Source organism: Vibrio sp. A37 (assembly GCF_059777565.1).
The window spans coordinates 1-115,343 of the sequence record NZ_JBLNLI010000001.1; the positions used below are offsets into that span (position 1 = coordinate 1).

Genomic DNA, 115,343 nt, shown 5'->3' on the forward strand with positions numbered 1-115,343 from the left:
AGCAACAGCAACAGCAACAGCAACAGCAACAGCAACAGCAACAGCAACAGCAACAGCAACAAAATTCTGACAAGCAAAACCAGTCAAGTCAAAGTAATCACACAGACGAAAAGCAAAAAAATAACCAACGGTATGAAAACCGTAATCAGAAGCCTAACTCGCAACAAACAGGTGCTGAAAATAATGCTGAACCTCAAAATGAAAAGAGCAAAGACTCCAAAACGAACGATCAGCTAAATCAGTCACCACCCGAGCAGCAACCGCAGCACGCTGAAGGCGACAAAAAACAGCAACAAAGCCAAGAAGCACAGCAGGAAAAACCACAACCGAAAGAGCAAGGTCAGGAGAGTCAACAGCAGAAACCGCAAGCTAGTCAAAGCGAGCAAAAGCCATCCTCAGAACAGCTCAATGACCAATCAACCTCGGCCCAAAAAAGCAATCAGGAACATGTAGATCCCGCTCTACGCAAACTCGATCAAGTCGAGACGATTCGCGATCCAGCTACCCTATTGCGTGCTGAAATTTTGCTGCAAGCCGAGAACAAACAACCACCCAAATACACAGGTAAAAAGTGGTAATTATGAAATATAGAAACTCTTTACTCACTCAATGTTCAGCGATGCTGATTCTCATGGCTTCACTATTTAGTGTCAACGTGTTTGCCGCAAACCTGTGGGCAAGTGTTAACACGACGAAAGTAGCAAAAAACGAGATGTTTCGCTTGCAATTGGTCACCGACCAGCAAGCGGCGTCCGATGCAATAAGCTTTGACGTCCTCAACAAGGATTTTTATGTATCCCAACCTAGCTACGGTACATACCAAAATAATGTCAATGGTAAAAATTCAGTAAGAACAACTTGGACTGTCTCTTTAGCTCCCAAAAAAGTAGGCTCCATTACTATTCCGAAATTTTCAATCGATGGTGTTTCATCACAACCAATTGAAATTCATGTCAGCCAAAGCAGTCAAGCCCCTAAGGCCAGTGATTTGGTTGAGATGCAAGCAACCCTCGATAAGAATGTTCTCTATCCAGAAGAGAGCGCATATCTAAAAACGCGTTTAATCATCAAAACCGATCCACGTTCTTTGCAAAACCCGCAAATTATTCCGCCGTCAGCGAATGGTTTAACGTTAACTCCTGTTGGAGAACAGCAGCAATATCAAAGTATCTTGAATGGTGTGAACGTGACTGTTGTGGACCAAGACTACCGTATCACCGCAGATAAGCCTGGACATTACGTGCTCACTGGACCAGAATTCAAAGGCAGGATTTTTTACATTAACAATACAACGGGCAATACTTCGATGCTGGATGCCGATACTAAGGCAAAGAAATTTGATTTCACGGTTGAACCCAAGCCCGCTCACTACCAAGGGTATTGGCTACCGACATCGAAATTAACGCTATCTCAGCAATGGCTTGACCAAAATGGACATGATATTCACACCAATAAACCCTACAAAACTCAGGTTGGCGATTCTATCACCCGAATCATCACTATGGATGTCGAAGGCTTAAGCGCTGAGCAACTCCCCAATATCGTCACTCACTACCCACCGAGTGTCCGTGTTTATGCCGATAAACCTCAGTTCCAAACGCTGCCAAACAACGTAACACGCATGACATTAAAACAGGTTTTAATTCCACAGCAGCCTGGCGACATAAAACTGGAAAACGCAAATATTCGTTGGTGGAATAGCCAAAACAAGAAGCAGCAGACGTCTCATATCGAAGGTTTGGATCTAACCGTCACTCCTAGCTCAACTCAAAGTGTGGCACCATCTCCTACATCTGCTCCTCCCCTAGCATCCACACCTGAAAAAATCGTCACCGTACATAATTCTGGATATTGGCCTTACATTGCACTGCTATTTGGCGTCCTGTGGGTCGCAACTTTACTGTGCTTACTAAACGTTAGGCGCAAATCAAAACAAGAAGAATTGCCGTCAAGCAATAAAGTATCGACAACTTACCAAAGCTTTTCTGACGCAATAAAGTCTGGAGATGCGATTAAAGCTCAGTTTGAAGCAGATATTTGGTTTAGTCAGATACATCAAAAAGATGCGGGGCTAGAAAACACCATCAGGCAAGAACTAGAAAAAATGCACAGGAATGAGTTTAAAGACAATCAATGTTCAGCAAGTAAAGAAGAGCTATTGGCCGCGATTGCTAAGCTGGAAAAAATGCAAAAAAGACCTGCTGATCAAAATGACAAGCTTGTAGATTTATAAGTTATAAAGTCGGTGCTCGGAGTATTCCGAGCACTTTGTAGACTAAGAATATGAAAACTAATTTGTTGTTATCGCTCAACAATGCCGTTGTTGCTATGCTGCTTTTCGTGAACAATATGTAAATTACAAATATGGACGTAAAGGTTTTTAAAACTTTCCTTGAAGTGGCGAATGAAAAGCACTTTGGACGATCAGCAGAAAATTTATATCTTACGCAAGCCGCAGTAAGCGCTCGAATAAAACAGTTAGAGTGTTATTTTGGTACCCCACTTTTTATTCGTGATAGAAACGCTATACGCTTAACCCCATCTGGCGAAAAGCTCATTAGTTACGCTGAGGTAATGGTTAATACCCTAGAACAAGCGAAATTGGAGCTCTGTCTAGAGAGCGGTAAAGCCCTACAATTAGAGTTAGCTGGTTCACCAGATATTTGGGATGCTTATCTACAGAATTGTCTGAGTCTTATTACTGATGCTTTTCAGGGCTACTCTTTTACTGCAAATGCTTTGTCTCGAGATCAAATATATAGAAAGTTGATCGACAAAACCTTAGATATGGCTTTTGTTCTCGACCCAGTGAACTCCGACGAAATAAGCTGCACTAAAGTGTCCAACTTAGAGCTTACATTAGTCTCAACTGAACCTTGTTCAGCCACTAGAGCCTTAGAAAACAATTATATTTACGTTGATTGGGGAACACGATTTAGCTCTGAGCACGCTGAGCGGCACCCTACTGCACCAGCTCCTTATCTCAGGACATCTACAGGGCGTATTGCTTTGGATTTCATGTTAGAAAAAGGAGGCGCAGCATATTTACCTTCAACCATGGTAGAGTCGTATATTACCTCTGATAGATTGAAAAAAGTCTCCGACGGAGAAGAATGGTTTAGGCCAATTTATCTAGCTTATCGAAAATCTAATCATTCTATTGAGGCAATAAAAAAGATTGAGCAACTGGTCCTAAAGCAGGTCAAGATGAAATTGGAATCAATATCTGCATTAAAAAAATCTACTGCCATTTGATACTTTTCTAACCAACAAATTGCGACCATACTTAACCTCTAAACTTGAACTTCTGAGGTACTATGAGGGAATGATTCGGCACTGGATTTTGGCTCTACTTTTTGCAGGCTTTAGTCTATCTTGCATAGCGCAAGTGGACATTGTAAAGGTGGATAAGTCCAAACGAAGAATGTACCTCATCGACAACGATCAAGTTATTAGAGAGTACCGAATCGCACTGGGTAAAGAGCCTCGCGGCCACAAGATATATGAAGGTGATCAACGCACACCCGAAGGCTTATATCGACTGGACTTCATTATCGAAGACTCTGCTTTTTACCGCTCAATTCATATTAATTACCCCAACATTTATGACGTCGCCAAAGCGCATCAATTAGGCCTGTCTCCCGGAGGAAACATTAAAATTCATGGTCTCAAGAATGGGGATAGGCGCTCTCCGGATTTTGTCCAAAGCTTTGACTGGACAGATGGCTGCATTGCAATAACCAATAGTGAAATGGACGAATTTCTAAGTTTAGTTAAAGTGGGAACACCCATTCACATCGAATGGTAAGTCACATAAATGCGATGGAACGACCGCCTCATTTAGTCCTTAGTTACTGAATCAAGTAGAATTATTTTTTGATATAAACCGCATGGGCTTTGTAGGCGTCTGTAATTTTCTGATTCATCCACTTTTCTCCTGTTGGGTACAAAGTCCAAGCAAATAAAGAAAACTGCATCACGATAACAAGGTTAAAGAACATTTTATAAAGGGAGCTTCTCTGCGCCCCTTTGTATAGATAGGGCGCGATAGCCCCTGATATCCAACCACCAATAAACGACAAAAATAATAATGAACTTTCCCCTGTTACTGGACGATTGGCAGCCTTCGCTCTCTTGTCTAACCAGCACACTAGCCAAACCAACACGTTGATGAGCGCATAGTACCCCAACACTTCGATAGGATAATGGAAGTAAAAAACACATCCTACCATCGTAAGTGCGAACCAAATAGCGGCAAATAGAGAAATCCTGCAGTGACGGACACGTTGGACATTCACTGCTTTGCCTTGACCACAGTTATCTTTCGTGATGTGGAACATCACTTCTTCATCAACCGCGATACTCTTTTTAGACTCTATATAATCTTCAAATTTGAAGCGGATTCTTAGCCTTCCAGTGAAGGGCACAATATATCCATATCCCTTCTCTTGACTAAGCTCTACTATCTTCCCTTTGAGAGCTTTCATCTTAATTGCTTCCTAGTTCATTATTATTCAGCATAGAAAAAAGCCAGACAAAGTGTCTGGCTTTATGAACTAATTTGCGTAAATTTAACAGATTTCCCAACTATGAGTCATCTCTACACCTCCACCTAGCATCAAGCATACTGAACAGTACTTTTGTAATGAGTTTTCTGTTACTTGCGCTACCACACTTTCTTCTAGATCCTTACCAGAAACTTCAAAATGAATATTTACTTTTGTAAAGATACGTGGCGCTGTTTCCCTTCGCTCTGTTGTTAACTTTGCCACGCAGCTTGTCACTTGCTGGCCCATTTCTTTTAAGCCATCCACTACATCCACTGAGCTACAACCGCCAGCCGCCATTAGCACCATCTCCATTGGGCTAGGTGCAGTTTTTCCGCCACTGCCATCCATCACAATTGAATGGCCTGACTGAGACTGGCCAATGAACTTAAATTCTTCAACCCATTTTACTTCAGCTTGCATTTAACAATTCCTATAACTTATAGAGTGAACACTACTCGTACTGCCAATAAAATTAAAACGATGCCAGATAATCTATCAATCAATTGCGCTTTTTCACGCATTCTATCAATAAATAGTGGGCTTGATAGTAAGAACGTTATCAAAGTGTACCAAAGGCCATCAACAACAAAGGGAGTGATGACTATGATGGATTTACTGGCAACACCGTGTCCCTCCGCAACAAACTGACTAAACAATGCGATAAAAAATATCGCAATTTTAGGGTTTAGAATGGATATCAGTATCCCTTCTTTTGCAGATTGCCACACTGTCACTTTCTCACCTGATTCAAGCTTCGCGGCTACACCGCCCTTAGAGCGAAGCGCGTTAATTCCTAAGTAGGCTAGGTACAAAGCACCAGCAAGGCTGATAGCTTCAAACACAAGAGGAGAGTTATGCAGAACGACTGCCAGTCCTATCATGGTAATAAAGGCATACACACCAATACCAAAAGCATGTGCCCAAGCAACAGCAACGCCATTTTTCCGGCCCCCAGCAAGATTATGCTTAATTACCATGGCGAGACTCGGACCAGGAGACATCGCTCCCAATAAACACACCATAAAAAGAGATAACCAAACGGTTAACGTCATTATTTTCCCCTAAAGTGATCCATAAAATTAACTGCTGCAATATTGCATGAGTTCTTTTAACTAAACAAATTTCCCCAAATGTAACCAGTCTAAAGTCTACTTGAATCGCAAACATCACAATAGCAAATATGTTTATTGTAATTAGCAAATTTGAAATAATTTGCAGCCTGCAATTGCAATATGCAACAAAACACTAAAACCATGATTGAATAAAGCCATATTCTACCCAAAATCCGTCATATTATACTTGGCACATATACTGCATTACTTACTGTGACCCTTTTTAAGCCGAGGGTCACCTAGCCAACTGACGTTGTTAGTGAACCATTTTGTTCACATTTAAATTCAGCCAATTGCCTTATTGCAATTGGCTTTTTTTTATCAAAATTCTACGCGCTGTTCCTTCCAAATCGGTTACTTAGCTATACATATAAGCAAGAAAAGAGTAACGTTTTACCTAGGGCGCTCCCTGCTATCTAATCAATGGAATGAGTTTGATATGTTACGAATCAAGAATGTAAAACTAGGTACAGAAAAGGACTACAGCCAAATTCTAATCAAGGACGGAAGCTTCCACTCTATTTTGCCAAACGATGACAAGGTCACGTGGCAGGCTCAAACCATTGATGCAAACTATGGCCTGGCGATCTCTCCTTTCTGCGAACCCCACATCCACCTAGACACGACTCAAACAGCGGGGCAGCCGAACTGGAACCAATCGGGCACCCTGTTTGAAGGCATTGAACGGTGGGCAGAAAGGAAAGCTGTACTTAGCCATGAAGATGTTAAAGAAAGAGCTCAAAAAACGTTAAAGTGGCAAATCGCCCAAGGAATACAACACGTCAGAACTCATGTTGATGTCTCTGATCCCAATTTGACTGCTTTGCGCGCCATGCTTGAGTTAAAAAAGGAAGTGGAACCTTGGGTTGAGTTACAAATCGTCGCCTTTCCGCAAGAAGGCATCTTATCCTTTCCCAATGGAAAAAACTTATTGGAGGAGGCTATCAAGCTCGGCGCTGACGTTGTTGGTGCCATACCACACTTTGAATTCACTCGAGAGTATGGTGTTGAGTCACTACACTTCGCTTTTGAATTAGCTAAGAAGTACGACTGCCTAGTAGATATACATTGCGACGAAATTGATGATGAACAATCACGTTTTTTAGAAACAGTCGCAACGCTCGCAATCGAATCAAAACTCGGCGCTAGAGTGACAGCTAGCCATACTACCGCTATGGGTTCTTACAACGGCGCGTATACTTCCAGACTGTTTCGATTACTCAAGCTTTCAAACATCAATTTTGTCGCAAACCCCTTAGTTAATATTCACTTGCAGGGCCGTTTTGATGATTACCCCAAAAGGCGAGGAGTAACGAGAGTGAAAGAGTTACTGGAGGCAGGCATTAATGTCTGCTTCGGCCATGACGATGTCTTTGATCCTTGGTATCCATTGGGCACAGCGAATATGCTGCAAGTACTGCACATGGGATTACATGTGAGCCAACTTATGGGCTACGAACAAATCAATCATTCACTCGATTTAATCTCTCATAATGCAGCCAAATCCCTAAACATCACTGAAAGCTATGGAATAGAAATAGGCAAGCCAGCAAACCTTATTGTACTCCCAGCAGAGAACGGCTTTGATGCGGTCAGACGACAAACTCCAGTACTTTTTTCAATACGTAAAGGCCAACTCATAGCTAAAACACAACCGTCACAAAGCACCATATTTTGGACCAAAGAAGAAAATATAGATTTTCGCTAAAACACGCTCTAAACAGCTTCTTGGATAAACCCATGAGTTATCAGTTGTATATTATGCTTTAAAAGTTTTTCAAAAAACTCATCGTTCATTTCTATTCCATGCGCAGACAATAGAGCGGGAGGAATAATGAAAGGATGAACGACCAAGCTGAGTAAAGATAAACGACAAAAGATGGGATCCATGCCTTTTTTTAATACACCTTCCTCTGCCATTTTTTGAAACACAACGTCATAGAGTAATTGATTGTAGACGCGTAACGTTTGCTCTACCAATAACCTCTTACTATCCGTGATTGGCAAGCTCATGAAACGTGACAAAAGCTTAGGCAACTGAGGGTTTTTCTTTATTTCACTTAGGAATACCCGAATAAGCTCAACAAAGCTTTGGTAATTTGTATTTCGAACGAGTGTTTGGACCTGAGAATAAAAGGGCTGTGCTATTTCGCGTATCGTAATTTCAAACAATCCTTCCTTATCCCCAAAGTAGTACCTAATCAGAGAGCTGCTTACGCCTGCTTTTTGAGCGATAAGTCTAATTGACACTTTCTCGTATGGCATACTAGTGAATAGGTAGCGAGCGTGTTTTATTAAATCAGCTCGAACATCCATCTTGCTATTAATAGGGCGACCAAGTTTGCTTTTCTTTTCTTGCATATAATCTACAGCAGACAACTTTTAATAAAGTTGAGAATCAATCCAACATTAACAATGTCGAACAATATTTATTCATTTTTCTTTATTTAAAAAGGAATATATGTATTCCTCACCATCAAGAAAATAAACGTTAATAACTATAAGTAATAATGATATTCCTTTGAATGTATTAAAAAAAATTGTAGTTTATTGTGTTCATTGAGCGTGACCACCTAAATCAAAACTCAGTTGGTCGGAGATCCGTAACAACAATCTCTCAAGAGTGAACAAATGCTGGACGATTTTGATTTTACAAATATAACCCCCAATCACTTGCGATACTTTATTCGCATCTATGAGCTTGGCAGTGTATCTAAAGCGGCAGAATCTTATGGTCTGACACAATCAGCCTTAACAAAAAGCCTCAAAAGCTTAGAGTCACAGCTAGATTTAGTTTTATTCTATCGAGACACTCGCAACTTTTATCCAAGTGAAGCAGCGAACTATTTGTATCCAAAGTTTTTAGATATATGGACAGCATATTGTGTAATGGGAAACACAATAAAGGCAATTCACCAAACAGGAGATAATGAAATTAGTATCGGCATTGGCAAAATTATCGCTCCAATTGCAAGCCACCTTTTATCAACACTCTTTTCTACACACTACCCTGCTCTAAAGGTCACCGTTAGGGATGACTCGACAGAGAACCTGCTAAAACTGTTGATTCAAAATAAGCTTGATTTTTTTATTGCGTATGGCCGAATTGCTGACACTTTTTCTAGCTTGAAACAATTGGCTGTAACGCCATTCGTTAATCTGAAGCTAGTCGCTGTCATCTCTGCCATGGCTAAACACTATAATGATGTAAAGTGCTATAAGTGGTCATTTCCTCAAACAATAAAGCAATACTCAGATGACAGCAGCTTGGTTAGGTTTTATCGAGAAGTCAGTCAAACGGGTAATATTATTTATGATATTGACTCAAACAACACTAGAATCGAGCTCGCCGAACAGGGAAGCGCCGCCACGATTGTTCCGGAATTCCTTGTTGCCGATAAAATAAACTCTGGAAAGCTAAAAAAGCTTTCGCTACAACTAGAACCATTTCAATTGTCTATATATCAATTGAACACAAGGCCTCTCAACCCAAATTCGAAACAAATTTTAAAAAACGTTAAAACTCACTTTTTGAATGTGTGAATAGCAGATAAAGAAAAACCCCACTAGGATTCTAGTGGGGTTTCATTTCTTACTCGCAGCAATCCCGCTACTAATAGGTGCTCCCTGCATCTATTCCTTGATAGTACGCTGATTCCTTCAGCCTAGTCCTTCTCATCGCCTTCCTAGCGGTGTCCTCGGCGCTCCGGCCCGTTAGCCTTCCCCTGCTAACTCTCATCGCTTATTCCTTAAGCGGTGTCCTTAACTTATCTTCCTGATAAGGTTATTCAGTCCTTGAAACATGTTTATCAGATAAAATTTTAACCATCCTAGCTAAACTCTGTCTCTGATTCACTTTGCTTTCCATGCCGATTATTCTTCCAGTTGAACAATCGAATCTTCTTCCTGAAGATGACCTATCCTTGGAGCTTTCCAGTTCCATGTCTGCTTCCTGCTGACACCTTTAAGATTACGACATCCTTTCCGATTCGCAATCGAACAATAAGCTAGATTTTCAAATAAATCTCCCATCGTAATTTTTAACTGTTATTTTTCATAATGTTACAAACATGCGCACTATTAACCTACTAAAAATTAAATATTTAGCTCACAAGCTTGTAAGAGATCTCTCACAAGAAACGTAGACAAATATCTTCTATCACTCTTAATCTTATCAACGAGTTATAGCGATCCACCTCACATCAACGTCGACCTGCACGAATAAGCTTCAGTAAACATTACACACCGAAATCTACATATTCAAAATGTTTGCGTATAATGGTGCAATAACAGACTAGTTTGCTGAGGAAGCTTAAATGATCTCAAAATGGGCACAGCGATTTTATCAAATGGCACAGTTAGTGGGCTCTTGGAGTAAAGATCCATCGACCCAAGTCGGTGCCGTCATAACGAAGAAAAACAGGATCGTTTCAGTCGGCTTCAATGGTTACCCCCATGGCATATCAGATAGTGCAGCTACCGACGATAGAGATATGAAGTATCTCAAAACTCTGCACGCAGAAGAAAACGCTATTTTGTTCGCTAAAAGGGATTTAGATGGGTGCGAAATATGGGTAACTCATTTTCCTTGCCCCAACTGTGCTGCAAAAATAATTCAAACAGGTATTTCTAAGGTAAATTGCCCAGAGCAAACTGAAGACTTCCTTTCTCGTTGGGGAGAAAAAATCAGTGTTAGCCAAGATATGTTTTCTCAAGCTAATGTTGAGGTGAATTGGCTCTCACTTGCAGAGCTCGAGTCAATTGAATTAGGACAAGTTAACCTACGGCCGACTAACATTTAGTTCGCTAAAAACATCGAAAAGCTGCTGCGATTTATAGGGTTTGGGTAAATAAGCATCCATTCCAGCTTCAAAGCAGCTTTCTATTTCTTCCTGAAGAACACTAGCAGTCAATGCGATAATTGGCAGCTTTTGTTTTCCCTGCTCTGTCTCCCATTGGCGAATTTTTTTTGTTGCAGTGAGTCCATCCATGATTGGCATCATACAATCCATAAGCACGGCAATAAACTTTCCTCCACCCTGAACAGCTTGAACAGCTTCTTGCCCATTGCTTACGACTGTATATTCCATCCCTGCTTTCTCCAAAAAAAAGCTAGCGATCTTCTGATTCATTAAGTTATCTTCAACAATCAGTACTTTAGCGGGCCTTGAAACATCTATTTCACTTAATGACACATCACTTCTGCTGGCCATTACTGGCTGGTTTATTTGACTCGCGACTTCTTCGATGAGGGATTTAAATCGATTTCCCATAACAGGCAAAGTGAGCGTTGGAGTGACGATACAAGCTAGTTCTGGTGAGAACTGTAAATGATGTTGAAAAGCTAAGATTTCAACACCACAGTATTTCGCGCGAAGTCTGGCAACATCTTTTGGTACCTCATTATGTTTGCTTGGACAATAGATGATCATATCAATTTGCTGTTTGACTTCGATCGCCTCTTCTATTGTATCTACAACTAAATTTGGAATAGAAAAGTATTTACATTCTCTTTCAATCAGAGTTTTATAAGGCGTGCCATTTGTCACCACTAAAATATTTACAGGCAGCGCCGCCCGAAGTGGCTGCTCCTTCGCGACCTTAACCGGAATCTCAAATTCAAAACAAGTACCGATTCCATGCGTAGAGTCGACTCTAATTTCTCCTCCCATCAATTCAACTAATTGTCGACAAATAGCCAAACCAAGCCCAGTTCCGCCAAAGCGCCGAGTAATACTTGAATCTTCCTGGGTAAAGGGTTCAAAGATAGCTTTTTGCTTCTCTTTCTCTATTCCAACACCAGTATCAATAACTCGAATAACCATCCAAGAACAAGATTCTTTGTCAACCATTTCCACATCAATGTTAACCATGCCTCGATGAGTGAACTTAACCGCGTTGGCCAAGAGGTTAAGCAGTACTTGTTTTACTCGATAACCATCTACGAATAGAATCGAAGGAAGTTTATCCTCAATATCAACACCCAATTCCACATCTTGTTTTGAAGCTCTAACGATCACCATATTTATCGCTTCATAGATAAGTTCTCTAATATCCACATTGACGAGTGACAATGACAAGTTGCCAGATTCTATTTTCGATAAATCTAAGATATCGTTCAGCAATACGAGTAGAGTTTGAGAAGAAGTGTCAATATCCCTGACGATATCTTTTTGAGAACTATTCAAATTGCTGTCAGCTAAGATCTCTGTCATCCCGATGATGCCATTGAGGGGTGTTCTTATCTCATGTGACATACTAGCTAAGAAGGAACTTTTTAGTTTGTTGGCTTCTTCAGCACACACTTTTGCACCGAGAAGCTTATCTTGATAACTATGGAGGTCTCGCAAAATGGCATTCAGGCTTGCAGCAAAACTGGTAAATTCGTCGTTCCCATCTACTCTAATGCGCTCTCTATAGTCACCATTTTTAACCTTGCCGAAAATATCGAGTATTTCGTTTAATTTGCGGTTAAGCCGGTGAAGTGTGGTCAAACTCCAGTAGAACGTAAAAGCCAACAGTAAGACTAACCCCAAACTAATGTATACAATATGTCTGCGGCTTTCTTCTATATGCTCTTCCAGTTCTAGGCGAAAATGCTTATGAAAATCTTTTGTTTGCCTTTCTATTAGCTGGTTACGAATATCAATGAGCTTAATGTAACCCGGTAGGTCTTGAGGTTTTACATTGTTTGTCAGTATCTTATTACGGAAAAGCTCACTTTTATGGAAGCTCTGATTGGCGAATAAACCCGCTACTTGCTTTAAGTGATCGCTGCGAGCTTCACTACTAATGTATCGATTAAAAAACTGCTTTTGTAATTCACTTGCTTTGATATATTGACGTAGATACTCTGAATTTTGGTCGGCTCTAGCAATCATTTCTTGCGCTAGCCACGCTTCACGCTCCATCCAGTAATATAGCCACCGCAAATTGTTCAAAACAATATCTGAGTCGTGCAGGTGATCGCTGGTAATATGGCTGTCATGCTCTGCGACATCAGCATTGATTTCATAAAGCACATCAAACAGTTCATTACCGATATTGAATAACTCGTCTCCACTCACCTGACTGATCTCATTGGTTAGTCGCACAAGTTTATCAAGCAAGGCTGGCATATTCTTAAAAGAACCGTCACTAACAATACCATAGTGAGAATGTTGATCCGTATGCTTCGTTTTTCGTATCAATTCGGACTTGCTAGTAATTTGTTTGAGGAGTGCCTCTATAGGTTTTTCGTTTAATCGATAGCTCAATGCTTGGTAAAGCAATTTATTCAAGTTGGTGACTTCACTGAGGACTTGGACCTTTTCTGAGGTAACGGTATAAGCATGCAAACGCTCACTCGTTTGGAAGATTAAATATCCAGAAAAACAAACAACTAAGATTGCTGTTGTAAAGCACAGCAACAATAATCGACGCCGAACAGACACGTTGTTAGTGAACATACTGAACCCATTCCTTGGAGAAAAATACGTTTAGCCTGAGCTTTAATACTAGCTCATATAAAACAAGATTCTTAATGTGGTGATAATTTTATCAATCTGCTGTTGAAATGTTTGTTTACACACCCAAGATCGATATTCATGTTTCATTCATAAAATTGCTGGTAGCCTGAAAGCATACGTGATACGAGGATTTACTATGAAAAAATATTTAATACTGATATTTGCCGCATTTATCGGCTTTTTTACTCTGATAACCAGCTTACTTCTAGCGATACCGCTTGCTATTGTTGCCGTGATTACTGGTAAGAAAATTCAGAGCCAACTGAAAAGCCAGCAACAAGCGTACACGGCTAACGAAGATTCCAATCGAGTCATCGAAGGCGAATATGAGGATCTATCTCGCAAATAGCGACTCACTGGTTCCCCACTAATTGAAAACAAAATAATTGCCTATCAACATTTCAAGAATGCTTTTTGCACCAGCAAAGAGCTGACTTGCTCCTCTATCTTGCCTACGCTTTGATTTCGAACCATAATTTTCAAATAAACAAAAAACAAAGGGTAACCTGATGTCTGAGCAAAAACGTAGCACTACACTGAGGTTCTTAGCTGAGCCTGGAGATGTAAATTTTGGTGGGAAAGTTCATGGCGGTGCCGTCATGAAATGGATAGACCTTGCTGCGTACGCATGCTCAGCTGCCTGGAGTGGTAAATACTGTATAACGGCATACGCCGGTGGTATTAGATTTGTAAAACCAATCTTAGTTGGGAACTTAGTCGAGGTTGGAGCAAGAGTCATCTATACAGGTCGAACGTCAATGCACATCGCTATTGATGTTCAAGCAAGTGACCCTAAAAAACTGAACAAAACCTTAACCACTCACTGTATTGTTATCATGGTTGCAGTCGATGAAGAAGGCAATCCAACTCCAATTCCAGAATGGGTCCCTCAAACCCAAGAGGATGTCGAGCTGCGAGATTCTGCTATTAGGCTTATGAACATGCGCAAACAAATTGGCGAAGAGATGGAAGCAGGTGTTAAGTATTTAAAATAGACGAAAACTAGGGCGTGTTGATCTATTGCGATGACTTTGCAGCAGTTTGTCGCTTAAAGTGACTAAGCTTCTTAGCCTGCGCCGTGATTAAAAGCCTTGGAATCGAACGAAATTTAAACTCAAAAGATCAACACGCCCTAGCAATCAACTCGCTCCCACTAAGGTAATTGTGGCGTCTTTGGCTTTGGGTAAGCCTAGCCAGCAGGATTCTCCCAAAGTATTCCCCAAACCACGCCCTAAGCTGTTTTTAGGTACACTTTCCACGTTCACAGACAACACTAGATCCCATGCTAATGGATCGCGCAATATAAATTTCATCAATCCAACCAACGTAGAGTAGTTCTCACGTTTCGGCACGAATTGGATATAGTCTCGGAACTGCAAGCCTTCAATACGCAAGTTAAACTTGCCACTTACATCATGCATTGTCTGGCCAAGATGACAGTCATTACCTAGCGAACAGTTTCTGTGATTGAGGACATTTCTTTGATTCTCTGAGATGATGACGTGCCTGAGTACCCATTCTTCGACCCAAACAGTCGACAACGAAAAGTAATGAGCAACAACTCCTGCGATCAACCGTGGAGAACGATTTCTAGTTGAAAGCTGGGCGATATAGGGCAACAATTTTGCTCTGTCTAACCCAACTGTTTCCATCTTTTGAATAGACTTGGAAAGGCCCACAAAGTTCAGCACTTTCTGCGAAAAAGGATCTGTCGCTCCCGTTTCAAATTGAACATGGTATTTGTATTTTTTCCATACTCGATAAAACAGTGATAAATAACGATGATGGAAAAAATCAAAAAAGTCTTTTACAGGGTTATCATCTTTATCACGTCCAGCGAGCTTCTCAGTATAACAAGTTGGCAAAGGAGAGTTAGCGCCATGAAGACCAAGAAAGTTAACTTCTATATTACTTAAACTTTCGTCTTTAACATGATGAATACTGGCGATATCTCGAATAGGAAAAGTCATTGCTGGCGATACCGAAAAACGTATTTTCTCAAATTCAAAGCGAGTGCCTGAGCCAACTTCACTATATGTTTCTGAATCTTGTTGGCTGTAGTACTTTTCGAGAAGAAAGACTGCTTGGAAAAAATTCAATTGATCATTTTCAAACAAAGAATTAGATATCATAAGATGGTCTGTTTCCCTGTTGAGTTTTTCCACCAGTAAACTTCACCCGACTTCTCATCCACAACTCTCAATTCGGTAAATGAATTTACGCTCGAATAGAGACGGATAAATTCATTGATAACGCAAGCAAGCAGATACATATCCCCCTCATTGACAAAACATGAGGAATCAAGCACTAGACATATCTGGTTACCACGAACACAAACCCCTCGATGAATTCTATCAACTGGTTGAATACGAGATTCTTTAATACCTTTTAGTCGAAGCATGGCTACTCGATGTGCTTGACGATTGACGCGTGAATGAAAGTCATAGGTAGAAAGAATCACCTTGAGTACTTCAATTTTGGATAAAGAGAGGTAGTTTAAAGACATATTCGATATTAGCTGCCAATGTAATTCACCATCCAACTGGGGGCTAACCGATTGAGTAGGTTTAGTAATATTGGTAAATGTTGCTAAAGTCGAAGATTTGTGTGTGCCATGAGTTATATCCCCCACCGATAAACGCTCAGCTAATTGGGCATTACTGCATGTAAGTTTCATCAGAACGGTTTCAATCTCAAGCTGGGCAACCTCACCATCATGAGTATGAAACGAAATGTAGTGCTCCAACCCAAGTCCATTTATATTCTTGCGGACTGAAGACTTATAAAAGTGTTGTTTGTCAATTTGAGTGACTTGATGGTCAAAAGATTCAAACTGTAGGATAGATTTCCTCCCACGTTTCTTTTGGCTCCAACTTTCAACCCCTTCTATTGAGTAGACTTCATAATGCTCCTGACTACAACTTTGTGGTCTAACTTTATAATCATTTTTAAGATGACTTAGACGAATAGGATCGGCATCTTTTTCAAACAAATTAGTGGCTGGGGTACAATGAAGACGCAGGTGTTTTTCATTCAAATGAACGTCACTAGGTAAAGCTCGATTAAAAACAAGAGATACGGTGAATTGAGAACGTTGAGGTATGCCCTGTAACCAAGTTAAGCCCTGTATATCAACGAACATAAACTTTTCTGGAAGCGCAAAATATTCTTGTAATAAACGATAGCCAGTGAACGAATTACTTCCATAAGGCAGGACGGAATCTTCTTCACAGTAACCAACTGGATTCAGCTGCTCTGCAGAGAGCATACACTGGTACCCACCTCCAACATCAAGCACGATATGATCAAGATAATTCAATAGCCAAAGATAAGCGGTACGAGTGACACGTAGGTCTCCGTGAATATGCAGTCTTAGGGTATCCAATCCGATGCGGGAAAGTTCAAGCCCTTGATAACTTGTGATCGTTACGTTTAGAGTCGTGTTACTTTTTGAACTAAGCTGTTCAACTTGATGAATTTTTATCGGATACAAGTCGACATCGTAGCAAGTTCGAAATAGACACTGTGTTCCTTCGATAGATTTACTTGCCATCTCCATCCCATGTGAGACAGTTGTTTTTTCAGTGACGGCGCCTTCACTAGGAGTGAGCTCGACAATACACATAGAAGGAATGGAGCGTAAATAGTGAGGCCAAAGCAAACTCATCAATGACTGAGTCATCTCCGGTATTTCGTCATCTATTTTTTCTCGTATTCTACCAGTCAGAAAAGCAAAGCCTTCGAGTAACCGTTCGACATCAGGATCTTGCGAATCTTCAGACAAAAACTGGGTAAGTTTGGGGTTAAACCTAGCAAATTCACTGCCTGCCTCACGAAGATAAGCAAGCTCATCTAGATAGTATTTATTTGTACTCATATCACCTTTGGATCTGTAACCTCTTGTGCTTGAATTGTGTCTGAGTTTCAAAATGTTTAATCGCCGCGAAGCGATGACTAAAATGCCGAGTCATACCTCGAATTGCCCATCAACTCCCATGAAGATACTGATTGAGGTCGGTAGAAGATTTCCGTTGTACTTTACTTCTCCGCTTACACCAAAATTGAGCTGAAGAGGGTTAAATGTATCCTTTTTGTAATGAACTTTTATGCGGCTAAGGCGAGGTTCAAATTTTTCGATCACAGTACAAATACTGGTTTGGATCTCTCGAATAAGATTGGCATTGCTGGATAGCACATCATTGAAATCTGGCAGTCCATAATCATGAACGGTCATCGCATTACCGATATGTGTGTTTAGAAGCTCAACTAAATGAGAGCGAATTGAGTTCAAAATCGCTTCATTCGATGTCACCTTTTGGTAGTTTTTTTTCGGTTCACCAAGCTCAATCCGCTCTAACAATCGGTATCCTTTCTCCATAACGCTATTCCATAGTTACTCGCTAGGCGCTAGCCTAGCGAGAGTTCTACTACCTAACTTTGGTCTAGCTTTCCAACCAAAGACAGATCAAAGTTTGCACCCATATATTTAAAGTGAGGACGAACAGACAGCGATACTCGATACCAACCCGGATCGCCTTCGACATCTGAAACATCTATTTGCGCTGCTCTGAGCGGTCTTCTCCCACGCACCTCTGCTGGCGGATTCTCCTGATCAGAAACATACTGACGAATCCACTTATTTAGCTCAATTTCTAAGTCTGAGCGCTCTTTCCATGAGCCAATTTGCTCTCTCTGTAACACCTTAATATAGTGCGCAAGACGATTAATGATGAACATGTAAGGCAGCTGTGTGCCTAACTGGTAGTTCATCTCAGCTTGCTTACCTTCTGGCGTGTTTGGAAACACTTTTGGCTTTTGAATAGAGTTTGCAGAGAAAAAGGCAGCGTTATCTGAGCCTTTGCGCATCGTCAAGGCGATAAAACCCTCCTCTGCAAGTTCATACTCTCTGCGATCAGATATGAGTATTTCAGTAGGTATCTTGGTCTCTATCTGTCCCATAGATTCAAAGTTATAAACCGGCAGATCAAACACTGCCCCACCACTTTGAGGACCTATAATATTTGGACACCAACGATATTTAGCAAACGACTCACTGATCTTAGTCGCCAGAGCATATGCTGAGTTCCCCCACAGATAACTGCTGTGGCTATCTGTCACGCGCTCATTGTAGTCAAACGCTTTGACTGGATTATCTTCGACGGAGTAAGGATTACGCAGCATGAATCTTGAGGTACACAAGCCTAAATAGCGAGTGTCTTCCTGCTCTCTTAAGGAGCGCCATTTCGTGTATTGAGGCCCTTCAAATACAGATTTAAGATCTTTGAGGTTTGGTAGTTCCTCGTAGCTATCTACACCGAAGAATTGAGCAGAAGCTGAAGTAATGAAAGGAGCGTGAGACATCGCGCCAACGTTCGCCATATATTCCATTAGCTTGATATCGAGAGATGATGCGTTGAGTTGATAGTCGCAGATCACTGCACCAACGGGCTTCCCGCCAAACTGACCATATTCTCGAGTATAAATCTGCTTGTACAAACCTGATTTTACAACTTCTGGCGCATCTTCGAAATCATCGAATATTTCCTCTTTTCGAGCAGAAACCAACTCTATCTGAATGTTTTCTCTAAAGTCAGTATGATCGACCAGATACTTAAGTCCGCGCCACGTCGATTCCACCGCTTGAACTTCCGAGCTATGTAATATTGCATCCACTTGATCAGATAATTTCTGATCAATGTCTGCAATCATCAAGTCAACGAGAGGTTGGTCAATTTTGTCCGCTGCTGAGTGACTCAGCAGCTCGCTAATAAACGCTTCGACGCCTCGTTTAACAATCTCAAACCCCTCATCACAAGGCTTCAAGCGCGTTTCATTTAAAATGCTTTCAAGTAATGAGCCCGGCTCAACTACTGATTGTTCCTCTACGGAATTTGTTTCAACAGCCATTTAACCGTTACTCCTCTTTGCCTTGGTCTATGCTTAACTCGTTCAGTAGCTTATTTCTTGCTTCTTCATCCTGTAAAAGAGTGGCTATTTTCTTTCTAAATGCTGGCACATTCCCTAATGGTCCTTTCAACGAAACAAGAGCTTCGCGAAGCTCCAGCAAACTATTAAGCTCTGGAACACTTTTTACGATTGACTCAGGAGAGAAGTCTTTCAGATTGTTAAAGTTCAAATTAACAGCCAACTGCGCCTGCTCTCCATCCTTGGATAACTTGTTCTCAACACTGGTTTGTACTTTTGGAGAAAAGCCTTCCAGCACTTCGTTGAAGTTGTCTTTATCGATATTAATTGGCGTCCTTTCTTCAATGGGTGTTTCACTTGCTCGCGCAGTAAAATCCCCAACAACCATTAAGTTCAATGGCAGCTCAACATCCTCTTGTTGATCTCCTGTTGCGGGTACATATCGAATATTGATCCGCTCTTTTGGGGCGACCGAGCCATCACGAGACATATAAATTTCCTTTCAATGTGATTAACAGTACACAGACATCCATGCCTTATATTTTTCTGGGATCGCTCGATCGTTCGAAAACAATTCAGACAAAGTTTTATCTGTAATCGGGTCCAGTAGTAAACACAGTTGCGGTTCCCACTGGCTAAGATTCATGCTTTCTCGTATCTGCCAAGCCGTTTCTAAGTAAGGCAGGCACAACGAGTAGAGATTAACACGGTGAAACGCACGCACCATGTTAAGGTAAAGCAGAAATTGAGACCGGCCAGATAACTCTGACCCAAGCTGTCTTGATATATCTGTGACCTGATGTCCAAAAGAATCTAAAGACATTTCTGGAGAGCTAGACAAGCTCAAATCAATTTCAGTAACAGCAGGCTCTTGTTGAGTAATCGTTCTAGGCTGACCGACATCGCTGGTTACCCACTTCTGTGTTTCTGGACAAGCGAATGGTGTACCGATTTTAAACTTAAGGGCTTCAATTCCTTTTAACCGTGAAATAAATTGTCTTACTTCCAGTCTGATTGCCTCTGCAGCGTCACAATAACCTAAGCTCAACAACATTTTGCTTAAGTAAAAATGCCCAGAGAGCCAAAAAGGCATATCAATTAAACTGGTCTCTAGCTTTCGGATGGATTTGAAGCTTACTTCGCTTTCAGTGTTATCACGGTACGCTTGTTGCGCGTCAGCCGATACCGCTAAATTCAAGTCAGTTCGACCACTTTCATCATGGGAAGGTAAATCAGTAATTTCGAACCAACTAATAGCTCGATTAATTCGATAGGAGAGTGGTATAGAGATATCCAAGGTCAACAAAGATTGTGACGCCTTTTTGAGCGGCTGTTTGACAAGCTCGAAGCTGTCAACATCCAGATTTGTATCCCTTTCCGAGGTAGTATTCTGTTCAGGAGAGTCTTCAGTTTTTATATTTGGAGATAGGCTTTTATTTATTTTCCTTTGAGAAGACTGCGTCGCCTCCGAATCATTTGCCTTCTCATTTTCGATATCGTTTGATGTCGAATCGTCACTCTGGTCGAAATCAATCGATGCAATTGCGATGTCGAGTGAAGAACGAACAGTAAGCAAGCTGATTGTTGAGTCATCGAGTAAAGAATCCAATTCGCTCTGTATATCTAATATCAATTCTCGACAATACTGTATTGTCGATTGATTTTCTGGGTTTTTAGGTAGTTTATCAACAACATTTTTCAGATGAGACTCAAGCCATTCGATCGCGCCTTCCCTAGCCCTTTGACGTCTTGGAAAAAGTTCTGCTGCGAATGTCTTCATCAATTGGAGGGTTAGCTCGAGCCCTGCTTGCATACCTTTAAACTGATCCTTTTCAATCCAAGCTCGACATAGATAACAAGCCGCTTTTAGGTCTTTACTACGCTCGGTCAGAATCGCTATTGAACTTTTTTCGACCACTTCCCAACCTACCACTTGGTCAAAAAGAGAACCAAATTTTTTGACTTCAGCTTCCATAGATTCATAATCTTCATCGTACTTAGCATCACAACCTGCAGGGTTATCACCCGCAATAGGTAACAAGTACTGACCAATATTGAAATCACTCATACCGCCAAATTCCCATTTGTTTCCCTATAGTTTTGCAATACTCGCTGAATGGATTGAACACCTTCTAAAGTGACTTTACGGTGAAAAGCTTTTTCTATCGTTTCGTCGTGGTTTGACTCAATAGCACGCTCTATTTCATGGAATCGAACAGGCGAATATTTTTCTAGCTCAGAAAAGGCCAAGCCTAATTTTTCTGAGTCGTACAAAGACTTACCTGAAGCGGTGGTAGCAAGAACGTACTCACTTCTTTTAATCGCGAAAGCTAACTTCATTTGCATTAGCTGCTCAATATTCCCGAACAAAGACATCGCGGAATCAACTTCACTGATTGCCTTTGAGAAATACTGCTTTTCCGCATACACCTCGGCAGAGCGAACCATAAAATTTAAAATATTTTCAGGTAAAACTTCCGAATAGAAATAAGATTGGGCTTGAGAGGTGTTCCACGCTGTTTGCAGATATTGTTTCACGCCTTCAACATCCCCAGAACTGAGCCATGAGGACAATTCGGCTTCGCTTAAGTGTGGCAAGGTAAAAGTTCGTTGCTGATGTTGTTCAATGGCTTCTCTACTTTGCATATACAACTGTAACAGCTTGTCTTTTTGTTTATCGTAAGCTTGTCGAAGTTGCACTTTGTCAGCCAAATCACCAGTTGATGATTGGAGGTATTTATTGATTTGCCATGGAGATTGCGACAAGAAATCTGCAACCTGCGTTGGAGACACTAGGGTTGGTACAGTCGCTAGGTAGGTACTTAAAGGGGCCTCTTGCTCCACCGATTCAGCGTTTTGCTGAAAAAAAGTGAACATCGCAAAAAATAATAAACTGAGTATACCAGTTGTTGTTAAATTGCTTGTTTTCTTTAGGTTAAACAGAGAAGTTGACGACCTTTGGGTTAGTACTAGATCGGCATTTTTCATCGTGATAAATAATGGCGCTGCATTCTGTACCATTGTAAATGCCGCCAAATCAAGTTGAGCTAACTGCTGAGCAAAACGAATCGGTGTTAATCCATGTTTTCTAGGCCTGTTAATCACACTTTTCATCAAGCCCCAAACATGCCTTGGAATGCTAAGAGGTCGCCTCTTAAGTTTAAGCAGTGTCTTCCATTCACTCTCACTAGCATCACCTATGAATAGGTGCCCCGTTAAGACGGCGATCGAATAAACATCATCCTGCGGGTTTGCTTTGCAAGTTATAGTATAGTCAGGCGATGTATAGGCTGGGCTGACTTCTATTTCAGTACAAACCTCATTTGCATAGCGAGCAGCACCAAAATCAATGAGCTTTACACTATCATCCTCTGCGAGAATGATGTTCGCTGGCTTGATATCCATGTGACAAATGCCCTTAGAGTGCATGTATTCCAAAGTACCTGCCAGCTGATAGATAAGCCAAGCAATATGATCAGCCCGAAAGCCCTTACCTTGATATCGATTTAGCTTCTGTGCGATCGACTCTCCTGCAACCCACCCATACATCAAGTAAGGACGGTCGAACTCTGTACCCAACTTAATAAAATCTATCACTCCTGGGTGCTGGGACAATTCTAGTCGCGTTGCTTCTTCTATGAGCGCGTTGTGTGCTACGTCTGATGACTCTTCATTGGGGACCTTGCAACACAAATGCTTATCTGGCTCACTCTGCTTAACTAAGTGATAAAGGGTTGTTCTAGCATTTTTCGATTTAATGGTTTCGATAATTTCAAATTGAGAAAACAGGACCCTTTCCAGTTTAGGCCCCTGCTTTCTAGATAAATTTCTCTCATTTACCTTTTTTTTATCAATCGCTTTTGAAACTAAGCTACTGATAAATCCATTTTGTAGATGATGAGCTTCCGACATGACTATCTCTTTGAAATTACAGACAATGATGAGAGGACAAGATTAGCGCTTTGCTCCAAGCCGTTGCAATTCAATAATATAAAAGAGCTACTATGGCTATTACTTTAGTGCTTATTACTATTAAGGCTACAAAAGCTATTTTCTAAAGCTCTTCAACACGAATAATTTCGTCTATTGCCTTTCGATGTAAATTAAGCAACGAGAGTGATTCTGATCGAATAAATATACTAACCCTTGCCGAATAGTCGTTGGTAAGCACTGGAATGAAGACAAAGTAGCGAGTGTTGACGCAGAGCCAATAGTGCCCCACCACTCGTTTGTAGACGTTAAAAGACTGGGTATCTTACTGAGAGCGCCTTGAGCAAAGCCAAGGTCTTCTATGTGGCTTCTGGAATTAACTAGATCGGTATGAATGGCTTGAGCTTTGTCACAGAACTCCCTCGCCCGGCGGGTTAGACGTAAGCAAGCTCGTCGGTCATTCGCATCCCAATCAAAGTCAGCATGACTAATTTTTGCTTCATATCCTAACTTTAAACAGCGAAGTACAGCTTTTTTGATCAATACAACTCCTGATACACCTTCTCCAGGAATTATCCCCCAAGGAGAATGACTTCCAACCACTTGCTGCTCTCGCAGCAAAGTGTCGATATCTCCCAGTAGACTATCGACCGACACACACAATAAAGCATCAAAGTTATCTAAAGCTTGAAAGCTTTGTTGTAAAAAGGATATCCCAGAACAACTAGACAGGGTTATTTTTGAGAATGAAGTCGAGTACTCACTGTTTTGCAGCCACTGCAACACATCGAGGTGCGCTACTGAATTTGGAATACAGAGAAATAGCGGCAGTGGTTTCAATGAATGAGGAAGTTTAGATAATAAGGATTGAATGATAATCTCGATGAGTTGTTTTATTTTCGAACTAAAGCATTCACTTTCAATGTATTCAATCGGAGCCGTAGTATAAGTTCTGGAATTAGATGAATAGAGACTGAATCTCGCTAGATCGGCGCTCGACACTGCGTGAGCCATTTGCAAGTTCAGTCCAGTAGCTACAGCAACATCACTCACTAATATAAAGCATTCATCAATCACACTTGCATTCACATGATTTCTCCCTTTATTGGTAAAACTTTTGAGCAACGAAGGGATTCTTCGCTCCCTTGACATGGGAAAGGCGCGGTATAACTTATTTCGATACGATCTCTGCATCAATGAATACGGTGTAAATGTTCATTTTTTTCCGCATTGTCTGCTCGAATTCAGCAACCGCTACAAATTCATCCTGCGGAATCTGAAACAACATATCACCATGATGATGAAAGCCACTTAATAGGACTTTCTCTCCTCCAGTTAAAAAACCATGACATTGCTGGTCTTCTGGTGCAACCTGATAAAAACGGGGGTCAAAGTCTATTGGTAATAATGGTTTTCTTTCTTTTTGCCACCTTTCATCGAACGTTCCAGCATATTGTCGTCGCAAATCAAAATGGGGAGGCTCAACACCAAAACCCGCAACTTGGACAGTTGCTGAAGAGTTGTACCAATCTTGTTTTGGGTAAAAAACACTAGGGACACGCTTGCGCAAAAGCGAGGATAAATGCTTTGCGATTCCATTGCCGTACCGGTTTTTCCTTTCACCACCTATCGCATGACGATAGTCTATATCCTTTACAATGAAGGGATTGGGTGCAGTCGTATTAATAGTGCCGCCATGGCAAATCCAATTCCGATCGCCATATACTTCAATAGTTTTGTCTATATGATTATCAATTAATAGCTGACAGCGATGCTTCGTTGCAGCTTGTTTCGCTAGCGTTTTTGCTTTGCCGAATAAAATAACATCGGTATTCACTTTTGAGACAGGAAAATCATGTTCTGCTTTTACAGGAGCACCATCTGAATCATCAATATATTCAGGTGCATCCCTTAATAGAACGCTCTGATCCTCTTTCCAAGCTTCGGCTATGTAATTCCATGCACGTTTGTAGGTCAAAACCCATACCTCTCTACCCTCGCTATCGCGCTGAAATCGCCCTGCAAAGTTCTGATAATGGGTATTGTCTATTGCCCAAAGCTGCATTAGGCCTCCGCTAAGTTAAACCTTTCTTCATCCAAAGAACGCTGAAGTAAACTTGTAAAGATCTTATCTTGCTGCGATTTAGACATTAGGGGATCCCAATGAAAATATAGCCTCGCTCGCAGACAGAATTGACGCCAAACCCACCTCCTCATTTCACTATCAACATGTGGGCTTCGCAAAACCATTAAGCTACTTTCAAAATTAAGTGGCATATTCATTCGAGTTGGATTCTCCCGAACATGGCTTCCTCCATCGACCCAGCTAAATAATCGATCAATGACATCACCCCAATCCGTTTCCGCTTCTATTTCACCTGGCTTGACGGGTAAGGTGTCCTCATATAACACGTATAACGCTTGTAGCCAGTTTTGCTTTTCTTCACTGACTTCCATTTGTATTATCGCTTTCTCGACCCAGCGTGACTCCCCAGAAAGAGCGAGTTGAAAGTATGCTTGTGGCTTAGACGGATCCCAGTTCGTCCCACCTTCAACTGGCCAAAACGCAGAATAAACTCGACGAGCGTCTTCACAGAGTTCTTCTTTAAACTTTATCTTATGGACGAAGTAGTTTTCAGGATGATCAGTGCAAATTAACGTTTCGAATATTAAGGCGTGTTCGATGAAATTGTTAGCTAGCCATTTCTGGGCAAGTGAATCCTTCAATAGCGCCAAGAACGGTGAAAGTATCTGGTTTGGTAGTCTACTCTCCAATTGCCAGTGTTTAAGCAGCTCTAAACTACACACCTGTCGATCAATCAAATAGTCCAAATACACTTGAGCATCCAGCGAGCCGCTTTCAATCAGACTCGCTAACGTCACATCAAAATCGTCTACCACGCAATTTAACGCAATCATCTTAGCCAAATCGGCATCCTCTAGTTTGGCAAGTGCTGCAAGTGCCAAGAAAACAGGGTTTAATGAATCACAAGAAAATTCTTTTGTTAATAAAACCCAAGCTAAAACTTCAGGGGAATCTTCTAAAAGGCGATATAAACTGCCTGAGTGGTATGAATGGAACTCACCTAGTACTTGACTAAGGCTCTCTAATTGATTGTCAATTAGTGTTAAATACTGAACTTCATTTGCTGGAAAACCCGCTAAGTAAACTCTCTTTCTCTGACGAAGTAAGTAACTGAAAGAATCCCAAGCGATAGCGCTCTTTTCTATAAAGAAACACTGTATTTTGCTCGGTAGAGTAGAAAAAGCCTCAGCTTCTAAGCGCCCTGATGCCTGCGCATCCAACAGGTTAGCTTGCGCTATTTCGGGCTTAATATGTTTTGTAAATAAGCGTGATTGAGTCATTTTTATGTAGGCCAATTAGCACTGAAATAAACTTGAATAGCACTCCCTGATTTACACTAGTTCATCGAAATAGTGGCACCTTGTATCTTTTGCGACTTCTCTGCCTGAGAAGTTACGTAACGTGCTTTCGTTTTCACTTGACCATGTTTACTGCTGTATATTGTTTCGCAATTTTTCGCTTTTAGTACCAGTTCTTGTTCCGCTTGGAGTACTAGGCTTTTTGCTCTTATTGTTAATCGTTGGTTCTCGTTGATAAGCGAGAAAAAAATATCAGTAAGAATGGGAGTATCAATATCTCCGTTTAAAAACTCTATTCGACAACTCAATGCATTTTCTACCGCAAGCTCAAGTTCAGTAAGGTGAAAGCATCGACCAATTTTGGCTCGAATTGGCTTTTGGTATGGATTTCCCTCAAAATTGACTTCGACTGTATCCATTGATGAAGACACAGAAGTGATGTTGCCGAACCTAGCAAAATTGATTTTCTCAGCAACCTGAGCGTTAGAAGCTTCTGGCAAGCTACATATATTTTTAATTAATCGCAACGTTTTCTCCTTGCACAACTACAGCTCCAGTGCCTTGAATATCAATAGAAGTACCCGACAATCGAATCGATCCATCACTTTTCATCACAAGCGAAGCACTACCAGTGTTAAAGACAATACTTTCAGCACTCACAAACTGAGTTTTACCGTCAGACTTGATTGAGGTGTTTTGGCTTACCGAGACAAGATAGGAACCACCGATACTTAGCGTGTTATCAGATTGAATGTCTGACACTTGCTTGGCACCTACTTGAATTTGCCGACCTTCTCCTATGGTTAACTTTTCATTTCTTGCAATTTCTGTTGTTCGATTTTGACCCACTTTTACTTGCTGATTATTGGTCACTTCATGCTCCTCATCAGCTTGATATTTAACTGTTACATCTTTCTCGACAGTTTCTGAGAATGTCGTTTTAACCGTCGTCGTCTTGTCTCCATCAATAGTCGCGGTTTGATTGCCATGAATTTCATCGGTTTGATTGTTACCAACGGTTAAAAATTCATCTTGGCCAATATCACGATAACGGTTGTTAAGCACTTGAGTAGACATATCTTTCTGAGCATGAATATGTACTTCTTCTTTATTTGCTTCATCTTCAAAGCTCAGCTCGTTATATCCTGTACCCTTGTGAGTTTGGGTTCGAAAAGTTGTGCGGGTTTTGTTTTCCGGTAACGGGTAAGGGGGTAAGTTTACGCCGTTGTATACAGCTCCTGTAACCAACGGTTGGTCTGGATCACCTTCCAAAAATGTCACGACGACCTCGTGGCCAATTCTCGGTAAATAAACCGCTCCCCAAGAAGAAGCAGCCATAGATTGGCTAACACGCACCCAACAACTTGCTTGTTCATCCTTGCGCGCATATCTATCCCAGTGGAATTGAACTTTGATTCTGCCAAGGTTATCCGTGTATATTTCCTCTCCTTCAGGCCCAACCACAACCGCGGTTTGAGGGCCATCGATTAAAGGAGCGCTGTGCTTTAACGCTTTATAACCTATTTGGCTCGGGATACAAACGAAATGATTGTCATAAGTGGTCGCCTCCCCACTCGCCTCTTCTTCGAATACTTGAGGATCATGTCCCGAGTGAGTCGCGGAAATTATGATATATTCGCGGTTTAGAGAGTGCCTTGGGTGCTCACTCAAGGGGAAACGTGAGCCTGTTGCTATTCTTAAAATATTACTGGCGCACTCTATTTGATTCATATTGATTCGGTGCTCAGCGAGCTTTTCATTCACTCTAATATTGCCCTGCTCAGCATCCGAATAACGCCCAGGATAATCGTAGTAAGAGAGATCTGAATAAACTTCAGTAGAAGATTGTTGTTGCTGAGGAATAGTAGGATGATGGTAGTTATAATCGCTAAAACTAACTCGACCAGTACAAACGCGATTGACTTCTTGCAATTCAAAAATGTGTTCTTGCTCAGCGTCACCACCTCCTTTAGGGTGAAACACCAAAGGTCCAAGTGAAGACGCATTATTCAACGTGTGCTTTATCTCATGGATAGCTTCATTGCTATCCACTATCACTAATTCGTGGCCAGCTTCGTTGTGCTCAAAATAATACCAAATCCCATGCTCTGCCATAAGCCTATCAACAAATTTAAGATCAGACTCACGGTACTGCAAAACATATTCTTTGGCGCTATATGACTGTGACAGCTCAAACCTATGGTCTGTTAAAGAGGCATCTGAAAATACCTGAGAAACAATTTCCACCACGGATTTCTGCTGGAAAATACGGCAATCTTGCCTTTGACTTAAAAACCACAGGCTTGGTACTAACGTTAATTGGTAACGGCTGAACCGTTTACCCTGACTAATATATCGGAACTCATTAGATACCCCATGAAAAAGTTTCGAAATACCGATACCTTGACCATACAATCTGAGTATCGCGGGCTTTCGTATAATGTCTTCAACAACAATGTCTGAATCGAGCGAAAGCAGAGACAACTCAATGTGAAACAAACTTGATACACCTTCATGTATACGAAAGCTTTCGACTCGAAATTGACTTTCTGATTCCAATACTTCAAATGTAAATTGAAACGCACTTTCCATTGCTTTCACTCAATTAATGTTGATCACAGCCTATTAGGGCACGTTGATCATTTGCGATAACTTTTGCAGACATTTGTCGCTTATTTTCAACAAGGAAGTAGTGGTACCGTGTAGTCTCCTACACAAATAAGCACTGACACCGTAGAAAAGAGCGACAAACGCTGCCATTCCAAATGGCTTTTACGCTTCTCGAGGCGCGCGCCAGTCGTCATTACCTGCCTTGCCACATACCTCATGAGTAACTTCGATTGCTCGGTAGGTAAACTTCAACACTTCTTCAGTCACTCGGTCTGACGCAGACGCATCTTGGCAGTGGGCCATCCGAGTTTGCATATCGACTAACAGAGCATCGACCAACTTAATCGTGTAGTAATGTTCTTGCTTACCTGTTGTAGATGTACGATAAAACCTAATTTGGCACTCAGGAAGCTTTTCACCTGATACCAAAGCATTAAATAGCAACGGTGAGCAACAGTCTTGCTGCTTTGTTACTATCACAGGCTTATGTACACGTTGCCCCGTAGGCTGGCCACTTTGTGGATCTCGTGGAATAGTCAACAAGTGATCAAGCTCTTGTACCAAAAATTCGTCGACATGTGCTTCTTGCCAAGAGTTCCCTACGGAATTAGCAGAATATGCATCTTTAGTTATATCTCCTTGAGTTTCACCAGTGACTGACATATATGCAGGAGTTGGCATAATTTTACCTCTCGTAGTTTTAATATTTTCCCAAGTTAAATAGCTTGTTTCTCAAAAGCTACAACAAGCATTACAAGAGCCATACCATAAAATTATTATCTTTATTTTCAATAAGTTAAACTTAAAACAACAGCCTAAAAATATTTCAGTATATAATATTTTGAATATTTAGATAATAAGTTAGAAAAAATGCCAATTTATTAGAAATAGCAATAATTTCAAGACATATAAGACCTTATCTGGCCAATAAAGCTTTTTAACTAGAAATTACTTCAATTTAACCAGTACAAAATAAAATATTATTATTACTTTGCCCAAATTAATATCTCATTAAACTAAAATATCTATTTTGAATTGTTCTTGAGAGAATTAATTACTTACATCGTCTATATTGCCGTTTTGCAATTGAGTACAAAAACAGAATATGGATGCGATGCATACAAATAATGAAGGAGATTTAAATGGCGCCCTATTGGCGGTCAGCCAGTCGATATTCAATAGAAAACAACTTTCCAAAACACTAAATGCAATACTCAAAGCCGCCGAAAAGCTTACTTCTTCGTCTCACGGAATTGTTTACGTCTTAGATGAGACAGGCAAGTCTCTCATCCCGAATATTGTCCATCATAAAGAAAAAATAATCACCAAACATTCTTGGGATATCGTTGACTTAGAGACAACTCGTGAAAGCGACCCCATGGGGTATTCGGTGATGAATGGTGAAGTGGTTGTCATCAACGATCTATACCAATACAGCGGATTTGATTGCGAAAAAATTTATAAAAGTGAGCAAACACACGCAAGGCGAAGCCGTAACTTCATTGCATGGCCATTGATCAATGAACAAGAAAACAGCATGGGATTGCTTGTATTGTTTGACTATGTAAACATTGAAAACGAACATTCACTACAAGCATTTTGTCATCTCGCCGCTAACTGTATTTACCAAGCTATTTGGCTAGAAAAGTACAGTGACTCCATCAACAACTTAAACTCAGCAAATAAAAAGCTGATCACTGAAAACAAGAAATTAAAAGCCGCCTCCTCAAGACAAAACGTGATTCCTATTGCCGCAAGCGCCTCTATGGCGAAAACGCTCGAGCGGATAGGAAAGACACTACACTTGCCCGTTGACGTATTGTTGCTAGGAGAAACTGGAACCGGTAAAGAAGTCATCGCACAATATATTCACGATATGTCAAGCAGGTGTTCGCAACCTTACGTGATACAAAATTGCGCAGCGATCCCTGAGCAATTATTGGAATCGGAGCTTTTTGGACACAGAAAAGGAGCCTTTACAGGAGCTGAAAAAAACCATGTCGGCTTGTTCGAAGCCGCCAAAGGAGGAACTCTTTTTCTCGATGAAATCGGTGATATGCCGATACCATTGCAAGCAAAAATACTACGAGTGATCCAAGAGAAAAAAATAAAGCCAATAGGTACTCAACATGAAATTGATGTTGATGTTCGCATTATTGCGGCTACGCACTGTGATTTAACAGCGAAAATAAAATCTGGCGAGTTTCGTGCAGACCTGTACTACCGACTTAATGTGTTTCCTGTCTCTCTGCCGCCTTTAAGAAGCAGAGTTGAAGACATATTACCGCTCGCTGAGCATTTTATTCAAAAGTACTCAGACTCTTTAGGCTTACCCACAATACCATCACTGTCTAACCACGTTAGAAAGCAACTCTTGAAATATTCTTTTCCAGGCAATGTGAGAGAGCTAAAGCATATTATTGAGAGATCAATTTTATTATCTGATTTCAAAACAATAGAGCATATTGAGCTGGAAAAGCCTAATATCCGCTCAAAAGAGCACATTTTAGATTCATCTGTCATGACTGAGCAAGCAGCAATTAACGCCGCAAACAAACAAGACAGGCCAATTGAAACAAAAGGATTAAAAGAGTCAGTTAATGATTATGAAAGGCAGATGATCATAGAATGCCTTCAACATTGTAACTGGCAAGTAAAGAGAGCTGCTGACAAGCTTTCCCTGCCAATCAGCACCTTGAGCCATAAGATGAAAAAATTTTCAATCAGTGCGTAAATAAGCCTCGGTAAACCTAAACAATGAAGTGAGTGCTTCAAGCTCTCACTTCATTGTTCATGGTATTAATTGACTAAAAACTTATTGAAGCTGAGTCATTCCCAGCATCTGCAGTATAACTATAACCAGAGCGAGTAATGTTCGTTACTGTAAAGGTGAAGGTACCACTCTCAGCGCTTGTCGTTGGAGAAGAGAACTCAACTTGTCCACGACGATTTGTTCGTTTACTCGCGTTACCTGAAACTACACCACTCCAATTACCTGAAACTGTTGCGTTCTTCATTTGTTGGCCATTTTCATCCACAACAACAATGGTAACTTTGGCTTGAGTTCCAGTTGAGCCGCTATCACCTCCACCGCTGCCACCGCCACCTTTGCCGTTACCATTACCGCCTCTTGCGTTCGATATATTACTTACCAACACAATATCAAAGCGATCTATGTGGAGAGTGTTGACCGAAGGATCAGGTGAAACCGTGACTGTCAGGCTATCTGAGCCCGTATCGCCGTTGTCATCGGTAACAGTCAATATGACGTTGTAGTCACCAGCTTCCGTATAGGTATGAGACGGCTCTGCTTGGCTAGAACTACCGCCATCACCAAACTGCCAATCATAATTTGTTATCGTACCATCAACGTCTGAGGAACCAACGCTGGAGAACGAAACGTCGAGCGGAGCTGGACCACCAGAAGTCGAAGCCGTTGCAACCGCTGTAGGTGGGTTGTTGTTAACTGTAATGACGACAGAGCCAGTATCTGTCAAACCATCCACATCAGTCACAGTCAAATTGACAGTGTAACTTCCTAACTCCTCAAATGTATGCTGAGGGTTGGCGTCTGTTGACGTCACGCCATTGTCGGAAAAATCCCAAAGATAGGAAAGAGTATTATCATCACCATCGGGATCAGATGAAGTATCACCAATAAATTGAACTGACAAAGCGCGATAGCCAGAAACTGGGGTTGCAGACGCATTGGCAACTGGTGGTAAAAGTCCCCCAGGAGCAGGTAACGTACCATTTATTGTATATTGTCCTAAGCTGCCGTAATCCGTATAACCCGTTGGAGTTGTAGCATAAGGATCACCCAGTCCAGCACCAGAAATCGACAGATAGTAAGTTCCTGCTAATACAGGATAATTCTGTATTTGTGCCCACAGCTCACCAGATGGATTAAATGTGTTAAGCAGAGTTCCACCTCCATCATATAGCTCCACTTGTATATCTAAGTTGGGAGCAACAGAAGCGGGAACAACATCAATATTTAGTTCACCATTGCCGACAACCACCTCAAAATAGTCGTAGTCAGTTTGCCGTTCGATGATTCCGCTATGTTCGTCAAGATCAACTAAGTTGTTGTTAACCGTACCCGTTAAAGTAGTTGCTGACGAGTTGCTATCCCCATGGTCATCTTGCTCCAATAGCGCACCATTGTTTTGAATAATCTGGATATCATCTTCTGTGTTATTTGCACTACGGTACTCACCTTTACTCCACTGGCTTACAGACGTGTAATATCCAACTCCCATGATAGGAGCCCAACTCGTTGGTACGTTGGTGTCTCCGCCATGCCCGGTATAATAACTCGATCCTCCTAGTACACCGTCATGGTATAGACCTAAGTTATGCCCAGCTTCATGCGTCGCAGCCTCAGCAATCAACTTGCCGCTAGAACCGAGACGATTATAAAAGACAAAAGCAGGTTTATAGTAATCAGATGGCTGACCAAAGTCGTTGACGCTATCGAATACACCAACATAGGCAAATCCTCCACATTGGCAGGAAGGGACTGTGAAATCAGCGGTAATCACTACTCTGGTACCATATTCTTGATCTGCGCTGCTGCTTCTTGTAATAGCACTTTGGCCAGGGTCTTCTGTAGTAACATCGACATCAAACGGCGCAAAGTCTTCGGCTACTTGCTGCCAAATCTGTTGAATGACATCTTGCTCACTGGTGCTAAATGAAGCTGAGTTACCATCGGTATCAAATGGCTGCGCATCAATAGGCTCACCATAGTCGACATTCCATGCTCGACCGCTAGTAAGGTAACCATCGAAGTCTAGGTAAATCACTTTGCTTGAGTTTGGTTTACTGTGAAGTAAAAATGTTTGGTCATAGGGGTAAGGAGCCCCAGATACTTCAGGCGCAGTACTCTCACTATGGATATGGCTGTGACTATGATTATGACCTTGAGAGTGATCTGGCACTTTGTCGATAAAGAATACCCGACCTTTTCTATCTATCCACATAGTATCGTCACGGCGTAACAATGTAGAAAACTCTTCAGATGTTTTTCCATACCAAGCCGCAACTTCAGGTAACTTCTCACCCAGTTTTTCAACCGCATTCTGACCCTGAGATCGTTCCGGTAAGTTTAAAGATGGAAAAGGCCCTTTGCCCTTTTTATCTGCGTATGCAGATAATGAAAAAAACGCTAATAGCACAATTACTAATAAACTAATGAAATTAATATCTTTTATTTTGTAGATATTTAAACTAACTAATTTCATGATAATACCTTACCATTCCTTGAACAAACTAAACAACCTCACATCACTTTCCTGTGACGCTCCAGTAATAATAGCTCAAAGGTATTTGTACAAGGCTTCATAGACAATGTAAGAGAGCAAAAACAAAATTAATAAAAAACAAATACATAAACAATTTTATAATCTGTATAATATTTTATATAAATATGAGAATAAAATTTCGTTCACTTCGCGTGAAAAAAACCTCAACCATAACTCTTTATTTTACATAAATAAGATATAAAGATATTTTATAAGTAAGATTAAAAGACAAATAAGTCCTAACAAAATAGTACCTGCATTCTCAACTTTAATACAAAGTAATACTAATTAAGGATTTAACATTTTGATACACGTTAAGTAAATGTTTATAAAAGAGGAAACGCTATTAGATAAACGAAGAAATTTTTACGAACATTTTTGAAGCATAATAACTATTGAACACCTATGATACAGTTTAGTAAATTATATGCATAAGAATAAGCCCCTTTTCCACCTAATTAAGATTCAAACGCTTTCTATTTGACTAATACGCTGATCACAATTATACCTTTTGGGAGAAAATCGAGGCTTAGGGCATTAGTAACATCCAGTTCAATCAACTAGTCTGTAGTTATTGTAACTAGCAGGGGTTGATAGTATGGAAATAAAGTTCACGGTAACAGAAGAAGACTGCAGAGAGTTTATGGACCATCATTCCGTAGACGAAAATGCTACTAGTGCATTAACCACAGACAAAAGTGGAGCTAGTACATTCAATTACTCCAAGATCATATTCAGACTCTGCATTCCAATATTATTCATTATAGCTGGTATTATTTATGTGTATTTTTACCGTGACAACATTGATGTCATGGTCATTATCGTCTTCGGTGTTATTATAGTTATATCTTTTTTCGCTTCTATTATTTTTAGTTTTTTATCTATCTTAAGGCATTCTAAAGATACGATGAAAAAACTGGAAGAAAAAACGCTGTATCACCTGGGTAAACATACAATGACTATGACTGAACACACGATTTCTGATAGGAGTGAGAAATTAAAAGTTAAGAATGATTGGTCTTTACTAAAGTGGTTTAATACCAGCGAAAAATGTATTTTTTTGTATTTTAACCCTCCAGCACAAGCGCTCGCGATACCAACAAGAGACTTAAGTTCAGAGCAACTTGAAGAAATAACTGCTTTTATAGATAAAAAATATAAAGCGAAGGAATAACCGGCTTACTCAGTTTAAATCGAGACAACGAAGTCTAAAGGAGATCTCATGAGAGTCCTGCAAGGTGAAATCTCAAAACTGGTGACTGACAAAGAAGTCTCGACCAGCTCAGGTGAGCACTCGCATAAAACAATTACCTACATCTCAAAATTTGTAATTGACGGCGAGCCAGTAAAAATGAGGTTACATAAGCGTGTGATGATAAAAGATGGCGATAATATCATCGTAGCTGGTGTTATGAGATCCAGCGTACTGGAAGGTTATGCGTTCAAAAACACAAGCAACGGCACATCGGGTGACAAAGGAACAAAAAGCCTATTTGTTATAAACCTTATGACCTTCGTCTTCTCGTTATTTGCTATTGTAGGTTTCGCGAATAATCCAGGATGGGGTAGCGGTTTTGTTGCTATTTTAATATGTGGCTTACTTCTATTAACTCTCAACGAAAAACGAAATATTGACAAAGCAAAGTCGCTGATAGACAAATTGTCCTAATAAATAGAGGTAATAATAAGTAAGTCCCAGCCTCAACAACCGCTACTTAAAAAGAAAAAAGCCCCCTAAAATTAGGGGGCAAAGTACCATCGCTTATAGTTATAATCCTGAAGTTTAAATGCTTTAATTAACCAAAGTCACCATTCACGTAACCTTGGGTTCTGTCGTCTTTCGGTTGAGAGAAAATGATGCTGGTATCATCATGTTCAACCAACTCACCCATTAGGAAAAATGCCGTGCGATCGGAGATTCGTCTTGCTTGTTGCATTGAGTGAGTAACTATCACAATCGTGTAGTTCTTTTTCAGCTCAGACATAAGATCTTCAATTTTATTGGTCGCAATTGGATCTAGTGCAGAGGTTGGCTCATCCATAAGGATGACGTCTGGCTCCATTGCAATAGTACGAGCAATACACAATCGTTGCTGCTGTCCGCCTGACAAACCAAACGCTGGCGTTTTCAAACGGTCTTTTACCTCATCCCAAAGTGCCGCGCCTCTCAAAGAGCGCTCAACCACTTCATCGATGTGCTTTTTATCTTTTATACCTTGAGCACGAAGCCCGTAAGCAACATTTTCATAGATACTCATCGGAAATGGATTTGGTTTTTGGAACACCATGCCGACTTTGATACGAAGATCGGATACATCAATATTGCCGTAAATATCTTCGCCATCCATTTCTAGCTTTCCGGTGATCTTTACGCCTTCGATAAGATCGTTCATACGATTCAAACAACGCAACAGCGTAGACTTACCGCATCCAGAGGGCCCGATCAGAGCCGTCACTTGCTTGTTTGGTATAGGTAAATTAATCGCTTTTAGAGCCTGATTATCGCCATAAAACAGGTCTAAATTTTCAATATCAAATTTGTTCATTATTCTGGTCTCTAAACTTATCAATAGGGCCTAAATAGCATTAGCTCGTCGCTAATAGGTGGCGGTATTAAATTTTCTCGCAATCAACTTAGTGACCATATTAATCATTAAAACGAGAACAATCAGTACAGTAGCGGTACCATACGCTTGATTCCACTCGTCGACAGTAAATAGTTCAGTAGTAAGTTTATAAAGGTGTACAGTGAGTGTTCGACCAGAATCCATTAACGATTCTGGTATGCGTGCAACCATACCAGCTGTTAAGAAAACGGGGGCAGATTCACCAATAACGCGGCCAATACTCAAAATCACTGAGGTAAGAATTCCCGGCATCGCACTTGGCAAAATTAAACGCCAAACGGTGTATCGCTTCGAGGCTCCTAGCCCGTATGAACCTTCTCGGTAAGTCTGTGGCACTGCCATTAGAGCTTCTTCAGTGGTGCGAATAATCACCGGAAGAATCAAAATACTCAGTGTTAAAGCCCCTGAAAGAATCGAGAAGCCTAGCCCTAAAATGGCAACAAAGAATGTCATACCAAATAGACCAAATATGATAGACGGAATACCCGCCAAAGATTCAGTACAAAAGCGAATAACCTTAACTAATTTACTCCCCACTTTGGCATATTCAGTTAAGTAAATCGCCGTCATGATTCCTAGCGGCGCAGCGACTGCAATTGACGCCAAAACCATGTAGATGGTGGCAATGATCATAGGGAAAATGCCTTGCTCGTCGCCCGTGCGAGTGTAGATATCAGTAATGAAGTTCCAATCTACGTGCTTTAAACCGTTAGATAAGATGTACCAAATTATCCAAAATAATAATCCGACCGTTGCTGCCGCAGCCAACCAAACAAAGCCACCGAGAACTTTATCTTTAAAAGCACGAGAACGTTTTAGTTTTGCTCTATCCATCACTATTACCTCGTCTTCTCACGGTTTAAATACAATAGCGTCGCGTTGAGAATCATAATAAACACCAGCAGAACAACCCCTGTCGCATATAGCGCATTGGCATGCACGCCACTTGCGTAAGACATTTCAATGGCAATATTGGCAGTCAAGGTTCGGGCTGAATCTAAAATACCTTGTGGCATAGCGGGTGCGTTCCCCATCACCATGATGATTGCCATAGTCTCACCAAGCGCTCGACCAATTCCCAGAATCACACCAGTCATGATGCCTGAACGCGCTGCGGGCACGAGTAGCTTAAAAATGGTGAAGATTTTCGAAGCCCCTAGTGCGAGAGAGCCTTCTTTGTATGAACGAGGAACCGCTCGGATTGAAGTTTCTGAAACAGTAATAACGGTTGGCAAAATCATCACCCCAAGAACAATAATACCCGCCAAAATGGTGTTGCCCGCAGGCACATCAAATATTTGCTGTATTAGAGGAACAATGATTACAAGGCCAAAAAACCCGTAAACCACAGAAGGGATGCCTGCTAACAATTCAACCGCAGGTCGAATGATGTCAGCGAGTCTTTTCGGCGCGATTTCTGCAATAAAGATAGCGGTTAGAACCCCGATTGGTACGCCAACAACGACAGCTCCCAAGGTTGAAACCACAGAGGCAACAATCATGGTCGCTACACCATACAGTGCAGGTGGTAACCAATCTTGCCCCCATACAATGCCTAATATTCCAGCTTCTTGAAACGCTGGAATACTTTCCATAACAATAAAATAGGCGATCACCGCGAGTGATACGATTCCTACAATTGCATTGGTTAACAGTAATCCATGAAATAGGCGCTCTTTCCAGTCAATGCGCTTTTTCTCGCGCAAACCCCTTTTCTTAAGTGGTGTCGCTCGAGTATCCATAAGCTTGTCACTATTTGTTGCGATGGTCATATAAAGTTCTCACAATTCGAAGCATTACAACTTTGTGTCGAAGTGAATATAAAGCGCTCAGCCCAAATTGAGGCTGAGCAAATTTGAATATAGTTGAAGACAAATTAATTGACTGAGATATAGCCTTTTTCAGTCACAATTTCTTGAGCTTGAGGGGAAAGCATCCACGCTAAGAACTTCTCAGTTTCAGGCGTTTGCTTATCTTTTTGATATAGGACTAGGAATGGTCTTGCAACTTTGTAAGAACCATTTTTAACATTGGCAACGGTTGCTGGTGTCCCATCAACAGACAGCGCATGAACTGAACCATCAACAGTGCCTAGCGAGATGTATCCAATCGCATAAGGATTTGAAGCAACCATCGTTTTCAAAGCACCATTACCGCTTGCTACTTGAGCACGTTGAGAAATCGCCGAGACTTTTTTGCCTGCAATTTTCTTTTTCAGCTTCATGATGTCTTCAAATGCACCGCGAGTACCTGAAGCAGTATCGCGAGTGACCGCTACGATAGGCTTATCTGCACCACCCACTTGCTTCCAGTTGGTGATTTCGCCTTTATAAATTGCGGTTACTTGTTCTGCAGTTAACCCTTGAAGTTTATTGTTTGGATTTACAACAACAGCAATACCGTCACGCGCAATGACTTCTTCAACAAGACCTGGATCTTTTTCAGAAGGCTTTAGGTTACGAGAGGACATACCAAGATCTGCCGATCCATTTTTTGCAGCTTTCACACCAGCAGAAGAGCCCGGACCTTGAACCTCAACATAAACATCTGGATGTTCTTTAGTATAAGTTTCAGAGAAAACTTCCATCAGTGGAGTTACACTACTTGATCCTACAGCAGAGATAGTTTCTTTAGCAGAAACAGGGGTTAGAGCCATAGCACTGAAGAGTGCAATTGCACCGATCACTGTTTTTTTCATCACATTTTCCTATAGCGGCCAAAAAGCCGTCAGTTTTACTTGAACGCTGCCACTGTAAGGAAGATTTATGACACTAATGTTTCAGTTGGTTTAAAGATGGATTACAAGCATCATAATCATGAACGTAATAACGAGATCTTTATTCAGAATTTGAATGTATATCACATTATGACTAAACAAAAAAAATGGTAGCTCGTTAAAACACGAAGCTACCATTTGAAGAAGAACGCCCCCTTGCTACGACGACAGTATTATTTACAAGGAGACGTGAGCTTAAACTTTAGGCTGTACATTAACCAAAGTCGCCTGAAATGTATTGGCGCGTTTTATCTTTGCTTGGGTTTTCAAAAATTTGTTCTGTGCCACCAAACTCTTCTAGCTGACCAAGGTACATAAAGCCTGTGTAGTCAGAGATACGTATCGCTTGCTGCATGTTATGTGTAACGATAACAATTGTGAACTTGTGTCGAAGTTCAGTGATTAGAGTTTCAATTGCAGAAGTCGCGATTGGATCTAACGCTGAAGTTGGTTCATCCATCAGAATCACTTCTGGTTCAAGTGCGATAGTACGAGCGATACACAAACGTTGTTGCTGACCACCAGACAAACCACTCGCATCAGCGTTGAGCTTGTCTTTCACTTCTTCCCAAAGGTGGGCACGTTTAAGAGCTGACTCTACTTTTTCTTTGATTTCAGCTTTCGACTTACCTTGCAATTTCAAACCAAATGCCATGTTGTCGTATATAGACATTGGAAACGGCGTTGGCTTTTGGAAAACCATTCCGACTTTAGAACGCAGTTCGTTCACGTCTGTCTTAGAAAAGATAGTTTTTCCATCTAACAGAATTTCACCTTCAGCATATTGGCTGCCGTATAAATCGTAAATTCTGTTCATTGTTCTTAATAGTGTCGATTTACCACAACCAGAAGGCCCAATCAGAGCAGTCACTCGGTTTTTATAGATTGGCATCGACACGTTTTTCAGTGCTGGCTTAGAACCCTTTTTGTAGTAAAAACTCAGATCTTGGATTTCCATGCGATGTTTCGGATGAGCTACTTCATCATTGGAAGCTTGATTTAAAGTTATTGTTGTCATTTTGCTCTCACTAGTTACTTCTGCTGCTGAGGAGATATTCATGCTTTTCTCGCTTTCATCATCTTAGGCAACAGAGTCGCCAGTATATTCATAATCAAAATAAATACAGTCACTATTAGTGCGCCAGCCCATGCTAGCTGCTGCCATGAGGTATATGGGCTCATAGCGAATTGATAAATAGTCACGGGCAAGTTAGCCATAGGTTGGCTCATGTCTTTTGACATAAAGTTACTGTTCATTGCGGTAAACAGGAGTGGTGCTGTTTCACCAGAAATACGAGCAATAGAGAGAATGATTGCCGTAATAATGCCTGGAGCAGCCGCACGGTAGCTTAGTTGAGTGATTACGCGCCACTTTGGAGCGCCAACACCTGAACCCGCTTCTTTTAACGTTGGTGGCACCAAACGAAGCATTTCCTCAGTTGAGGATACAATCATTGGCAATGCCAATATCGCCAACGATACTGCACCAGCCCAACCTGAATAACCACCTGTTGGAACCACAACAATCGCATAGACAAACAGACCGACCAATACTGAAGGGGCACTCATTAACATGCCGTTCAAAAAGCGGATATATTCAGCAAACTTGTTGCTTTTGTCTTGATCCGCTAGCCAAGTCCCAGCGAGAACACCGATTGGCGCAGCGATCAAAATACCGACAAAAGTCAGCATCAAGCTACCAATGAGGGCGTTTTTCAGACCACCAGCTTCACCTGGACCTGGGGTCAATTCGGTAAATACCGCCAAGTTGATCCCTTTCCATCCATCAAGCACCAACGTGTGAAGCAGGTTAAGAACGATGAACACACCTAACAACGCCGAAGCGGTGCAAAAGCACATGAATACTAAGTTCTTTAACTTTCTTAATCTCATTTTGAATCCCTTAGTAGACGTTTCGCTAAGATCATCACAATGAAGGTGATCACAAACAGTACTGCACCTAAGCCAATTAATGATGAGATATAAATGTTGCCTGTCGCTTCACCAAACTGCTGTGCAATCGTGGAGGAAATAGTGCTAGCTGGCATAAACAAAGATTCCGAGATACTGCTTGAGCCACCAACAACGAATGCCACTGCCATGGTTTCACCCAACGCACGACCTAAACCTAAAATGCCAGCACTCACGATTGCATTCTTCACTTTAGGGATAAGAACTTTCACAATTACTTCAAAGTTTGTGGCTCCAATACCATAAGCCGCTTCGCGTACTACATTTGGTATTGAGTTTAAAGCGTCTCTGGCAAAAGAAGTCATGATTGGTAAGATCATGATCGACAAAATAATACCTGCCGTCATTAAGCCAATACCAATGGGTGGTCCGTCAAACAATGGTCCAATTATTGGTAAACCGACTAAATGATCACCTGCCCACGTTTGGAACCCATCAGAGAACCAAGGCGCAAAGACAAACAAGCCCCACATGCCGTAGATAATACTCGGTACAGCAGCTAGCAGCTCAACCGCTTTGCCTACTGGTTCGCTGATCCAACTTGGGGTCAGTTCGGCTAAGAAAATCGCCGTTCCCAGAGATACTGGAACAGCAATAATGATTGCGATAAGTGAAGAGACAAGCGTGCCGTAAATTTCAGCTGCAACACCAAAGTGGCCGCCTACTGGATCCCACTCACTTTTGTAGATAAAGCCTAGGCCAAATTTCTTAAACGCTGGCCACCCACCATAAAACAGTGAAATAACCAATCCAGCCAAGGTTATGAATATGATTAAAGCGCTAAAAAGACTCACCTTGTTAAAGATTGAATCTCCATTCACTTTATTTTTTAAAGTCGTCGTCGTCATAATATTTCAATAGCCCCTATTCAATCTGACCTATTCGCTCATCTGAATAGAGGCTTTTTTAAGCTCTAGTTACTTCGTGCTAGCGACTGTTTTCGCCGTTACGAATTTCTTACCGTTATGAGTAAGGTCGTTTTGCCATGTTTTCTTAACCATATTGATTAAGTTTTGTGGCATTGGTACGTAATCTAGGTCTGTTGCCGCTTTCGGGTGGTCGTAAGTCCAAGAGAAGAACTTCACGATTGCTTCCGCTTTAGCTTTGTTTGGCTGGTTCTTCTGCATCAAGATGAATGTTGCAGCAGTCATCGGCCAAGATTGAGCGCCAGGCTGGTTGTTAAGCAGTAGGTAGTACCCTGGAGCGTGTTTCCAGTCAGCATTTGCAGCAGCAGCTTGGAAAGTCTTCATTGTTGGCTCTAGGAACTTACCATCGCGGTTTTTCATCGCAGTGTAAGTTAGACCTGTTTCTTTCGCGTAAGCATATTCAACATAACCGATTGAGTAGCGAGTACGAGTTACATCGTTAGCCACACCTGCGTTACCTTTACCACCAAGGCTGATTGCAGCTTTAGGCCATTGAACAGACTTAGCAAAACCAATCTTCTTGTGCCATGTTGGGCTAACTTGATCTAGGTACTCAGTGAAGTTGAATGTTGTACCAGAACCGTCTGAACGGTGAACCACGTAGATTTTGTGGTTTGGAAGTTTAAGCGTACCAGCATCGATTGCTTTTTTGTTTAGAGCTACAATCGCCGGGTCATTCCATTTCTTAATCTTGCCTAGGTAGATGTCAGCAACAACTGGGCCGCTTAGTCTTAGCTCACCAGGTTTAACGCCAGGTACGTTGATTGCCATAACTGTCGCGCCCATTACTGCTGGCCACTGAGTCATGTTTTGTTCTTTTAGTTGCTTCGGTGTGAGTGGAGCATCACTTGCACCAAAATCTACTGTCTTCGATTCGATCGCTTTAATGCCAGCGCCCGATCCTACACCTTGATAGTTAATCTGTACTTTATGATCTTTCGCGTATTGTTTTGCCCACTTTGTATAAACTGGGTATGGGAATGTACCACCAGCACCATTAATCGCCAGGTTTTCAGCTGAAGCGCCAAACGATGCAGCCACCAATAACGATGATACTAGAGCTGATTTGATAAATTTCACAATATATCTCCGGATATAGTTTCATGTAGATTCGGCTAAAAGAACAATTCAAATAGACCGAGATTAGTTTTAGTGTTCAAGTAAAACTAAAGAAAAGGATGCCTTTTCTATGTGTGTCAATTGAGGTTCATCAGCTGACGAAACGGAGATTAGAAATTCAATGTGACAGATTTATGAAGAATGAGCTAAATCACACTTGTAGTGAACAAGAATTATATTAGCGAAGCAAAAGTTGATAAATAAAATTCACAAAATGCCAGTTTTTATTAGCTCAAGCTATCATATGCACACTTTGTAATATCAGGTCCTATGATTGCAAAAACGGTGAGTAGCGTTGATGTTAAGCGAACTGTCGATTAGACTTTGCGTATGGATATGCTTCTTATCTTCAAAATTTACCTCATATATGGCTTAATGTTCTTTGCCATATTTTTTTGTATCTTATTCAGGAACTTACATGGCAGTAAGATTCGACTTGCTCCAATTTTACCCTTGCTTGCTACTTTCGGATTGATTCACGGTATTCACGAATGGTCTGAGCTTTACCTCATCATTTATGAGCATGAATTCTTTACCTCTGCTGGCCTAACTATTTTTAAATTGCTCAAACTCTGGTTTGCTTACATTGTTTTAGGAGTATTCGCCTGGAAAGTAATGGAAATTACTGACTGGCCTTATAAGGCATGGATTAGAGCCAGTGTTCTGCTCACTCTTACTCTATTTGCACTCGGCCTGTTTTGGCGATACAACCATGAGAACTACGCTTTTTTTATCCATCATACTGAATCACAAATCAGACTCATTTTTAGCTTGGGTGCCAGCTTGCTAGGCGGCTGTGCTCTGTATAATTTTGCAAATTCGTTAGAGCAAGATGGACATGGCTCCTCGATTCCATTCAAGCTTACCGGTATTGCCTTAATTGGTTATGGGGTATCAACGGGAATATTCACAACTGAACTGGGCTTATGGGTGCTATTTCTTAGGACGATCTTCGCAGCAGGTTTGTTAGTCACGTTATGGTATGCTCTTCGTGTATTTGATGTAGAAAGAGATAACCAGAATCAAGCAGCTGTCCATCAATCTCTTCAAGACGCCAAGCTTAAAGAATTGGGCGAGTTAACTTCTGCTGTCGCCCACGAAATAAAAACGCCACTTAGCAGTGCGATGATGAGTTGTGATTTATTATCCAACCAAATTCCACACAATACCGACTGTCAAAGGCAGTTAGATAGAATTCTCTATGGCCTGACTAGAGCGGCAGAAATAAGCCAAGAAGTACTGAACTATGCACACCATCGGCCTATCGAGCGAGAATCCATTTTCTTACACGACGTCATAAACTCGGCTATTTCACTCAACCAATATCGACTGAATTCGTTTCAACTGGACTTGGAAATATCACCAGACTTACAGGTATTGGCCGATAAAGGGCTTCTTGAGCAAGTATTTAGTAACCTTATTACCAACTCAATTGATGCATGCCAAACTAAGAAGTATATACGCATCCTAGGCTATCAAGATAAGTTGAATGCTATTGTTAGAGTGATAGATCATGGTGGCGGAATACCGCTAAGTTTGATAGAAAAGGCAACACAACCGTTTTTTACAACAAAACCAAAAGGTGAAGGAACTGGTATGGGGCTAGCCCTTAGTAAACAAATAGTCATGCAGCACGGTGGAAAGCTGCGGCTGTTTAACAATGAAAATACTGACGGCCTGACGGCTGAAATCGAATTACCAAGGAAAATATAATGACGCTCAAACTGCTTCTCGCCGAAGATGACAAGCAATTGAGAGAAGTGCTAGTCGAAGCCCTTACACTTGAGTCATTTGACGTCAGTGCCTTTAGCAACGCAGAAGATGCATTAGATGCCGCCACAAATAATCATTTTGATATCGCATTATTCGATGTTGTCATGTCTGGTATGACTGGAGTAGAGGCCCTAACAAGTTTACGACGGCTTCATCCCAATATTGGCATTGTCATTACAACGGCATTTGCGACCGTTGATGTGGCGGTCGATGCGATGAAAAAGGGTGCCGATGAGTTTCTAACTAAACCGTTTAACCTAGCCACTCTATCGATAACACTGAAGCGAGTGCACGCCGAGCGTGCACCGAAAGCGCCGATTGATGAACGAAGTGACGACCTGATTTTCAATGCATTGTCTAACCCAATTAGGCGCATGGTGGTAAAACAACTCAAAGTTCATCGCAAATTAAAATTTATGGACTTATGTCGAATTGTTGGCATTGAAGATCACACAAAATTCAACTTCCACTTAAAACAACTGGTCAACTGCGGACTTGTCGAGAAAGAAAAAGGCAGGGTTTACTCGTTAACCGAGACAGGATTGCAGATTTACTCAAGTATGTTGCGATAACTTGTAGGTGTGGCGTTAAAAGGCCACACTTTTCTTACCTATTAACCAGATCAGCACTAACTCCCTCGTTACTTGTTATCTTGTACTGGCGGGGTAAGATTATATCGCTTGTAAATCTTAGCGACTTCGCCACTGTTTCTCATCTCGTCAATTACCTTAACGAAATCTTGCTGATACTTCGCCATCGAAGATTTTTTAGGAATGCTGATATGACGGCCATTGTAAAAAACATCAACGTACTTGGCTTGTCTTATAATGTCATCGTCCCTATATACCTTTTCATTCTGTCCTGAAGATACAATCGCTACATCAATTCGATTCGTCCTAAGTAGTTTTACAATTTGATCATCTGATTTAAAAAAGCGCTTGTTTAAGTTGGTTGCCTCATTGAAGTTAGTCGAATAAAAGCTGCCTCTTATCGCACCAATTTTTAACCCAACAAGATCATCAAAACTATTTACCTCTACATTCGAGCCTTCAGAAAGCATGAAGTACACGTGTCTAGTTTCGTAGCCATAGGTCGCTGGGTACAAAAAAGCTTCTCGCGTTTGATTCATGGAATGGCGAGGCACAATGTCCACTCCCCCACGCTCGGCAACTTTGATTGTTCTAGCCCACGGAACTTCTTTCCAAGTCACTTCATGGCCAAGTTTAGTGACAGCAACCTCTATAATATCTGCGATAGGGCCAGAGCATCCCTCTGGAGTTGGCATAAGCTCAGGAGTTCTATCTCGGCAGTGCGCGACAAAAGTGTCAGCATTGACCAGGTCGAAAACAAAAATCAAACATGCGGCTACAATCCTCATCGCATACCTCCTTGTACAGCACTCATATCTGGCGCCATGATCCAAATTGAAACGTAGCCAACAGTTCTAATTATAGGAAATTCATCTGATTTGACGTTTACTTGAAGATGGATAGATCAAAAAAACGACACCCAAATGGTGCCGCCTTCTATTAATAAATATGCTTTTTAGCGAGCGTGTTACTCGTCGTCTTTCGGAGCCACTTTCTTTTTAGGAATAAACACAGCGTCGCCCACAGAAACGTTTTTGTGGAAGCTTTTATCGCGTTTGATTGGCTTTTTGTTCTTCTGCTGCGGCTTAGCTTTTTTGTTCTGCTGACCAGTAGAAGCTTTCTTTTTAAAGCCAGGCTTTTTCGGCTTAATGCCCTTAAACTTGCCTTTAAGATCTTCAAACTCACTAAAGGATAGATCTTGCTGTAGATATGTCTCTATTCGTTTAAAACTTGCCCAGTCTTTCGGGCCAACTAGTGAAATAGCATCGCCTTTGTTACCCGCTCGGCCAGTACGCCCGACACGGTGAACATATTCTTCGGTATGCTTTGGCATATCAAAGTTAATCACATGCGTCACGTTAGCAATGTCCAGCCCACGCGAAGCCACATCTGTTGTAACGAGTATTTTGAACACACCACGCTCAAACTGGCTCATGATGGTATTGCGCTGATTCTGGTTAAGGCTACCGCTCAGTGCTATTGATTTTAGGCCTTCTTTATTGAGCTTTTCTGTCAGCCTATCGGTATCATCTCGTGTCGCAGTGAAAATAATGACTTGTCGATAATCCGCTTCTTGCAAGACACGCTCTAAAAGAGCTTCTTTGTGATCGAGGTGATCGCACAGATAAAACTTTTGTGCGATGTCTTTGTGCTCTTGGTTAGAAACTCCGATTGCAATGCGCTTTGGAGACTCCAACATGTCAGCAGCAATGTCATTGACCTCTGCATGATCTAATGTTGCGGAAAACATCAGAGTCTGTCTGCGTCGGTGATGAGCTTGCCTGTGAATTTTTCTTAGCTCTGCTTCAAAACCCAAATCCAGCATTCTATCCGCTTCATCAAGGATAAGAGTTTCTAATCCATCCAGATATAAAGAGCGATGCTCTAGGTGATCCGCCAATCTTCCCGGAGTTGCAACAATAAACCTTGGGTAGCGTCTCAATGCTTTCACTTGATCGTTAAAGTTTTCTCCTCCCACAATCAAGGCAGCGTCATAAGATAGCCCACCTAGCATGCTACGAAGCTCGCCATAAACTTGCTTAGCTAACTCACGCGTTGGAGCTAAGACTAGCCCTCGCGGATCCTTTGCAGAAAAGGCTTTGGTCTTTAATGATTTATGAAGCATAGGAAGAACAAACGCTAGTGTCTTACCTGAACCCGTTTTTGACGAGGCAAGCAAATCTTTTCCCGCTATAGCAACGGGGATTGCTTGTTGCTGAATGTCAGTCGCCTTGCTAAAGGCATAGTGATTAAGGTTTTTTAGTAAGCGGTTGTCTAAGCCTAACTCTTTAAACTGCAAAAGATACTCCGGTAACAGGTTTCGTTCTAAGATATCCCACTATCTGATTGCGATACATTAGAGATAAACAAAAAAAGCAGCGTATGATACAACAAACGACCAAAGAAGGCCAAAGCCTACTGCATTAAGAAAAAGGTTACGCTAGATACTTTATGAACTGTTGATCTTTTCAACGTTTATTTCATCCCAGCAATGAGACTTCAATCAATTATTCGAGTAATGAACTGAATACTTACGGTATTTAGCCTTTTCAAAGGTGGGCCATTTGTAGGATAGTGTCTACACTTTATCTCGTCACTATATAATGAAGAATGTGTAGGGCGACTTTTGATACTTAGTTAATACAAAGGAACAGTATATGAACAAAATCATTCTGGCAGCTGCAGCTTCTTCTGTACTTCTACTCGCTGGTTGTGCGACAACGGATACAGAAACAGCGTCGAAAGTAGACGCTCTATCTAACAAAGTTGATGAATTAAGCCAAAAAGTTGATGCGTTGTCCTCTGAGGTCCAAAAGAACCAAGCAGCGTCTAAGTCTGCTCAAGAAGAAGCCACTCGTGCAAATGAGCGAATTAACAATATTGCTCAGTCCTACACAAAATAGTCTCCTATTCGGTGAGTCTTGTAACCATAGGCTCACCACACTTCCTTATTTTACATACCAACTAATGATAGCTTTTATAGCGGCATACAGCTGAATCATTTTAATAGACATGCAATCATCATGTATGAGGACATACCGCTACGCTTCTGTTCCCTTAAGCATCCTTAAGTGACGATAAATAGTATGAATTGAAATGCTTAAGCCCTTAGCGGCTATTTGAGCACTATCCTTCAATTCAAATAACCCCTGTTCATAGAGCTTTTCAACAATCTCGCGGCTCCTCTTTGAAGGAGGAATTGTTGCGTCATCTAATACCTGCTTCTGAACGTCTTCAATAGTTTGCAGCAACATTTCTTCATTACTACGCGCAAATAATTCATTAGTCACACTCGCGGTATTAGATGCAAGTTCAGGAAGGAATGAGCGCACTAGAGACTGGAAAGGAGCATCTAGATTTGAGTTAATGCAAAGCAACCCTATTGGTTGCTTATTTTTATTGCGTATGATAGTCGTGACAGAGCGAAGGGTTTTTCCATCAGGACTTTTTGTAATGTAAGCTTCTGAAACGTCATTACCTTGATTCAGCTTTTCGATAGCAATATTAGTGATAGGGGCACCGACATCTCGCCCAGTAATATGACCATTTTGTATTTTGATAATTGAAGGATTCTTAGCATCCAAACTATGAAGCAGTACTTCAGTATGCTCTCCCCACATCGCGGCGATACCATCTACAACACTTTTAATTGCTTCTAATATTTCCAAATCACAATCATTTAGTTCGTACATGTTTCACCTCTATTTTCTTGTCTCAACCATCCTAAGTTGGCTGAGACAATAACACAAAACTACGCAGCCATAATATCAATAATAGTTTCGTCTGTTCTAGTCATACCTAAAGAAACCATTTTACCTACGTTAGATATACTTTCTTCGACTGTTTTCGCAACAATACCTTGGGCGTTCGCTTCACTATCTCGCATGGCCATTATAAAACCAACAACAGCAGCATTAGTTGATGTTTTGACTTTCATTGCACAAGTCGACTTCGCACCATCACAAATCATGCCGGAACAGTCACTCAATACATTTTGAATAGCGGCACAAGACTGCTCATAGTTACCACCAGCTAGATAAGCTAGCGCCATAGAAGTCGCAGCGCTGGTTACGGTATTCCCACAGAAAGCAGACAGCGGTGGGTAGTGAGACTTAATATAAATCGCCCCTAAGTGACTAAGGATTAGTGCCCGTGCAAGCTGCTCTTCATCTGAGTTAAAATGCTCTGCCGCAACAACTATTGGCATGGTCGCCGCGATACCTTGGTTACCACTGCCAAAGTTACTCATTGCAGGCAGGGTCGCGCCCCCCATACGAGCATCTGAAGCGGCAGCAGTACGCATAACAATATTGTTTGCTAAGCCATCACCTAACAATCCGCTCGCTATGCTTTGACTGATCGCCCTACCAACCTGCAAGCCATAGTTATTATTCAGCCCCTCTTCAGATAGAGTCTCATTTAGCTCAGCAGCCTTTAAAATAAACTTTATGTCTTCAAACTCTGAATTTAATGCATAGTCATAGATACTCGCGACACTAATATCCACGCCATCACAAATATTTCCCGTTGATTTGGCTGCTTGTATATCTTGCGAAAAAACAACTTCGCCGTTTAACTCTTTCTTGATTATTTGAGTATGTCCACCGCTAATCTCAACAACGGCAACGTTAGAGCCCGCCTTTGCTTCAACTTGGCAGTAGATAAACTCTTCAACTTGTTTACGAGAAACTTGTACTTTCTTCGCTTGAATAAATAGCTCTGCTTCTTTTACTTGTTCGGAGGTTATGCTTGCTAGCACTTCTAGCTCAGCATTAGGATCACCACCAATTGCTCCTACAGCGGCAGCGATAGGAAGTCCAATCTCACCCGTGCCAGGAACATACACTCCCATGGAGTTTTTATACAAGTTATCAGAAACTTGCACAGAAAGTGATTCTGGCTTTTCACCCAATAGTTCTGCTGCAACAGAGGAAGCATAAGCTGCAGCAATCGGCTCAGTACAGCCAAGCGCAGGTTTCACGACGGAATTTAAAATTTCTTGGTATTGCTGCCATTGTGTGTTCATCATTGGCCCTCTTTTTATTTTTATTTGGGACTGCCTAAACCACCGAGATTTACGAGAGGTTTAGTGGCTTAGACAGAGTTATTTATTTACGAAAAGCGATTGCTTCGATTTCGACTAGTGCACCCAAAGGGAGTTGCTTAACTGCGAAGCAGCTGCGCGCCGGACAATCGGCTTCAAAGAACTCTTTATATACTTCGTTAAATGCTGAAAAGTCATTGATATCTGACAAATAACAAGTTGTTTTTAAAACTGTAGTTAAATCTCCCTCTCCAGCTTCAAGCACCGACTTTAAATTTTCGAGCGCCATATATGACTGTTCTTTGATACCACCTTCAACAATTTTCGCTGTGTTTGAATCAACAGGAAGCTGGCCAGAAGTAAAGATCAGTCCTTCAAATCGATTGGCATGAGAGTATGGGCCAATTGCTTTAGGTGCATTGTCTGACGTAATTACATCTTTCATTGTCTATGTCTCTTGGTAGTTAAATTCTTCAAATACATTTTAACCATCAACCGAGATCATTTTGCAAATATTTTTGCATTTCATTTTTGGCATTATATATTTTGATTATATCAAAATAGTAAAACGCTAATTTATTTCAGTCACTTACTACAAATAAGGTGATTTTTTGCAAAAATTTTTGATCATGTTTTTTTGTAAATGCAATTTTTTGTGAATATATTCTTCCTTAAGAAGAGGTATTACCAATATCCTGTATTGTTTTTTGCAAATATTTTTTATTTTTATGCACGTGTAGGCACCCCTATGAAAAAACAACAATTAGCCCTATCAGGTATGAAAGCTATCTTTCCCCTATGTGTGGGGAATTTCCCTTTCTCCTTTATTGTGGGAACCATTAGTGTTCACGCAGGTATGACAGTTTTCCAAAGTACACTATGGTCGTTAACAGTATTCGCAGGTTCGGCTCAAATGGTTGCACTTGGACTTGTTCAAGCTTCCGCAGCCTTGCTAGTGATTATGTTGACAACTTTCATTATCAACTTGCGCCATGTTTTATATAGCGCGTCACAAGCGGAACATATGAAAGAGTATCCGATTTGGATGCGAGCACTGATGGCCTACGGACTGACCGATGAGGTTTTCGCCACCACGATAGGTGAAATGCGCAAACAAGAGAAGAATCGTCATTGGTTCTACTTCGGAGCCATGTTTGCGTTCTGGGGCAATTGGGTTCTCGCCGACTTTCTAGGTGCGTGGATTGGAGCTTCATTCCCAGAGATTGCCAACTACGGTTTGGACTTCGCCATGATAGCCGCATTTATCGCTATCGTTATTCCGCAAGTAAAAAGCCGAGAATGTATCGTTGCAGCAGTAGTAGCAACGGTAACCGCTATTCTACTTGCTAATTTACCTTATTCTCTTGCGTATGTTATCGCGGCAGCCACTGGTGTGTATGCTGGCTACAGAATGGATCTCGCAACAGAAGCTGAACAAAAGAGTTGTATCACGGAGAGTAAAACAGAGGAAGAAAGTAACGCCGCTCAAGTCGACCAAGCGAGTAATAGCAGCGATGCCAGTGAGGCGAAATTAGAACAAAACACATTATGTGTTAACTAATCAAATACCCTACGAAATATAAGCGAGACACTCCATGAATACGACTGCACATTTTTCATTAGGTGCCCACTACGTCATCTTACTTTCTCTAGTAATGGCAGTAGCAACATTTGTTATCCGATTTTCAATTATCGGTTTGGCCGGAAAGTTTACCATGTCTGAGCGCTTTAAGAAGACGCTAAGGTTTGTTCCCGTAACCGTTTTACCTGCAATTATCGCTGTAGGAATATTAGGTAAAGGAGCAAACTTTGCGTTCAATATGGAAAACCCAAAAGTGATGGCCGCGATAATCTGTACATTGGTCAGCTTTAGATTCGGGTTGATATGGGTGGTAATTAGTGGGTTGGCTTCCCTTATTTTGCTCCAACATTATATCGACCCTCTTTTATACTCATTACATATATTTTCCTAGTAGGATCGTAATACTTGAGAAATTGCTCCACGATTTCTGTATGGCAAAAGGCCAAATGTCCCCCCGACATTTGGCCTTACTTTTGAGTATTTAGAACATGTTTAGCTAGTCAAATATCCTGAAGGGCAATTTTTCAGGCGATTCGACCAATTAGTTAGACTGGAAGTGCCCTTATTATAAAATTAATATAATCATAGATTTAATCAGATAATAAAGACGAAAGTGTCAAAGTAGAATTTGTGAAAAACTGAGTAATTAAAACAATCGGAGACATGCAACCTAAAAAACAATTCTTACCTATTAAATCAGCTCAAAAACAACTTCTAGCTCAAAAAAAAATGCATACATATAACTGTTACAACAAATTAAGCGTCACTCCTAACGATGCTTAAATCTTTATATGTGTAAATTTCCATTGTTGCCAAACTACACTAAAGTAGTAGTTAGTTAGAAAAATTAATAACTTTAGGAATAAAATGATATGTTCGACTCTATTAGAGTTATGACATACTGCATCGTATTCATAGTTCTAGGTTTTGCATCCTCACTCTTTTCGAGCAACATCGCTAGAGCTGATAAACCAATATCGGTTGAATTTAATGACGACCAATTAAAAGCTTCAGAAATACAGCATATTGTAATAGAGCTCAAATACTTAGACGAAGTTTTGACGTCATCAATTATTAGTTACTCTTTATCTGGGAACAAAAAGTGGTTAGAACGCTATCACTTAAATGAACCAAAACTTGATTCCTTAATTAATGTTCTCCTAGAACAAACATCCAGTTTGGATTTAGAACTTGTAAAAAGATTGGAACAAGAAAATATTTTTTTACTTAAAATTGAACAAAAAGCTATTGATTTTGTAAAATCTGGCAAGCTACAAGACGCAGTAAAACTAGTAAGTAGCCAAACATATCAATCACATAAAAGCAAGTATATGGACTCACTACTAACTCTTGCTAAACGACTGGAACATCGAAGCAAAGACTCTTCTCAATACAAGGATGTATCCCTTAATGAACAAGAACGTACGTGGATTTCAAAACATACTGTAAAAATAGGCATAGAAAACTGGCCACCGATGCTGATTAAAAAGAGCAATGGTGAACTAGCAGGAATAGCAGGAGTTATAGTTGAAGAAATTGCAAAAAAAACTGGAATTCGTCTTGAATTAGTCGAAGACGATTGGGATAAGTTGGTTGAAAAGTTCAAAAAGGGTGAAATTGATGTACTACCTCACACATATTTTAGTGAAGATAGACAACAATATGGTAGTTTTACATCAGCATACTTTATAGTTCGAGAGTTATTCTTTGTACTTGACAAGAACACACATCTAAATTCAATAAATGATTTAAAAAATCGCACGATTGCTATACCAAAAGGTTATCTAACAGTTAAAAAATTCAAGGCTCTTTACCCGAAAAGTAAAATACTAGAAACATCAGGAGTAGAAGAGGCAATCTTGACTGTTTTAGATGGGCGAGCTGACGCTGTTCTTGGCTCTGAGACTGTTATTTTGGATTGGCTTGAAAAAAATAATATCCAATCAGTCAGAAAAATTGACGAAGATGTTATCTCTCCTTCAACATTACATTTGTGGTCTAGTCATAAAGTACCAATTTTAAATGATATTTTACAAAAAGGATTGAGTTCATTAAAACTTAGGGAATTACTATTAACTAAATCTGATTGGTTAAAAGCCAGTTCAGACCATATTGGTAAGTCAGAAGAACTAGATTCCTCAAAAGTTAAAAATTTCATATGGTTATCAGTTGGTATAATTACGATATTAATTATGGTTTTGGCTATTTCCATAAATAAGGTATTTAAGGCAAGTGATAAAGAATTAGCTAAAAAATTTGGTAGTAGACGTTTCAAGTACTCTATTCTCTCTATTCAAGCATTATTGTGTGCTTTTTTTGTCACATTAGCTTTTATAGTCACACATTACGCACACAAGCAGAGCGTCGATACAATTAACTATAACCTACACTCAGTACTAACTTCTATTCATAAACGCATGGCTGGCTGGGTAGACCTTGAAAAAAACACCTTAAGCCAGCTAGGAATGAATAGTGATTTAGTTAAAATGGTTGAAGAGCTATTGAGGTTAAACAAAGAGAACAAAAACCTTTTAAATACCCCCATACAAAAAGAAATTATTGAATTTATTGATAAACGACATGGCCTATCAGATTCGTTTGGATTTTCGATTATTTCTCCTGGCTACATAAATGTATCTTCTAGTCACTTTGAACAAATTGGTGATATCAGCATGATACACAAGTCACGCCCAAATTTATTGAATTCTGCATATAGAGGAGAAGCGATATTTGTACCGCCTATATTAATTAATCTCAACAGCAAAGGTGTTACAGACTATCCTGCAATGTTTTTTGTTGCTCCAATAATAAATAGCGAAGGCTATACAATTGCGTTATTAACCAAGCAAATAAACTTAGGAGGTATTTTTTCGACAATACTGTCTAGTGGATATATAGGTCGAAGTGGTGAAGCTTACGCTGTAGATCGCTCTGGTTTATTACTTTCTAATATTCGATTTGAAGATTCCCTCAGGCAAGCAGGTTTACTTACTGAAACTCAAAAGGCCTCACTCAATATCAGAATTGCTGACCCTGGAATTAACCTTATAGAAAACCCTCAAAAGGCTAATAAGAATTGGCCACTTACAGAAATGGCTCGTGGTATTGCCAATAAAGAGTCTGGATATAACAATAATGGTTACAATGACTATAGAGGTATACCTGTAGTTGGACGTTGGATTTGGGATGAGATGCTCGGTGTTGGAATTGCTGCAGAAGTAGATGTTTCTGAGGCATTTGCTCTACTGACCACCTTTAAGCTCACAATATGGTCATTGCTAGGCTTAGCTATATTACTGATTTTCGGGACAAGCACATTTACTCTTAGAATAGGTTCAAGAGCAACCCGCGCTTTAGAAACAGCGCAACTAGATCTAGAAATTCAGGTTGAAGAGCGCACAATGGAGTTAAAGACAGCTTCCGAACGTATAAGAACAATTATTAATGATGCGTCAGATGGTATTATTTTAGTAGACTATATAGGAATAATAATTGAGTTCAGTCCCGGAGCCGAAGAAATATTTGGTTATCAATCCAAAGAAATATTAGGTAAAAACGCAAATATTTTAATGTCTCCCTCATTTCATGAACATTATCTTAATACCATAACTAATAAAAATAGTAAAAGAAAAATTTCCGAGTTTATTGGAGTTTGCAAAAATGGTATAGAAAAAAACATTGAAGTAGCCATTAGTGAAACTGAAATTAATAATGAATATTTCTATATGGCAATTGTTCGAGATTCGACGAAAAGGAAAGAAGTAGAGCGTGAAATGTGGCTGGCTCAGAAAAAAGCGGAAGAAGCGACGGAAGCCAAGAGTGCGTTCTTAGCAAATATGAGCCATGAAATCCGCACTCCGATGAATGCAATTATTGGAATGGCTTATCTTGCTCTTCAGACCAAACTAAATTCGAAGCAGTTTGACTACATCAATAAAATTCAAACCTCTGCTGAATCTTTATTAGGGATCATTAATGATATATTAGATTTTTCTAAAATTGAAGCTGGTAAACTTGATTTAGAGGAAACCGAATTTGAGTTAAATGGTCCAGTAAATAATCTTATTCAAGTTGTTTCTCAGAAAGTACAACAAAAAGGTATCGAATTACTAATTGATATTGACAATAGAATTCCAATTAAAATCATTGGCGACCCACTTAGATTAGGGCAAGTGCTACTTAATTTAACTAATAATGCAATTAAGTTTACTGAACAAGGTGAAGTAATTATTAAAGCTGAAGTTATGGAGCGTAAAAACGATAATATTAAAATTATTTTTTCCATCCATGATTCTGGCATAGGCATGACACCGGAACAAGTAAACAATTTATTCCAACCTTTTACTCAAGCTGATTCGTCAACAACACGTAAATATGGTGGAACAGGATTAGGGCTTACAATCAGTAAAAAAATAACAGAGCTAATGGGAGGAGAAATATGGGTAGAAAGTATTAGTGGAGTAGGAAGCACTTTCTACTTTACTGCTTATTTTACGATCTCAAACAATAATAAACATATAAATGAATTATCCAATACTCTCGAAGATATATCGGTTTTGGTTGTTGATGACAGTATTGCCGCACGAGAAATTTTGCAAGATATTTGTAATAGTCTTGGTTTTGCACCGACTATAGCCTCATCTGGCGATGAGGCTATAAATAAGGCTCTAGAAGCACAAGACGAAAATAATCCATTCAAACTTCTAATATCCGATTGGAAAATGCCATATATGGATGGAATTGAGCTAGCAAAACAGGTCGCTGAAAACGATCAAATCCCTAATAAACCACGCATAATTATTGCAACTGCTTATGACCGTGATGAAGTATTCAGACAAGCTGAAGCCATCACTATAGATGCAGTGATCAGCAAACCAATTAGCGCATCGAGCTTACTGGATACCGTACACAACGTTCTAGGTAAGCACCCTCAAACACCATCTAAACTGCATGATGAGATTGATACCTCGGTGACAAACGAAATAGCGGGCGCAAAAATTCTGCTCGTGGAAGATAATGAGATTAACCAGCAGATCGCTCACGAATTCCTAAGCATCGCTGGCTTCGATATCAATATTGCTGAGAATGGTCAAGAAGCAGTTGAAATGGTCGAACAGTCTGACTACGACGCAGTATTAATGGATGTGCAAATGCCAATTTTAGATGGATATGAAGCGACTAGAGCTATAAGAGAAAAAGGAACTTTTGACACTCTCCCTATAATTGCAATGACAGCAAATGCTATGTCTGGTGATCGTGAACGATGTCTTGAAGCAGGGATGAATGATCATTTAACTAAACCTATAAACCCTCAAGAGGTATACATAACATTATCAAAATGGATAAAACTAACTGGACTAGATATCGATACTTCTGCTAACAATGTACAAGAGGAAGTTTTTTACATAAAAGACTTTGATACCACCTCCGCTATAGCACGTATGGCCGGAAACGTTAAAGCATACAAAAGAACTTTAGCTAGAGTCGTTGAAACAGAGTTTGATGTTGTTGAAAGAATCAGAACATCGATAAATCAGGGTGATATAGATACTGCTGTAATTGCCATCCATACCTTAAAAGGTATTTCAGGGAATGTCGGCGCTAATTACCTAGTAAAGCCAAGTGAAAGTGTTGAAAGGCAACTAATTGAACAAAAAACAAGCGGCAATCATGATTTAATATCTTCTATAAATTCAGAGCTTAATAGTGTCGAAGGGTTAGTTAAAAAGATGATTTTAGATATTACCAAGGCACTTGAAACTCAAGTCGAGTCAATCGAAAAGAGAGCATTTGATGCTCAAAAGTTTGAAATATTGAGTCGACAGCTAAACCAGCAACTTAATGAGTTTGACAGCGAAGCTATAGAAACTTTTGATGAGTTACTCAGGTTTGTAGATTTAGAAACGGAGTCTGGTGTAACCATAAAGATTTCTAAAGCTATACAATCATACGATTTTGAAACAGCAATATCACTATTTAAGGAGTTTTTAGGACAACGAGGAATATATTTTGACGAATAGAGGATAATATTGAATATATAACATTTATATTCTTATTTTGTAATTAATAATCTATCACCTCTCACTTTAAAGGACTTTTAATGTTGCACTTCACAAAAATAGTAAGTATTTTGAACAAAAAAATCCTTCAAGATAAATTGTAAAAAATAAGGTATCAACCCAATGAGCTCATTTAAAACAATAACTAAAGAATCTCCATATAAAGGGTTATCTGTTCTTATTGTTGACGACTTTGATGCAGTAACGAGAACCCTTTATGGCGCTCTAGAAAAATTAGGCTTCAGCAATATTTTAAAAGCAAAAGATGGTCGTGAAGCACTATATCGGCTTCAGCATAATACTGTTGATATTATTATATCTGACTGGAAAATGCCTAAAATGGATGGATTAGAGCTATTAAAAAATGTTCGACAAACGGAAAGCTTAAAGAGCATACCTTTTGTCATGTTGACAGGAAACTTGCACCAAAGTGATGTTATTGAAGCTATTGAATCAGGTGTTTCTGAATATATTACTAAACCTTTTTCTATAGCAACTTTGAGCGAGCGTATACACAAAGCTTTTGTGTCTCCAATTCCAACAAGTGCAGTTAGTCGAATTCTAGAAGCAAAGGAAGAAGACAAAGTAGAAAAAGTTCGCAACATATTAATTGTCGACGACGATATCACAAATTTACAAGTCTTAAGTGAGTTGCTAAAAAATGATTACAAAGTCCGCGTATGTAAAAGCGGGGCCCAAGCTATAGAAATATGTTCAAAAAAAGACAGTATTGACTTGTTGCTACTAGACATTATGATGCCCGAAATGGATGGACTGGAGGTATGTCGACACCTTAAATCCGAGCCTGACACAGAATTTATACCCATTATTTTTATATCGGCACTATCCCAAACTAATGATGTCGTTAAAGGTTTAGCGCTTGGCGCAGTTGACTATATAACAAAACCTATTATACCAGAAATAGTTCTAGCCCGTGTTAAGACTCATATAAACTCTATGATTCAACGAGAAAAAATGATCAATCAGGTGAATCACTTAATTGAGGCAGCACGTATGCGAGATGAAATAGATGAAACATTTATCCATGACCTGCGCAACCCGCTTACATCAGTCATCAACGCTATTTCTCTGTTAAAAAGTCAAACATTAGAATACAGAGAGGAATTCAATCTGTTAGAAGAAACATCTTTAATGATGGGTAAAATATTAGACAATCACAATATTCTACAAGATTTAGAACAAGGTACATACTCAAAGCCTTTAAATAAGATAAATGCATACTCTACTCTCAAGAAAGTTGTAGATGCCTCTGAAGTTAAAGCTCGCAAGAAAAAAATAATAATTAACATGCGCGTAGATGAAAATCATATATATCTAGGCGATGAGCTTCTTAGTTACACTATGTTTTCAAATTTGATTAACAATGCAATAGAAGCAGCTCCGGATCACTCAACAGTAATTGTTCAATCTGAAGTTAAAGAGCAGCAGGTTGTGATATCTATCCATAATGAAGGTGAGGTTCCCATAAATATTCGAGGCCAATTTTTCAACAAATTTGTTACAGACAACAAAATTGATGGAAAAGGTATCGGTGCTTATTCTGCGAAACTCTGCGTACAAGCACAGCAAGGTCGTATAAAATTAAATGTAAGAGGAGGAAAAGGAACAACATTGACGCTGTATATGAAACATATTGAATAAAAAATTCGAGAGCTGGGCATAAAAATTTATGTACCTCTCAAGAGCTTCTTAATTCTCTAAAACAATAGCTTCTGCGAGACAGTTACCCGTAGTATCAAACGGTCTTAGAAAGCGATTAGCTCCAACTTACGAAGAAATTTACAATTTTACCGACTACAGTAGCTTTGACGATCTAGCCATCGCTATTTAAAGCTTGCGGCTAAATTCTGGATTCGCGATTTCAACAGGCACTCCATTTTGAGCCAGTATTACCGCTCTCACCTTGTCATCTGAAATATGGAACTCATCTAACCACCAGCGTAGCTCTTGAGGTATTTTCAGAACTTTCTTACTGCCATCGCTACGAGTTAAAGGTTCATGAGCTTCGACAAACACACTTCTATCTGGCTCTAGCGTCATTTTGACAGGCTCATCAATGATAGTGACTTTTTCTCCTACCAATGAATGCTCAAACAACCACTTGATATCCTTAGGTTCCATACGAATACAACCCGAGCTCACACGAAGGCCGATACCAAAGTTTTTGTTTGTTCCATGAATCAGATAATCACCCACTCCGTATGCCAATCGCAACGCATAATCTCCTAACGGATTGTCTGGTCCAGAAGGAACAATTTTTGGTAATGTGACGCCTTTCGCTAAATACTCTTTACGAATCGACTCTGGTGGAGTCCAAGTTGGGTTTGCTCGCTTTTGGCTTATTGTTGTCTGCATTTCTGGCGTATCTCGGCCTATTCTGCCGATTCCAACCGGAAATATATGAACAATATGTTTTTCTGGTTCAAAATAGTAAAGCCTTAACTCAGCGAGGTTAATCACAATGCCTTCCCTTGGAACATTTGGCAATATAATTCGAGTTGGTATGGTCAGCACGTAACCAGGCTGAGGAAGAAAAGGATCAACACCTTTGTTTGCAGCCATTAAAGACAAAAAACCCACGTCATATTGCTTGGCAATATCTGCTAAGCTTTCTCCTTTTTTAACAACGTGATATTGAGTCCGGCCAACAATTTGGCTTCCCTCCATAGGCAATTGATAAGTTGCCGCCACTACTGCTGTGACAGGCATGCACACAGCTAATATAGCCATTAACCTTATCAATTTATTCCGCATCTGGCATTTCCCTAAACTATTTTCATTGGCGTTATTGTAAGGTTAGCGTTTATATCGACTATTAATCAACTGATCTTATGCCTTATAGAGGTTAGCGATCTTTTTAGCTCTAACCATAAATATCATGGCTCAACGCAAAAAGTCATTTTCAATGCTATTGTTATGTTATAACATTCAGCCAATTTCAAAATGCGCTTTTCAGAGATTAAGCGTGATCGATAAATATGGAGAAACTCATGAAACTTCGGTTTTCACCTTTTGCTTTGCTAGCTGTTGTGCTCAGCCTGTTTACTTTCCAGTCTTTCGCTAAAGAACAACCGATGCAAGTCACTGTAAGCATCTTGCCACAAAAATATTTTGTCAACGAAATTGGTGGTAAGTTTGTAAATGTTAACGTTATGGTTCCACCGGGCGCAGAGCCAGAAGACTATGACCCAACACCGTTACAAGTCACTAAACTTCACGAAAGCAAACTATACTTCGCAATCGGTGTTCCATTCGAGACAACTTGGTTAGAAAGATTCCATAGCGCAAACCCTAAAATGACTATCGTCAAGACTCAAAAAGGTATTGAAAAAATGCCTATGGAATTTGACGACCATGGCCACCACCTACACAACCACTCTGGAATCAAAGACCCACACATCTGGTTGTCTCCAGCTCTAGTTCGCATTCAAGCAATGAACATCCGCGACGCACTAAGCAAAGCAGATCCAGCTCACGCTCAGTACTACCGCGAAAACTATATGAAGTTTGCTCAAGAGATCAATGCTATCGATGAGCAAGTTATTAGCATTACTTCAAAAATTCCTGCGAAAGACAATCAATTTATGACTTTCCACCCAGCATGGGGTTACTTCGCTGCTGACTATGGCCTACGTCAATTCCCAATTGAACAAGAAGGTAAAGAAGCAAGTGCAAAACGTCTGAAGCATCTGATTGATACTGCGAAGAAAGAGCACATAAAAGTTGTGTTTATTGAGCCACAATTCTCTAAACAACAAGCTAAGGTGATCGCGAATGAAATCGGTGGTAAAGTTGTCGCTATCGATCCTCTAGCAGAAGACTGGGGACAAAACCTTGTCTCTATTGCTAAAGCTTTTAAAGCTGCTGCGATCTAACCAAAAATAATGAGATAAAATGGAAAGTATTGTCGACGTCCAAGACCTAAGCTTTGCTTATAAAGGAAACTTGGTTCTTAAGGACGTCAGTTTTAAATTAAAGAAGGGCGACAGGTGCGCCCTTCTTGGCCCCAACGGGGGCGGAAAAACCACCTTAGTTAAACTGCTTTTAGGCCTAGAAAAAGGCTATCAAGGAAACATCAATCTATTTGGTCGCCGTCCAGGTAAATCGCCCGATTTGGTTGGCTATGTTCCTCAGCAACATCACGTTAAACCTATTTTGCCTATTCGCGTCAATGACGTGATTCTAATGGGTACGACTAAAGCGCAATCCAAAGACAAGAAAGCGCTAAAGGAGTGGCTCAAAGAAGTCGTGGCCGTGCTGGAAATTGAACATATTCAAGGCAGAATGTTCTCCGAACTGTCTGGTGGTCAGCGTCAGCGAGTACTCGTAGCGCGAGCATTAATGGGACATCCAAAGCTACTTATCTTGGATGAACCGACCAGTAACGTTGACCCTAACATGACCGCTTGCTTTTTTCAGCTATTAGCAAAGCTTCCAGAGGACATTGCTGTACTTGTGGTAAGTCACGATCTCAGCATTTTGAGCCATAACATTACTCGTGTGTTTGGACTCAATCAGACTATTCGTATGCAAGAAACGGCTGAGCTCACGCCAGATATGCTCGATCACCTGTATGGCATGAACTGCCATCATCTTCATATTCATAATCACGCTATTACTCAGTGCGAAATTGACCATTGTGAGGAACATTCATGATCGATTTGCTCCAATATAATTTCATACAACACGCGTTAATGGCCGCTCTGCTAGTCAGTATCTCAGCAGGTATTATTGGCGTATTAGTTGTGGTAAACAGGCTCGTGTTTCTATCTGGCGGTGTCGTTCATACCGCATATGGCGGTGTTGGACTCGCTATTTTTACTGGCAGCTCCACTATCATGCCTGCAACGCTTGCTTTTACAAGCTTGAATGCGTTGTTACTCGGTGTCATTAGCCTGAAGAAAAACGAGCACATTGAGATTTTCGTTGGACTGATATGGTCATTCGGCATGGCTCTAGGTGTCATTCTCATGGCTCTTACACCGGGTTATGGGGCAAACTTAGCCAGCTATCTATTCGGCAGTATTCTTACCGTTCCGCTCGATACGATTTATCTAATGCTAGCTATAACTACTATCGTTGTTTGCTACACAGTATACAACTATCGCTCACTAGTGTTGATGGCATTTGACTCAGAGTTCGCACAAAGTAAAGGAGTAAAGATAAAGCAAATTTATCTGTCACTACTCGTACTTGTTGCTATTACCAGCGTGGTCATGGTTCAAGTGGTTGGGATTATCATGGTGATCGCATTGCTAACAATGCCGGCTTATCTTGCCTCTCAGTATGTAAAGTCCACTGCAGCGATGATGATCCATAGCATTTTGTGGTGTTTAGTATTTACACTGGTAGGTTTAGTTATCTCTTTCTATACAAACTTACCTTCTGGGGCGACAATTGTTACTACAGCTTCGGCATTTTTAGCACTAAGTTTCTTGGTTAAAGGCTTGAGAAAAGTATTAGTTAAGCCAAAACCTCAAATTGCTTGATTGCTTTTTAAGCTATAGAAAAGTAAAGCTGATATGTTCGTATCAGCTTTACTTATAGTAATAATTATTTATAATTCTACACCTCTTCCCCAATCCAAATATGTCGCCGCTGGACGCCTCCCTTTATTTAACTTTTGTCCTCCACCACATTTTGAATAACTATGACAATTAGGGAGATTACAACATTGGGAAAAGTTATGATCCATCTCACACGATTCTGTAGAATTAGGCATAGGGATTTCAGTTGTAGCTTGGCGATACGCGTTATCAATTAACCCAGGATCAAAAGTAATTCCGAATTGAGAATGCGTCGGCTCTATCACTTTTATTTTAAAGTAGTTATCGATTCCCCCAACTTCACCTCTGGCCGTTTTGAGCGTTGGCGCAAAAGTAGAATCCTTCCACTGGTTCACATAGCTATTTAAAACCCAAGGATCAACAACATACCACGGAGAATTATCGTACGAAATAACACAAAATTGGTGGTCAAAAACAGAGTACACAAAAAGTATCTCCAAGCCTGGTGGGGCTGATTCTGTTAAAATACCCGCAGTCAAAGAAGCAAAGTAAGTGCATACCGCCGACTGAGTTTTACTACAAGCTGCTGAAAATGAAGCTAACCCACGAACAAAATCACTTGAGTTATTCAGTAAACTACCTGCTATATTTTCGTTAATTGCATTAGTCCAAGCCGGATATTTTACCCATGAGTCTAATTTATTTGGTCCTTGCCTATTGTTTAGTGGCCCACCAGCAATAATGCTACGTACTTTTTTAATTGTCTTCTCAGCAATTTCAATGGCAACTCTGGAGGAGTGGTGCGTATCATCATCATCTATACGCCTGCGGCCCTCAATTATGTCAACGTCTGCAAGCGATAGTCTGACTTTCGAACGCTCAGACCATTTACCAGTCTTTCGTCTTTCTTTGACAATCGCATCTCTAAGAATGAGTTTTGGTTTACCACGTGAACTAACCGTACATTCTCTGATCGAGCCCGGGTTTCTATCTTTATTAACCGTATTTCCAATTCGCTTCGGGCCAACTTCTGACAAAGTAATGTCTTTAAAACTAAAGTCATAAGGCGAGTTTCTCTCTATAAATCTAGTAAGCTGAGCACTTAGTGTATAAATCGCATTTGCCCGATTGCTTCTGTATCTTCCAAAACCTAGATCTTTAGATAACTCTTTATCCTCAAAGTATTTTCCCGTGCATTTTAAAATATACGTAGCAATTTTGACTTTTCCATAACGACCACGTTCACGGTGAAACTCTTCAAGTGCTTTATCTATAATCAGTACGTAAGGGTTCTTCCTAGCGCCAAACATTATACTGGAATTACTTTTAAACTGTGTTCTTGTCCACACTCTACTGGACTCTAACATCATGTTATCGCTCATATATTATTCAGTGTTTTCTATCAATTTGAAAAGCAATATACATCAAGCGATTAATTGTATGGTGGAATAAAACTAGGAATTATAGGAATGACTACTAGATGAAACTCATTCACCTAACAACTTAAATAAACATTAACCAGTAACAACAAGCGGTTAAGCAATCTCAAACTCTCTCGCCTCTCGCCCTACTTTGCATAAATAAGATTAATACTAGCAAGCTTTGGGCATTATACTAAAAGCAATTCTATCATTATCGTATCTCTATGGATGGAGGCGATCTATGTGTCGAATCGGATTTCGAATGCTCATGCTCATTGGAGTAACACTCGTTCCACTATCTAGCTATGCACAGAATAAAGTATTGATAATAAACAGTTACCACTCTGACTTAGAATGGGTCAGTGGCGCTTCAGATAAAATCAAACAAGTTTTAGGCGATGGTTACGAATATCATATCTATGATATGGACACGAAGAGAATTCCACGTGCAGAGTTTCAGTCTCGCGCAGATATCGCCTTTGACAAAGTTATCGAGTTAAAACCTGCCGTTGTATTTTTGGGGGATGACAATGCGTTGAGGCTACTTGGGAAAAAGCTTAACGAAAATAAGGTGCATACAATTTTCTATGGGATCAATAATAACCCGCGAAACTACTTTGACGGCAAAAGTGTTGGAAAGCTCAAGTACGTAGGTGGTGTCCTAGAACGCCCTTTATTAAAACGGTCAATCGTATATTTAAAGAAAATCAATAAAAATTTGAAACAAATCAGAATCTTATTTGATAAAAGCCCCACTTCTGAGATCATTTATCAAGATGTATTTGGTGACAAAGAAACGAATACATTTAACGGCGTTCAAATCCACGTAAGCCTGATTGATGATATGCAAAACTGGAAAAGCGAAGTTAATGCTCTTTCTGGGCAACCCAATTCCATCTTGATCATGTCTATGATGCACAGAATTAAAGATGAATCGGAAAATAAATTTGTCGGGTACGAGTCCGTGGCAAACTGAACATCAGAAAACACTCCCGTTCCACTTTATGGTTTTTGGAACGTCTCGGTAGGAAAGGAAAAGGCTATTGGCGGCTTTGTTCTATTTGGAGAAGCTCAAGGTGAAGCTGCAGGCTATATAGCAAAAGGAATATTGGAAGGCGACACTAAAGGGAACTTAGTCCCTGTGACCGCTGAAAAAGGCAGACTCCTCTTTAGTCAAGCACAACTTGATAAGTGGAATATCTCACTTCCGGAAAACATTCGTTCTAAGGCAACGTTTGTTGAGTAAGCAAGGAAATTGCCCTTGCTGCATGTGATCTTCGAACTCCACATCTCAATCAAAACAACATTCGATGTGGAGCAAAGCAATCTCGTTAGATAAGGCTGATTACGTAGGCGACAGACAGAGGCTCTGATTGCCATTGGCTCTCCGATAGGCTCTCTCCTCTCGCATTAGCTTGGTTTTAAAAACCCACCTTTTTACCTAAGTTGTGTCCGCATGGCTTGGGCTAATTCTTAAACAACTCCAACTCTTAACCAGACTTATAAGCGTTCATTTATTCATCATTAAAAAAGTATTGATCAACAAATTTGGTTATAGGGTGCTAGAATTATCAGAAATTCTCAACATAATGTGATTTTAATCGTTGGGAGAGAGTGTATTAATTACTAGTATCTCCTCAAATCATCGCGATATGATCAACCTTTGTGATTATATACCTAAGCCTTTCAAACTTAGCTTTGAAGCTTAAGTTTATAACCTTTAATTAGTCTTTTATTGGAGTTCTACGTTATGACAACCCCACATATTAACGCCCAAATGGGTGACTTTGCCGAAACCGTGCTGATGCCAGGCGATCCATTGCGTGCAAAATATATCGCAGAAACATTTTTGGAAGATGCAAAGCAAGTCTGTAACGTTAGAAACATGTTTGGCTACACCGGCACTTACAAAGGCAAAAAAGTCTCTGTAATGGGTCATGGCATGGGTATTCCTTCTTGCTGTATTTATGTTCACGAATTAATCGCTGAATATGGTGTAAAAAATGTCATCCGCGTAGGTAGCTGCGGTGCAGTACGTAAAGATGTAAAACTAATGGATGTCATCATTGCAATGGGGGCGTCAACAGATTCTAAAGCGAATCGCATGCGCTTCATGGACCATGACTACGCCGCTATCGCAGATTTCGATCTACTTGAAACAGCTGTTGAGCAAGCAAGAAAACAAGAAGTATCTGTGAAAGTGGGTAATGTCTTCTCAACGGATATTTTCTATCACCCACAGCCAGAAATTTATGAAAGAATGGAAAAGCTTGGCATGCTTGGCGTTGATATGGAAGCGGCGGGAATCTACGGTGTAGCAGCTGAATTAGGCGCAAAAGCTCTTACTATCCTAACGGTTTCTGACCACATCGTTAGTGGTGAAAACCTTAGCTCAGAGAAGCGCCAAAAATCATTCAATGAGATGATGACTATAGCATTAGACACTGCTATCAACGTGTAATCACATTTTGCCTTCACTACAAGTGGAGGCATCTTTTATAAGGGGTGAAGCTGTGCCAAATGAAGGGCTACCAGCTGAAGCGAACGGGTTACAACTCAACTTTTGTAAAACATTGGCGTGTAACAACTTTGGATTGAGCGATGCAAAACATTATATCTTGCAACATACTGACCCGAAACGCCCGACCATGGTTTGCCGAGATTGCGGCGCTTTTCCCCCCTTGCTTAATAATCTAGACGTCATCAATGAGTTACGGCGTTTAAGAAACCAGCATAGTGACGGTCTTCCCACCTGCAAAAATGAATCCTGTGAAAACTGTGGCCTTTCAGTACACATGCACAAACACCTATATCAAGCATTTGGATTTAGTGGAGATAGACAAAGATATCGATGTAAATCCTGCCACTCTACATTTGTAGATAAATGGTCAGGAGAAAATAAAAAGCATACTTTTCAAGAAGCACTTTTAGGACTGCTCTTCATGGGCTATTCCGTGCGTGAAATTTGCAGAAAGCTTGATATTAACCCCAAGACGTTTTATGACCACCTAAAACAAATAGCCAGTCGTTGCCGACGTAAGCTCGCTCATTTCGATTCATTATGGACAAGTCAATCGACCAACTTTGAGCTTTGCTCAAATTTTCAAGTCCTACAACCGAATAGCCACAATGGTGTACTTTGGTTTGTGACTGGAGAAGCAAACAGTGGCTACATACTATGTCAGCATGTCAACTATTCTTTAGAAGCTCCGCCAATTGGTATCCCAGACCACAACCCATATCAAAGCGACGCTCGTCTTTTGCCCAGCAACTTCACACCAACAAGCAATCGTATTGGAAAAACAAGTAATTGCACTACATCCTTACGAGACCACATCGATGCTCGGTATAAAGCAATACTCGCACGCAACAATGTTGAAGACCCGATAGCGAATTTTTCACAACTAAATTATCCAACCAAAGGTACCTTAATTCGCCCTCAATACACATCCTATGCTCACTATCTGCACATCAAAAATATGTGCAATGAGAAAAGTAGAGTCACCATTTATATGCCCCAAGACCCTCTGCTTCGCTCTGCGGCAATAACGATTCACGTTGATAGAATTAAACAGCAAACTATCGACCTACTATACGTAGAAGTAGAAAATGGATGGGACAATACCAAGCCTATATTTAAAATCGATATTACTCATATGGGTTGGTGGCGTGATCGGTGGGCAATAGCAAATCAAAGCAACGCAGCAAAAGGTATCTGTTATCTCGCGGGAGATCGCCCTTCACCCGAAATTTGGTTTCCAAAAGCGTCGATTGATAAAGCTCAGTTTTATCAAGATCGTTTCCAATTACTATTTCGCAATTTCATAGATGAACCAAGACGAAAGTTTAGGCCCGGGGGCATTCTACCACTATTAGATATTTTTCGAGCTTGGCACAACCTCTGCTATCAAGATAAAGATGGACTCACTGCTGCTCAGCGCTTAAAACTGTCAGAGCACCCGTTAACTTTGCGTGAACTTCTTATCTAAAACGAGTTGTTATTGGCGAATATTGTGAGCTACTTCTTCTTAATAATCCAAGTCACAAATCCAAAAAGCTCAATCACTTCTTATAATTAAAGGATAATAATTAATTTGAGCTCGGTATAAGAGAGTCGGCAGCGCCTTTCAATTCACCGAGTTATACCAATACCAGGAATTAAGTGATCAGACAATTGTTGGGGTTGGTATTCGTCAGTCGTGGATATTGATTTAGCAAAAGGACTTGCACTTTGGACAAAAAGCGGCACCTACTTGAAGCAGAGATTCAACAGCTAAAAAATAGAATAGGCTCAGAGCCAAAAGCTGTTCTTGAACTTGCCCAGCAATACGTAGAGCACTCTACACGTGTTAGGTTCCCAGAAGGTTCAATATTGAGCTTAATGATTATGGCCCGTTGTGCTTGGTGCCTAATGGATTATCGCAGTGGCTTACAATACATAAAGAAAGCCAACACCGAACTTAATTCACTTGATACCGACGATTACCGTTCTGAGATTCTCCACATTCATGCGCTGCAATATTGGGGGCAAGCTAAATACTATTCTGCGCAAAAATATTGGGTCAGTGCTCTAGAGCACTCCTCTTTAACGGGTGATGTGGAAATTCAAGTCGAGTGCTTAATCGGGCTTGGTAATGTTTGGCGAATAACCGAAGAATATCAACTGGCAAAATCAACTCACGAACTTGCGGTAACCGTCGCCAACAATATGCGTTTTGAGAACTTAGAAGGCAAAGCACGTATTCTGCTCAGCTGGGATCTCTACCTATTGCAAAACTATGTTGAAATGCTCAGTGTTCTAGATGGTGCTGAAGAAGTATTGGGTGACGAACCTGATACAACTTGGCAAGCAGAAGTGTGGGACTTTAGAAGCTTAGCTCTACTCGCACTGGAGCGTAGCCAAGACGCTAAACAGGCTGCTATTAATGCCCACGATCTTGCAAAAAAACACAATTTAGTCTGGATAATGGCACGATCATTTGTCAACTTAGCTCAGATAGCTCTACTTGAAGAACAACCAGAGAAAGCTTCAGAGCTTTTGTCATACGCCGAGTCTTCAGCCAAACGATTCAAAGACAACGAGCTACTGTCTCAAATCTACTTTCAGCAATCACAGGTAACGAAAAACTGCCAAGATTTTCAAGAGGCTTTGAAAGCATTTAAAACCTACCGCAAATACTCCATCGCGATGGTAAAAGAGCAAACGTCCAGAGCAGGTTTAGATACCGCACGTGAATCAAAAAACAAATCTGCACAAAAAGCTCGCCAACTGATTCATCGAATTCGTGAACAACATGAGTACGATCCTGAAAAACGTCTCAACCAAATGGTGTCAGAGACATTTTGGTGGGAACAACTCATATTATTTAAAACTGAGCTCAGACACTCCAAGCACAGCATTATTTTAATCCACCACAGCGACCCAAACTATCTTAGTGTATGTGCAGAGATAGCCCACTGCCTATGCGGGCCACACGATTTACTGTCTCTTTTAGGTAAGGAGCGGATTGGTATCTTGCTCTCAGAGAAAGAAAAAGAGGCACAAAATGTATTCAAAATATTATCACAAATGATCGAGCTCTATCCTTGGTCTAGGAAAGGGCTTTATGGCCCACTACCTCATCTATCTTTGCAAAATATTCTAACGTTCCCATTCACTCTTGAGCAATTGGAGGATCTATCCAGTGATGCAACTACAGATGGATACCCTGCTTGAAAAAGTTTCTGATTCCGGACTCGATGCAACGTCTGTCGACGGTGAAAAGGCTATATCATTTTGGGAGCACGTCCGTAACCATGTCGTGAGCACTTCTTCAGAGCGGGCCTTATGTTACGCGATTAGTGCAAAATATCGTCACGAGTTAAAGCAACATCAAGAGACGATAGATGAACTGCTCTTAGCATTGAACTTACTAGACCAGCCTGATAATACTGAGTTTGTTCTCTACGTAAAACACTGGCTGAGTAAAGCTTTCATTGAACAAGGCAATTATCACCAAGCTTTACGAGAATATATTTCGAGCTCAATCATTGCGGTGGAAAGAGGCTTCATTGACGAATATGTACAAGCTGTATTGGGGATGGGTAATCTGTGTTTTTTCTATGGTGACTACACGCGAGCACTTAGCTACTATCAAAAAATTGATGGTATAGACCATGCAATAAAAAGCAGAACTCTTAGGTTGAAATACAAAATTTATCAGCTGTCATGCTACATTGAACTGAAGAAAATAAAGCTGGCAAAACAACTTCTTCTAGAGTGTATTGACCTCAGCATACTGATTAGCGACAAGAGCTTGTCTGTACGAGTGTGTATTTTACAAGCTCGCATATATCGGCACGAAAAAAAATACCGTAAATCGCTACTCTCCCTAGCTGAAGCTCGAAAGAACGTCCACGACGGGGAAACCAACAACATCGCTAACCTTTTGCAAATAGAAATCGCATTAGGACTCTATGAAATCCAGAAAGTGCAAATCGCCACCTTGCTCATGGAAAACGTAACAAAAAAATTGGATAGTATCGGTTCGCCAGTTCTAAGAAAAACGCTGAGTCAATCTTTAAGTTACCTGTATGAGCAGTTGAACGACTGTCAAGAAGCCTTGGTATATGAAGAAAAAGGGTATCACACCGAGATTAGTTTAATCCGAAGTATACCTATTGGCGAACTAGGAGCTGCGCAGTTACGGCGTTTAACCCGCTATGAATTGCAACTCAAACTCATACTATCAGAACTCGAAAACCGCGAACTAAAAGAGACGACTGAAACTCAGAAATCAACGGTAGCTCAGCTTCAAGAAGATGTGTTTACCGATCCACTGACCGACTTGCATAATCGTCGCTGGTTAGACGTTAAACTTAAAGATTTGCTCCTGCACGATACGCCATTCATCCTTCTGGTTATTGACATAGACCACTTTAAGTCAATCAACGATGAACTCAGCCATTTAGTCGGAGATAAAGCCATCGTAACCGTTGCACACGAACTTTCCTTACACTTTAGAACTCGCAACGCTTCCTGTGTCCGCTTTGGTGGAGAAGAATTTTTAGTTTTAATCGAAAATATGAGTACAGAAAAAGCAGTAGATTTAGCCGAGCAATATCGAGAAAGGATATATCAGTTCCACTGGAAAGATATTCTCGGTGAAAGAGGGTTAACCGTTAGCATTGGTATCACAGAGCACATCTCTGGTGAAAATACCCAGAAAACTTTCTATCGTGCAGACAAAGCACTCTATCAAGCAAAAGCGAACGGACGTAACCAGCTTTGTGTTGAGCAATAGCGAGTATTTTAAAGTACGGAAAGCTCAACGTCTCCTCCCGAGGCATTGAGATAATTTACTAGGGCCTGTCATGTTTTATTTAAGGAGTTAAAATGGCACTGTCAGTAAAGCTAAATGCAGGTGATGTTTTTCCTGAACTCACAGCATCACTATTAAACGGAGAGAGCGTTACATTAGGAAAGCCTCTAGGAGGTGCCAGTTGGCAAGCTGTATTCGTATACCGAGGTAAGCATTGCCCACTTTGTACCAAATACTTGAATCAAATTGAAAGTTATCTTCAGGCCTTCGATGATTCTGGTGTAGGCGTGCTAGCAGTATCAGCAGATAGTAAGGAGCAACTCGAATGCCACATGGAGAAACTTACCATTAGTTTTCCAATTGCTTACGGGTTAACTGAAGCACAGATGAAAACTCTTGGGCTATATATTTCCACACCACGCTCTGACAAAGAGACCAACCATAATTTTGCAGAACCTGGATTATACGTAGTCAACGAACATGGAAAGTTGCATGTAGTCGATATATCAAACAACCCGTTTGTACGCCCTGAATTAGGCGCACTAACGAGAGGGCTAGCATGGATTCGAGACCCAGAGAACAACTACCCTATCCGAGGCACACTAGATTATTAATTCAAGAACCGTGCTGAGTGGCCTAGAACATTGGAAACTACGGTTAAATACTATGCACCTAAGGCTCTGAGTAAATCGTTATCCCTTAGGTGTCTTAACTCCACTTCAACACTTTTACTTCATTTCCTTCTTCTGGTTTTAATGGAATGTTGAGAGAAAGCAGCAATGACACCACCGCCATTCCGGCACCGATAAAAAATACAGACGCAGGCGATACTAGCCAAATAAGCCCAAACGATACAGGTATCACTACCGCAGCGATATGATTGATCGTAAATGCGACCCCGGCAGTCGATGCCATGTCAGCAGGGTCTGCAATTTTTTGAAAATAGGTTTTTATCGCTAAAGCAAGAGCAAAAAATAGGTGATCAACAACATATAAAATTGCAGCCCAATGAGAAGACTGCACTAAACCGTAGCCAACAAATACAAATATCAAACCAATGTATTCAAACACTAGAGCTTTCCGCTCACCTACTATCCCAATAAGCTGGCCTATTTTTTTCGCAAACAAAAAGTTAAACAGATAGTTAATAAGAAACAATAAAGTAATATCTGCAACGGTATAACCAAATTTCTCCACCATCAAAAAGCCTGCAAACACGACAAAAATTTGCCTACGAGCGCCACTCATAAACGTAAGCGCATAGTAAAGCCAATACCGTTTTCTCAATATGAGTTTTTTTGTTTGAGGTGTGTCGGTTTTAAAATTGGGAAAAGCGAAAAATATCCAGACAACTAGAGCGAAAGCAATCCCTCCGCTGACCAAATATACCCACTGAAAATCCAATTCAAATTGCTTTAGCAGTACCCATAAGACGCCGTAGGTAATCAAAGATGCTAACGCACCAATAGATATCATTTTCCCCAACATCTCTGGAGCTTCTTCTTTGGTGAGCCATTGTAGGGATAGTGATTGTTTTAGTGTCTCAAAATAATGGAAACCAGTGGACATCAACAAGGTCGTTAACAGTAGGCCAAATAATGAAGGGAAAAAGCCCGTGATCGCAGTACCTAGTGTAAGCATCGCGAGCGAGAGAATTAAAAATCGTTGCTCCCGTATAAAAAGCAACACAAAAACTGCAGTAAAAGCTAAGAACCCTGGAATCTCACGGACACTCTGCAGTAAGCCAATGTCTGCACCATCAAAATTAGCCCGCTCAACAACAAAATTGTTTAACAACGCCATCCAACTTGAAAATGCTATCGGAACAATAACAGATATAATCAACAAAAAGTTTTGTGGGCTGTTCCACACTCCATTACTTCGACTCATGTGAATCCTTTACATCGTTCTATATCTAAATCGCTTAAAGGTGATTGGTTTAGCGAGATTGATAAGGAAAAGCTTTAAGAAATATGCCAAATTAACACTATAGCAAATGGATGGAGCATACCGTGTCGCAAGCTAAAACTGACAGCAATCGAACAGAATTGAGAGTCGCCACACTAAATTTATTCAACTACTTGATTCCACCTAATGCATTTTATAGCCAAGACAATATTTATACTGAAAGCCAGTGGCAACAAAAAACAAACTGGTTGGAAAGCCACGTTCGGCAGCTCAATGCAGATGTCTTCGGATTTCAAGAAGTATTTAGCCTTGAGCCCATTAAGCAAAAAATGAAACAACTAGGCTATACACATTTTATTACCGTGGATCGGCCAAAGGTAGAAGACGGATTTGTCTATAGTCAACCTGTTGTTGCACTGGCATCTAAACTCCCAATTCTTGAGTATTCTGAAGTGACTATTGAGTCTGGCTCTTTGCCCTACGATACATTTGAATTTAGTCGAAAGCCGATCCATGCTGTTGTAGATGTACCGATATTGGGACCAATGGATATCTATGTAGTGCATTTTAAATCCAAACGCTTGGAGCTGGCGAATGAAGCTGACTCGATAGAAGTAAAGCTCTGGAGCGAAGCCACTTTAGGTCTATGGTACTCAAAAGTACAGCGAGGATTTGAAGCCCACTTACTGCACAAATATATCATTGAAAACAAACAAAAACACACTCGCCCTTTTGCTTTAATGGGAGATTTTAACAACTCGATAGAAAGCGAAGAGTTTGATTGCTTTACATTCGCAGCTGAAAAAGAAACTTGCAAACTAGCCAGCTATCAATTTCACGATGGTTGGTACCTAGTTGAGCAGTCGTCTCCAAGATCCCCAACTCACTTCTACGGCACTCACTCGCAAACTCTGGATTACATTCTACTATCCGACGAATTTTGCAACCACTCAGCGAACAGACGCGCAATCGTTGACAGTTATTCAATCAACGATAAACATATTGTTGACCCTCGATTTGAAGAAGATCTCTATAGCAGCGACCACGCATCCGTGAGCGTAAAAATTTCTTTCGAGTAATACTATTTGCTTCTTTCAATAAGCTTCTTAAATGGTAATCTTGGATGAGTACTCTGTGAAATAGTACCAAGTTATACTAATTGACTAGATATAAGGAAGAATATGGAAGTAATCATACGCCCAACTCAAGTAAGCGATGCGAAAGCTTTGTGTGATATTTATAGCCAACCAACTGCTCAAGCAGAGACTTTACAACTGCCGAATCCATCTGTTCATTACTGGGAAGAACGACTGGAGAATCTACCTGCAGGAGTCTATACATTTGTTGCGGAGGTAGATGGCAAAGTCGTTGGTAATATTGGCTTCGAGCACCGTCAGCGACCAAGAAAAATGCACACTGCAACGTTTGGAGTTGGCGTTCATGATGACTACCATGGCATGGGAATTGGCACCAAGCTGATTGAGACAGTACTCGATCTGGCAGACAATTGGCTACAAGTTAAACGTGTAGAAATTGATGTCAACAAAGACAATGATCGAGCAATACAGTGTTACAAAAACTTAGGCTTTGAAATCGAAGGTGAAGCAAAAAATGCATCGTTTAGAAACGGCGAATACATCAATCTATATTATATGGCTCGCGTTATAAACTAATTTTTTCAATAAGTTAACATTACCTCTATCAATAAACGAAGCTTGTAAGTGAAATCGCAGTGAAATAATTATGACACTTGATGCGCATATTTATCTGTGATAGAAAACTTGTGACAGTTTTGCATACTGCTGTATTTAACAACGATTCTCATCATCCAACAACAGGAGGTTAGCATGGAACGTGTTTGTCCAAATTGTCACACTCAATTAGTGGAAAGAAGTATGACGTACATCTGTCCAAGACACGAGATTGGTGAATGTACCTATGAACCCGCCTACCCCGAAAGAGTGCAAACTCGCAAATGTCAGAAAAAGAGACAGGCTGCAGAGCGAGAAGTTGAAGCAGCTTTTTAAGCTCAAACGACATTCGATACACTAGTATGCTGAAAGCACTTATGTCGCAAGATATGAGTGCTTTCTACATTGTGCAGCTATCAAAAACATCCCCCAAAATAGAGACACTACCAATACACTAAACCGGCTTCTATCTGCCCTATTTTCTGGCAATTTGTGCAAACATTTACACCTTCACTCCCAACAAAATGCGATCAATATATATTTCTAGACAAACAGCGTGAAACTCTTTACTAATTGATAACACTATTCATTTTTTTGGGCTATAGATTTGAATGGATTCATAAAACTTTACAGGGAGAAAAGTAAATGGCCAAAATACGAGCTGTAAAAAATAAGCCAAAAGTATGCCTGGTTTTACAAGGTGGTGGAGCATTAGGCGCCTACCATATCGGTGCATATCAAGCGATGGAAGAAGCCGGATATACTCCAGATTGGTTCGCAGGTATTTCAATTGGGGCGCTAAACTCAGCCATTCTTGCAGGTAACCCACCAGAAAAACGTTTAGAAAAACTTGAAGAGTTTTGGCAAAAGATATCTTGGCCAGGAACTGATGCGAATATTCCAAGCGAATACGCTTCAATATTCAATACTGCTAGTGCTTCCACTGCACTGATGTTTGGCCAACCAAATTTTTTCAATCCGCGCCTGATAAACCCTTGGCTTGCTTGTCCCGGAGAGTCAGCAACCAGCTTCTACGATACTGCCCCAATTTTTAGAACGTTACATGAACTCGCTGATTTTGACTTGATCAACAATGGGGATACACGCCTTACAGTAGGTGCAACACGTGTTACAGACGGAGAACTTGTGTTCTTCGATAGCGATTCAGATACAATGAACCCAGCACACGCGGTAGCCAGTGGCTCTTTACCGCCAGGCTTCCCTCCAACGAAAGTTGGCGAAGATTTTTATTGGGATGGCGGTGTGGTTTCTAACACTCCTTTAAATGGAATCCTTGACCTAGCTGGAGATCAGAGTTTATTGATTTTCGTTGTTGATCTGTGGAACGCAAATGGCGAGATGCCTAAAACTATGAGTGAAGTGCTTTGGAGAGAAAAAGAGATCCAATATGCTAGCCGCAGCAATCATAATGTAGAGGCCCTTATAGCACAGCGTAATTTAGCCCACGTAGCCACTAAATCACCAGATCTCATCGACAGTAGTCAAGTGCCTAACGTACCCGCACTAACAGATGGTACTAAGATTGATATCGTTCATATCACCTTTGACCCTCTTCCAGGCCATATTCCTCTCAGTGATGCCGAATTTTCCCGTCGCTCTATTAGACTAAGGCGAGAGCTCGGCTACAAAGATATGAAACAGGCAATTGAAGAAACACCTTGGACCCAATATCAAGAAGGCCTACCAACCCACTTCTATCGTCGCCAGAAAAATGGTTCATGGCTGGAAAATCCACAAGAGAGTAATGTGAAACCAATGCCACGTACTCGTAGAAAAAAAGCGTCGTAACACTCAAACATGTTGCTCACTTTATTTGCCCGCTAAATAGTTTGTCTATGCGGGCAAACTACAATAAATACTCACTTCCCAAAACCATCCAAACTTGTTCAAACCAATACTAAAAGCCTCACGCCGCCTCCAGCAACAAAGTGGCGTCGAAATCTCATTTTTTGTTCGATTATGTTAAAAAAAATTGATGAGTAGTTAAAAATGCATTCTCATAGTTCTTAGCTTGACGATAGGCGCGAACTGAGCACCCGTTTTGCCAGAACAATAAAAACTAAAATTTGAAGATTCATTCAATTAAAACTTAGAACAATAAAGGAAGCTATCAACATGATGTATCGGCTACTAAAAAAAGGAATCGCTTCAGTCGGCTTAGCTGTCACCATATTATTTTCTCACCTCTCGTTTGCAGATAATTACACTATCGGTACCGGAAACCAAAGCGGTACCTACTACCCTCTAGGTGGAATGCTTGCAACGGTATGGAGTGAAAATATTCCCGACTTTCATATGCGAGCAGAAGTGACTGCAGCTTCGGTAGAAAATGTTATTAAAGTTTCACTTAACAAACAGTTAGTGGGCATCGCGATGGAAAACGTTGTATTGCAAGCCTATGAAGGGAAGAAGCCTTTCCCAAAACCTATGGACGTCTCCGTTCTTTATGCTCTTTATCCTAACGTTGTACAATTTATTGTCCCAGCCAATTCAGACATCACCTCTATCGAGCAATTAAAAGGCAAAAAAGTGTCCTTAGGTGCACCTGGATCCGGCACAAGAGTCAGTGCCATCAATATTCTAAAAGCACTCGGAATCAAAGAGTCTGATATTAAAAGCCAAGCTTTAAATTACACAGCCACTACGAATGCGATTGCCAATGGCCAAATTGATGCTGGGGTAATTGTTGGAAGCCTGCGAGTTGGAGCAATTACTGAATTAGCACTCACTCGTGATATCCGCATCTTATCATTTAGTAAAGAAGAGCTCGCGAAGATTACTGCCGCATATCCGTATTACGAACGTATAAATGTCCCGGCTGGCGTGTATAAAAATGTCAACGCTTTCGATGCACCCGCTGTATGGAATGTGCTTGTCGCCAATAAAGATATGGATGATGAAATGGCGTATGAACTCACTAAAGTTACGTTTGCTAATATAGATAAAATACGCGCATCTATCGGGCTTGCCAAAATATCTGATACTGAAGAGCTTCACCAATTAACTTCATTCCCTCTTCATCCCGGAGCACAAAAATTTGTCGATGAATACAAGGCGTCACACGCAAACGCTAAAACCATGTAATCTGTTTTCTTAATCACTACGTCTGATGTGGTGGTTGAGTTTTATTTGCTCTCTAAAACGCAAAAAAACGATCATTGGAGTTGATTAATGGACAAATTAAATCCTAGTGTTGGCCAAAAATTCACTGATAAGCTGATGCTTATCGCTACGCTACTTGCTATTGCTCTAACTGCTTTTCAAATCTGGCAAGGCATCACGGCTGAGCTCTCCGCACCAATATTTCGGCCTCTTTACTTAAGCTGGGTACTTGGTCTGGTATTCTTAGTGTATCCGCTTTATAAAAATACGGAATCAAGTGGACTTTATATCGCTGCCCGACTGGTCGATATTATTCTTATCATTGCCGTGTGCTGGGCAGCAAACCGCATGCTACATTTTGACTACGACGATATTAGTTTCTTGCTCAGTGGACTTCAGCCAGCAGATGAACTTGCAGGAATTATAATGATCGTTGCCTTACTGGAAGCAACAAGAAGAACCGTCGGCCTTGTTATGGTTGTCATTGCAACCCTGTTCCTAAGCTACGCTTTGTTCGGAGACGTATTGCCCGCGAGCTTTGCAAGCAAAGGTTTTTCTCTAGAAGAAGTCATTCGATTCCACATATTTTCAACAAACGGTGTTTTCGGTACCCCACTTGCCATAGCCGCAGGTGTCGTGTTCATTTTTGTACTTTTTGGTGCTTTCCTTCAAGTGACAGGAGCCGGCCAGTTTTTTATCGACGCTGCTTTTGCCTTAGCTGGAAAATATCGAGGTGGTCCAGCAAAAGCAAGCGTCGTTGCATCTGCAGCCCTTGGTTCCATTACAGGCTCTGCCATCGCCAATACGGTCACAACCGGCTCGTTAACTATCCCAATGATGAAAAAGCTTGGCTACAAACCTGAACAAGCTGCAGGCATTGAAGCTGCGGCGTCAACTGGTGGGCAAATCATGCCCCCAGTTATGGGCGCAGGAGCATTTGTTATGGCTCAGTTTACCGGTATTCCTTATAGTGAAATCTTAATCGTTTCGATAGCTCCAGCGATATTGTATTTTATGTGTACACTTCTATACGTCCATCTAATGGCGTGTAAGTTGGGCATTGAGGGCATGTCAGAAACTGAAAAAATGCTAACCGTACTCAAGCAAGGATGGCATTTTCTTGTCCCTCTTATTTTTATCACTACTTTACTACTAATGAGTTATACGCCCGTACTCGTTGGCGTGGCTGGCTGCGCTGCAATTATTATCGCTGCCATGTGCCGCAGACACAGCCGGATCTCGCTTGCATTGATACTGGAAGGAATGAAAACAGGTGCTTTTCTTGCCCTACCAATTTCCATCGCTTGTGCCACTGCAGGGATTGTTGTAGGAGTTGTCGGTCAAACCGGAATTGGACTGCAGTTTACTCAGTTTTTGATATCTCTCTCTGGTGGATACTTATGGTCAGTGCTTGCACTCGTTGCGGTCGCCGCTATTATTCTGGGTATGGGGCTCCCAGTCACTGCAGCCTATATTGTACTGTCTGTCATGGCAGTACCTGCTTTAACTAACCTTGGCATCGGGTTGCTAACTGCACATATGATCGTATTTTGGCTATCACAAACTTCCAACGTCACCCCACCAATTGCGCTAGCGGCCTTTGCCGGGGCAGGCGTTGCAAAAGCATCGCCGATGGCTTCTGCCATTCAAGCTTTCAAACTGGCTCAGGGTTTTTTCTTAATACCAATAATGATGGCTTTTTCTGGGCTGATATGGACAAACAATGGTATCGATTTTGCGATATCGATATTGGCCACTGTGGGCATAATCGTGGCGTTTGCGGGTGGAATCGAAGGAAGAGTATTTAATCGATTACATTTTACTCAACGTGCTGCGTTAATTGCATTAGCACTGGTGATAGTATTCGGTTCTGATAGTTTAAGGGTCGGTGCTATATTGCTTATTATGCTAATAAGCCTATTTAACATTAAAAAACCAAATAAACTAAAAGCCGAAGCGAGTTAACATGGAAAGTTAACCTGTTGGCCTTTGATAAGGCCAACAGGTTGACGTGATTAAACATGATGTTTACGGATAAATGCCTCATCAAGGTCAAATTTCATATAACCATAAACACATAAGTGATCTGAAATCCCTATATCAAAGCCTTTAAACACTCCATTATCTTCTTTCACAATCGAACAGCAGCCTTTCTTAAAAAATTCAGGTATAGAGTTCACACCAATTCTATCTAGCATCCCGTAGTTAAGTTTTTCAACTTTAGTGTCACCTTTGCTTTTCCTTAAGTTAGTTGCCTTTTTAATATTCGGCATATAAGTGCTGCCCAAATTGGTAACAGGTAAAAACTCCAGTCCTTTGTATTGCTGTAGTCGAGTGGTATATGAATCCTTTAATCCTAGTTTCAGCAACATCTTATCGTATTCTAATCGGCTGTAAATTAGCTGATCAGAATCATTCAGCACATGCTTATAGAATTCATTATACTGAGTTTTCTTTGCAATCTTTTTCAAGTTGGAGTCGTTTTTAATATGTGACTGAGTATCATGCATCGGGTTGAAATATTGCTTTTTCTTCCATGGTTTAAGCTTTTTCCTCTTACTGTCATTGAGGTCAATGTCGTTGAGATGGTTCTTTTCTATCACAATATTGCTGACATTCGCGATACGGCGTATTGCACCGATCATTTGCATTTTATTATAAGGAGTCATAGTAACGCGCTCGTTAAAGTCCCCCATCATAATTACACCAGAAACGGGCTTTTTACCTTTCGCAGAAAATTTATCAATTTCCTTCATGATATTTTCATACTGGGTTTTTCGTAATGATTCACTGTACGAATCCAAGTGGCAGTTTACTATGGCAATATAACTTGATCCCGGTTGATCAATTCTTACATGACCATGAACGAGTGGCGACTTCTGAATAATCTCTAGAAAAATGATATTACCACCTTTGTTCATACCATCTTTTGCATTTACCGTTTTTACCGATCGAATATATTTGTCACTGTATTCGCAACTATTGGTTAGATTAACCACATTCAGCTGTTTCTTGATATAAACCCTAAGCTGGACACTTGCCCATTCAAACGGAGGCTTAGTACAAGTTAGAAACTTTTCTTTCGCTAGAAATTGGTATTTCTTGCCAAGGCAATCACTCATATAGTTGTGAAAGCTGTTGCTTTCTTGAGTTCCGACAACAATGATATCGGGATTTTTTTTCGTCAAGGAACGAGCAAGCATCTCGATATTTCGTTTGCCTTCAGAAGAATGAGAAATTTTATTATTAGAGAGGTTATAAGTTATCGCTGATACAGTTAAATCGGTCATTTTAATGGCCTTATTTTAAATTCTACTTACCAAATCACCTCCATGTGGCCAGTTATTCTATTTCGCAAAGTGTCGACTACACTTCGAAACTGCGGTTAAACCTACCTCAAAAGTAATAACTTTGTTAACAACAAGGTTGCAAAAATGTTACATTCGTCAAATTTATAATACTTTAGTATGAGTTAAACACACTTAGCTAAGTTGATTGAAAACTCATTTAAGTCAATTAAATTCAATACCTTATGATAATTTATCATTCTCGACACATGTCATAAAATTAGGAACTCAGTTTTTCTATCTTTGATCTTCTTCTCACAAACATTTACACAATAAATATATTATTGTATTACTTTTATCCAATTTAACTTGTTCGCTACTCTACACATATAAGGGATTAACCAAAATGCAGTTAAGTACACTAAAAAAATCTGCTCGTTGTTTGTTCAATATTTCATTGATAACATTATCTTTTTCAGCCCTAGCAGATTCCGCACCGTACGATCAAAGTAAATACCAGCCTGTACTCAATGACTCAAAATTACAGGCTCCGGATAGTAGTACCCTGATATATCAAGGAGAGTTTGTAGGACAATATAATCAATATTTCTATGTACCTAGTTCAGGTAATAACTGGATGACTTTTGAGGTTACCGGCGATCACGCTCGTTCTGAATTACGTCAAATCGATACGTGGTACACCTCAAGTAGCACATTACACAAAATAATAGGCAACGTTTTAGTTGTTAAACCGTCATCAGGTTCAGTGGATGAGATTACGTTCATGCAGGTACACGACGTCACTAGCGCCAGCAATGCGATCAATAAGCCACTCGTACGCTTAGTTTGGATGAGAGATTACAATGGTGTACAAAATCACTACTGGGCTGTAATCAAAGCAGATGCCTGCCAAGATTGCAATAACTACGATAAAATTGATCTCGGAGAATATCGTGATTCTGCGGTGAAATTTGAGATTCGAATAGCAAGCAACAAACTATCAATAAAAAGAGATGACATCACCCATCCAGATATCAATAGCTACGATATAAGCTACTGGGGTAACCTAGAAAGTTATTTTAAAGCTGGTGTGTACAATCAAACATCAGGGACAGGTAAGGTGCAGTTTGACACACTCAGATACTACGCTGAGTAATCACTAAAAAAGGTAGCTCAAATACCACTGAGCTACCTCCACTACTTCAATATTACCTAGTGCAAAGATTTAATTAACGAACATCCAGCTCTAGTGCTTCTTCCCCCACATTAATACTTAACTTGCTATTTTCTCTCAACTTAAATTCAATTGGGCTCTTATGACAACTAGCAACGACTGTATGCTCCTTGCTTACAGGCAACTCCCACTCCATATGAAAAATATTTGAGTTGGCATCCGAAGTTACAGTTTTGCTAGGCATTAAATCTTCTTCATATCCCTTTTTAACACTAGGAGAAACTTCGGGATGACTGGGCAAATTGAGATTGTAAGCGCACTGTTTACCTAACAGAAAAAAGCCCTGTCCATTCACTTCTAGGTTTAGTGGAGTATGACATCGCCACTGTAGTGCTGATTTTTTTCTTAGTGTAATGTTATCGCAAACCACTAACCCTGAGTCTTCGATCAACACGAATGTCCGTTTGAATGTTTCTACTTCTTGATAAGATTTAGACAAATCAACTTGAACAACACGCCAATGTTTACCCAACTCAGCATGCAGTAACGACGCAGTTGCAGACTCGTCATCCAGTTTTTGCCCTATACCAGCAATCAAAGGTAAGTTGTGTGCCTTGGTGGTACGAGTCCAATTGTTGTGATGCCCACTACCAAATCGATAACCGTAGCTGCCGCTTGGTGTTAAAATGCACTCACCAGCATCAACCAACAGAAAGTTTCCCTGATCCGCATGTCGATGCGAGCTATTACCAAACTGGCTTGCTCGGTAATAACAAGACAAATCTTGTAGGCTCACTTTTCCAAATCCTGCAAACGGGTAAAATTTATTTTCTGACGGTTTAACGCTCTCGACCCCCGTATTGAGCCTGCGACGTTTATACTCAATTTGTTTAACTGTGGGAATAATATCGAGAAGGTGTAGTGCATATGTATCGATTTGTTCTTCAAGCTTCTGACTGGCATTTTGAGAACACTTATCACCAAATCGATCTGCATAAATTCTCAAAGGGTTTTGCGCAAAAAAACCGGGCCACTCTTTACCATCCCGCCGACACCAAAAACCATCGCCAAAAGGGTGAATCTCTTGCTCGGAAACAACAAAGTCCATCGCAAACTTGGCGTAATTTTTATAAAACGGATGATCATAAAATGAGAAGCCACTCAACCTTTCAACCGAGAGAAAGAACGGGTGAAACCATTTACTGTAAGAAGATGAATAAAATGGACCTTCAGCCCAACTGCCATCTTCACCACCATAGAAAGGTAAAACATTTTGATAAATCATCAACGCATAGTCTAGCCAGCGGGAACACACTTCAACATCGAACTCCTTATGCAGGGCAAGCGCCGCAACACCCAGATAAGCAGGCAAACGGGATGTATGAGAATGACCCGGGTATTGATGAAATTCGTCTTGTACCAACCGCTCTTCCATTTGATACGCGATGCGTATCAACATTGGGCGGATGAAGTCCCTTTCCGCATCCGTCATCAAGGGAGTTAACCAATGATAAGCTAGATACAAATTTCGGCTCAATGAAAGCCCAACTTCATCTCCCCAAGTACAAGGGCGTAACAAAGAAGCTGGCCCCTCAGGGCTCCACTCCGACAATCTTAGCAGCACCTCAACAGCCTTTTGGCCACACCTTTCATCCTGCCAAAATTTATAGAGCAGTGTTAACGACATTAGGTCTCGATCAATCCATTTTCTAACATTCGCGATGGCTACTCGTTTGCCTTCTTCCTCCCCTCGACGGTAGTGAGTGGGGTAGGTTATATCTTCCAAATCCGCTAAAGCGGCGGTAGTTCTCAGCGTTTGATAGCAATACTTTGCTTCATCTACAACCTCAGCAATATCTTCTGAAAAGTACATTAGAAATTGTTGACGATCGCTACACAATTCAAATAACTCATTCGATGTGGGAGGAAGATACTTTACCGTCTCTATATCAATACAAAAAGAAAGCCATTTAGAAGCTTCACCTTGCTCATCGATAAGTCTCCATCGATATTCGCCAACTGGTAATAAATAGGACATTCTGAAAGGGGAGTTCACTTGCTCCCAACACACTTTATGAGCCTCGGAAATACTCTCTAACTCAAGTGTGTACACTTGATGAGCGCTCTTTTGTGGCCAATTAAACCTCGGCGGGTTAACCGTCGAAATTGCATTGTCTCTAGGGGATAGAAAAACTTGAAAATCATGACTTCGCTCTAATGAAAACATTCTAATTATCCTCCTTAAACCATTTATATTCACCAGTTTCTGGATCGATTTCGCCTATTGGTTTAGCAGGAGAGCCAGCAACGATGGCATACGCATTCACATTGCGTGTCACTACAGAGTTGGCACACACTAACGCACACCTCCCTATCGTGACGCCGGGAGTCACGACGACACCTGACGTTAGCCAAACCCCATCTTCTATTTCAACTTTCCCGGCCACTGGATCCGTACGCATTCCAAAATGGCCAGTTTCAGGGTCATATAAGTGGTTGGATGCAACAATGGAGACATGAGGGCCAATGAGCACTTTTTTACCAATCTGCACATCACCATTGATGTAGCTATATAAACCTATGTAAGAGTTATCGCCTATCTGGTTTTCACCTATGCGGACAATAGCTCCTGGCGCCACTCTCACTTTCTCTCCACTAAAACCAAGGATCTGAGCTCTAGCGTTATCATCCTCAAAATTGTTACTTTGAGTGGTATAGAGAGTGAATTTTCTAAATTCCTCGTCTGTTAGCTCTCCGCCAAATTTTTTTTGAACCGACATTCTCTCTCCGAAGAGGTAGCGAAGAGTTGCTACCTCTTTTTTAAAATATAAATAAATTTACTTTGTGCTTTATTCAGATGAAACCGTCGCGTTGGCAGATTCTAATTCAGGTTGTTTTTTTATCGATAAAAGCAGTAACGCTCCGATAAACCCAACGATTGCAGCGACCAAAACAAACAGCGCTTTACCCCATAGTGGGTTCGGGATAAACACAAGCAAAGCAAGAAAGAAAGCACCCGCTAATAGCATTTTCCCAAGCATTTCATGCTGTTTGTTATCCATAGCAACACTGTAAGGTGTCTCTTCAACAACCACTTCAGTATCCACATTATTGAAAAACGCTTCGACTTCTTCCGCTCTCTCTTTTGAAGGCTCTTTATAGAAAAACTGAGAAAGGACAAAAAACGGTAAAGTGATCACCATATGCCCTACCACACCAAGCGTTACCGATTTCATTTCTGCAAACTCACGGGCTGAAATTGGCGTTTTCATACCAAGAGCCCACTCAATGGTATGCGGTGTAATACCAAATGCGATAATCGCTGAAACACACATACCAACGAGTACGGTTCCCCACCCTGCCCAATCTGGTGTCTTGCGAACAAAGAAACACATAATAGAAGGGATAAGGATTGGGAATCCGACCAAGGTTCCAACTAACATCATCAGATCGAACAACCCGAACTGCCTCAATGAAGAAAGGAACAAGGCCACCACAATAATTAATACACCAAACAATGCCGTTAAAATTTTGCTCACTGACATCAGGTGTTTTTCTGAGAAATTTTTGCAAAGATAAGGTTCGTAAAAACTTTTCAGGATAATCCCAGCGTTTCGGTTTAGAGCTGAATCCATCGAAGACATAGTCGCTGCAAACATTGCTGCTAACATCAGCCCAACCATACCAACAGGCATCTCGCGGCTAACAAACATATAGTAAGTAGCGTCTGCTATTTTGTCTCCTAACCCTTTCAATCCCCAAGTAGAAACGTCTGGGTAATGGCCTGCTACGTACCAAGCAGGTAAGAACCACATAAGCGGCCCAATAATCATCAAAACACAAGCCAAGACGGCGGCTTTGCGCGCATGCTTGGTATCCTTAGCTGAGATAAACCGATACGAATCGATCATATTGTTAGTACTGAAGAACTGTTTGACGAAAATTGCGATAAACCAACCAACAAATAAATAAGCGTGGCTATAGCCATCTCCCATCAGTTCTTGATGAGGCAAGCCAACATGCATTAAATTGGTTAAACCGCCGGACTTCCAAACAGCAACGACTGCTGCAACGAATGTCATCACAACCATGATGAGCATCTGCATAAAATCGGACGCAACGACTGCCCAGCTACCGCCTACTAACGAAATAAACAAGACTACCAAGCCAGCGCCAATGATTGTTTCTTCAAGTGGAACACCAACTACGGCACTGGTAAACACAGCAAGACCGTTAAGCCATAAACCTGCTTGTAAAACACTTAGTGGAACATTTGCCCAAGTAAACACTTGTTCGTTAGTTTTACCCAATCGCTGCCGTATACCTTGCAGCGGGCTAATTATTCTCATTTGCCTAGCTTTGGCTGCAAAAAATAGATAGTTACAGAAATACCCTAATGCATTCGCAAAGAATACAATGGCAACGGATATGCCGCCAGTCAGCGCTTTACCCATCAGTCCAGTAAACGTCATCGCACTGATCGCCATCATGAAAGCGCTTGAACCAACCATCCACCAGAGCATGCGACCACCACCTCGGAAGTATTCACTGGTATTTTCGGCACTCGCTCTGAAGAGCCACCCGATCAAAATAAGAAATGCAAAATACACGAGTAAAACGACGATATTGATATCCATTTAGGCTTTCCTGTGTTGTAGAGATTTAGGGCATACCCTAATCATGATTGGTAATAATTTGTTTTAATTGAAATTTTAATAAGCTCACTGAGTTGTTATTTTTCTTGTCTATCTCAGTCGAAGAGCCCATTCTCTATACGCTTTCTAGTCAATTTGATTCACATCGCACACCGTAATATAAACATCCTTCTCTTTCCGTGGAAATAGTAATAAAGTATTACAATTAAACATTTTGAGTATAACGAGTGTATGGAGATTAAAAATCTAAAGACGTTTGTCTGTGTGGCGAAATTACAAAATTTTTCTGCAGCGGCCAGAGAACTGCATACTGCACAGCCGACCGTTTCAAGACATATTTCTGATCTGGAATCTGAGCTTGGAGCCAAGCTCTTTAAGAGAAATACACATCAGGTAGAGCTAACCAATACGGGTGAATTATTGATACCCGAAGCACTCAAAATCATATCCAATGACACTCGTATTAAAGCGCTACTCGGACATTCTAAACTAAATATTGATAGTCAAATTAATATCGGCTATTTAGCAACAGCCAGCTCATTTTTTCTACCAAACCTCATTCGAGAATTGAGATGTTGTCATACAAATATTCAAGTGAATTTGTTTGAAATGTCGAGTAAGGAGCAATGTGAGGCATTAAAAAAGGAAAAGATAGATATCGCTTTTTCACGTAGCCAATATAAGCTTGATGAACGCCAATTTGCCTGCCATGAAGTTTACACAGATCGCTTAGTTGCCATTGTGTCGGCTCATCACCCTTTGGCCAATAGACACGAAATACGATTAAAAGAACTGAAAGAAGACAGTTTCATATTTTTTCATCGAACAGAATGGTCGAAGATTTACGAAAGCATATTTTTACTTTGCCATGAGTGTGGATTCTCACCAAAAGTGAATTTTCAACCAGACAACATGAGGAACTTAGTCACAGTCGTGGCATCAGGTTTAGGTGTTTCAATCGTTCCAGAATGCATCAAGTTGATAACAAATGATCAGTGCAAATGTATACCGATTCAGGAAATGTCTTTATCTCTTCCACTATATATGTATTACAAACGGCTTGAGTTAAATCAACCGACGATAGATTTCATTAATATATACAAACAGCAATCTACAGCGATAAAAGATATTGTAAAAGAAAAATATTGCTAACAAATTCAAACTTATAACGCAGCCTGTTTATAATGGGCTCGTTCTGAGGATACAATTGTATTTGGCCCTAGCTGTACGAATACTTCAAAAGTCCAACAACATATCTAAAAATATTTGTCTGGATGCTGGAGTGTTATCTCGATGTGTTTCGTATGTGGCATGCGAATCCACTGCAGCTAATGGAGATAGTTTAATGCTCCATAAGGCTTTAAGCTGGTTTGGGACAACCGAATATCGCACGTCGATTATACGCAGCTCATCGGTTGGGTCCTGAGCTAAGTAACCAGCAGAGAAGTGGCGAAAGCGCTCAATGTCTTTGATTTGTTGCGAATTTGGGTCAAGCCAAGAGAAATCTCTGCTAACGTCAAGCTTAGCGATAGATTCGCCAGGATAGTTTTTTACCGATGTACCAACTCGAACAGCATCTACATAGTATTTATCTCCTACGTCATAGACGACTTTCCATAACAATATATTGGCAAAGCTAGGTTTGGCTTCTATTTTAGTCGGCATATGTTGGCGCTCCTTTGCAAGTTGCCATCCAGCAGCCTCAGCTCTGTCCCTTTGTATCATTCCAAACGTCGGATAAATCAGAGCCCAAACAAATGCAGCTCGAGCAAACCAAAAGTTTCGCTTCCATGTAGCAAATGCAAGCAAGATCAAGATAGGAAGTGTGAATGCGGGATCTATCACCGATATAGTATTCCATGCATAACGTTGGTTGGTTAGTGGCCACAACAACTGAGTTCCATAAGAAGTACAGGCATCCAATAGCGCATGAGTACTAAAGCCTAAAGCGCTAAAAAGCCAACTTTGTTTAAACGACAGTCCTTGCCGTTTTCCTATCAATAGGTGTAAAACCAGAGCACAAATAAAGCTACCAATAGGAATAAATAATAGTGAATGGGTAAAATGTCGGTGGTATTCCAAAAACAGCAATGGATCGCTAGACGAACGAATCAAAATATCTAAGTCAGGAGCCATTCCAGCAAGCAGCCCGATAACCCCAGCAATAACCAAGTGTTGCTTTTTACTGGCCGACTGCGATAAAGAGGCTCCCAGTATACCCTGCGTTAATGGATCCATAACTAACTCATTGATAGAATTTAACTTATATAGTAGTTGATAGATCTTCCTTCATCAGTAAATCATAACCCTATGACTAGATAATTTTATTATTTTGTGTACAAGAGTCTTATTTTTGTCTTTATCACTTTAATTCTTGGCAAGATATGCAGAGCCAAAGGCTATCTTTCTACTTCAGCTTAGACGTACCATTCAATATTCGTATTAACATTTAAATTAGATAATAAAAAAATTAATTAATATTTGATATAAAAATCATCATTATTATTGGTTTTCAATAAATAAATTCATCATCAAAATAAAGAATTCGGTTAATTAACAAGCGTTAAAGTTATGTTAACAAATATCGTGACTAATATCATAAACACTCAATCACTCAATTGAAATAAAGCAGAATAACTTTAACTATACCGTACGCCGGCAAACACAACATATTTCACAATTTCACTTATTATTACAAACATTAGTTAGGGAAGTATTAATGAAAAAGTCTCTTATTACTTTTATTGGATTATTTAGTGTATCGGCACTTTCTTACGCAAATTCTACGACAACGGGAGATGCGATTTTTAAATGTTCCTTAAACAGCGCAACACCTGATAGTTCATATTGTACATTAGTTGAATCACCAACTCCTGATAATGGAAGCAGTAGCGATGTAATAAACGGAGTGCATGTAAGTGTTGGAGATTTGTATTCGGAGGATTACTATAGCTTAGGCTCACTCTCTTACCCTCCATACCACAACTATGGCTTCGTGCCCCAGAATGCTAATAAATACTCGTCATTCTTTGGTGACAAAAGCTATGATTTCACAATCGTTGTAAAAAATGCAATAGTCACTGAGGCTTATCAGAAAAATGTTTACACGCCAGCATTTAATACAGATGGAAGTACTACATGTGAAATCCTAGGAAATAGGCCAAGAAATACTAAAGGTATCCCTATTACCCTAAACTTAGTAGCTACAACTTTCAGTGTAATTAATTGTACCTGATTCTAATATATGTAGTTAAACATATAGGTCCCATACACTACGTATGGGGCCTATTCAAGGTCATCGGTATCGAATTTTATGTACTAGTTTATATTTGGAAGACAACCTTTACTATTAACATTAATAGATCTAAATCGATGAGATATTTAGCACATCATTTATCTCAAAATGAAATATAGGTTCAGGACTTACCCAAATATGGAGTTAAAAATGGGTTCATATGTTCTAGGCATTCCCCCAGTTGAACCGAAATACCTGCCTGTTCGAGTATCTTAACACCTTTTCCACTATTTCTTGGGTCTGGGTCTAACATTGAGACCACAACATTTTTAATTCCTGACTGAACCAAGGTGTTCGGCCAACGAAAGAACAGGGTTCAAGCATGACATAAGCCGTCACGTCTTTTCACAAGCCTGAATATGCGATTAAAGCCTCAACTTCAGCATGGTTACCACCGATTTCTTGGGTGTACCCCTGCGACACGATTTGACCATTCTTTACTAAAATAAGCCCACGGGGGATTAGGGTTGCACTTAGGCAGGGCATTACGTGATACCTCTAATGCCTTCAACATGAATTTCTCGGACATAAATACTGCATTCCTATGGCTTCCGATAGAAAAATTTAAGTTCCAATAAAAGCGACTCTTTGAAAATGCTAGCAACACTTCCAAAGATAGCTCAACGCAGTATATACCTTCGCAAACTCATGCGATATCGGCATTAAGAAAACCTTAATCTTTACTTCTGCTGTTGCGCTTGCAGCAAAGATTTAATCTCTGCCAATTCTTGCTTAAGTTCCTTCATTGTTGGCTCGTTTTCCTTCTTGCTGTTCTCCTCTCGAACCGCTGCATGTTCTTGCTCAAGGACATTAACCACTATTCCAATCACCATATTTAAAAAAGCAAAGGCTGTAAAAAAGATAAATGACAGGTAATACAGCCAACTCAGCTTATATACTGCCATGGTTTCGTACATAACATCCGTCCAATCCTCAAAGGTCATCACACGAAACAGGGTTAACAAGCTGATAGAGATATCTCCCCAAAGATCTGGGTTAATCTGAGCAAAGAACGTGCTACCAATTGCTGCGTAGATATAGAAGATAATGAACATCAAAAGCATCACATAGCCTAACTGAGGCATTGCTTTGATTAACGAGTTTAGTAACATTCGCAACTCTGGAATGATAGACACCATACGCAGCACGCGGAAAATACGAACTAAGCGCCCGACTAAGGCCAACTCGCTATCTGATATTGGTATCAAGCTCACCACAACTATCAGGGTATCAAAGACGTTCCAGCCGTTTTTAAAAAAGCGCTTCTTATCTTTTTCCCCAATAAATCGGATGATGATTTCAACCAAAAATATGAAAGTGATAAACCAATCTAAAACGTGAATAAGCTGCACAACAAATGAAGGCAACTCGTAAGTTTTCGCACCAATCACTAGTGCAGAAAATATGATGACACCAACAACAAACAGCTCAAAAATTTTGTTGCTTCTTAATCGTTCAAATTTGGCTTGCCACGTGTCAGGCTGTTCGATCATTTAGCCTCCTTGCTAAACAATAGGGAATATGGATTTACTCAGTTAAGAGAATTCGCAATTAACACACAAATAACGCTCGATAACGTCATAATCCTAAAATAAAGATTTATCATCAATATCCCTCAATGGTTAATTCTCAATGAATTTTTAAACATTGACGTTAATCACCAACAGTTAATGTTTTTTACAACTTGATGGAACTTTGAGCGAAAAAAATCCCACACTATAAAGCGCGGGATTAATGATAAGTGATTGAGTTTGGTCTTATGGGACTATGGCACCCCATGACCTTTTGATGCAATCCAAACACGAAACCATTGCTCACGAGTGAGTTCCAGTTCTAACGCTGAAATCGCTGCTTGCACGCGTTCAATTTTGCCCGAGCCTATGATCGGTAGTGGCTTACTTGGTAAAGCACGTACCCACGCATAGATAACTTGATCGATAGATTCAGCTCCAACCTCTTCGCGAATTAACTCCAACTCAGATCTGATTCTCTTAGCCTGTTCAGTTCTGGCATTGAACAGACCACCGCCCGCTAAACATGACCATGCCATTGGACGAGTACGAAGAAGCTGCAATTGATCTAACGTGCCATCATGAACAACATCGAAATTTAGTGGATTGATTTCCACCTGATTTGTTACTAGTGGTTTACCAAGGCGCGATTGCAGTAGGTCAAACTGACGAGGAGTAAAGTTAGACACACCAAAATGTTTTACTTTGCCCACTTTGTGCAGCTCAGAAAATGCACCCGCTACTTCGTCTGCATCCATCAAAGCATCTGGACGATGTATCAACAGAACATCGATTTCACTGACACCCAGACGCTCAAGCGAGTTGTCTACCGATTGATAGATATGTTTCGCGCTAGTGTCATAGTGATTAATTTTTCGCTCCGGAGCTTTGTCGCTGCAAAGCTTTATATCGCACTTCGTCACAATTTGTATTTCATCACGAACACTTGTATCCAGAGCAAGCGCTTCACCAAACAGCTTTTCACATTCATAATTGCCATAAATGTCGGCATGATCAACCGTCGTAATACCTAATTCGATATGCTGCTTTAGAAAGCTTAGGCGCTGTTGTGGCGTCATATTCCATTCAGATAACCGCCAATAACCTTGTACTAACTCGGACAATTCTGGGCCTTGTTGCGCTACAACTACCTTTGCAACCATGAGTTTCTCCTTTTTTTGAACTTACAAGAGAGTATGCTCTGGCGGCTTTTTTCTCAATAGATTGTTTTGTTAAACAATTCTTTTGCTATTGATAGTTAAATCAACTGACTTTTTAGGCGCATTAAAGCTTAAGAACAATAAATATAACTCATTGTAAAATAAGACATTAGAATAACTATTGCAGCAGTTGCAAAAATGCTTTGCGCTTCTTCAGTTGTGACAAAGATCACTCAAAGATAACATTCTTCATATCTTAAATTGATACTGAATTGAAGGCTAAACATGTCAAAGCACCACTGGATATACACAATACTTGCTTGCATTATTCTTTATGCCGCTTATTACACGTCCGGTTATTATTTTGTGTACAACAATGATGCTTATGTGAATTCCGACTGGGTCAACGTACCGAGCCAACTCGACGGTGAAATTAGCAAAGTGTTAGTTGCAAACCATCAAAAAGTTAAAGCGGGACAGCCTCTAATTCAATTGGATGATACCAATTACAAACTCACTTTGAAGCAAGACCAATCATTACTCAGCTCTGCCGAAAGTAAAGTGGCTATCGATCAATCCAACATTCACGCAGCTCAAATCAAACAGGCGCAAGACCAGTTGCAATCCAAGCTAAACGAAACCAATTTATCTAGAGATATAGCGCTAGAAGCCAAGCATTTAATAGATAAAAAAAGCCTAGATGAGGTACGTACGACTAGCAACATATCTCGTTTGCAATTACAAGCAGATAAAGTCGCACTAAATAAAGCAAAACAACAGCTAGTACTTGATCAAAAAACAATCCAAAAGCTAAAAGATACTGTCGCTACAGACATGTGGCAGCTCAACAATACGACTATTCGTGCAAGCGTTTCTGGTTATGTAAGTAATATGATTCTTCAACCTGGCGACTATGTGCAGCAAGCCGACAACCTATTCAGTATCGTACGAAATAATTGGTGGATAACGGCTGACATCAAAGAAAGCAACCTAATGAAAATTAAGCCAGGACAAACAGCTTGGGTGTATCTAACCAGTAGACCAGGCCATATATACAAAGCTCATGTGGTAAGCACTGATCGTGGTATTGCTCGGTCTTCCAATAATGAAAGAGGAGGCTTGCCATATGTCACGCCTGAAACTAGCCTAATTCGTTACGAATACCGCGTCCCCGTAAAAGTCCAGTTAGATGAACATATCCATGGTTTAGTAAAAGGATTAAGTGCCAAAGTATTCATATTTCCAAACTAGACAACCCAGTTAAAGTCGGTTGGTTCATGCCAACCAACTGACTTAAACACTTCAACCGACATACTGAAGATAATAATGACTCAACAAAATAATGTTCGATATCTATTTGCAGCAAGAGTAGCCTTAGCTGTTGCGATAAGTATGACGATTACCCAGTTTCTTCACCTTGATGAAGTATACTGGGCAGGAATCAGCGCAGCCGTTGTCTCTTCATTTAACGAAGTAGGTCATGTCGCCAGCAAGGCAAAACAACGAGTAGCGGGGACTGTATGTGGCTGTATACTGTGGGGCATCATCTCCTTTTTCTTTTCTTCGTACGGCTCTATTTATTTATTAACTCTTATCGTGGTCGCGTCACTTGGCTTTTGTAACTCAAAGCTTGATCTTAGATATAGCTACTTTTGGTTATATGGCTCTGTAACATTTCTTCTTTTTAGTACACCCATGGGGTTACCTAACGATGCGATCGTGCAGTTACATATTGCGCGTATGTATGAAATCTTAATTGGCTCAGTCGTTGGATTAGCAACGCATTGGTTTAGTTTTAGCTTTCGCGCTTCAAAAGAACTTGAAGACTTGTGGAAGACATACCAAAAACAAGTGGGCGAATTAATTTGGAATTTGTATCTTGAGTTAAAATCACGTAATTACGAGCATCAAAATCAGCTACTTTTTCAAGTTGGCGAAGTTCTAGCGAGTACAAAAAAAATTGAGGCCAAAATTGCTTCGGCACACATGGAAGTTAAAAAGCCATACTACATCGCTAGAATCAGATTTTGTCGCCAGATAGAGCACTATCTGCATGGTATTAACTACTTATTGTCAAACCTGAAAGTAAACAGTTCAGATATACCTAGAGCAGATAGTTCCACTGATCATGCTCGTGAAAAAGTACTATTGAAAAAGTTTATCCGTTGTTTATTTGAAAACCCCACCTCTCTTTCCAACAGGCGTATTAAGCATATATCCCATCTAGTGGCGAGAAGTCTAACAGCCAATGACAGCGCTTTGGAGCAATTCTGGCATCAAACTTTCGGATTTATGCATAACGCTGTCAATGCCATCGAACCAGACAAGTTTCATCGCAGGCAATGGACAAAGAAACTCATTAAATTTGAGTATGTTAATGCCCTTCGATGGACATTAATTGTTGTCTCATTACCTCTATTTTGGTTGTTCTTGGGCTACCAACCCAATGTCCAACTCGCAATCACTGCCCTCCTTTTCGTCATGTTCTACGACTCTAACGCCACACATAAAGGTAAGCAGAGGCTAATAGGTGCTATAACGGGTTTTCTGTTAGCTATACCCGCTCTGACTATTATCGGAGGCAATCCCTTTGCCTACTTTTTTATAATATTGGCGATAAGCTTCATATTAGAAGCCACTTTCTTCGAAGCCAAACATAATTATATCGCTTTACAGGGTATTATTTGTTTCGTTGTTGGGCTTGGTTCTGACTCCCACCTAGATGCATCCGTATCGAGAATAATGGGCATTTTCTTCGGAATCGTTTTTACTTTCATTATCATCAAGTGGCTCTGGCCAAAAAATTTGCAGAATCAAAAGGAAGCGTTTGAGGCGCAAGCCCAACAGTCTTTACTTAATTACTTAAAAGTCGTGAAAAACAACCTGATAAAAGACTATTTCTTCCACCAAAAACAAGCGCTAAATAGCTACTGGCATTGGCAGATAGAGTATGACCTTAACCAACTTAAATCTGTTGATGCGAACAAGGCAGCCGAGTTTACAAACTTATATCACCGCTTAAGTCACGATGCATTCATACACAGCTCGCCAATTCAAAGCCAATCAATATTGAAAGATAACTTCTGGATACACTTAAAACGCTTGGCTGAAATGCAGCGAACTCTGTGCTAAAACCGATACAAACAAACGAGGCTCCCTATGGGAGCCTCCTTTAAAAACTTCTACTATGTTAGGCGTTTCTTCTCGCCTCTACCGCATCTGCTAACTGACGGAGCATTTTTTCAGTATCTGCCCAACCAATGCATCCATCAGTAATGGACTGACCATACACCTCTGCTTTACCGTTAACCAAATCTTGTCTCCCCTCAACAAGGTGAGATTCAATCATTACACCAAATATCGCTTTGTCCCCGCGAGCAACTTGAGCCGACACATCTTCTGAAACAATCATTTGACGCTTAAATTGCTTAGAACTGTTCGCATGACTAAAGTCAATCATTACCTTTTGCGGTAAGCCAGAAGCCTCCAGTTGGTCTTTGATTTCAGCAACGTGATCTGCACTATAATTCGGCTCTTTGCCTCCGCGTAGAATAATATGGCAATCAGGGTTACCTGCCGTTTCAACGATAGCGGAATGACCGTATTTAGTGACTGATAAAAAGTGATGCGATGCACTTGATGAACGAATAGCATCAGTCGCAATCTTAATGTTGCCGTCAGTACCATTTTTAAAACCAACTGGGCACGATAAGCCAGAAGAAAGCTCACGGTGAACTTGAGACTCTGTCGTGCGGGCACCAATTGCTCCCCAGCTAATTAAATCCGCGACATACTGGGGCGTAATCATATCTAGGAATTCACTAGCAGTTGGCATCCCCATATCAGTTAAATCAAGCAATAATTTACGACCAATACGCAGCCCATCGTTTAACTTAAACGTGTCATTAAGATACGGGTCATTGATCAAGCCTTTCCATCCCACCGTTGTTCTTGGTTTTTCAAAATAGACGCGCATGACAATTTCAAGCTTATCGCCTAACTCATCACGAAGTACTTTTAAGCGTTTTCCGTATTCAATCGCTGCTTCTGGATCGTGAATTGAGCATGGTCCAACAACAACTAATAGTCGATCATCTTTGTCATTTAAAATATCGTGGATGGCTTTTCTAGATTGGAAAGTAGTCGAAGACGCAATTTCTGTTGCAGGATATTTTTCCAGTACTGCAACTGGGGGTAATAGCTCTTTAACTTGTTTAATTCTTACGTCATCGGTTTGGAACATCGCTGGTTTTTTCCTATTTACTCTTACACTGCTCAGTTGGAAAGGAACCAAAGAGCACGCTCAAATCAGTATTTCATGTTGCTAATGCGTGTAACTTATCGGTTTAATCCAACAAGCGCAATCATTAATTAATAAAAAAGGCAAGATTTTTGGTTATTTTACATGAAACGTAAAATGTACATAATTATTTACGCTAACTTAGTTATTACAAATTAGTACGTTACTAGTTTTTCTCTCTCTAGGCTTTAGACAGTCCATACACCACGTTAGATGACGCCAAGTGCTTTCTGTGAATTCACTTTATTTACTGGACATTTCTCTACCTTGTCTCAAGATAGTTATAGGCTTTTTGTTAGAGCCATAGAAAAATAATATTACCAATAGGAAGGTAACAATATGAAAGGAATTCTATTGCGCTTTTTTTCCGCCGCTTTTCTACTATTTGCAACACAAACAGCTTTTGCAGCAAAAATCCTAGTGATCAATAGCTATCATGAAGACAATATTTGGACCCAGAATTGCCTAAAAGGCGTTACAGACACAATAGACAAAGAACACGACGTTGAAGCTTTATATATGGATACCAAGCGCAGGCCCAAGTCGGAATTTGAGCAAATTGCAAAAGAAACACTTGAACGTACCCAAAAAATTGCCCCCGATTTAGTTATGCTCGCCGATGATAACGCGTTGAGTTTATTGGGCCAAAAACTCGCAGAGATGAACATTCCTGTAGTGTTTTATGGAATAAACAACAATCCAAGAATTTATTTTAAACAAGAGCGTATGCCCAACAATGTGTCTGGAATATTGGAGCGCCACCTAACATTCCCTCTCGTGCGACACATAAACACTATGGTACCGATGAAACACAATAAGGTCTTGATATTGTTAGACGACAGTACGACGTCAAGATCAATCAAAGCCGTTACCCTCAAAGGAGGCGAGCAGAATCAAGTGGGCGATACACTGGTGGTAGCGCAAATCTTCAGCTATTTAGACGATTGGAAAAAGGAAGTATTGCAATCGAAAGATAGCTACGATGCCATCATATTGCAAACTTGGTATACCGTTAAAAATAAAGGATCTGAGCAAGTGGTACATGAAGAAGAGTTGCTTGAATGGACTGGAAAAAACACACCGATTCCTCTTTTCTCTGTCGTCAACTATGCAGTCGGTGAAAACAGAGCAATTGGCGCATTTGTTTTATCAGGATACGGCCATGGACAAGATGCGGCAAATGCGGCGCTGGCGCTATTGAATGGAGAAAAGCCTAAGCGTTTTCAGACCAGTAAATCTGGCGTGTTTTATCTCAACAAAAACGGCTTGGACAAGTATGGCCTCACGGTACCAAACAAGCTTATCAATCATGCCATATTTAGATGAGCGCCTTCGCTACTAATGAGTTAGATTAACGAAGCCGAAATAGATTTTACTACCGCGAAATGTGATTTTTCTACGACAGTCATTTGGACATGGCTTAAGGACGCATATCCTATGGCCAGTTGCGAATACCAACTCGGGTTTTGCCAGTCAACATTAAGGATATGGGCGAGCAGCATTCTAATCACTCCACCATGAGTGATTACCAATAGGTTTTCATGCGGGGACTGTTCGAGTTGCGCCCAGCCACGAAGTACACGACTGCGAAAGTCTTGCAAGCTTTCAGCGTTAGGTAGCGAGTGATTAGCGGGATCTTGCCAAAACGACTCCAGAATTGGCCATTGAGCTTTCAATCTATTAAAAGTAACACCATCAAAATCACCAAAGTCCATCTCCTGTAGCTCTGAGATGACCTCAAACGGTACATGTGCTTCAAGGGAAAATAGACTCGCTAGTTCTGAACACCGATTCAGGGGCGAACTAAATACTCGCGAAAAATCTACGTTTAGATGGCTTAATGCGGCTGACATTTGATGTTGTATATGGCTTTCTACATTGACATCCGTCCGACCATTTAACGCTGCCTCTCCGACAGTTTGTCCGTGACGCAATAAATAGATATTTCGTCTCTTTTGCATTATTCAGCCTTCAACACTAAAGGCAGTCCCGCAGATATAAAGGTAACAGTGGCACAAACTTTGGCAATAGCTTGATTCAATCTGCCAGCATTATCGACAAACAATCTTGATGCTTTCCCTAGCGGGACTATACCTAACCCAACTTCGTTGGAAACGAAGACAATATTCGCCTCACATGATTCTATAGACTGAACCAGACAGGCGATGTAGTCCTCAATCTTTTGGTTGTTGGCCAAATCACCAAGCTCATAAATAACATTGTTTAACCACAATGTCAGGCAGTCGATAAGCACAACATCATGAGTTGTAAACCTTGCTAACTCTGCGGCTAAATTAAATGGCACTTCATGCTCTTGCCACCCTTCTCCTCGCTGTTTTTTATGATGCTCGATTCTTTCATTCATTTCTTCATCGACACACACTGCCGTTGCAATATAGTGTAGTCGTTTAACAGAGCTATTTATCGCTAGATTTTTCGCCACGCTTTCTGCATATGCAGACTTTCCGGAACGTGCCCCGCCAAGAATTAGGTTGTGTTTTATACTCACCTCAACACTCCTAGCAGATGATTCGCGACTAGGTTGTTATGCATTAGACCAACCAACGTAAGATAAATCAGCAACTCCATCAGCTGTTGCGCCGCACCTAAACAATCTCCAGTGAAACCTCCCAGTTTTTCCAGCAGCCATCGTTTAAACAAGTATCGGAATAATACTGCCAACAATACAAGGCTCCCAAAAACGGCTGAACCATATACTAATGATGGAGCAAACCCTACCACCAGCAGAAAAACCAACTCAGGCAAGGTCTGCTTGTTTGCAAGTGGTTTACTTTTACTGCTATCTGGGTCGCTAACGTAAGGCAGATCATAAATAAGTGAAGCAGCGACAGCTCGGCTCATGCTATAGCTGACAAGCAAAGCTAAAAAAACAGACGTTAATTTGCTTAACTCGACAAGAAGTAGCCATTTTCCTAATAAAGCCATTATTAAAGCACTCGCACCGTAAGTCCCGATGCGACTATCTTTCATAATCACGAGTCTACGCTCAACGCTCATACCACCGCCAATGCCATCGGCCATATCTGTCAAGCCATCCTCATGAAAAGCTCCGGTAAGCAATAGACTCATTGCCATAGCAAGAAAAACTGAGACAGTTGCCGGGAAAACCGCTAACGTAAGCCAGTAAATCCCCCCACACAATAGTCCCAAAACTACTCCTACGAGAGAAAAATAACGCCCCGCGCGGTTCATCCTTTCTTCTGAGTAAGGTGTATTTGAAGGTATGGGTAGGCGTGTAAAAAAGCTCATGGCAAGCGCAAAAAGCTCAAATTGATATTTAAGCCAATTCGCCATTAAACGGTAACTCCGGCACTTTCAAAGCTCGCCATGTTATTGTAAAACTGCGCGGCAGCCTTCACTAATGGCAATGCTAGCGCTGCCCCCGTTCCTTCTCCTAATCGAAGGCCAAGATCTAATAACGGTGACGCATTGAGTAATTCAAGTACGATTTTATGTCCCGACTCTTCAGATTCATGTGCAAAAATCATGTAGTCACGACAACTTGGCTCTATCAACGTAGCCACATATGCCGCAACCGATACAATAAAACCATCGACAATCACTGGCGTATTGTTTTTAGCCGCCGAAATAAAACCACCGACCATCTGAACAATCTCAAAACCGCCAACTTCTGCAAGCACATCTGTTGGTGACTGTCTTTTACAACGACTCACCCCTTGTTCGACAAGTTCTACTTTTAACTGCAACTGCTCAGGTGTAATGCCAGTACCAAGCCCAACACAACTTCCTACCATTTCATCCGATAAAGCGGCGAGGACCGCTGAAGCGCTGCTCGTATTACCGATGCCCATCTCTCCGAACATGATCAAATTACAACCTTCGGATATCTTATTATGAACAACTGACTCTCCCAGCTTAATCCCAAACTCCACTTGTTCTTTGTTCATAGCCGCTTGCTTAGCAAAATTTTTCGTTCCAGCTCCTAATCTCTGTAGGATAAGCCTTGGATCACTCTGTTCAATTGGCAATAGAATACCTGAGTCCACAACCGTAAAATCAATATCATTAACGTCACAGAAGCAATTAATGGCCGCGCCACCATTTAGAAAGTTCAGTACCATTTGCTGGGTTACGGCACTTGGAGCAATACTAACCCCTTCCTCAGCTATGCCATGATCACCTGCAAAGACCAATATACTAGGCTGATTTATCTCTATTTTTTGTACTGCTTGGCTATGTGATTGGCTTTGGATAAGAGCTAAGTGATGGGCGACATCTTCAAGTTGACCTAAAGCACCGGGTGGCTTGGTTTTTTGGTCAATACGGGATTTTATTTGGTCAGAAAATTGAGTGTCGAGTGTGTTTGCTTTATTCAGCATTTTGGCCTGTATTTCTTTTACTATTTGTCGATAAACAAGGACTCTAGCAGGACATCGCGATGAAAGATATCAAAATACTCTCATAGATTGAATAAGCGAATTTCAGGTTAAGTAGCTTCTGATTACATCGAATCCACCGTCAAAAAAGCCTACCAACAGAGTATTGGTAGGCTAAGGTACAAACCTAAGGTATCTAGATAGGCTTAGTGATCATCCAAGAAATAATTGTTCTTGGAGAAAATCAAAATTAAACTAGCTCGTCAGCTTTTACAATTGTTGCAATACGCGATAGCATTTTAATTGAAGTCATATGCTCTTCTTGGTCTGACGCTGCACAAGCATCTTCAATAATAGTCACTTTATAATCTTTATCGTGTGCATCACGTGTTACCGCTTGAATTGCCCATGTGGTGCTGACGCCGCATACGTATAGCTCATCGACTTTGTTTGCACGCAATACAGGCTCGAGTGTTGTGCCATAAAACGGGTTCACACGCGGTTTTTCTAGAACAAAATCTGTAGGCTGCACATCAAGGTCTTCATGGAAATCTGTACCAAAAGCGTTCAGTTTTAAAGCTTCAAACTGGTCAGCTTTACCGAAGATTGGCGAGCTTTTTGGCTGAGCGTGATAATTTTCTTCAAAACCAACTTTAACCAAGACTGTCAACCAACCTTTCTCACGAGCGTAAGCAAGCACCTTGTTAGCATTGCCTATCGCATTTTGCTCTTTTACGTGGCCAGCTGACGAAGGGATTTTTCCATCTGGATGACAAATATCATTAATAAAGTCGATAACTAAAAGCGCTTTACTCATTTCTATTACCTTTATGTGGTTTTGAGTGGGCTTGGGGGACAAAACAGTAACCAACCCACGTTGTATCTTTTTAAAACTTGTGCTGAGTGTATTCTGGTAGCATTTGAATGAAAATCCATATATATTAACCAATATGTAAGGTTTACTAACAAATCACCATGAGAGATCTTCCTCCATTAAAGACGTTGCCCGTATTTTTAAGTGTTTGCCAACATTTGAACTTTACCAAAGCAGCTGAAGAGCTGTGTATCACCCACTCTGCTGTCAGCCAAAATATCCAAAACTTAGAGTCGTTCCTAGGTAAAAAACTAATTAGTCGGACCACTCGACATATGGAATTAACGGCCGAAGGTGAACGTTATCGTCAAAGCATTGAAGAAGGTATGAATCTTATTGTTAGAGCTACCCAGCGAGAAATGCAGTCCGATAAACAGGTTTATCTTAACTCCATCCCGACATTAGCGTTGAAGTGGCTTATTCCTCGCTTGCCTAACTTTACTGAAGCCTATCCAAATATCGAATTAAGACTCTCTGCACTTTCCCTTTCTGATTTTGATATAGACGCCGACAACTTAGACTTAGCCATTGGCTACGGCAACAGCCCTGACTGGTGGCCGGACAGCGTAGCCAAAGAATGGTGCCAAGACCAAATCCTACTTGTCGGCCAACCAAGTATTTTGGAAAAATATCAAACGATAGAAGAGATTTTAGAGAATGAAACTCAAATTTTAGTCAAAGATAAATACCGAGGCGGAGACTGGAAACAATGGGCAGAAGCAAAAGGTGTAAATATCGATGGCAAAGCGAAAAAGCAGTGGTTTGAAAACTCTACCCAAGCTATACAAGCAGCCATTGCAGGGCTAGGTATTTTTGTTACTCATAATATTTTCGTTACCGATGAGCTCTCTTCAGGGCTATTAAAAAACCTATCAGAGCCAGCGGTCACCATCGATTCATGGTACTACATTCTTTGTCGCCCAGATAAAGTCCGTAGTAAGAATGTGAAAACAGTGATTGATTGGTTGATGGATGAAGTGAAGAATTAATATCACCATTTGCAATCATCACTAAGTATTTTCGCTCTTATATACAAGAGCAAATCAAGTGTTATTTGTATAACAATTTCATATGGTTAAGTAATTCTATACTAATAGAGGGGAGATATATTCTATGGCGAAATTCTCCTCTAAGTATTCTTTTCGAAAAAACACTCTTAATACTGCTTGATTTAATTAGAGTATTCTTGTCCATAAACTCTTTTGGGAAAAGAAAAAATAAAGATTCTCTTTATATTTTCAAGTATATCTATATCGAATAATATTACGGCATTATAATTGGTCATTATTTTATAGCAATAAGTTTCTTATTGCCACTTATCTTTAAAAATTTAAATTATTTTCAAAGCCTTGTAGTTACCCTCAATTAACCTCCAAAATAATTAAAATGAGCCATCTATCAAACAAATTACACAACTTGAACAAAATAGTTCAACAAAGATAATTTTTAAAAGGTGACACATGAAAAAGTTAGCGGTAGCTAAATATATTATTTTAGGGGCAACATTTTCTCTGCTAGGAAGCGCTAGCGTATATGCAAATAGTACATATGTATATGGTGGACTGGGTACTGCTTATCAAGTTTATTCTGATAGTAACCTCCAATATAGTTCTTCATCTGAAAATGATACATCAGCTCGAATCGCTATTGGCTATGCCAAAGACACATACAACGATTGGAACTTAGCCACTGAATTTGGCTATAGCCATTTTGGCACAGTAAATTTTAGAAAACTTTCTGCGCTAGACGCCTCTATTATTGGCAATTACCATATTAATAAACAGTGGGCTACCTTTGTTAAAGGTGGTGGCGCTTATATGATTTCTGACTTGAATGGTTATACCGATGAAGCCTTTAAACCTCTTGCCGGGTTTGGTATTGGGTATAACATTACAGACTCGCTTGGATTAAAGGCTTCCTACATACACTACTTTGGGGATACGACAGATAGCGGCACCGACCACTTCGTTCCAATCGTGGACGAGTTCTTGCTCGGTGCAACATATTCTTTTTAATAGAACATTACATTAAGTAGTGATCAGCCAATAGTGCTATGAACAACATCATCAAGTGATAGATTGAAAACTTAAACGTACTAATGGCTGAACGCTCAGTCTGGTGATACTTCAACTGCCAAGCGGAGTAAATAAACCCAACACTTAACACGGTTGATATGACCAAGTAAATCACTCCAGACATTCCTACCAGTACTGGTAGCAAGCAAACCATACTAAGTAAAATTGTATATAGGAGTATCGACGTTTTGGTGTACTCAATCCCATGCGTAACTGAGAGCATAGGTATCTTCGCTTTGGCATAATCATCTTTTCTATGAACGGCAAGTGCCCAAAAATGAGGGGGCGTCCAGACAAATATGATCATCACTAGCAGCCATGCATGAGGATGAATCTCGCCAGTCACCGCGCACCAACCAAGTAAAGGTGGCATAGCGCCAGCAAGCCCTGCAATAACAATGTTTTGCGGTGTCGCTCGTTTCAAATACAACGTATAAACAACAGCATAACCAAGCAAGCTAAACAAGGTTAGCCAAGCGGTTAATTCATTCACCCCTGCATAAAGAGCAATAAATCCAGCAATACCAATACTAGTAGCAAATAGAAAAACTTTAGAGGCTTGAATATCTCCTGAAGGGAGCGGTCTTTTAAAGGTACGTGCCATAATTGCATCGATTTTTTGATCGATTAGGTGATTATAAGCTGCCGCCGAACCCGCCATTAAACCGATGCCAATTAAACCAAGTACAGATTGTTGTACGGGTAATGCCCCCGGCAAGGCTAAGCACATCCCCACAACGGCTGTCAGTAGCATCAAAGCAACAACTTTTGGTTTAGTGAGCGTTAAGTAGGTTTTCCAAACCGTTTTCGTGTTTGGGATTCGTTGTTCAACTATCGCTGCTTTACTCATTGAGCCCCCTCCTTGCTTAACTCAACCGCTCTTGCGGGTTGCCACATTAAGTAATTGCTATATAAAACAGTAATAAGCAATAAGGCTGCACCTAAATTGTGTGCTACGGCAACCACTAATGGAAGAGCAAAGACGACATTACTAACACCTAATAAAATTTGTAAAGCCAATACTAGCAATAACCGCACGCCGACTTTTTTCAGTAGTACATCATTTTGTAATATGCACTTTACCGCAAGAGCAATCACGACTATTGAAGCTAATATGGCTCCGATCCTATGAGCCACATGAATCGTCATACGTGCCTCATAATCCAGAACACCAAACTCGTAGTTATCATGCCCAGAGTGAACTAACTTAAAAGCGTTAACTAAATCGAGGCGACTCATCCAGTCCCCTTCACATATAGGTAACCCAGTACACATCAAAGCGGCATAGTTCGAAGACGTCCAGCCTCCCAACATTATTTGGATGAGTACAAATATCATGGCAAACATGGCTAGGACGGGCAGAATTGGAGGGACGGCCTCATAGCCAGAAGGTAAGCGTTTCCCAGACAATTTCCAATAGAGCATAAATAAGACGCTAAGCAGAAAAAAGCCACCGAGCAAGTGTCCCATGACAACGGCAGGCATTAGCTTTAGCGTAACGGTCCACATACCAAGCAGTGCTTGGAATACAATTAAAGAACATAAACCTACTGCAAAAGTGACAGGGATTTTTTTCTGTTTCACTGCGACAAACGCTATGATGAAAACCAGAAATCCCAACGTACCAGCAAAATAACGATGAATCATTTCCAGCCACGCTTTATCTGCTTCAACCGTTAATCCTGGATAAAGCATATTCGCGCGTAAAATATCTTTTCCATCTGTAGGCACCGCAAAATGGCCATAGCAACCAGGCCAATCAGGACACCCTAACCCAGCATCAGCCAAACGTGTGTATGCCCCAAGCATGATCACAATAAACGTTAGAACAAGACTCAACCTTACCAACATTTGCAACTTCATACGCTCTCCTTAGCTTTGCATATAGGTTGTTTCTACTCGATTAACCAACTCTTGAAAGTTTTAATAATTTCTTTAAATCAGCAAGTAACCCCTTAGACTGAGAAACCAGCTTATTTGCCGTATCGACTTTGGGATAGCGCATAACTAGCTGGCCAAGCGGATCGATGATGACAAATTCCGATTCTTGAACTTCGTCAGTGAATGCGTTGCTAACTTCGATAGTGCGAAAGGGGTAATCTTTTTTGATTGACGCGTCACTGTCGGAGGTAAAGTAAACGACTGGTGTTACTCGCGTTTGATATTTACCTAGAGCCGTATGGCTTTGTCCCAGTAAATAGAGTTGCTGACTGCAGAATCTGTCGCACCTAGGTGGAACCACGTACCCAAGCTGCCAAGATTGGCTTTGCAGAGGGTTTTCTAAACCAAGGGACTTATAGCTTACGACTGGATCAAAAAGCTGACCATTATTTGTCACTCCAGACTGATACCAATTATTACTTAAGATAACCTTGGCAGCGATAACTGGTAACGCAAACAACAACACAAGGCTAACCAATATAAGACGACCTCTAACCACACGATTTTTCACAACATTCTCCTAGAGTCGATTGGAATTTTTATAAGTTCTGTAAATTAGCCAGCTAGCAAGAAATACCAGCATAATTGCCATCGAAAACCACTGGAATGAGTATCCGAAATGTTTATTAGAACTCATTGGTAGTGGCTTCCATGGCTGTGCGTAAGGCCAGTTTTCTACTGTAGGCTGAAACACGTAACGCACAACTTCGACATCAAATAGTGCGGACAACTGGTCAAAATTCAGGTTTTGAATGCGCATTGGCGAGGTATTTTCAAGGCCTAAGTTTTGACTTAATGGATTAGCTAAACGTTGATACACCCGTCCAACTAATTTTGTGGGCTTTTCTAACCAATTAACTTGCGGTAACTGATTACGATGTTTCTTCGCGGCAACAAAACCTCGTTCTAATAAAAAATATTGCCCATCCCGACTTTTCACTAACTGGTATGCTAAATAACCCACTTTCCCGTTGTAAATCTGGTTGTCTAACAGCAAATGCTTCCCTTCCATTGGCAATACATTTGCGTAAACTTTTCTCCCAGTTGAAATCATCGTCTCTTCCAGCCCTTGCTGAGTCGCGAGAAACTCTTCAAATCGTATTGGAGCTTTCGCAAGATTTTGCGCAAGATGTGACTCCATCTGCTGTTTTTCATATCCCCTTGAAAGTTGCCAAAAACCCAATTTGACCAACAGAGAAAACACGACCAAAGTTAACAATGCACATACAAAAAAATTCTTTGATTTCAATAACGTTAATAGAGGTTTCGCTATGGTTTTAGTATTTAAATTCGCGTTAGTCTTCATGCTACTTTTCATCATCTTTAACCTCGCGAGAGCGCTATTTCAAATGGTTAGAGAACCCTCTGAAGAAAATGAAAATAATCGACCAATGAGCCATTACTTGGGAAAACGAGTATTAATTTCAGCTATTGTTGTCATAATGCTCATCATAGCTCTAACCAGCGGCTGGTTAGAGCCCAACCCTAGGCCGTATTAACGGCCCTTATTTCTACTAGTTACAATACATACACAAAAATAAACAAGGTTAACCAAACCACATCCACAAAGTGCCAATACCAACTACCGGCCTGGAAAGCAAAATGGTCTTTAGGAGTAAAGTGATCCTTGGCTATTCGTGCTAATAAAACTATTAAGAATATGGTTCCCAAACAGACGTGTAACCCATGAAATCCAGTTAGAAGAAAGAAGGTATTCCCATATACACCGGATTGTAGAGTGAGCCCAAGCTCTTCATAGGCATGAATGTACTCATACGCCTGATAATAAAGGAAGAATCCAGCCAAAATAATGGTAATTTCCAGCCAAACAATCAGAGCAAAGCGCTTGTTTTTTTCTAAGCTAACATGCGCAAAATGTAACGTAATCGAAGAAGCAAGAAGTATGATGGTGTTCATCAATGGCAAGCCTTCCCATGGCATTTCTTTTGTCAACTCACCAGCAGGAGTCTCTAGCAAAGGCCACACGGCTTCGAAAGTCGGCCATAAGATCTCGTTGGTCATGGCATTATTTGATGCCCCACCGAGCCAAGGTACAGAGACCATACGCGCATAAAAAAGAGCACCAAAAAATGCGCCAAAAAACATAACTTCCGAAAAAATAAACCAGCTCATCCCTTGCCGGAAAGATCGATTGATTTGATCTGAATAGCATCCAGAAAGTGATTCGTTTACTACGTTGGTAAACCAACCTGCTAGCATGTAGAGGAGAACAGCAAACCCTACAAACAACACAACTTTACCGAATACACTCCCTGCGCCTCCGGTTTCTAGGTGTTGAACAGTCAGCCCAGCCCCTACCGCCACTAAAAACAGAGCAACCGCCCCAACTATTGGCCAGCTACTCTGTGCTGGAACATAATAACGTTCAAACTTTGAACTCATAAGTTCGCTCCTTGTACTGAGCTAATTTCCATATTTCCTGAAGTTTTATCCTTCGCAGAAGTGTTTTCTGCTTTGACCTTGCCACTGATATTGAACAACGTATAAGACAAGGTCAGAGTATGTATAGATTCGGGTATGTTAGGCTCGATATAAAAAATCAGTGGCATATTTGCTTCAGACTTAGCACTTAAAGGTTGCTGGTTGAAACAGAAGCACTCAATTTTGTTGAAGTAACTCGCGCCCAGTCCCGGGGAAACAGAAGGCACTGCTTGTCCAGTAGTAAAGTCACCGGACAAGTTTTTCGCGACGTAAGCCGTATGGATTACCTGACCTGGATGTACTTCCATCACTTTGCGCTCAGGCTCAAACGTCCACGGCATGTCAGGGTTTATATGAGACATAAACTCTACTCTCACGATTCGAGAGGTGTCGGGAACCATGCCTTTGGGTTGAATCGCTGATACTGTATTAGTTTTTCCGTTTATTCCCAGCGCATCACACATAACGTCATAAAGAGGGACGAGTGCAAAACCAAAACCAAACATACCCACTACTGCTACCAGCAGCTTGACTACAAGCGTTTTGTTTTGCTTTTCCACTTGTTCCATAACGATACCTATCAATCAACTTTTGGTGGCGTTTCAAAAGTATGGTGGGGAGCTGGACTTGGTACAGTCCATTCAAGCCCTTCGGCACGCTCCCAAGGCTTAGCAGGCGCCTTTTCACCACCGCGAATACACTTAATGACCAGCCAAAGGAAAATCAATTGAGACAAACCAAATGCAAATCCACCAATGGATACAATTTGGTTCACGTCAGCAAACTGGATAGCGTAATCTGGAATACGTCTTGGCATTCCCGCCAAACCTAAGAAGTGCATTGGGAAGAACAGGATATTGACCGAAATAACTGAGCACCAAAAATGCCACAAGCTGAGTCGCTGGTCATACATATGCCCCGTCCATTTTGGCAGCCAGTAGTAGGCAGCAGCCATAATGGAGAACACAGCACCAGAAACGAGTACATAGTGGAAGTGTGCAACCACAAAATACGTATCGTGATATTGGAAATCTGCAGGAACAATCGCCAGCATCAAACCAGATAACCCACCGATGGTAAACAGTACAATAAATGCAATGGCGAACAGCATCGGAGTTTCAAACGTCAACGCCCCCCGCCACATGGTCGCGACCCAGTTAAATACTTTCACCCCTGTCGGCACAGCTATCAGCATCGTGCAATACATGAAGAACAATTCTGCAAATACCGGCATACCGGTTGTGAACATATGGTGTGCCCAAACGATAAACGATAGCAATGCAATACTCGTTGTCGCGTACACCATTGAGTGATAACCAAATAGCTTCTTACCACTGAAGGTAGGGATAATCGCCGAAACAATCCCAAACGACGGCAATATCATTATGTACACTTCTGGGTGACCAAAGAACCAGAATATATGTTGGAACATCACTGGGTCACCGCCACCAGCCGCATCAAAGAAACTGGTTCCAAAATATTTGTCCGTCAGCACCATGGTTACCGCCCCAGCCAATACTGGCATAACAGCAATCAGCAAGAACGCTGTAATAAGCCACGTCCAAACAAACAATGGTAGCTTGAACCAAGTCATCCCTGGCGCACGCATATTGAATATGGTTACGATAACGTTAATCGCCCCCATAATTGAACTGATACCCATGATGTGAACAGAGAAAACAAATAGTGCCGTACTATCAGGGCCGTATGTGGTAGAAAGTGGCGCATAGAACGTCCAACCAAAATCAGGCCCACCACCTTCGGTAAACAAAGAAGCGAGTAAGATTAAAAAAGCGAAAGGCAAAATCCAGAAACTCAAGTTGTTCAGCCGTGGCAACGCCATATCTGGTGCACCAACCATCATAGGAATCATCCAGTTGGCTAAACCTGTAAAGGCTGGCATAACGGCGCCAAACACCATCACTAAACCATGAACTGTAGTCATCTGGTTGAAGAAATCTGGATCAACGAGCTGCATTCCGGGCTGGAATAACTCCGCTCTTATGATCATTGCCATCGCTCCACCCACCAAAAACATGATGAAGCTAAACCAAAGATACAGTGTGCCGATATCTTTATGGTTGGTTGACAATAGCCAGCGAGCAAGACCTGAAGGTGCATGATGCTGGTCATGACCAGCATGATCATCTTCAACCGCGATAGTACTATTTACTCGGCCTAATTCAGCGTCCGCAACTGGAGCAGATTTAATCTCATGTTCTTTAGACACTGTCATGGTTACTCCTTAGGCTCTTGATCAATTACTGCATTTACATCAGATGCTTGTACAACATCCCCCGTATCGTTACCCCAAGCATTTCGTTGATAGGTTGTTACTGCTGCAATTTCTTGTTGGGTTAGTTGGTTAGCAAAGGCCTGCATCGCTGTTCCACTCTTACCATTGATAATAATATTGAGATGATCGGTGACTTCCCCAGTAGCAATCTTACTGTCTTTTATAGCAGGGAAAGCTCCCGGTACTCCTAACCCGTTCAACTGGTGACATACAGCGCACCTGTCTATATAAACTTGCTCACCAATACTCATCAGCTCTTCTTTCGGTAACACATTTCCAAGTGCTGCTTGAGCGGCTTTGCGGGCTTCGGCCATCTCCACTTTTTTATTGGCTAGCCATTGTTCATATTGCTCTTCTTCCATGGCCTGAACCACAATAGGCATAAAGCCATGAGCCCGACCACACAACTCGGCACACTGGCCTCGATAGATGCCTGGCTTGTCAATTTTGGTCCATGCTTCGTTGATAAATCCGGGAATCGTATCCTTTTTCACTGCAAAGTCTGGGACCCACCATGAGTGAATGACATCATCTGAGGTTAATAAGAATCGAACTTTGCGGTTGATGGGCAGAACAAGTGGATTATCAACTTCCAGCAAATAATTCACGCCTTTGGGCTCTTCACCGTCAATCTGCTTAGATGAAGTTGAGAGTAAGCTAAAAAATTCTACTTCTTCGCCAAAATAGCTGTAATGCCACTTCCACTGAGAACCTGTCACAATAACGGTCAAATCCGATTTTGTTGTATCTTCCATGGCAACGAGTGTTTTGGTCGCAGGAATAGCCATTGCAACCAAAATAATGATTGGTATTACGGTCCAAATGACCTCAACCTTAGTGCTTTCGTGGAAATTTGCTGCTACCGCCCCTTTCGATTTCCGGTGATATATAATCGAGTAAAACATCACGCCAAACACGACAACCGCAATCGCCACACATATCCAAAATATAAGCATATGTAAGTCATAAACCTGACTACTTATATCGGTGACACCTTTCGTCATGTTAAATTTTTGTTCGGCGGAGATAGCAGGAATGGTGGTACCCAAAAACATTAAACCGGCGCACAGCCCACGTTTGGTTGTTGACCTTTTCAAAAGACGCTCTCCTCTACCCTGATTCTTAAATTGCCTGCCTGGCACTAGTCTTTCCGCGCAAAATCCCAATTATCCGCTAGCCATCCATTAGGTCAGCAAATATCAAGCATGACAAAGGTCAGTGGTGACACATCACTTTGGGTGGTTCAAATCGTATGCTTGGCGGGTTTTGTTATATTTATGTAAATAAACGTTAGTTAACGAAATTGAATAGTTCAAGAAAGTCCTAATACAAAAACTTTTTACATTCATTTCTGATGTTTACATCAATAAATCACAAAAAAGTGCAAGTAATAATGAGGTATATATCACTGAACCAGATATATTATTTTAATGACATATTAATCACTTTTTAACACATAAAATATGTAGTAAATCGTGAGCTTTATTAGGGACCAAATATGAAACCAAACGTGACCCAATGGTTAGGAAGAGATCCAGACCCAAGAACACGAGAAGAATTGCAATTTCTTATTGAAGAGAAGCTATACGATGAGATAAACGAACGGTTTAAAAATCGTCTGCAATTTGGAACCGCTGGGCTGCGTGGTCTAATGGGGTGTGGGCCTAATCGAATGAACCGGCTGGTGATTCAAGAAACGGCAACAGGGCTTGGGCATTACCTTATTAAACATGTCAAACGTGCCTGTTCACGTGGAATAGTAGTTGGATATGATGGCAGGTTTGACTCGAAGCAGTTTGCACACGACACAGCCTCAGTTTTAACCGCCCTTGGTATAAAAGTGTATTTAACGCGTCATGAAGCTCCTACCCCTGCAGTTGCGTTTGGTATTCGGCATCTAGATGCAGCAGGAGCAGTTGTTGTTACCGCCAGTCACAACCCTCCTAGATACAATGGCTTTAAAGTTTATTGGGAAAATGGAGCTCAGATCATCCCACCACACGATCAGGGGATTGCCAATGAAATTGACCAAGCCGCAACAAAACCAATTCCGTTAATGGGACTGGATGATGCCAAGAAGAAAGGATTGCTTGAATGGTTGTCAGACGAATACTTCAACGCGTATAAGCACGCTATGATACATAGCCCAATGTTAACTAATCACACTAACCCAGCTTGTATGACCATCGCTTATACCGCTCTGCACGGTGT

The 115,343-nt window shown here is 40.7% G+C and carries 99 protein-coding genes and 2 pseudogenes (1 of these 101 running past the window's edge); 44 read left to right on the plus strand and 57 right to left on the minus strand.

The features are described from left to right. From ACM2FC_RS00005 to ACM2FC_RS00020, 4 genes and pseudogenes are all read left to right on the plus strand, one after another. Positions 1–578: pseudogene (locus ACM2FC_RS00005) on the plus strand (hypothetical protein); the annotation flags it as partial. A 2-nt stretch (positions 579–580) separates the two neighbouring features. Further along, entirely contained in the window at positions 581–2,233 is a 1,653-nt protein-coding gene (locus tag ACM2FC_RS00010; RefSeq protein WP_498478761.1) for a BatD family protein, read from the plus strand. Between the two features lie 131 nt (positions 2,234–2,364). Next, the gene (locus ACM2FC_RS00015; protein ID WP_498478762.1) at positions 2,365–3,255 is read left to right on the plus strand and encodes a LysR family transcriptional regulator; all 891 of its coding nucleotides are present in this window, start codon (positions 2,365–2,367) and stop codon (positions 3,253–3,255) included. A gap of 70 nt (positions 3,256–3,325) precedes the next feature. Next, entirely contained in the window at positions 3,326–3,808 is a 483-nt protein-coding gene (locus tag ACM2FC_RS00020) for a L,D-transpeptidase family protein (RefSeq protein WP_498478763.1), read from the plus strand. 61 nt (positions 3,809–3,869) lie between these two features. Here ACM2FC_RS00020 and ACM2FC_RS00025 read toward each other — a convergent pair whose 3' ends face one another. The 3 genes from ACM2FC_RS00025 to ACM2FC_RS00035 form a co-directional block, all read right to left on the minus strand. Continuing rightward, positions 3,870–4,487 (minus strand): DUF1294 domain-containing protein, encoded by a 618-nt coding sequence (locus tag ACM2FC_RS00025; RefSeq protein WP_498478764.1) that lies wholly within the window; start codon positions 4,485–4,487, stop codon positions 3,870–3,872. 84 nt (positions 4,488–4,571) lie between these two features. Then, entirely contained in the window at positions 4,572–4,970 is a 399-nt protein-coding gene (locus ACM2FC_RS00030; RefSeq protein ID WP_498478765.1) for an OsmC family protein, read from the minus strand. 17 nt (positions 4,971–4,987) lie between these two features. After that, positions 4,988–5,602, minus strand: a complete 615-nt coding sequence (locus ACM2FC_RS00035; protein WP_498478766.1) for a LysE family translocator — start codon at positions 5,600–5,602, stop codon at positions 4,988–4,990. Positions 5,603–6,101: 499 nt separating this feature from the next. Here ACM2FC_RS00035 and ACM2FC_RS00040 point away from each other — a divergent pair, with 499 nt between their 5' ends. Beyond that, on the plus strand, positions 6,102–7,370 hold the full coding sequence (locus ACM2FC_RS00040; protein ID WP_498478767.1) for a cytosine deaminase: 1,269 nt from the start codon (positions 6,102–6,104) through the stop codon (positions 7,368–7,370). 8 nt (positions 7,371–7,378) lie between these two features. On the opposite strand, the gene ACM2FC_RS00045 is transcribed toward ACM2FC_RS00040, so the two are convergent. After that, positions 7,379–8,023 carry a TetR/AcrR family transcriptional regulator gene (locus ACM2FC_RS00045; protein WP_498478768.1) on the minus strand — a complete coding sequence of 215 codons (645 nt, stop codon included), beginning with the start codon at positions 8,021–8,023 and terminating at the stop codon, positions 7,379–7,381. Between the two features lie 270 nt (positions 8,024–8,293). Here ACM2FC_RS00045 and ACM2FC_RS00050 point away from each other — a divergent pair, with 270 nt between their 5' ends. Continuing rightward, positions 8,294–9,205: a LysR family transcriptional regulator gene (locus tag ACM2FC_RS00050; RefSeq protein WP_498478769.1), complete on the plus strand. Its 912-nt coding sequence runs from the start codon at positions 8,294–8,296 to the stop codon at positions 9,203–9,205. A 773-nt stretch (positions 9,206–9,978) separates the two neighbouring features. Continuing rightward, complete coding sequence (locus ACM2FC_RS00055; protein ID WP_498478770.1) at positions 9,979–10,464, plus strand: dCMP deaminase family protein; 486 nt, start codon at positions 9,979–9,981, stop codon at positions 10,462–10,464. Here the strand turns inward: ACM2FC_RS00055 and ACM2FC_RS00060 are convergent. Next, positions 10,444–13,110, minus strand: a complete 2,667-nt coding sequence (locus ACM2FC_RS00060) for a hybrid sensor histidine kinase/response regulator (RefSeq protein ID WP_498478771.1) — start codon at positions 13,108–13,110, stop codon at positions 10,444–10,446. The two genes, ACM2FC_RS00055 and ACM2FC_RS00060, sit on opposite strands and share 21 nt — an antisense overlap. Before the next feature lie 196 nt (positions 13,111–13,306). On the opposite strand from ACM2FC_RS00060, the gene ACM2FC_RS00065 reads away from it, so the two are divergent. Together ACM2FC_RS00065 and ACM2FC_RS00070 are read left to right on the plus strand one after the other, a co-directional pair. Then, the gene (locus tag ACM2FC_RS00065) at positions 13,307–13,519 is read left to right on the plus strand and encodes a hypothetical protein (RefSeq protein WP_498478772.1); all 213 of its coding nucleotides are present in this window, start codon (positions 13,307–13,309) and stop codon (positions 13,517–13,519) included. 160 nt (positions 13,520–13,679) lie between these two features. Beyond that, complete coding sequence (locus ACM2FC_RS00070) at positions 13,680–14,165, plus strand: acyl-CoA thioesterase (protein ID WP_498478773.1); 486 nt, start codon at positions 13,680–13,682, stop codon at positions 14,163–14,165. A 144-nt stretch (positions 14,166–14,309) separates the two neighbouring features. Here the strand turns inward: ACM2FC_RS00070 and tssG are convergent, their stop codons facing one another. The 13 genes from tssG to ACM2FC_RS00135 all read right to left on the minus strand — a co-directional run bounded on the left by tssG (position 14,310) and on the right by ACM2FC_RS00135 (position 29,700). Next, positions 14,310–15,302 carry a type VI secretion system baseplate subunit TssG gene (gene tssG, locus ACM2FC_RS00075; protein WP_498478774.1) on the minus strand — a complete coding sequence of 331 codons (993 nt, stop codon included), beginning with the start codon at positions 15,300–15,302 and terminating at the stop codon, positions 14,310–14,312. Further along, positions 15,299–17,047, minus strand: coding sequence for a type VI secretion system baseplate subunit TssF (gene tssF / locus ACM2FC_RS00080; RefSeq protein ID WP_498478775.1), 1,749 nt, complete (start codon positions 17,045–17,047; stop codon positions 15,299–15,301). Before tssF ends, tssG begins: the two co-directional genes overlap by 4 nt. 90 nt (positions 17,048–17,137) lie before the next feature. Next, positions 17,138–17,548, minus strand: coding sequence for a type VI secretion system baseplate subunit TssE (gene tssE / locus ACM2FC_RS00085; RefSeq protein ID WP_498478776.1), 411 nt, complete (start codon positions 17,546–17,548; stop codon positions 17,138–17,140). A 53-nt stretch (positions 17,549–17,601) separates the two neighbouring features. Then, positions 17,602–19,077, minus strand: a complete 1,476-nt coding sequence (gene tssC, locus ACM2FC_RS00090) for a type VI secretion system contractile sheath large subunit (protein ID WP_498478777.1) — start codon at positions 19,075–19,077, stop codon at positions 17,602–17,604. Between the two features lie 7 nt (positions 19,078–19,084). Then, positions 19,085–19,585, minus strand: coding sequence for a type VI secretion system contractile sheath small subunit (gene tssB, locus ACM2FC_RS00095; protein ID WP_498478778.1), 501 nt, complete (start codon positions 19,583–19,585; stop codon positions 19,085–19,087). 21 nt (positions 19,586–19,606) lie between these two features. Further along, positions 19,607–21,163, minus strand: a complete 1,557-nt coding sequence (gene tssA / locus ACM2FC_RS00100) for a type VI secretion system protein TssA (RefSeq protein WP_498478779.1) — start codon at positions 21,161–21,163, stop codon at positions 19,607–19,609. Next, on the minus strand, positions 21,160–23,007 hold the full coding sequence (locus ACM2FC_RS00105) for a serine/threonine protein kinase (RefSeq protein WP_498478780.1): 1,848 nt from the start codon (positions 23,005–23,007) through the stop codon (positions 21,160–21,162). The genes tssA and ACM2FC_RS00105 overlap by 4 nt, the downstream gene beginning before the upstream one ends. A 171-nt stretch (positions 23,008–23,178) precedes the next feature. Next, complete coding sequence (locus ACM2FC_RS00110) at positions 23,179–24,114, minus strand: hypothetical protein (RefSeq protein ID WP_498478781.1); 936 nt, start codon at positions 24,112–24,114, stop codon at positions 23,179–23,181. 82 nt (positions 24,115–24,196) lie between these two features. After that, positions 24,197–25,090: a DUF2169 family type VI secretion system accessory protein gene (locus ACM2FC_RS00115; RefSeq protein ID WP_498478782.1), complete on the minus strand. Its 894-nt coding sequence runs from the start codon at positions 25,088–25,090 to the stop codon at positions 24,197–24,199. Then, positions 25,090–26,391, minus strand: a complete 1,302-nt coding sequence (locus ACM2FC_RS00120) for a hypothetical protein (protein ID WP_498478783.1) — start codon at positions 26,389–26,391, stop codon at positions 25,090–25,092. Before ACM2FC_RS00120 ends, ACM2FC_RS00115 begins: the two co-directional genes overlap by 1 nt. Positions 26,392–26,447: 56 nt before the next feature. Beyond that, positions 26,448–26,936 carry a hypothetical protein gene (locus ACM2FC_RS00125; RefSeq protein ID WP_498478784.1) on the minus strand — a complete coding sequence of 163 codons (489 nt, stop codon included), beginning with the start codon at positions 26,934–26,936 and terminating at the stop codon, positions 26,448–26,450. Then, positions 26,923–29,001: a type VI secretion system Vgr family protein gene (locus ACM2FC_RS00130; RefSeq protein ID WP_498478785.1), complete on the minus strand. Its 2,079-nt coding sequence runs from the start codon at positions 28,999–29,001 to the stop codon at positions 26,923–26,925. The genes ACM2FC_RS00125 and ACM2FC_RS00130 overlap by 14 nt, the downstream gene beginning before the upstream one ends. Before the next feature lie 180 nt (positions 29,002–29,181). Continuing rightward, positions 29,182–29,700, minus strand: a complete 519-nt coding sequence (locus ACM2FC_RS00135; RefSeq protein WP_498478786.1) for an Hcp family type VI secretion system effector — start codon at positions 29,698–29,700, stop codon at positions 29,182–29,184. 433 nt (positions 29,701–30,133) lie between these two features. Between ACM2FC_RS00135 and ACM2FC_RS00140 the strand changes: the two genes are divergently transcribed. Next, a complete protein-coding gene (locus ACM2FC_RS00140; protein ID WP_498478787.1) occupies positions 30,134–31,753 on the plus strand; it encodes a sigma-54-dependent Fis family transcriptional regulator in 1,620 nt (539 codons plus the stop codon). Positions 31,754–31,826: 73 nt separating this feature from the next. Here ACM2FC_RS00140 and ACM2FC_RS00145 read toward each other — a convergent pair whose 3' ends face one another. Continuing rightward, a complete protein-coding gene (locus ACM2FC_RS00145; protein WP_498478788.1) occupies positions 31,827–34,265 on the minus strand; it encodes a PKD domain-containing protein in 2,439 nt (812 codons plus the stop codon). A gap of 658 nt (positions 34,266–34,923) precedes the next feature. Between ACM2FC_RS00145 and ACM2FC_RS00150 the strand changes: the two genes are divergently transcribed. Continuing rightward, entirely contained in the window at positions 34,924–35,499 is a 576-nt protein-coding gene (locus ACM2FC_RS00150; RefSeq protein WP_498478789.1) for a hypothetical protein, read from the plus strand. Positions 35,500–35,547: 48 nt separating this feature from the next. Then, positions 35,548–35,994, plus strand: a complete 447-nt coding sequence (locus ACM2FC_RS00155) for a hypothetical protein (RefSeq protein ID WP_498478790.1) — start codon at positions 35,548–35,550, stop codon at positions 35,992–35,994. Between the two features lie 127 nt (positions 35,995–36,121). Here ACM2FC_RS00155 and pstB (ACM2FC_RS00160) read toward each other — a convergent pair whose 3' ends face one another. The 8 genes from pstB (ACM2FC_RS00160) to pstS all read right to left on the minus strand — a co-directional run bounded on the left by pstB (ACM2FC_RS00160) (position 36,122) and on the right by pstS (position 43,705). Beyond that, on the minus strand, positions 36,122–36,871 hold the full coding sequence (gene pstB / locus ACM2FC_RS00160; RefSeq protein ID WP_498478791.1) for a phosphate ABC transporter ATP-binding protein PstB: 750 nt from the start codon (positions 36,869–36,871) through the stop codon (positions 36,122–36,124). A gap of 51 nt (positions 36,872–36,922) precedes the next feature. Continuing rightward, positions 36,923–37,786, minus strand: coding sequence for a phosphate ABC transporter permease PstA (gene pstA, locus ACM2FC_RS00165; protein ID WP_498478792.1), 864 nt, complete (start codon positions 37,784–37,786; stop codon positions 36,923–36,925). Positions 37,787–37,791: 5 nt separating this feature from the next. Next, on the minus strand, positions 37,792–38,724 hold the full coding sequence (pstC, locus tag ACM2FC_RS00170; RefSeq protein WP_498478793.1) for a phosphate ABC transporter permease subunit PstC: 933 nt from the start codon (positions 38,722–38,724) through the stop codon (positions 37,792–37,794). 104 nt (positions 38,725–38,828) lie between these two features. After that, positions 38,829–39,650, minus strand: a complete 822-nt coding sequence (locus ACM2FC_RS00175; RefSeq protein WP_498478794.1) for a phosphate ABC transporter substrate-binding protein — start codon at positions 39,648–39,650, stop codon at positions 38,829–38,831. A 292-nt stretch (positions 39,651–39,942) separates the two neighbouring features. Next, positions 39,943–40,746 carry a phosphate ABC transporter ATP-binding protein PstB gene (gene pstB / locus ACM2FC_RS00180; protein WP_498478795.1) on the minus strand — a complete coding sequence of 268 codons (804 nt, stop codon included), beginning with the start codon at positions 40,744–40,746 and terminating at the stop codon, positions 39,943–39,945. Between the two features lie 38 nt (positions 40,747–40,784). Continuing rightward, positions 40,785–41,621, minus strand: coding sequence for a phosphate ABC transporter permease PstA (gene pstA, locus ACM2FC_RS00185; RefSeq protein ID WP_498478796.1), 837 nt, complete (start codon positions 41,619–41,621; stop codon positions 40,785–40,787). After that, positions 41,618–42,547, minus strand: coding sequence for a phosphate ABC transporter permease subunit PstC (gene pstC / locus ACM2FC_RS00190; RefSeq protein WP_498478797.1), 930 nt, complete (start codon positions 42,545–42,547; stop codon positions 41,618–41,620). Before pstC (ACM2FC_RS00190) ends, pstA (ACM2FC_RS00185) begins: the two co-directional genes overlap by 4 nt. A 69-nt stretch (positions 42,548–42,616) precedes the next feature. Beyond that, a complete protein-coding gene (pstS, locus tag ACM2FC_RS00195; RefSeq protein ID WP_498478798.1) occupies positions 42,617–43,705 on the minus strand; it encodes a phosphate ABC transporter substrate-binding protein PstS in 1,089 nt (362 codons plus the stop codon). A gap of 369 nt (positions 43,706–44,074) precedes the next feature. Between pstS and ACM2FC_RS00200 the strand changes: the two genes are divergently transcribed. Next, positions 44,075–45,457, plus strand: a complete 1,383-nt coding sequence (locus ACM2FC_RS00200) for a sensor histidine kinase (protein WP_498478799.1) — start codon at positions 44,075–44,077, stop codon at positions 45,455–45,457. Further along, complete coding sequence (locus tag ACM2FC_RS00205) at positions 45,457–46,089, plus strand: response regulator (protein WP_498478800.1); 633 nt, start codon at positions 45,457–45,459, stop codon at positions 46,087–46,089. Before ACM2FC_RS00200 ends, ACM2FC_RS00205 begins: the two co-directional genes overlap by 1 nt. A gap of 68 nt (positions 46,090–46,157) precedes the next feature. Here ACM2FC_RS00205 and ACM2FC_RS00210 read toward each other — a convergent pair whose 3' ends face one another. Together ACM2FC_RS00210 and ACM2FC_RS00215 are read right to left on the minus strand one after the other, a co-directional pair. Continuing rightward, the gene (locus ACM2FC_RS00210; protein ID WP_498478801.1) at positions 46,158–46,895 is read right to left on the minus strand and encodes a substrate-binding periplasmic protein; all 738 of its coding nucleotides are present in this window, start codon (positions 46,893–46,895) and stop codon (positions 46,158–46,160) included. Between the two features lie 179 nt (positions 46,896–47,074). Then, entirely contained in the window at positions 47,075–48,406 is a 1,332-nt protein-coding gene (locus ACM2FC_RS00215) for a DEAD/DEAH box helicase (RefSeq protein WP_498478802.1), read from the minus strand. Between the two features lie 358 nt (positions 48,407–48,764). Here ACM2FC_RS00215 and ACM2FC_RS00220 point away from each other — a divergent pair, with 358 nt between their 5' ends. Then, the gene (locus ACM2FC_RS00220) at positions 48,765–49,010 is read left to right on the plus strand and encodes an Lpp/OprI family alanine-zipper lipoprotein (protein ID WP_498478803.1); all 246 of its coding nucleotides are present in this window, start codon (positions 48,765–48,767) and stop codon (positions 49,008–49,010) included. Positions 49,011–49,148: 138 nt separating this feature from the next. On the opposite strand, the gene ACM2FC_RS00225 is transcribed toward ACM2FC_RS00220, so the two are convergent. From ACM2FC_RS00225 to ACM2FC_RS00235, 3 genes are all read right to left on the minus strand, one after another. After that, complete coding sequence (locus ACM2FC_RS00225) at positions 49,149–49,799, minus strand: helix-turn-helix transcriptional regulator (RefSeq protein ID WP_498478804.1); 651 nt, start codon at positions 49,797–49,799, stop codon at positions 49,149–49,151. 59 nt (positions 49,800–49,858) lie between these two features. Continuing rightward, positions 49,859–51,133 carry an L-cysteine desulfidase family protein gene (locus ACM2FC_RS00230; protein WP_498479490.1) on the minus strand — a complete coding sequence of 425 codons (1,275 nt, stop codon included), beginning with the start codon at positions 51,131–51,133 and terminating at the stop codon, positions 49,859–49,861. Positions 51,134–51,215: 82 nt separating this feature from the next. Then, positions 51,216–51,596 carry a RidA family protein gene (locus ACM2FC_RS00235; RefSeq protein WP_498478805.1) on the minus strand — a complete coding sequence of 127 codons (381 nt, stop codon included), beginning with the start codon at positions 51,594–51,596 and terminating at the stop codon, positions 51,216–51,218. Between the two features lie 303 nt (positions 51,597–51,899). On the opposite strand from ACM2FC_RS00235, the gene ACM2FC_RS00240 reads away from it, so the two are divergent. From ACM2FC_RS00240 to ACM2FC_RS00255, 4 genes are all read left to right on the plus strand, one after another. Then, complete coding sequence (locus tag ACM2FC_RS00240; protein ID WP_498478806.1) at positions 51,900–52,712, plus strand: AzlC family ABC transporter permease; 813 nt, start codon at positions 51,900–51,902, stop codon at positions 52,710–52,712. Between the two features lie 34 nt (positions 52,713–52,746). Then, positions 52,747–53,124, plus strand: coding sequence for an AzlD domain-containing protein (locus ACM2FC_RS00245; protein WP_498478807.1), 378 nt, complete (start codon positions 52,747–52,749; stop codon positions 53,122–53,124). A 481-nt stretch (positions 53,125–53,605) separates the two neighbouring features. Beyond that, positions 53,606–58,753: a response regulator gene (locus ACM2FC_RS00250; protein WP_498478808.1), complete on the plus strand. Its 5,148-nt coding sequence runs from the start codon at positions 53,606–53,608 to the stop codon at positions 58,751–58,753. Between the two features lie 162 nt (positions 58,754–58,915). Continuing rightward, on the plus strand, positions 58,916–60,454 hold the full coding sequence (locus ACM2FC_RS00255; RefSeq protein WP_498478809.1) for a hybrid sensor histidine kinase/response regulator: 1,539 nt from the start codon (positions 58,916–58,918) through the stop codon (positions 60,452–60,454). Positions 60,455–60,640: 186 nt separating this feature from the next. On the opposite strand, the gene ACM2FC_RS00260 is transcribed toward ACM2FC_RS00255, so the two are convergent. Beyond that, the gene (locus ACM2FC_RS00260; protein WP_498479491.1) at positions 60,641–61,543 is read right to left on the minus strand and encodes a L,D-transpeptidase family protein; all 903 of its coding nucleotides are present in this window, start codon (positions 61,541–61,543) and stop codon (positions 60,641–60,643) included. 260 nt (positions 61,544–61,803) lie between these two features. Between ACM2FC_RS00260 and ACM2FC_RS00265 the strand changes: the two genes are divergently transcribed. The 3 genes from ACM2FC_RS00265 to ACM2FC_RS00275 are packed head-to-tail and all read left to right on the plus strand — an operon-like array spanning position 61,804 to position 64,302. Next, a complete protein-coding gene (locus ACM2FC_RS00265) occupies positions 61,804–62,688 on the plus strand; it encodes a metal ABC transporter solute-binding protein, Zn/Mn family (RefSeq protein WP_498478810.1) in 885 nt (294 codons plus the stop codon). A gap of 19 nt (positions 62,689–62,707) precedes the next feature. Then, positions 62,708–63,469 carry a metal ABC transporter ATP-binding protein gene (locus ACM2FC_RS00270; protein ID WP_498478811.1) on the plus strand — a complete coding sequence of 254 codons (762 nt, stop codon included), beginning with the start codon at positions 62,708–62,710 and terminating at the stop codon, positions 63,467–63,469. Continuing rightward, complete coding sequence (locus tag ACM2FC_RS00275) at positions 63,466–64,302, plus strand: metal ABC transporter permease (protein WP_498478812.1); 837 nt, start codon at positions 63,466–63,468, stop codon at positions 64,300–64,302. Before ACM2FC_RS00270 ends, ACM2FC_RS00275 begins: the two co-directional genes overlap by 4 nt. A 68-nt stretch (positions 64,303–64,370) precedes the next feature. Here ACM2FC_RS00275 and ACM2FC_RS00280 read toward each other — a convergent pair whose 3' ends face one another. Next, positions 64,371–65,702, minus strand: coding sequence for a hypothetical protein (locus ACM2FC_RS00280; protein ID WP_498478813.1), 1,332 nt, complete (start codon positions 65,700–65,702; stop codon positions 64,371–64,373). Between the two features lie 280 nt (positions 65,703–65,982). On the opposite strand from ACM2FC_RS00280, the gene ACM2FC_RS00285 reads away from it, so the two are divergent. The 6 genes from ACM2FC_RS00285 to ACM2FC_RS00310 all read left to right on the plus strand — a co-directional run bounded on the left by ACM2FC_RS00285 (position 65,983) and on the right by ACM2FC_RS00310 (position 73,656). Then, positions 65,983–66,717, plus strand: a complete 735-nt coding sequence (locus ACM2FC_RS00285; protein ID WP_498478814.1) for a hypothetical protein — start codon at positions 65,983–65,985, stop codon at positions 66,715–66,717. A 774-nt stretch (positions 66,718–67,491) separates the two neighbouring features. Next, on the plus strand, positions 67,492–68,202 hold the full coding sequence (gene deoD, locus ACM2FC_RS00290) for a purine-nucleoside phosphorylase (RefSeq protein ID WP_498478815.1): 711 nt from the start codon (positions 67,492–67,494) through the stop codon (positions 68,200–68,202). A gap of 52 nt (positions 68,203–68,254) precedes the next feature. Then, complete coding sequence (locus ACM2FC_RS00295; protein WP_498478816.1) at positions 68,255–69,730, plus strand: transposase; 1,476 nt, start codon at positions 68,255–68,257, stop codon at positions 69,728–69,730. Between the two features lie 242 nt (positions 69,731–69,972). Then, the gene (locus ACM2FC_RS00300; protein ID WP_498478818.1) at positions 69,973–71,457 is read left to right on the plus strand and encodes a tetratricopeptide repeat protein; all 1,485 of its coding nucleotides are present in this window, start codon (positions 69,973–69,975) and stop codon (positions 71,455–71,457) included. Further along, positions 71,441–73,024, plus strand: a complete 1,584-nt coding sequence (locus ACM2FC_RS00305; RefSeq protein ID WP_498479492.1) for a diguanylate cyclase — start codon at positions 71,441–71,443, stop codon at positions 73,022–73,024. Before ACM2FC_RS00300 ends, ACM2FC_RS00305 begins: the two co-directional genes overlap by 17 nt. 92 nt (positions 73,025–73,116) lie before the next feature. After that, a complete protein-coding gene (locus ACM2FC_RS00310; RefSeq protein ID WP_498478819.1) occupies positions 73,117–73,656 on the plus strand; it encodes a redoxin domain-containing protein in 540 nt (179 codons plus the stop codon). A 94-nt stretch (positions 73,657–73,750) separates the two neighbouring features. On the opposite strand, the gene ACM2FC_RS00315 is transcribed toward ACM2FC_RS00310, so the two are convergent. Beyond that, positions 73,751–74,932, minus strand: coding sequence for an MFS transporter (locus tag ACM2FC_RS00315; RefSeq protein ID WP_498478820.1), 1,182 nt, complete (start codon positions 74,930–74,932; stop codon positions 73,751–73,753). A gap of 122 nt (positions 74,933–75,054) precedes the next feature. Here ACM2FC_RS00315 and ACM2FC_RS00320 point away from each other — a divergent pair, with 122 nt between their 5' ends. The 6 genes from ACM2FC_RS00320 to ACM2FC_RS00345 all read left to right on the plus strand — a co-directional run bounded on the left by ACM2FC_RS00320 (position 75,055) and on the right by ACM2FC_RS00345 (position 81,729). Beyond that, on the plus strand, positions 75,055–76,029 hold the full coding sequence (locus tag ACM2FC_RS00320; RefSeq protein ID WP_498478821.1) for an endonuclease/exonuclease/phosphatase family protein: 975 nt from the start codon (positions 75,055–75,057) through the stop codon (positions 76,027–76,029). 102 nt (positions 76,030–76,131) lie between these two features. After that, entirely contained in the window at positions 76,132–76,623 is a 492-nt protein-coding gene (locus ACM2FC_RS00325; RefSeq protein WP_498478822.1) for a GNAT family N-acetyltransferase, read from the plus strand. A gap of 174 nt (positions 76,624–76,797) precedes the next feature. Then, the gene (locus ACM2FC_RS00330; protein WP_498478823.1) at positions 76,798–76,977 is read left to right on the plus strand and encodes a hypothetical protein; all 180 of its coding nucleotides are present in this window, start codon (positions 76,798–76,800) and stop codon (positions 76,975–76,977) included. A gap of 309 nt (positions 76,978–77,286) precedes the next feature. After that, positions 77,287–78,450: a patatin-like phospholipase family protein gene (locus ACM2FC_RS00335; protein WP_498478824.1), complete on the plus strand. Its 1,164-nt coding sequence runs from the start codon at positions 77,287–77,289 to the stop codon at positions 78,448–78,450. 330 nt (positions 78,451–78,780) lie between these two features. Then, the gene (locus tag ACM2FC_RS00340) at positions 78,781–79,746 is read left to right on the plus strand and encodes a TAXI family TRAP transporter solute-binding subunit (protein ID WP_498479493.1); all 966 of its coding nucleotides are present in this window, start codon (positions 78,781–78,783) and stop codon (positions 79,744–79,746) included. Between the two features lie 87 nt (positions 79,747–79,833). Then, on the plus strand, positions 79,834–81,729 hold the full coding sequence (locus ACM2FC_RS00345; RefSeq protein ID WP_498478825.1) for a TRAP transporter permease: 1,896 nt from the start codon (positions 79,834–79,836) through the stop codon (positions 81,727–81,729). 50 nt (positions 81,730–81,779) lie between these two features. Here the strand turns inward: ACM2FC_RS00345 and ACM2FC_RS00350 are convergent, their stop codons facing one another. Further along, entirely contained in the window at positions 81,780–83,054 is a 1,275-nt protein-coding gene (locus ACM2FC_RS00350) for a hypothetical protein (RefSeq protein WP_498478826.1), read from the minus strand. Between the two features lie 403 nt (positions 83,055–83,457). On the opposite strand from ACM2FC_RS00350, the gene ACM2FC_RS00355 reads away from it, so the two are divergent. Further along, on the plus strand, positions 83,458–84,207 hold the full coding sequence (locus ACM2FC_RS00355) for a polysaccharide lyase family 7 protein (RefSeq protein WP_498478827.1): 750 nt from the start codon (positions 83,458–83,460) through the stop codon (positions 84,205–84,207). A gap of 73 nt (positions 84,208–84,280) precedes the next feature. On the opposite strand, the gene ACM2FC_RS00360 is transcribed toward ACM2FC_RS00355, so the two are convergent. From ACM2FC_RS00360 to ACM2FC_RS00370, 3 genes are all read right to left on the minus strand, one after another. After that, a complete protein-coding gene (locus ACM2FC_RS00360) occupies positions 84,281–86,452 on the minus strand; it encodes a DUF4962 domain-containing protein (RefSeq protein ID WP_498478828.1) in 2,172 nt (723 codons plus the stop codon). A 1-nt stretch (position 86,453) separates the two neighbouring features. Continuing rightward, entirely contained in the window at positions 86,454–87,005 is a 552-nt protein-coding gene (locus ACM2FC_RS00365; protein ID WP_498478829.1) for an acyltransferase, read from the minus strand. A gap of 69 nt (positions 87,006–87,074) precedes the next feature. Continuing rightward, positions 87,075–88,862 carry a sodium:solute symporter family transporter gene (locus tag ACM2FC_RS00370; protein ID WP_498478830.1) on the minus strand — a complete coding sequence of 596 codons (1,788 nt, stop codon included), beginning with the start codon at positions 88,860–88,862 and terminating at the stop codon, positions 87,075–87,077. Positions 88,863–89,111: 249 nt separating this feature from the next. Between ACM2FC_RS00370 and ACM2FC_RS00375 the strand changes: the two genes are divergently transcribed. Next, positions 89,112–90,032, plus strand: a complete 921-nt coding sequence (locus tag ACM2FC_RS00375) for a LysR family transcriptional regulator (protein WP_498478831.1) — start codon at positions 89,112–89,114, stop codon at positions 90,030–90,032. Between the two features lie 84 nt (positions 90,033–90,116). Here the strand turns inward: ACM2FC_RS00375 and ACM2FC_RS00380 are convergent, their stop codons facing one another. Then, the gene (locus tag ACM2FC_RS00380) at positions 90,117–91,118 is read right to left on the minus strand and encodes a metal-dependent hydrolase (protein WP_498478832.1); all 1,002 of its coding nucleotides are present in this window, start codon (positions 91,116–91,118) and stop codon (positions 90,117–90,119) included. A 481-nt stretch (positions 91,119–91,599) separates the two neighbouring features. Between ACM2FC_RS00380 and ACM2FC_RS00385 the strand changes: the two genes are divergently transcribed. Continuing rightward, on the plus strand, positions 91,600–92,115 hold the full coding sequence (locus tag ACM2FC_RS00385; protein ID WP_498478833.1) for a hypothetical protein: 516 nt from the start codon (positions 91,600–91,602) through the stop codon (positions 92,113–92,115). Between the two features lie 181 nt (positions 92,116–92,296). Here ACM2FC_RS00385 and ACM2FC_RS00390 read toward each other — a convergent pair. From ACM2FC_RS00390 to ACM2FC_RS00400, 3 genes and pseudogenes are all read right to left on the minus strand, one after another. Beyond that, positions 92,297–92,704: pseudogene (locus ACM2FC_RS00390) on the minus strand (bifunctional diaminohydroxyphosphoribosylaminopyrimidine deaminase/5-amino-6-(5-phosphoribosylamino)uracil reductase RibD). Between the two features lie 151 nt (positions 92,705–92,855). Next, positions 92,856–93,668 (minus strand): ion transporter, encoded by an 813-nt coding sequence (locus ACM2FC_RS00395; protein WP_498478834.1) that lies wholly within the window; start codon positions 93,666–93,668, stop codon positions 92,856–92,858. 272 nt (positions 93,669–93,940) lie between these two features. Then, complete coding sequence (locus ACM2FC_RS00400) at positions 93,941–94,849, minus strand: aldo/keto reductase (protein ID WP_498478835.1); 909 nt, start codon at positions 94,847–94,849, stop codon at positions 93,941–93,943. Between the two features lie 282 nt (positions 94,850–95,131). On the opposite strand from ACM2FC_RS00400, the gene ACM2FC_RS00405 reads away from it, so the two are divergent. Together ACM2FC_RS00405 and ACM2FC_RS00410 are read left to right on the plus strand one after the other, a co-directional pair. Beyond that, a complete protein-coding gene (locus ACM2FC_RS00405; RefSeq protein WP_498478836.1) occupies positions 95,132–96,097 on the plus strand; it encodes an HlyD family secretion protein in 966 nt (321 codons plus the stop codon). Between the two features lie 75 nt (positions 96,098–96,172). Continuing rightward, a complete protein-coding gene (locus ACM2FC_RS00410) occupies positions 96,173–97,978 on the plus strand; it encodes an FUSC family protein (RefSeq protein WP_498478837.1) in 1,806 nt (601 codons plus the stop codon). Between the two features lie 58 nt (positions 97,979–98,036). Here ACM2FC_RS00410 and aroG read toward each other — a convergent pair whose 3' ends face one another. Then, positions 98,037–99,089, minus strand: a complete 1,053-nt coding sequence (aroG, locus tag ACM2FC_RS00415; RefSeq protein ID WP_498478838.1) for a 3-deoxy-7-phosphoheptulonate synthase AroG — start codon at positions 99,087–99,089, stop codon at positions 98,037–98,039. Between the two features lie 396 nt (positions 99,090–99,485). Between aroG and ACM2FC_RS00420 the strand changes: the two genes are divergently transcribed. After that, the gene (locus ACM2FC_RS00420) at positions 99,486–100,472 is read left to right on the plus strand and encodes an ABC transporter substrate-binding protein (protein WP_498478839.1); all 987 of its coding nucleotides are present in this window, start codon (positions 99,486–99,488) and stop codon (positions 100,470–100,472) included. A gap of 20 nt (positions 100,473–100,492) precedes the next feature. Here the strand turns inward: ACM2FC_RS00420 and cobC are convergent, their stop codons facing one another. From cobC to ACM2FC_RS00445, 5 genes are all read right to left on the minus strand, one after another. After that, entirely contained in the window at positions 100,493–101,107 is a 615-nt protein-coding gene (gene cobC, locus ACM2FC_RS00425) for an alpha-ribazole phosphatase family protein (RefSeq protein WP_498478840.1), read from the minus strand. Then, positions 101,107–101,655, minus strand: coding sequence for a bifunctional adenosylcobinamide kinase/adenosylcobinamide-phosphate guanylyltransferase (gene cobU, locus ACM2FC_RS00430; RefSeq protein WP_498478841.1), 549 nt, complete (start codon positions 101,653–101,655; stop codon positions 101,107–101,109). The genes cobC and cobU overlap by 1 nt, the downstream gene beginning before the upstream one ends. After that, positions 101,652–102,461: an adenosylcobinamide-GDP ribazoletransferase gene (locus tag ACM2FC_RS00435; protein ID WP_498478842.1), complete on the minus strand. Its 810-nt coding sequence runs from the start codon at positions 102,459–102,461 to the stop codon at positions 101,652–101,654. The genes cobU and ACM2FC_RS00435 overlap by 4 nt, the downstream gene beginning before the upstream one ends. Continuing rightward, complete coding sequence (gene cobT / locus ACM2FC_RS00440; protein WP_498478843.1) at positions 102,461–103,507, minus strand: nicotinate-nucleotide--dimethylbenzimidazole phosphoribosyltransferase; 1,047 nt, start codon at positions 103,505–103,507, stop codon at positions 102,461–102,463. Before cobT ends, ACM2FC_RS00435 begins: the two co-directional genes overlap by 1 nt. Before the next feature lie 247 nt (positions 103,508–103,754). Further along, positions 103,755–104,321 (minus strand): cysteine hydrolase family protein, encoded by a 567-nt coding sequence (locus tag ACM2FC_RS00445; RefSeq protein ID WP_498478844.1) that lies wholly within the window; start codon positions 104,319–104,321, stop codon positions 103,755–103,757. A 158-nt stretch (positions 104,322–104,479) separates the two neighbouring features. On the opposite strand from ACM2FC_RS00445, the gene ACM2FC_RS00450 reads away from it, so the two are divergent. Beyond that, positions 104,480–105,367 (plus strand): LysR substrate-binding domain-containing protein, encoded by an 888-nt coding sequence (locus ACM2FC_RS00450; protein ID WP_498478845.1) that lies wholly within the window; start codon positions 104,480–104,482, stop codon positions 105,365–105,367. Positions 105,368–105,838: 471 nt separating this feature from the next. Continuing rightward, positions 105,839–106,393, plus strand: coding sequence for a porin family protein (locus ACM2FC_RS00455; RefSeq protein WP_498478846.1), 555 nt, complete (start codon positions 105,839–105,841; stop codon positions 106,391–106,393). A gap of 7 nt (positions 106,394–106,400) precedes the next feature. Here ACM2FC_RS00455 and cyoE read toward each other — a convergent pair whose 3' ends face one another. Genes cyoE through ACM2FC_RS00475 form a run of 4 tightly spaced genes read right to left on the minus strand, consistent with a single transcriptional unit; the run spans position 106,401 to position 109,700 of the window. Further along, positions 106,401–107,303: a heme o synthase gene (gene cyoE / locus ACM2FC_RS00460; RefSeq protein ID WP_498478847.1), complete on the minus strand. Its 903-nt coding sequence runs from the start codon at positions 107,301–107,303 to the stop codon at positions 106,401–106,403. Further along, a complete protein-coding gene (locus ACM2FC_RS00465; protein ID WP_498478848.1) occupies positions 107,300–108,316 on the minus strand; it encodes a COX15/CtaA family protein in 1,017 nt (338 codons plus the stop codon). Before ACM2FC_RS00465 ends, cyoE begins: the two co-directional genes overlap by 4 nt. Positions 108,317–108,356: 40 nt before the next feature. Beyond that, positions 108,357–108,905 (minus strand): redox-active disulfide-containing membrane protein, encoded by a 549-nt coding sequence (locus ACM2FC_RS00470; protein ID WP_498478849.1) that lies wholly within the window; start codon positions 108,903–108,905, stop codon positions 108,357–108,359. Between the two features lie 9 nt (positions 108,906–108,914). After that, positions 108,915–109,700 (minus strand): SURF1 family protein, encoded by a 786-nt coding sequence (locus ACM2FC_RS00475; protein WP_498478850.1) that lies wholly within the window; start codon positions 109,698–109,700, stop codon positions 108,915–108,917. Here ACM2FC_RS00475 and ACM2FC_RS00480 point away from each other — a divergent pair. Next, positions 109,666–109,893, plus strand: a complete 228-nt coding sequence (locus ACM2FC_RS00480; RefSeq protein ID WP_498478851.1) for a DUF2909 domain-containing protein — start codon at positions 109,666–109,668, stop codon at positions 109,891–109,893. The two genes, ACM2FC_RS00475 and ACM2FC_RS00480, sit on opposite strands and share 35 nt — an antisense overlap. A gap of 19 nt (positions 109,894–109,912) precedes the next feature. On the opposite strand, the gene ACM2FC_RS00485 is transcribed toward ACM2FC_RS00480, so the two are convergent. Genes ACM2FC_RS00485 through coxB form a run of 4 tightly spaced genes read right to left on the minus strand, consistent with a single transcriptional unit; the run spans position 109,913 to position 114,187 of the window. Then, entirely contained in the window at positions 109,913–110,797 is an 885-nt protein-coding gene (locus ACM2FC_RS00485; protein WP_498478852.1) for a cytochrome c oxidase subunit 3, read from the minus strand. Further along, the gene (locus tag ACM2FC_RS00490) at positions 110,794–111,405 is read right to left on the minus strand and encodes a cytochrome c oxidase assembly protein (protein ID WP_498478853.1); all 612 of its coding nucleotides are present in this window, start codon (positions 111,403–111,405) and stop codon (positions 110,794–110,796) included. The genes ACM2FC_RS00485 and ACM2FC_RS00490 overlap by 4 nt, the downstream gene beginning before the upstream one ends. An 11-nt stretch (positions 111,406–111,416) precedes the next feature. Beyond that, positions 111,417–113,072, minus strand: coding sequence for a cytochrome c oxidase subunit I (gene ctaD / locus ACM2FC_RS00495; RefSeq protein ID WP_498478854.1), 1,656 nt, complete (start codon positions 113,070–113,072; stop codon positions 111,417–111,419). A gap of 2 nt (positions 113,073–113,074) precedes the next feature. Continuing rightward, positions 113,075–114,187 carry a cytochrome c oxidase subunit II gene (coxB, locus tag ACM2FC_RS00500; protein ID WP_498479494.1) on the minus strand — a complete coding sequence of 371 codons (1,113 nt, stop codon included), beginning with the start codon at positions 114,185–114,187 and terminating at the stop codon, positions 113,075–113,077. A 443-nt stretch (positions 114,188–114,630) separates the two neighbouring features. Here coxB and ACM2FC_RS00505 point away from each other — a divergent pair, with 443 nt between their 5' ends. Next, positions 114,631–115,343, plus strand: partial view of a phospho-sugar mutase gene (locus ACM2FC_RS00505; protein WP_498478855.1) — the 5' end (the start) only. It continues 994 nt past the right edge of the window; only the first 713 of its 1,707 coding nucleotides appear in the window; the start codon lies at positions 114,631–114,633; its stop codon lies beyond the right edge, outside the window.

Coding starts and splice junctions, on each gene's coding strand:
- coxB (WP_498479494.1), bottom strand. CDS start 114,187: ATGTTTTTGGGTACCACCATTCCTGCTATCTCCGCCGAACAAAAATTT.
- ACM2FC_RS00035 (WP_498478766.1), bottom strand. CDS start 5,602: ATGACGTTAACCGTTTGGTTATCTCTTTTTATGGTGTGTTTATTGGGA.
- ACM2FC_RS00325 (WP_498478822.1), top strand. CDS start 76,132: ATGGAAGTAATCATACGCCCAACTCAAGTAAGCGATGCGAAAGCTTTG.
- ACM2FC_RS00150 (WP_498478789.1), top strand. CDS start 34,924: ATGGAAATAAAGTTCACGGTAACAGAAGAAGACTGCAGAGAGTTTATG.
- ACM2FC_RS00155 (WP_498478790.1), top strand. CDS start 35,548: ATGAGAGTCCTGCAAGGTGAAATCTCAAAACTGGTGACTGACAAAGAA.
- ACM2FC_RS00365 (WP_498478829.1), bottom strand. CDS start 87,005: ATGTCGGTTCAAAAAAAATTTGGCGGAGAGCTAACAGACGAGGAATTT.
- ACM2FC_RS00485 (WP_498478852.1), bottom strand. CDS start 110,797: ATGAGTTCAAAGTTTGAACGTTATTATGTTCCAGCACAGAGTAGCTGG.
- ACM2FC_RS00285 (WP_498478814.1), top strand. CDS start 65,983: ATGTGTCGAATCGGATTTCGAATGCTCATGCTCATTGGAGTAACACTC.
- ACM2FC_RS00380 (WP_498478832.1), bottom strand. CDS start 91,118: ATGGATCCATTAACGCAGGGTATACTGGGAGCCTCTTTATCGCAGTCG.
- ACM2FC_RS00360 (WP_498478828.1), bottom strand. CDS start 86,452: ATGTTTTCATTAGAGCGAAGTCATGATTTTCAAGTTTTTCTATCCCCT.
- ACM2FC_RS00145 (WP_498478788.1), bottom strand. CDS start 34,265: ATGAAATTAGTTAGTTTAAATATCTACAAAATAAAAGATATTAATTTC.
- ACM2FC_RS00230 (WP_498479490.1), bottom strand. CDS start 51,133: ATGAACACACAATGGCAGCAATACCAAGAAATTTTAAATTCCGTCGTG.
- ACM2FC_RS00130 (WP_498478785.1), bottom strand. CDS start 29,001: ATGGAAAGTGCGTTTCAATTTACATTTGAAGTATTGGAATCAGAAAGT.
- ACM2FC_RS00045 (WP_498478768.1), bottom strand. CDS start 8,023: ATGCAAGAAAAGAAAAGCAAACTTGGTCGCCCTATTAATAGCAAGATG.
- pstB (WP_498478795.1), bottom strand. CDS start 40,746: ATGACAACAATAACTTTAAATCAAGCTTCCAATGATGAAGTAGCTCAT.
- ACM2FC_RS00175 (WP_498478794.1), bottom strand. CDS start 39,650: ATGAAAAAAACAGTGATCGGTGCAATTGCACTCTTCAGTGCTATGGCT.
- ctaD (WP_498478854.1), bottom strand. CDS start 113,072: ATGACAGTGTCTAAAGAACATGAGATTAAATCTGCTCCAGTTGCGGAC.
- ACM2FC_RS00210 (WP_498478801.1), bottom strand. CDS start 46,895: ATGAGGATTGTAGCCGCATGTTTGATTTTTGTTTTCGACCTGGTCAAT.
- ACM2FC_RS00490 (WP_498478853.1), bottom strand. CDS start 111,405: ATGGAACAAGTGGAAAAGCAAAACAAAACGCTTGTAGTCAAGCTGCTG.
- ACM2FC_RS00120 (WP_498478783.1), bottom strand. CDS start 26,391: ATGACTCAATCACGCTTATTTACAAAACATATTAAGCCCGAAATAGCG.
- ACM2FC_RS00105 (WP_498478780.1), bottom strand. CDS start 23,007: ATGTCGGAAGCTCATCATCTACAAAATGGATTTATCAGTAGCTTAGTT.
- ACM2FC_RS00260 (WP_498479491.1), bottom strand. CDS start 61,543: ATGGCTATATTAGCTGTGTGCATGCCTGTCACAGCAGTAGTGGCGGCA.
- ACM2FC_RS00475 (WP_498478850.1), bottom strand. CDS start 109,700: ATGAAGACTAACGCGAATTTAAATACTAAAACCATAGCGAAACCTCTA.
- ACM2FC_RS00480 (WP_498478851.1), top strand. CDS start 109,666: ATGGTTTTAGTATTTAAATTCGCGTTAGTCTTCATGCTACTTTTCATC.
- ACM2FC_RS00395 (WP_498478834.1), bottom strand. CDS start 93,668: ATGATCGAACAGCCTGACACGTGGCAAGCCAAATTTGAACGATTAAGA.
- ACM2FC_RS00040 (WP_498478767.1), top strand. CDS start 6,102: ATGTTACGAATCAAGAATGTAAAACTAGGTACAGAAAAGGACTACAGC.
- tssF (WP_498478775.1), bottom strand. CDS start 17,047: ATGAGTACAAATAAATACTATCTAGATGAGCTTGCTTATCTTCGTGAG.
- ACM2FC_RS00240 (WP_498478806.1), top strand. CDS start 51,900: ATGAAAAAACAACAATTAGCCCTATCAGGTATGAAAGCTATCTTTCCC.
- ACM2FC_RS00335 (WP_498478824.1), top strand. CDS start 77,287: ATGGCCAAAATACGAGCTGTAAAAAATAAGCCAAAAGTATGCCTGGTT.
- ACM2FC_RS00135 (WP_498478786.1), bottom strand. CDS start 29,700: ATGCCAACTCCTGCATATATGTCAGTCACTGGTGAAACTCAAGGAGAT.
- tssC (WP_498478777.1), bottom strand. CDS start 19,077: ATGGCTGTTGAAACAAATTCCGTAGAGGAACAATCAGTAGTTGAGCCG.
- ACM2FC_RS00355 (WP_498478827.1), top strand. CDS start 83,458: ATGCAGTTAAGTACACTAAAAAAATCTGCTCGTTGTTTGTTCAATATT.
- ACM2FC_RS00435 (WP_498478842.1), bottom strand. CDS start 102,461: ATGGCGAATTGGCTTAAATATCAATTTGAGCTTTTTGCGCTTGCCATG.
- ACM2FC_RS00065 (WP_498478772.1), top strand. CDS start 13,307: ATGAAAAAATATTTAATACTGATATTTGCCGCATTTATCGGCTTTTTT.
- pstB (WP_498478791.1), bottom strand. CDS start 36,871: ATGAACAAATTTGATATTGAAAATTTAGACCTGTTTTATGGCGATAAT.
- ACM2FC_RS00315 (WP_498478820.1), bottom strand. CDS start 74,932: ATGAGTCGAAGTAATGGAGTGTGGAACAGCCCACAAAACTTTTTGTTG.
- pstA (WP_498478792.1), bottom strand. CDS start 37,786: ATGGATAGAGCAAAACTAAAACGTTCTCGTGCTTTTAAAGATAAAGTT.
- ACM2FC_RS00060 (WP_498478771.1), bottom strand. CDS start 13,110: ATGTTCACTAACAACGTGTCTGTTCGGCGTCGATTATTGTTGCTGTGC.
- ACM2FC_RS00205 (WP_498478800.1), top strand. CDS start 45,457: ATGACGCTCAAACTGCTTCTCGCCGAAGATGACAAGCAATTGAGAGAA.
- ACM2FC_RS00115 (WP_498478782.1), bottom strand. CDS start 25,090: ATGCAGCTTTGGGCAATAGACAATACCCATTATCAGAACTTTGCAGGG.
- ACM2FC_RS00305 (WP_498479492.1), top strand. CDS start 71,441: ATGGATACCCTGCTTGAAAAAGTTTCTGATTCCGGACTCGATGCAACG.
- tssG (WP_498478774.1), bottom strand. CDS start 15,302: ATGATATCTAATTCTTTGTTTGAAAATGATCAATTGAATTTTTTCCAA.
- aroG (WP_498478838.1), bottom strand. CDS start 99,089: ATGTTCCAAACCGATGACGTAAGAATTAAACAAGTTAAAGAGCTATTA.
- ACM2FC_RS00465 (WP_498478848.1), bottom strand. CDS start 108,316: ATGAAGTTGCAAATGTTGGTAAGGTTGAGTCTTGTTCTAACGTTTATT.
- ACM2FC_RS00405 (WP_498478836.1), top strand. CDS start 95,132: ATGTCAAAGCACCACTGGATATACACAATACTTGCTTGCATTATTCTT.
- ACM2FC_RS00445 (WP_498478844.1), bottom strand. CDS start 104,321: ATGAGTAAAGCGCTTTTAGTTATCGACTTTATTAATGATATTTGTCAT.
- ACM2FC_RS00400 (WP_498478835.1), bottom strand. CDS start 94,849: ATGGTTGCAAAGGTAGTTGTAGCGCAACAAGGCCCAGAATTGTCCGAG.
- ACM2FC_RS00270 (WP_498478811.1), top strand. CDS start 62,708: ATGGAAAGTATTGTCGACGTCCAAGACCTAAGCTTTGCTTATAAAGGA.
- cobC (WP_498478840.1), bottom strand. CDS start 101,107: ATGCAAAAGAGACGAAATATCTATTTATTGCGTCACGGACAAACTGTC.
- ACM2FC_RS00330 (WP_498478823.1), top strand. CDS start 76,798: ATGGAACGTGTTTGTCCAAATTGTCACACTCAATTAGTGGAAAGAAGT.
- ACM2FC_RS00200 (WP_498478799.1), top strand. CDS start 44,075: ATGGATATGCTTCTTATCTTCAAAATTTACCTCATATATGGCTTAATG.
- ACM2FC_RS00010 (WP_498478761.1), top strand. CDS start 581: ATGAAATATAGAAACTCTTTACTCACTCAATGTTCAGCGATGCTGATT.
- ACM2FC_RS00450 (WP_498478845.1), top strand. CDS start 104,480: ATGAGAGATCTTCCTCCATTAAAGACGTTGCCCGTATTTTTAAGTGTT.
- ACM2FC_RS00455 (WP_498478846.1), top strand. CDS start 105,839: ATGAAAAAGTTAGCGGTAGCTAAATATATTATTTTAGGGGCAACATTT.
- tssB (WP_498478778.1), bottom strand. CDS start 19,585: ATGTCTCGTGATGGCTCGGTCGCCCCAAAAGAGCGGATCAATATTCGA.
- ACM2FC_RS00255 (WP_498478809.1), top strand. CDS start 58,916: ATGAGCTCATTTAAAACAATAACTAAAGAATCTCCATATAAAGGGTTA.
- deoD (WP_498478815.1), top strand. CDS start 67,492: ATGACAACCCCACATATTAACGCCCAAATGGGTGACTTTGCCGAAACC.
- ACM2FC_RS00375 (WP_498478831.1), top strand. CDS start 89,112: ATGGAGATTAAAAATCTAAAGACGTTTGTCTGTGTGGCGAAATTACAA.
- ACM2FC_RS00340 (WP_498479493.1), top strand. CDS start 78,781: ATGTATCGGCTACTAAAAAAAGGAATCGCTTCAGTCGGCTTAGCTGTC.
- ACM2FC_RS00225 (WP_498478804.1), bottom strand. CDS start 49,799: ATGTACGAACTAAATGATTGTGATTTGGAAATATTAGAAGCAATTAAA.
- ACM2FC_RS00070 (WP_498478773.1), top strand. CDS start 13,680: ATGTCTGAGCAAAAACGTAGCACTACACTGAGGTTCTTAGCTGAGCCT.
- ACM2FC_RS00385 (WP_498478833.1), top strand. CDS start 91,600: ATGAAAAAGTCTCTTATTACTTTTATTGGATTATTTAGTGTATCGGCA.
- pstA (WP_498478796.1), bottom strand. CDS start 41,621: ATGAGATTAAGAAAGTTAAAGAACTTAGTATTCATGTGCTTTTGCACC.
- ACM2FC_RS00345 (WP_498478825.1), top strand. CDS start 79,834: ATGGACAAATTAAATCCTAGTGTTGGCCAAAAATTCACTGATAAGCTG.
- ACM2FC_RS00280 (WP_498478813.1), bottom strand. CDS start 65,702: ATGAGCGATAACATGATGTTAGAGTCCAGTAGAGTGTGGACAAGAACA.
- cobT (WP_498478843.1), bottom strand. CDS start 103,507: ATGCTGAATAAAGCAAACACACTCGACACTCAATTTTCTGACCAAATA.
- ACM2FC_RS00050 (WP_498478769.1), top strand. CDS start 8,294: ATGCTGGACGATTTTGATTTTACAAATATAACCCCCAATCACTTGCGA.
- pstC (WP_498478793.1), bottom strand. CDS start 38,724: ATGACCATCGCAACAAATAGTGACAAGCTTATGGATACTCGAGCGACA.
- ACM2FC_RS00310 (WP_498478819.1), top strand. CDS start 73,117: ATGGCACTGTCAGTAAAGCTAAATGCAGGTGATGTTTTTCCTGAACTC.
- ACM2FC_RS00055 (WP_498478770.1), top strand. CDS start 9,979: ATGATCTCAAAATGGGCACAGCGATTTTATCAAATGGCACAGTTAGTG.
- ACM2FC_RS00265 (WP_498478810.1), top strand. CDS start 61,804: ATGAAACTTCGGTTTTCACCTTTTGCTTTGCTAGCTGTTGTGCTCAGC.
- ACM2FC_RS00025 (WP_498478764.1), bottom strand. CDS start 4,487: ATGAAAGCTCTCAAAGGGAAGATAGTAGAGCTTAGTCAAGAGAAGGGA.
- ACM2FC_RS00245 (WP_498478807.1), top strand. CDS start 52,747: ATGAATACGACTGCACATTTTTCATTAGGTGCCCACTACGTCATCTTA.
- ACM2FC_RS00275 (WP_498478812.1), top strand. CDS start 63,466: ATGATCGATTTGCTCCAATATAATTTCATACAACACGCGTTAATGGCC.
- ACM2FC_RS00350 (WP_498478826.1), bottom strand. CDS start 83,054: ATGACCGATTTAACTGTATCAGCGATAACTTATAACCTCTCTAATAAT.
- tssA (WP_498478779.1), bottom strand. CDS start 21,163: ATGAGTGATTTCAATATTGGTCAGTACTTGTTACCTATTGCGGGTGAT.
- ACM2FC_RS00420 (WP_498478839.1), top strand. CDS start 99,486: ATGAAAGGAATTCTATTGCGCTTTTTTTCCGCCGCTTTTCTACTATTT.
- ACM2FC_RS00030 (WP_498478765.1), bottom strand. CDS start 4,970: ATGCAAGCTGAAGTAAAATGGGTTGAAGAATTTAAGTTCATTGGCCAG.
- ACM2FC_RS00220 (WP_498478803.1), top strand. CDS start 48,765: ATGAACAAAATCATTCTGGCAGCTGCAGCTTCTTCTGTACTTCTACTC.
- ACM2FC_RS00370 (WP_498478830.1), bottom strand. CDS start 88,862: ATGGATATCAATATCGTCGTTTTACTCGTGTATTTTGCATTTCTTATT.
- ACM2FC_RS00235 (WP_498478805.1), bottom strand. CDS start 51,596: ATGAAAGATGTAATTACGTCAGACAATGCACCTAAAGCAATTGGCCCA.
- ACM2FC_RS00015 (WP_498478762.1), top strand. CDS start 2,365: ATGGACGTAAAGGTTTTTAAAACTTTCCTTGAAGTGGCGAATGAAAAG.
- ACM2FC_RS00250 (WP_498478808.1), top strand. CDS start 53,606: ATGTTCGACTCTATTAGAGTTATGACATACTGCATCGTATTCATAGTT.
- cyoE (WP_498478847.1), bottom strand. CDS start 107,303: ATGAGTAAAGCAGCGATAGTTGAACAACGAATCCCAAACACGAAAACG.
- ACM2FC_RS00410 (WP_498478837.1), top strand. CDS start 96,173: ATGACTCAACAAAATAATGTTCGATATCTATTTGCAGCAAGAGTAGCC.
- ACM2FC_RS00140 (WP_498478787.1), top strand. CDS start 30,134: ATGCATACAAATAATGAAGGAGATTTAAATGGCGCCCTATTGGCGGTC.
- tssE (WP_498478776.1), bottom strand. CDS start 17,548: ATGGAGAAAGGATACCGATTGTTAGAGCGGATTGAGCTTGGTGAACCG.
- pstC (WP_498478797.1), bottom strand. CDS start 42,547: ATGACGACGACGACTTTAAAAAATAAAGTGAATGGAGATTCAATCTTT.
- ACM2FC_RS00020 (WP_498478763.1), top strand. CDS start 3,326: ATGATTCGGCACTGGATTTTGGCTCTACTTTTTGCAGGCTTTAGTCTA.